Source organism: Mesorhizobium sp. B2-3-15 (genome assembly GCF_006442875.1).
Taxonomy (GTDB): domain Bacteria; phylum Pseudomonadota; class Alphaproteobacteria; order Rhizobiales; family Rhizobiaceae; genus Mesorhizobium; species Mesorhizobium australicum.
The window spans coordinates 1-115,343 of sequence record NZ_VFVO01000004.1 but is presented as its reverse complement, the minus strand read 5'-3'; the positions used below and the strand labels follow the sequence as shown (position 1 = coordinate 115,343).

91 protein-coding genes and 2 pseudogenes (1 of these 93 running past the window's edge) are annotated in these 115,343 nt (G+C 61.3%); 54 read left to right on the top strand and 39 right to left on the bottom strand.

Going from position 1 to position 115,343, the window contains the following annotated elements:
• The 3 genes in view from FJ954_RS10065 to FJ954_RS10055 are tightly spaced (at most 11 nt apart) and all read right to left on the bottom strand, a layout consistent with a single transcriptional unit that may run on beyond the window.
• A protein-coding gene (locus tag FJ954_RS10065; RefSeq protein ID WP_140620343.1) for a hydroxyacid dehydrogenase crosses the window boundary here: on the bottom strand, positions 1 to 468 show its beginning. It extends 498 nt beyond the left edge of the window; the window shows 468 of its 966 coding nt (coding positions 1-468); the start codon lies at positions 466 to 468; its stop codon lies off the left edge, out of view.
• Positions 468 to 1,283 (bottom strand): aldolase/citrate lyase family protein, encoded by an 816-nt coding sequence (locus FJ954_RS10060; RefSeq protein ID WP_140661262.1) that lies wholly within the window; start codon positions 1,281 to 1,283, stop codon positions 468 to 470. Before FJ954_RS10060 ends, FJ954_RS10065 begins: the two co-directional genes overlap by 1 nt.
• A gap of 11 nt (positions 1,284 to 1,294) precedes the next feature.
• Positions 1,295 to 2,731 carry an NAD-dependent succinate-semialdehyde dehydrogenase gene (locus tag FJ954_RS10055; protein ID WP_140661261.1) on the bottom strand — a complete coding sequence of 479 codons (1,437 nt, stop codon included), beginning with the start codon at positions 2,729 to 2,731 and terminating at the stop codon, positions 1,295 to 1,297.
• Positions 2,732 to 3,011: 280 nt separating this feature from the next.
• Here FJ954_RS10055 and iolE point away from each other — a divergent pair, with 280 nt between their 5' ends.
• The gene (gene iolE, locus FJ954_RS10050; RefSeq protein ID WP_140661260.1) at positions 3,012 to 3,911 is read left to right on the top strand and encodes a myo-inosose-2 dehydratase; all 900 of its coding nucleotides are present in this window, start codon (positions 3,012 to 3,014) and stop codon (positions 3,909 to 3,911) included.
• Positions 3,912 to 4,029: 118 nt separating this feature from the next.
• On the opposite strand, the gene FJ954_RS10045 is transcribed toward iolE, so the two are convergent.
• Both FJ954_RS10045 and FJ954_RS10040 read right to left on the bottom strand, forming a co-directional pair.
• Positions 4,030 to 4,800 (bottom strand): ATP-binding cassette domain-containing protein, encoded by a 771-nt coding sequence (locus FJ954_RS10045; RefSeq protein WP_140661259.1) that lies wholly within the window; start codon positions 4,798 to 4,800, stop codon positions 4,030 to 4,032.
• 312 nt (positions 4,801 to 5,112) lie between these two features.
• Positions 5,113 to 5,988, bottom strand: a complete 876-nt coding sequence (locus FJ954_RS10040; RefSeq protein WP_246681046.1) for a MurR/RpiR family transcriptional regulator — start codon at positions 5,986 to 5,988, stop codon at positions 5,113 to 5,115.
• Between the two features lie 197 nt (positions 5,989 to 6,185).
• Here FJ954_RS10040 and iolD point away from each other — a divergent pair, with 197 nt between their 5' ends.
• Positions 6,186 to 8,027: a 3D-(3,5/4)-trihydroxycyclohexane-1,2-dione acylhydrolase (decyclizing) gene (gene iolD / locus FJ954_RS10035; RefSeq protein ID WP_140661257.1), complete on the top strand. Its 1,842-nt coding sequence runs from the start codon at positions 6,186 to 6,188 to the stop codon at positions 8,025 to 8,027.
• A gap of 30 nt (positions 8,028 to 8,057) precedes the next feature.
• On the opposite strand, the pseudogene FJ954_RS10030 reads toward iolD, so the two are convergent.
• Positions 8,058 to 8,486, bottom strand: a pseudogene (locus FJ954_RS10030) (SMP-30/gluconolactonase/LRE family protein); the annotation flags it as partial.
• Between the two features lie 38 nt (positions 8,487 to 8,524).
• Between FJ954_RS10030 and FJ954_RS32345 the strand changes: the two are divergent.
• From FJ954_RS32345 to FJ954_RS10020, 3 genes are all read left to right on the top strand, one after another.
• Entirely contained in the window at positions 8,525 to 8,923 is a 399-nt protein-coding gene (locus FJ954_RS32345) for a hypothetical protein (RefSeq protein WP_348641125.1), read from the top strand.
• Positions 8,809 to 9,069, top strand: a complete 261-nt coding sequence (locus FJ954_RS32340; protein ID WP_348641132.1) for a hypothetical protein — start codon at positions 8,809 to 8,811, stop codon at positions 9,067 to 9,069. Before FJ954_RS32345 ends, FJ954_RS32340 begins: the two co-directional genes overlap by 115 nt.
• 671 nt (positions 9,070 to 9,740) lie before the next feature.
• Complete coding sequence (locus tag FJ954_RS10020; RefSeq protein WP_140661256.1) at positions 9,741 to 10,802, top strand: aromatic ring-hydroxylating dioxygenase subunit alpha; 1,062 nt, start codon at positions 9,741 to 9,743, stop codon at positions 10,800 to 10,802.
• 356 nt (positions 10,803 to 11,158) lie between these two features.
• Here the strand turns inward: FJ954_RS10020 and FJ954_RS10015 are convergent, their stop codons facing one another.
• Together FJ954_RS10015 and FJ954_RS10010 are read right to left on the bottom strand one after the other, a co-directional pair.
• Positions 11,159 to 11,446: a glycine zipper 2TM domain-containing protein gene (locus tag FJ954_RS10015; RefSeq protein WP_140661381.1), complete on the bottom strand. Its 288-nt coding sequence runs from the start codon at positions 11,444 to 11,446 to the stop codon at positions 11,159 to 11,161.
• Positions 11,447 to 11,661: 215 nt separating this feature from the next.
• Positions 11,662 to 11,863 (bottom strand): annotated as a pseudogene (locus tag FJ954_RS10010) (type II toxin-antitoxin system HicB family antitoxin); the annotation flags it as partial.
• A gap of 116 nt (positions 11,864 to 11,979) precedes the next feature.
• Between FJ954_RS10010 and FJ954_RS10005 the strand changes: the two are divergent.
• From FJ954_RS10005 to FJ954_RS09975, 7 genes are all read left to right on the top strand, one after another.
• Positions 11,980 to 13,542, top strand: coding sequence for a recombinase family protein (locus FJ954_RS10005; RefSeq protein ID WP_140661255.1), 1,563 nt, complete (start codon positions 11,980 to 11,982; stop codon positions 13,540 to 13,542).
• On the top strand, positions 13,539 to 14,378 hold the full coding sequence (locus tag FJ954_RS10000) for a plasmid partitioning protein RepB C-terminal domain-containing protein (RefSeq protein ID WP_246681045.1): 840 nt from the start codon (positions 13,539 to 13,541) through the stop codon (positions 14,376 to 14,378). Before FJ954_RS10005 ends, FJ954_RS10000 begins: the two co-directional genes overlap by 4 nt.
• 104 nt (positions 14,379 to 14,482) lie before the next feature.
• Complete coding sequence (locus tag FJ954_RS09995; RefSeq protein ID WP_181177791.1) at positions 14,483 to 15,253, top strand: response regulator transcription factor; 771 nt, start codon at positions 14,483 to 14,485, stop codon at positions 15,251 to 15,253.
• A gap of 266 nt (positions 15,254 to 15,519) precedes the next feature.
• Positions 15,520 to 16,377 (top strand): GHMP kinase, encoded by an 858-nt coding sequence (locus tag FJ954_RS09990; protein WP_224720270.1) that lies wholly within the window; start codon positions 15,520 to 15,522, stop codon positions 16,375 to 16,377.
• A gap of 27 nt (positions 16,378 to 16,404) precedes the next feature.
• Positions 16,405 to 17,475, top strand: coding sequence for a pyridoxal-phosphate dependent enzyme (locus tag FJ954_RS09985; protein WP_140661252.1), 1,071 nt, complete (start codon positions 16,405 to 16,407; stop codon positions 17,473 to 17,475).
• A 207-nt stretch (positions 17,476 to 17,682) separates the two neighbouring features.
• Positions 17,683 to 18,249, top strand: a complete 567-nt coding sequence (locus FJ954_RS09980) for a GNAT family N-acetyltransferase (protein WP_140661251.1) — start codon at positions 17,683 to 17,685, stop codon at positions 18,247 to 18,249.
• A 77-nt stretch (positions 18,250 to 18,326) separates the two neighbouring features.
• On the top strand, positions 18,327 to 19,664 hold the full coding sequence (locus tag FJ954_RS09975; RefSeq protein ID WP_181177790.1) for an MmgE/PrpD family protein: 1,338 nt from the start codon (positions 18,327 to 18,329) through the stop codon (positions 19,662 to 19,664).
• Between the two features lie 12 nt (positions 19,665 to 19,676).
• On the opposite strand, the gene FJ954_RS09970 is transcribed toward FJ954_RS09975, so the two are convergent.
• The gene (locus FJ954_RS09970; protein ID WP_246681056.1) at positions 19,677 to 20,117 is read right to left on the bottom strand and encodes a MucR family transcriptional regulator; all 441 of its coding nucleotides are present in this window, start codon (positions 20,115 to 20,117) and stop codon (positions 19,677 to 19,679) included.
• 723 nt (positions 20,118 to 20,840) lie between these two features.
• On the opposite strand from FJ954_RS09970, the gene FJ954_RS09965 reads away from it, so the two are divergent.
• Positions 20,841 to 21,026 (top strand): hypothetical protein, encoded by a 186-nt coding sequence (locus FJ954_RS09965; protein ID WP_140661248.1) that lies wholly within the window; start codon positions 20,841 to 20,843, stop codon positions 21,024 to 21,026.
• Between the two features lie 137 nt (positions 21,027 to 21,163).
• On the opposite strand, the gene FJ954_RS09960 is transcribed toward FJ954_RS09965, so the two are convergent.
• Positions 21,164 to 21,466 carry a hypothetical protein gene (locus tag FJ954_RS09960; protein WP_140619981.1) on the bottom strand — a complete coding sequence of 101 codons (303 nt, stop codon included), beginning with the start codon at positions 21,464 to 21,466 and terminating at the stop codon, positions 21,164 to 21,166.
• Between the two features lie 1,059 nt (positions 21,467 to 22,525).
• Here FJ954_RS09960 and FJ954_RS31800 point away from each other — a divergent pair.
• Entirely contained in the window at positions 22,526 to 23,158 is a 633-nt protein-coding gene (locus FJ954_RS31800; RefSeq protein WP_348641131.1) for an SDR family NAD(P)-dependent oxidoreductase, read from the top strand.
• Positions 23,159 to 23,604: 446 nt separating this feature from the next.
• Here the strand turns inward: FJ954_RS31800 and FJ954_RS09945 are convergent, their stop codons facing one another.
• The 6 genes from FJ954_RS09945 to ehuB all read right to left on the bottom strand — a co-directional run bounded on the left by FJ954_RS09945 (position 23,605) and on the right by ehuB (position 28,911).
• Entirely contained in the window at positions 23,605 to 24,771 is a 1,167-nt protein-coding gene (locus FJ954_RS09945) for a pyridoxal-phosphate dependent enzyme (protein ID WP_140661246.1), read from the bottom strand.
• The gene (locus FJ954_RS09940) at positions 24,764 to 25,798 is read right to left on the bottom strand and encodes a succinylglutamate desuccinylase/aspartoacylase family protein (RefSeq protein ID WP_140619987.1); all 1,035 of its coding nucleotides are present in this window, start codon (positions 25,796 to 25,798) and stop codon (positions 24,764 to 24,766) included. The genes FJ954_RS09945 and FJ954_RS09940 overlap by 8 nt, the downstream gene beginning before the upstream one ends.
• 15 nt (positions 25,799 to 25,813) lie before the next feature.
• A complete protein-coding gene (locus FJ954_RS09935) occupies positions 25,814 to 26,611 on the bottom strand; it encodes an amino acid ABC transporter ATP-binding protein (protein WP_140619988.1) in 798 nt (265 codons plus the stop codon).
• Positions 26,612 to 26,619: 8 nt separating this feature from the next.
• Positions 26,620 to 27,279, bottom strand: coding sequence for an ABC transporter permease subunit (locus FJ954_RS09930; RefSeq protein ID WP_140619990.1), 660 nt, complete (start codon positions 27,277 to 27,279; stop codon positions 26,620 to 26,622).
• The gene (locus tag FJ954_RS09925) at positions 27,269 to 27,928 is read right to left on the bottom strand and encodes an amino acid ABC transporter permease (protein ID WP_140661245.1); all 660 of its coding nucleotides are present in this window, start codon (positions 27,926 to 27,928) and stop codon (positions 27,269 to 27,271) included. The genes FJ954_RS09930 and FJ954_RS09925 overlap by 11 nt, the downstream gene beginning before the upstream one ends.
• A gap of 98 nt (positions 27,929 to 28,026) precedes the next feature.
• A complete protein-coding gene (gene ehuB, locus FJ954_RS09920) occupies positions 28,027 to 28,911 on the bottom strand; it encodes an ectoine/hydroxyectoine ABC transporter substrate-binding protein EhuB (protein WP_224643165.1) in 885 nt (294 codons plus the stop codon).
• Between the two features lie 182 nt (positions 28,912 to 29,093).
• Between ehuB and FJ954_RS09915 the strand changes: the two genes are divergently transcribed.
• The 6 genes from FJ954_RS09915 (at position 29,094) to FJ954_RS09890 (ending at position 35,197) form a co-directional block, all read left to right on the top strand.
• A complete protein-coding gene (locus FJ954_RS09915) occupies positions 29,094 to 29,858 on the top strand; it encodes a GntR family transcriptional regulator (protein ID WP_140619994.1) in 765 nt (254 codons plus the stop codon).
• A gap of 32 nt (positions 29,859 to 29,890) precedes the next feature.
• The gene (locus tag FJ954_RS09910; RefSeq protein ID WP_140661244.1) at positions 29,891 to 31,054 is read left to right on the top strand and encodes a M24 family metallopeptidase; all 1,164 of its coding nucleotides are present in this window, start codon (positions 29,891 to 29,893) and stop codon (positions 31,052 to 31,054) included.
• A 193-nt stretch (positions 31,055 to 31,247) separates the two neighbouring features.
• Complete coding sequence (locus FJ954_RS09905) at positions 31,248 to 31,949, top strand: response regulator transcription factor (RefSeq protein WP_140661243.1); 702 nt, start codon at positions 31,248 to 31,250, stop codon at positions 31,947 to 31,949.
• Positions 31,950 to 32,409: 460 nt separating this feature from the next.
• Entirely contained in the window at positions 32,410 to 32,832 is a 423-nt protein-coding gene (locus FJ954_RS09900) for a hypothetical protein (protein WP_140661378.1), read from the top strand.
• Between the two features lie 789 nt (positions 32,833 to 33,621).
• A complete protein-coding gene (locus FJ954_RS09895) occupies positions 33,622 to 33,957 on the top strand; it encodes a helix-turn-helix transcriptional regulator (RefSeq protein ID WP_010185539.1) in 336 nt (111 codons plus the stop codon).
• Positions 33,950 to 35,197 (top strand): HipA domain-containing protein, encoded by a 1,248-nt coding sequence (locus FJ954_RS09890; protein ID WP_140661242.1) that lies wholly within the window; start codon positions 33,950 to 33,952, stop codon positions 35,195 to 35,197. The genes FJ954_RS09895 and FJ954_RS09890 overlap by 8 nt, the downstream gene beginning before the upstream one ends.
• 1,254 nt (positions 35,198 to 36,451) lie before the next feature.
• Here FJ954_RS09890 and FJ954_RS09885 read toward each other — a convergent pair.
• Positions 36,452 to 36,667 carry a hypothetical protein gene (locus tag FJ954_RS09885; RefSeq protein ID WP_246681044.1) on the bottom strand — a complete coding sequence of 72 codons (216 nt, stop codon included), beginning with the start codon at positions 36,665 to 36,667 and terminating at the stop codon, positions 36,452 to 36,454.
• Positions 36,668 to 36,781: 114 nt separating this feature from the next.
• Positions 36,782 to 37,150 (bottom strand): hypothetical protein, encoded by a 369-nt coding sequence (locus FJ954_RS09880; protein WP_140661241.1) that lies wholly within the window; start codon positions 37,148 to 37,150, stop codon positions 36,782 to 36,784.
• Between the two features lie 882 nt (positions 37,151 to 38,032).
• On the opposite strand from FJ954_RS09880, the gene FJ954_RS09875 reads away from it, so the two are divergent.
• The 3 genes from FJ954_RS09875 (at position 38,033) to FJ954_RS09855 (ending at position 40,107) form a co-directional block, all read left to right on the top strand.
• A complete protein-coding gene (locus FJ954_RS09875; RefSeq protein ID WP_140661240.1) occupies positions 38,033 to 38,509 on the top strand; it encodes an Hsp20 family protein in 477 nt (158 codons plus the stop codon).
• 89 nt (positions 38,510 to 38,598) lie between these two features.
• Positions 38,599 to 39,108, top strand: a complete 510-nt coding sequence (locus tag FJ954_RS09870; protein ID WP_140620004.1) for an Hsp20/alpha crystallin family protein — start codon at positions 38,599 to 38,601, stop codon at positions 39,106 to 39,108.
• A 678-nt stretch (positions 39,109 to 39,786) separates the two neighbouring features.
• Entirely contained in the window at positions 39,787 to 40,107 is a 321-nt protein-coding gene (locus tag FJ954_RS09855; RefSeq protein ID WP_246681043.1) for a hypothetical protein, read from the top strand.
• A 227-nt stretch (positions 40,108 to 40,334) separates the two neighbouring features.
• Here FJ954_RS09855 and FJ954_RS09850 read toward each other — a convergent pair whose 3' ends face one another.
• From FJ954_RS09850 to FJ954_RS09825, 7 genes are all read right to left on the bottom strand, one after another.
• Complete coding sequence (locus tag FJ954_RS09850; protein ID WP_140620006.1) at positions 40,335 to 41,378, bottom strand: sensor histidine kinase; 1,044 nt, start codon at positions 41,376 to 41,378, stop codon at positions 40,335 to 40,337.
• Positions 41,375 to 42,865: an ATPase domain-containing protein gene (locus FJ954_RS09845; RefSeq protein ID WP_140661239.1), complete on the bottom strand. Its 1,491-nt coding sequence runs from the start codon at positions 42,863 to 42,865 to the stop codon at positions 41,375 to 41,377. The genes FJ954_RS09850 and FJ954_RS09845 overlap by 4 nt, the downstream gene beginning before the upstream one ends.
• 865 nt (positions 42,866 to 43,730) lie before the next feature.
• The gene (locus FJ954_RS09840) at positions 43,731 to 44,384 is read right to left on the bottom strand and encodes an outer membrane protein (protein ID WP_140620010.1); all 654 of its coding nucleotides are present in this window, start codon (positions 44,382 to 44,384) and stop codon (positions 43,731 to 43,733) included.
• Positions 44,385 to 44,965: 581 nt separating this feature from the next.
• On the bottom strand, positions 44,966 to 45,163 hold the full coding sequence (locus FJ954_RS09835) for a hypothetical protein (RefSeq protein WP_140824493.1): 198 nt from the start codon (positions 45,161 to 45,163) through the stop codon (positions 44,966 to 44,968).
• 1 nt (position 45,164) lies between these two features.
• A complete protein-coding gene (locus tag FJ954_RS31925) occupies positions 45,165 to 45,449 on the bottom strand; it encodes a hypothetical protein (protein WP_246681042.1) in 285 nt (94 codons plus the stop codon).
• Complete coding sequence (locus FJ954_RS31920) at positions 45,446 to 45,952, bottom strand: hypothetical protein (protein ID WP_246681041.1); 507 nt, start codon at positions 45,950 to 45,952, stop codon at positions 45,446 to 45,448. Before FJ954_RS31920 ends, FJ954_RS31925 begins: the two co-directional genes overlap by 4 nt.
• A 669-nt stretch (positions 45,953 to 46,621) precedes the next feature.
• Positions 46,622 to 46,840, bottom strand: coding sequence for a DUF768 domain-containing protein (locus FJ954_RS09825; protein WP_140661238.1), 219 nt, complete (start codon positions 46,838 to 46,840; stop codon positions 46,622 to 46,624).
• A gap of 330 nt (positions 46,841 to 47,170) precedes the next feature.
• Here FJ954_RS09825 and FJ954_RS09820 point away from each other — a divergent pair, with 330 nt between their 5' ends.
• Both FJ954_RS09820 and FJ954_RS31510 read left to right on the top strand, forming a co-directional pair.
• Positions 47,171 to 47,557 carry a response regulator gene (locus FJ954_RS09820; protein ID WP_224720258.1) on the top strand — a complete coding sequence of 129 codons (387 nt, stop codon included), beginning with the start codon at positions 47,171 to 47,173 and terminating at the stop codon, positions 47,555 to 47,557.
• Between the two features lie 960 nt (positions 47,558 to 48,517).
• The gene (locus tag FJ954_RS31510) at positions 48,518 to 48,685 is read left to right on the top strand and encodes a hypothetical protein (RefSeq protein ID WP_181166506.1); all 168 of its coding nucleotides are present in this window, start codon (positions 48,518 to 48,520) and stop codon (positions 48,683 to 48,685) included.
• 397 nt (positions 48,686 to 49,082) lie between these two features.
• Here FJ954_RS31510 and FJ954_RS09815 read toward each other — a convergent pair whose 3' ends face one another.
• The gene (locus FJ954_RS09815) at positions 49,083 to 49,364 is read right to left on the bottom strand and encodes a hypothetical protein (RefSeq protein ID WP_140661237.1); all 282 of its coding nucleotides are present in this window, start codon (positions 49,362 to 49,364) and stop codon (positions 49,083 to 49,085) included.
• A 507-nt stretch (positions 49,365 to 49,871) separates the two neighbouring features.
• Positions 49,872 to 51,332, bottom strand: coding sequence for a caspase family protein (locus FJ954_RS09810; RefSeq protein WP_140620017.1), 1,461 nt, complete (start codon positions 51,330 to 51,332; stop codon positions 49,872 to 49,874).
• 197 nt (positions 51,333 to 51,529) lie between these two features.
• On the opposite strand from FJ954_RS09810, the gene FJ954_RS09805 reads away from it, so the two are divergent.
• Together FJ954_RS09805 and FJ954_RS09800 are read left to right on the top strand one after the other, a co-directional pair.
• Complete coding sequence (locus FJ954_RS09805) at positions 51,530 to 52,255, top strand: hypothetical protein (protein WP_140661236.1); 726 nt, start codon at positions 51,530 to 51,532, stop codon at positions 52,253 to 52,255.
• A gap of 312 nt (positions 52,256 to 52,567) precedes the next feature.
• Positions 52,568 to 55,216 carry an autotransporter gene (locus FJ954_RS09800; protein WP_246681040.1) on the top strand — a complete coding sequence of 883 codons (2,649 nt, stop codon included), beginning with the start codon at positions 52,568 to 52,570 and terminating at the stop codon, positions 55,214 to 55,216.
• 631 nt (positions 55,217 to 55,847) lie between these two features.
• On the opposite strand, the gene tssH is transcribed toward FJ954_RS09800, so the two are convergent.
• Positions 55,848 to 58,586, bottom strand: coding sequence for a type VI secretion system ATPase TssH (tssH, locus tag FJ954_RS09790; RefSeq protein ID WP_140620025.1), 2,739 nt, complete (start codon positions 58,584 to 58,586; stop codon positions 55,848 to 55,850).
• Between the two features lie 324 nt (positions 58,587 to 58,910).
• On the opposite strand from tssH, the gene tssA reads away from it, so the two are divergent.
• From tssA to FJ954_RS09705, 17 genes are all read left to right on the top strand, one after another.
• Positions 58,911 to 60,086 (top strand): type VI secretion system protein TssA, encoded by a 1,176-nt coding sequence (gene tssA / locus FJ954_RS09785; RefSeq protein WP_140661234.1) that lies wholly within the window; start codon positions 58,911 to 58,913, stop codon positions 60,084 to 60,086.
• 5 nt (positions 60,087 to 60,091) lie between these two features.
• Positions 60,092 to 60,628: a type VI secretion system contractile sheath small subunit gene (gene tssB / locus FJ954_RS09780; RefSeq protein ID WP_140620028.1), complete on the top strand. Its 537-nt coding sequence runs from the start codon at positions 60,092 to 60,094 to the stop codon at positions 60,626 to 60,628.
• Positions 60,629 to 60,631: 3 nt separating this feature from the next.
• A complete protein-coding gene (tssC, locus tag FJ954_RS09775) occupies positions 60,632 to 62,137 on the top strand; it encodes a type VI secretion system contractile sheath large subunit (protein ID WP_140620043.1) in 1,506 nt (501 codons plus the stop codon).
• 84 nt (positions 62,138 to 62,221) lie between these two features.
• Complete coding sequence (locus FJ954_RS09770; protein ID WP_181166515.1) at positions 62,222 to 62,671, top strand: Hcp family type VI secretion system effector; 450 nt, start codon at positions 62,222 to 62,224, stop codon at positions 62,669 to 62,671.
• Positions 62,658 to 63,410, top strand: a complete 753-nt coding sequence (gene tssE, locus FJ954_RS09765; RefSeq protein ID WP_140620047.1) for a type VI secretion system baseplate subunit TssE — start codon at positions 62,658 to 62,660, stop codon at positions 63,408 to 63,410. Before FJ954_RS09770 ends, tssE begins: the two co-directional genes overlap by 14 nt.
• A gap of 1 nt (position 63,411) precedes the next feature.
• Positions 63,412 to 65,286 (top strand): type VI secretion system baseplate subunit TssF, encoded by a 1,875-nt coding sequence (gene tssF, locus FJ954_RS09760; protein ID WP_140620049.1) that lies wholly within the window; start codon positions 63,412 to 63,414, stop codon positions 65,284 to 65,286.
• Positions 65,250 to 66,317 carry a type VI secretion system baseplate subunit TssG gene (tssG, locus tag FJ954_RS09755; RefSeq protein WP_140661233.1) on the top strand — a complete coding sequence of 356 codons (1,068 nt, stop codon included), beginning with the start codon at positions 65,250 to 65,252 and terminating at the stop codon, positions 66,315 to 66,317. Before tssF ends, tssG begins: the two co-directional genes overlap by 37 nt.
• Positions 66,314 to 67,771 carry a type VI secretion system-associated FHA domain protein TagH gene (gene tagH / locus FJ954_RS09750; protein WP_140620053.1) on the top strand — a complete coding sequence of 486 codons (1,458 nt, stop codon included), beginning with the start codon at positions 66,314 to 66,316 and terminating at the stop codon, positions 67,769 to 67,771. Before tssG ends, tagH (FJ954_RS09750) begins: the two co-directional genes overlap by 4 nt.
• Positions 67,772 to 67,774: 3 nt before the next feature.
• Positions 67,775 to 68,227 (top strand): type VI secretion system lipoprotein TssJ, encoded by a 453-nt coding sequence (gene tssJ / locus FJ954_RS09745; protein WP_140620055.1) that lies wholly within the window; start codon positions 67,775 to 67,777, stop codon positions 68,225 to 68,227.
• Positions 68,228 to 68,266: 39 nt separating this feature from the next.
• Positions 68,267 to 69,601 (top strand): type VI secretion system baseplate subunit TssK, encoded by a 1,335-nt coding sequence (gene tssK, locus FJ954_RS09740; protein WP_140661232.1) that lies wholly within the window; start codon positions 68,267 to 68,269, stop codon positions 69,599 to 69,601.
• Positions 69,601 to 70,929 carry a type VI secretion system protein TssL, long form gene (tssL, locus tag FJ954_RS09735; protein WP_140661231.1) on the top strand — a complete coding sequence of 443 codons (1,329 nt, stop codon included), beginning with the start codon at positions 69,601 to 69,603 and terminating at the stop codon, positions 70,927 to 70,929. Before tssK ends, tssL (FJ954_RS09735) begins: the two co-directional genes overlap by 1 nt.
• Before the next feature lies 1 nt (position 70,930).
• Positions 70,931 to 74,473 carry a type VI secretion system membrane subunit TssM gene (gene tssM, locus FJ954_RS09730; RefSeq protein ID WP_140661230.1) on the top strand — a complete coding sequence of 1,181 codons (3,543 nt, stop codon included), beginning with the start codon at positions 70,931 to 70,933 and terminating at the stop codon, positions 74,471 to 74,473.
• Positions 74,455 to 74,997 carry a type VI secretion system-associated protein TagF gene (gene tagF, locus FJ954_RS09725; protein ID WP_140661229.1) on the top strand — a complete coding sequence of 181 codons (543 nt, stop codon included), beginning with the start codon at positions 74,455 to 74,457 and terminating at the stop codon, positions 74,995 to 74,997. The genes tssM (FJ954_RS09730) and tagF overlap by 19 nt, the downstream gene beginning before the upstream one ends.
• Entirely contained in the window at positions 74,997 to 76,100 is a 1,104-nt protein-coding gene (locus tag FJ954_RS09720; protein WP_140661228.1) for a DUF2169 domain-containing protein, read from the top strand. Before tagF ends, FJ954_RS09720 begins: the two co-directional genes overlap by 1 nt.
• The gene (locus tag FJ954_RS09715; RefSeq protein ID WP_140661227.1) at positions 76,097 to 77,140 is read left to right on the top strand and encodes a 3-oxoacyl-ACP synthase; all 1,044 of its coding nucleotides are present in this window, start codon (positions 76,097 to 76,099) and stop codon (positions 77,138 to 77,140) included. Before FJ954_RS09720 ends, FJ954_RS09715 begins: the two co-directional genes overlap by 4 nt.
• Complete coding sequence (locus FJ954_RS09710) at positions 77,137 to 78,186, top strand: DUF4150 domain-containing protein (RefSeq protein ID WP_140661226.1); 1,050 nt, start codon at positions 77,137 to 77,139, stop codon at positions 78,184 to 78,186. The genes FJ954_RS09715 and FJ954_RS09710 overlap by 4 nt, the downstream gene beginning before the upstream one ends.
• Positions 78,183 to 79,244, top strand: coding sequence for a hypothetical protein (locus tag FJ954_RS09705; protein WP_140661225.1), 1,062 nt, complete (start codon positions 78,183 to 78,185; stop codon positions 79,242 to 79,244). The genes FJ954_RS09710 and FJ954_RS09705 overlap by 4 nt, the downstream gene beginning before the upstream one ends.
• A 25-nt stretch (positions 79,245 to 79,269) precedes the next feature.
• Here FJ954_RS09705 and FJ954_RS09700 read toward each other — a convergent pair whose 3' ends face one another.
• Genes FJ954_RS09700 through tssI form a run of 3 tightly spaced genes read right to left on the bottom strand, consistent with a single transcriptional unit; the run spans position 79,270 to position 82,366 of the window.
• A complete protein-coding gene (locus FJ954_RS09700; protein ID WP_140661224.1) occupies positions 79,270 to 79,608 on the bottom strand; it encodes a hypothetical protein in 339 nt (112 codons plus the stop codon).
• Entirely contained in the window at positions 79,608 to 80,030 is a 423-nt protein-coding gene (locus FJ954_RS09695; protein WP_140661223.1) for a DUF6484 domain-containing protein, read from the bottom strand. The genes FJ954_RS09700 and FJ954_RS09695 overlap by 1 nt, the downstream gene beginning before the upstream one ends.
• 8 nt (positions 80,031 to 80,038) lie before the next feature.
• Positions 80,039 to 82,366, bottom strand: a complete 2,328-nt coding sequence (tssI, locus tag FJ954_RS09690) for a type VI secretion system tip protein TssI/VgrG (RefSeq protein ID WP_140661222.1) — start codon at positions 82,364 to 82,366, stop codon at positions 80,039 to 80,041.
• 227 nt (positions 82,367 to 82,593) lie between these two features.
• Here tssI and tagH (FJ954_RS09685) point away from each other — a divergent pair, with 227 nt between their 5' ends.
• The 7 genes from tagH (FJ954_RS09685) (at position 82,594) to FJ954_RS09655 (ending at position 95,522) form a co-directional block, all read left to right on the top strand.
• The gene (tagH, locus tag FJ954_RS09685; RefSeq protein ID WP_140661221.1) at positions 82,594 to 83,673 is read left to right on the top strand and encodes a type VI secretion system-associated FHA domain protein TagH; all 1,080 of its coding nucleotides are present in this window, start codon (positions 82,594 to 82,596) and stop codon (positions 83,671 to 83,673) included.
• 422 nt (positions 83,674 to 84,095) lie between these two features.
• Positions 84,096 to 85,448, top strand: coding sequence for a type VI secretion system protein TssL, long form (tssL, locus tag FJ954_RS09680; protein WP_348641124.1), 1,353 nt, complete (start codon positions 84,096 to 84,098; stop codon positions 85,446 to 85,448).
• Positions 85,445 to 88,984, top strand: a complete 3,540-nt coding sequence (gene tssM / locus FJ954_RS09675; protein WP_181177789.1) for a type VI secretion system membrane subunit TssM — start codon at positions 85,445 to 85,447, stop codon at positions 88,982 to 88,984. Before tssL (FJ954_RS09680) ends, tssM (FJ954_RS09675) begins: the two co-directional genes overlap by 4 nt.
• Before the next feature lie 135 nt (positions 88,985 to 89,119).
• On the top strand, positions 89,120 to 89,899 hold the full coding sequence (locus tag FJ954_RS09670) for a PP2C family serine/threonine-protein phosphatase (protein ID WP_140661219.1): 780 nt from the start codon (positions 89,120 to 89,122) through the stop codon (positions 89,897 to 89,899).
• Positions 89,896 to 92,577: a serine/threonine-protein kinase gene (locus FJ954_RS09665; RefSeq protein WP_140661218.1), complete on the top strand. Its 2,682-nt coding sequence runs from the start codon at positions 89,896 to 89,898 to the stop codon at positions 92,575 to 92,577. Before FJ954_RS09670 ends, FJ954_RS09665 begins: the two co-directional genes overlap by 4 nt.
• A 12-nt stretch (positions 92,578 to 92,589) precedes the next feature.
• Positions 92,590 to 93,084, top strand: a complete 495-nt coding sequence (locus tag FJ954_RS09660) for a DUF1036 domain-containing protein (protein ID WP_181174561.1) — start codon at positions 92,590 to 92,592, stop codon at positions 93,082 to 93,084.
• Entirely contained in the window at positions 93,081 to 95,522 is a 2,442-nt protein-coding gene (locus FJ954_RS09655) for a M23 family metallopeptidase (RefSeq protein WP_140661217.1), read from the top strand. The genes FJ954_RS09660 and FJ954_RS09655 overlap by 4 nt, the downstream gene beginning before the upstream one ends.
• A gap of 31 nt (positions 95,523 to 95,553) precedes the next feature.
• Here FJ954_RS09655 and FJ954_RS09650 read toward each other — a convergent pair whose 3' ends face one another.
• Positions 95,554 to 96,057: an OmpA family protein gene (locus FJ954_RS09650; protein ID WP_140661375.1), complete on the bottom strand. Its 504-nt coding sequence runs from the start codon at positions 96,055 to 96,057 to the stop codon at positions 95,554 to 95,556.
• A 212-nt stretch (positions 96,058 to 96,269) separates the two neighbouring features.
• On the opposite strand from FJ954_RS09650, the gene FJ954_RS09645 reads away from it, so the two are divergent.
• The gene (locus FJ954_RS09645; protein WP_224720249.1) at positions 96,270 to 96,806 is read left to right on the top strand and encodes a hypothetical protein; all 537 of its coding nucleotides are present in this window, start codon (positions 96,270 to 96,272) and stop codon (positions 96,804 to 96,806) included.
• Between the two features lie 61 nt (positions 96,807 to 96,867).
• Here the strand turns inward: FJ954_RS09645 and FJ954_RS09640 are convergent, their stop codons facing one another.
• The 7 genes from FJ954_RS09640 to FJ954_RS09605 form a co-directional block, all read right to left on the bottom strand.
• Positions 96,868 to 98,046: a caspase domain-containing protein gene (locus FJ954_RS09640; RefSeq protein ID WP_140661215.1), complete on the bottom strand. Its 1,179-nt coding sequence runs from the start codon at positions 98,044 to 98,046 to the stop codon at positions 96,868 to 96,870.
• Positions 98,047 to 98,113: 67 nt separating this feature from the next.
• Positions 98,114 to 99,211: an OmpA family protein gene (locus tag FJ954_RS09635; RefSeq protein ID WP_140661214.1), complete on the bottom strand. Its 1,098-nt coding sequence runs from the start codon at positions 99,209 to 99,211 to the stop codon at positions 98,114 to 98,116.
• A 443-nt stretch (positions 99,212 to 99,654) separates the two neighbouring features.
• On the bottom strand, positions 99,655 to 102,126 hold the full coding sequence (locus FJ954_RS09625) for a caspase family protein (RefSeq protein WP_246681039.1): 2,472 nt from the start codon (positions 102,124 to 102,126) through the stop codon (positions 99,655 to 99,657).
• Positions 102,127 to 102,587: 461 nt separating this feature from the next.
• A complete protein-coding gene (locus FJ954_RS09620; RefSeq protein ID WP_246681038.1) occupies positions 102,588 to 103,508 on the bottom strand; it encodes a hypothetical protein in 921 nt (306 codons plus the stop codon).
• A 49-nt stretch (positions 103,509 to 103,557) separates the two neighbouring features.
• Positions 103,558 to 106,635, bottom strand: a complete 3,078-nt coding sequence (locus tag FJ954_RS09615; protein ID WP_140661211.1) for a 50S ribosomal protein L11 methyltransferase — start codon at positions 106,633 to 106,635, stop codon at positions 103,558 to 103,560.
• 34 nt (positions 106,636 to 106,669) lie between these two features.
• A complete protein-coding gene (locus tag FJ954_RS09610; protein WP_181177787.1) occupies positions 106,670 to 107,752 on the bottom strand; it encodes a glycosyltransferase in 1,083 nt (360 codons plus the stop codon).
• Positions 107,749 to 111,531, bottom strand: coding sequence for a glycosyltransferase (locus FJ954_RS09605; protein WP_140661209.1), 3,783 nt, complete (start codon positions 111,529 to 111,531; stop codon positions 107,749 to 107,751). Before FJ954_RS09605 ends, FJ954_RS09610 begins: the two co-directional genes overlap by 4 nt.
• An 853-nt stretch (positions 111,532 to 112,384) precedes the next feature.
• On the opposite strand from FJ954_RS09605, the gene FJ954_RS09600 reads away from it, so the two are divergent.
• Both FJ954_RS09600 and FJ954_RS09595 read left to right on the top strand, forming a co-directional pair.
• The gene (locus tag FJ954_RS09600) at positions 112,385 to 112,699 is read left to right on the top strand and encodes a hypothetical protein (protein WP_140661208.1); all 315 of its coding nucleotides are present in this window, start codon (positions 112,385 to 112,387) and stop codon (positions 112,697 to 112,699) included.
• A gap of 83 nt (positions 112,700 to 112,782) precedes the next feature.
• Positions 112,783 to 115,343, top strand: a 2,561-nt coding sequence (locus tag FJ954_RS09595; protein ID WP_140661207.1) for a DUF4347 domain-containing protein, incomplete at its 3' end; no start/stop codon positions are given.

Genomic DNA, 115,343 nt, shown 5'->3' with positions numbered 1-115,343 from the left:
AAGATGCCGGCCGATCCGCCCGTAGCCCAGGATGAGCAGCCGCTTGCCCGCTAGTTCCGACGCCTCGAGCTTGTTGCGCCAGTTCCATCCTTTTTCGCGAACGGCGCGATCAGCGCGCAAGGTGCGCTTGCCGGCGGCTAGCAGCAGCATCATGGCGTGCTCAGCCACCGAGACCGAATTGACATCGCCGACGATGGCCAGCGCGATACCGCGCTTGTTGAGCGCCGGCAGGTCGACCGAGTCGTAGCCGACCCCATGCCGCGAGACGATGCGGAGTTTGCGTGCCTTGTCGACGGTCGGCGCGGACAGCGGCTGGGTGCGAATGACCAGCCCATCGGCCTTGCCGATCAGCGAGGCGTAGCTTGGCTCGGAAACCTCCTCGACATAGTCGTAGGTTACACCCGGCGTCCGATCTAGCAGGGCTATCCCGCTTGGATGCAGTTTGCCGGCAACAAGCACGTGAGGCATCAGTAGCTTCCCTTGGCGTTGACGCCCTCGGCTGAGGCTCCAGCCATCAGCGCCCTGAACCGCTTGACGGCGCTTTCAGCGGCGCCGGCGAGTAAACGCACGTCATTGGAGACGGTGGTCATGTCGAAGCCCCATGCCACGGCGCGCCCGGCGTATTCCGGAGTGCCGCAATGCAGCGCGGCGCGAATGCCGTGATTGCGGCAGGCCCGCACAATCGTCTGCAGAGCCTCGATCATTTCCGGCTCTTCGCGATCGAAGGCCGGAGGCAGGCGACCGCCGTGCAGGCTGAAGGTCAGGTCGGCGGGCCCCACATAGATGCCGTCGAGCCCTGGCGTGGCCGCGATCGCATCGAGATTGGCCATCGCCTCGGCGGTTTCGACCATAGCGAACGCCAGAATTTCTCTATTGGCCTCGACCGCATAGTTGGCGCCGACCGCGAAATTGGCACGCGTCGGACCGAATGACCGTTGTCCAAGCGGCGGGTATCGGAGGTAGGAGACGAACTTCGCAGCTTCCTCCGCGGTGTTGATCATCGGGCAGATGATCCCGTAGGCGCCGGCGTCCAGTGCCTTCATGATGATGCCCGGCTCGAGCCAGGGGACGCGCACCAGCGGGGTGACGCCCGAGGCGCGCATGGCCTGCAGCATGGGCAGTATGGCGTTGTAGTCGAGCGCACCGTGCTGCAGGTCGATGCCGATGCTGTCATAACCTTGCGCGGCCATGATCTCGGCGGTGAACGAGTTGCCTATCGAGAGCCAACCATTGATGGTCGGACGGCCGTCGGCCCAGAGCTTCTTGAGGGTATCGGGGATCATGGCGGCAACCCTTAGAAAACGACCTGGGCGAGCTTGGTATCGAGGTAATCCGTGATCGACTCGACACCCCCTTCCCTGCCCATGCCCGAAAAATTGGTGCCGCCGAAGGGCGCCTCCGAGGCAGCAAGCGCGAAGCTGTTGATGCCGACCATTCCAGCCTTCAGCTCGGCAATCGCCAGGCGTGCACGCTTGGGACTTTGCGTGAACGCGTAGGCCGAAAGCCCCATGTCGGAGGTGTTGGCGCGTTGCAGCGCCTCGTGGTCGCTGGAGAACGAGGTGATCGCCGCCACCGGACCGAAATTCTCCTCGGCAAAGACCGCCATGTCGTCGCTGACGTTGGTCAGCACCGTGGGCTCGAAGAAATGCCCGGCGTTGAAGGTCGCCGCACGGCGGCCGCCAGCGGCGATCGTTGCCCCTTGCCGTTCGGCCTCCGCGACCACGGCCTCGATGTCGGAGAGCCGTTTGCCGTTGATCAGCGGTCCCATCTGCACCGAGGGGTCGAGACCATCACCAAGCTTCAGCGACTTGACCCGGGAGACGAACCCCTCAACGAATTTGTCATGCAGGCTTTCGTGGATGAAGAAGCGGTCGGGCGTAACGCAGACCTGGCCGGCATTGGCATATTTGGTTGGCACCGCCACACCGAGCGTGGTCTCGAGATCGGCATCGTCGAAGACGATCAGCGGCGCGTTGCCGCCCAGTTCCATCGAGACCTTTTTGACCGTATCGGCGGCATCGCGGATCATCTGCTGACCGACCCGCGTGGAGCCGGTCAGGGAGACTTTCCGGACTACTTTCGACGCCATGATCGGCGTGTAGGTGGCTTCCGTGGGACCGACCAGCAGGCTGACTGCGCCCGCAGGCAGGTTGCCCGCTCGCATGCAGTCGACCATGACCATGGCCGTGCCCGGAGTCTGGCTCGAGGGACGCACCACGATCGAGCAGCCGGCGGCCAGGGCCGGTGCGACCTTGCGGGCCACCAACGCTGCGGGGAAATTCCAGGCCGTGAAGGCCGCGGCGACGCCAACAGGCTCATGCAGGACCTCGAAACGCCCGCTGGGGACACGGCTCTCGATGACACGACCGTAGATGCGACGCGCCTCCTCGGCGTGCCAGCGGAATTGATCGACCGCGAGAGCCCATTCCCGCTCCGACTGGGCGAGCGGCTTGCCGGTCTCGCTGGAGATCATCCGCGCCCCTTCATCCTTGCGGCGCAGCATTTCGTCGGCAATTCGATGCAGAGCATCGGCCCGCTCGAAGGCGGATTTTGCTTTCCATGAACGAAACCCCCGTTGGGCACTTTCGAGTGCGTCGCGAGTGTCTTCCCCATTGGCGCAAGCTACCTCGCCGAGCGCCCTTTCGGTGACCGGACTGAATACTGGCGTAAGGCCTCCCCCGCCCGTTGAGTGCCAGGCTCCATCGATGAAAAGTCCGTAGTCGCCATACATCTGAGCGTCCTGAAAACAGCACGAGACACGCCACGCAGACAGTGCGGCGGTCACAAGATTCCGGCATTGCGGGACGGGTGTTTCACTCCGTTCGGAGCAGCCTCCGGCGGCGCTGATCCTCGGCGTGTCCGATGGACTGCGTGCCCTGCGCGAGTTGGCGCAGTCCTCCCTAAAACCGTATCGCAATAATCATTGCAGTATCTATTGATTTGTCAATAGACATTTCATAATAGATCGCAACGCAGCCATTTGCGTTCCCTGTGGAAGGAGAAATCAGAGCATGAAAGCCAAGCTTGGCATCGCGCCCATCGCGTGGTGGAACGACGATCTTGCGGAACTGAGTGGCGACATTTCGCTTGAGGGATGCCTTGCAGAAGCGCGGGAGGCCGGCTTCTCCGGCATGGAGACCGGACGTCGCTTCCCGATGGATGCCGACGTGCTCGGACCGATCCTCGACACCTGTGGCATGAAGGTCTGCGGCGGCTGGTTCTCGGGCTTGCTGCTCGATGACGACATCGCCCGCGAGAAGGACCGAATTGCCGAACAGATGGCGCTGTTCAAGGCCGTGGGCGCGCCCTGTATCGTCTATGGCGAAACCGCGGGCTCAATTCAGGGCGACCGTTCGGCGCCCCTCGCCACCCGTCGTCGCCTGAGCGAAGAGGAGATCAAGGCCTATGGCCGGAAAATAACCGCTTTCGCCGAATGGTGCGCCGAGCAGGGCATGCCAATCGCTTACCATCACCACATGGCCGCACCGATCGAATCCGAGCAGGACGTGGACCTATTGATGAAGCATTCCGGTGAGGCGCTACCTCTCCTGTACGACGCCGGCCACATGGCCTTTGCCGGCGGCGACGTGTTGCGCGTGATCGACAACCACCACCATCGCATCAGCCACGTTCACACCAAGGATGTGCGCCAGCCCGTCATCGACGGGTTGGATCGCTCCCGCGAAAGCTTCCTCGACGCGGTCGTCAAGGGCGCCTTCACCGTGCCGGGCGATGGCTCGCTCGACTTCGAGACCATCGTCAAACGGCTCGCCGGCCACGGCTATGAAGGCTGGTTTGTCGTCGAGGCCGAGCAGGATCCGATCAAGAGCCCGCCGCTGGAAATGGCCAGGATTGGCCATCGCGAGCTGCTGCGCGTCATGGGGTTGGCGGGCTACACCGTCGAGGGCTGATCCCTGAACATACGGATTGAAAGTTTTGCGTCATCACCAGTTCAGCTCAGGTCCGGGCGCCGCCATCTGGTCGATGCCGGCGCCAGGGGTTCTTGCGCCATAGACGTCTTTTCCATTCTCAGGCGGCCTGCAACTCCGCCTCGCCGGTCTTGGCGCCGGTGATATAGGATACGATGTCCTGGCCGTCGGTATTTTCCTTGCGCAGATTGGCGACGATGCGGCCGCGCCGGAACACCACGATGCGGTCGCAAAGGTCGAACACCTGGCGCATGTTGTGGCTGATCAGGATCAGCGGCTCGCCATTGTCCTTCAGCGTGCGGATGATGTTTTCGACCTGCGCCGTCTCCTGCACGCCGAGAGCCGCCGTCGGCTCGTCCATGATGATCAGCTTGGAGGCAAAGGTCGCCGTCCTGGCAATCGCCACGCACTGCCGCTGGCCGCCCGACATATGGCGGATGGTGTTGGAGAGGTTGGGGATCTTGACCGCGGTGCGGACCAGCGCCGCCTCGGTTGCCTTGCGCATGTATTTGCGGTCGAGGATCGAGAATGGCCCGAGATTGAACAGCACCTTTTCACGGCCGAGGAACAGGTTCGACGGCACGTCGAGGTCGTCGGCCAGCGCCAGGTTCTGGAACACCGTCTCGATGCCTGCCTCGCGGGCCTCGATCGGACCGGCGAAATTCACTTCCTTGCCATCGAACCAGACCTGGCCGCTGGTCCGCTGCTCGACGGCGGTGATCTGGCGCACGAAGGTCGACTTGCCGGCGCCGTTGTCACCCATGATGGCGACATGCTCGCCCTTGCGCAGCTCGAAATTGGCGCCTTCAAGCGCATGCACGCCGCCATAGCGCTTGGTCAGGTTTTCGGTCTTCAGGACGATGTCTGACATGATCAAGCCCTCAATGCCCGCATGCGTTGACGCCACTGGTCGAGAACGACAGCTTCAGCGCGGGATCCAGCGCCCAGCGGTGCTCCTTAATTCGATCCGCAACGATAATTGCAGTCCCTGCATATTCTGCAACGATCTGTGAGTCAATTCGCCTTCAATTTTCTTAAAGGAGAGACCCGATCTGCAAATTTCATTGCGAGGGCAGACCGCATCATCTGCCTGCTCTGCAATCGAAATCATGCTGCCGCCGCCAACATCTCTACCATGGTGAGAGGCAAGAAGAGGACTGGAACCCAATCTGCGAAGTAGGAGCTATTGCCCGGTGACTATCGGGATGCGCGGGTCAACGCCGTTGTTCTGCAATCGCGCCGCCAGCGCTACGGTTAGCGCCTGAGCAAGGCACATCGGGGCCGCAAGCGATCTTGAAAACGTGTATTCGTGCTCTGGGACAGCAAAAAGCACGCGTGCGCCCTTGGTCAACGGGGACAGGGTGCTGTCCGAAATCGCCACGATGGGAATGCCCCTGCTGGCAACCTCTTCCACGACATTCACGACCTCATTTGCATAGAACCGGAACGACACCGCGAAAAGCACATCCTGCGGGCGGATCGCACGAGCCATGTGCGTGGCCAGCCCGCCGCCAGGGTCCAGCAACGTGCAGCGCTTGCCCAGCATCGTCAGTATGTAACGCAGGAGTTCGACCACGGGCGCCGAGCGCAATTGTCCGATAAGATAGATGACGTCGGCTTTCTCCAGAAGGTTGACGGCTTCGGCCATGTCCTCCGGCGGGATAGCTGTCAGCATCTCCTGCAGTGAGGCGATGTCACGAACCACCAGATCATGCATCAGAGCGAATTCGCTGCGGTCGGTTCGCGCCCCCAGTTCCGTCTCCAGCGCCTTGATACGCGCTTCGAACCCGGGCGCCGCGGTGGACAATCGCTTCTGGAAAAGGGTTTGAAGATCCTTGAAACCCTCATAGCCCAGTGCTTGGCCAAAGCGCACGAAGCTCGATGCGTGAACGCCGCTGCTCTCAGCGATTGCGGTCACGGATCGCACCGCTACGTCATTCGGGTTCTGCGTGAGATACAAGGCTATTTTCTGGTATGACTTGCTCATCTGCTCATACCGATCGTGGATCAAGCGGATCAGTTCCTCGTAGTCCTTTGGGGCTTTGACTTTCTCTTCCACGACCGACATCCTTGCAATTTTCGTTGCATGATGGCTTCTTTACGCTGGGTTTACCAGCGGAGAATTCCGACTCGAAAAACCGTGATCCGGTTCTGCCGTTGCCATTAATTGCAATGATGCTTGCAAAAAATCAAACTTTGCAATAAGAATTGAACTCATCATTCGGTGTGAGTTGCCGCGATGCCCGGAGGAATCAAATGTCACTCGTCCGTCTGACCATGGCGCAAGCCCTGGTCCGCTATCTTTGCAATCAGTTCACGATCGTCGACGGGGAGAGAGTTCCGCTCTTTCCGGGCGTCTTCGCCATCTTCGGGCACGGCAACGTCACCTGCCTATCGGAAGCGCTGGAAGCGGTCCAGGATCGGTTGCCAACGTGGCGCGGGCAAAATGAGCAGTCGATGGCTCTCGCGGCAATCGGTTTCGCTAAAGCCAAGCGCCGCCGCCAAATCATGGTGGCCGCGACGTCGATCGGCCCCGGCGCCCTCAACATGGTCACCGCCGCCGGTGTCGCCCATTCGAACCGTCTGCCGGTGCTGATGCTCTCTGGCGATACTTTCATCAATCGCCGCCCCGACCCAGTCATGCAGCAGGTCGAACACTTCGGCAATCCGACCATCAATGTCAACGATGCCTTCAAGGCGGTGACCCGTTATTGGGACCGCATCGTCCATCCTGAAGGCATAATCTCCTCACTCCCCCAGGCGGTAGCCACCATGCTGGATCCGGCCGATTGCGGTCCGGCATTCATCGCATTGCCGCAGGATGTCCAGGAGATGGCTTGGGACTACCCTGAGGAATTCTTCGCGGAGACGGTACACGCGATCCCGCGACCGCGCCCCGACGCCAATCGGTTGGCTGAAGCGGTGAAGCTGCTGAAGGCAGCCAAGCGCCCGCTGATCATTTCTGGCGGCGGCACCCGTTACTCCGGCGCCGAGCAGGTGTTGGCCGACCTGGCCCTCACCCACGGCATTCCGTTGTGTGAGACGATCGCCGGCAAAAGTACCGTAAGCCACAATCATCCTGCTTATGTCGGCCCGATCGGCATCGTAGGCTCGACCTCGGCTAACGCGCTTGCCGCTTCAGCGGACGTGATCGTTGCCGTCGGCACGCGGCTGATGGACTTCACCACCGGCTCCTGGAGCGCTTTCGCAACAGACGCCAAATTCATTTCCATCAACGCTGCCCGTTGGGACGCGACCAAGCATCGTGCCTTGGCCGTGGTAGGCGATGCTCTCGCCACGCTCAGCGAATTGGGGCAGTCACTCGCAGAGTGGCAAGCACCACGCGAATGGACCGAGAAGGGCCGAATAGAGTTCGCCAAGTGGAACAAGGCGCTGGACGGGTATCAGCAGCCGACCAACCAGCCCGTCCCCAGCTACGCGCAGGTCATCGGCATAGTGAATGAACGCGCAGGCGAGCGAGACCTGGTCATCACGGCCGCGGGGGGCCTCCCGGGCGAGGTCATGAAGAACTGGCGCGTCAAGTCGCCCAATACGTTCGACTGCGAATTCGGCTTCTCGTGTATGGGTTACGAGATTGCCGCCGGCTGGGGCGCCGCGCTCGCCGATCCCACGCGAACCCCGATCGTGATGATTGGTGACGGCACCTACATGATGATGAACTCGGACATTTATTCCACGGTCCTGTCGGGCCATAAGATGGTGGTAATCGTCTGCGACAATGGCGGCTACGCCGTCATCAATCGTCTCCAGAATGCTAAGGGCGCTGCCTCTTTCAACAACCTGATCAAGGATTGCCGAGTGAAGGAGCCGTTCAGCGTCGACTTTGTGAAGCACGCCGAGTCGATGGGCGCGCTCACCCGGCGTGTCGACAGCCTCGCGGACCTTGCGCGAGCCGTCGATTGGGCACTCGGAACGGACCGGACGACGGTCATCACGCTGGTGTCCGATGCTTTCACCTGGACACCAGGCGACGCCTGGTGGGACGTGGGTGTGCCCGAGGTAAGCGCCAGGCCGCAGGTGCGGGAAGCGCATGCGGAACAGGCGCAAGCTCGCGGGAAGCAGCGCGTAGGCGTCTGACATCATAGCAAAACATCTCTCTCTTCCAACTCACGCTCGTGCTGCCGCATTGGCGACGACAAACACCGAATAGAGCGACTGCCGCGCCGTAATGAACAGGCGGTTGCGCTTGGCGCCGCCGAAGGTGAGGTTCGCCACCGTCTCTGGAATGCGGATCTTGCCGATCAGCATGCCGTCGGGATCGAAGCAGTGGATGCCGTCGCCGGCGCCCGCCCACACACGTCCGGCCGTATCCACCCTGAACCCGTCGAACAGGCCAGCGCTGCAGGTGACGAAAACGTCGAGTCCCCCGAGCGTCGCACCTTCGACGGCGAACTTGCGGATGTGCCGCGGCCCGTCCTTCTGGTGCGTGATGCCGGTGTCGCCGACATAGAGGGTGGCATCGTCCGGCGAGAAGGCTAGACCGTTTGGCTTGGCCATCGTCGAGACGACGCACGCCACCTCGCCCGTTAGGGGGTCGGCAAGCTTATTGAATACGCGTTCCACGGGTCCAGTGCATGGGTTTAAAGTTCATCGAGCCGCTGATGCCAACCTTGGTCGAGAAACCTCCCGAGGGGGTGGGCTGGATTCACGAGGTGAAGTTCGACGGCTACCGCTCGCAAATCGTCAAGGACGAGGGCGGCGTGCGGATCTTCACGCGCCGGGGACTGGACGGGACGGCGAAATATCGCGATCTAGCCAAGGCGGCCGGCGACCTCGAGGTGGAGAGCGCTATCATCGACGGCGAGATCATCGTCCTGAACGATGCGGCCTGCCCGACTTCGGCGCGCTGCGCAAGGCAATCACCAGCCGGCAGCACGACCTCTATTTCGCCGCCTTCGATCTCCTGCACGTCAACGGCCATGATCTCCGCGACGTGCCGCTGGAAGATCGCCGCGAGATCCTTGCCGAGATGATTCCCGAAGGACAGCACATCCAATTCAGTCAGGCGCTGCCTGATGATGCCCCCAGCATTTTCCACCTTGTCGAGCAGGCTGGCATGAAGGGCGTGGTGTCGAAGCGAAAGGACAGCAAGTATCGCTCTGGCCCGTCGACGAACTAGATGACCTTCAGCAGTTTAGAGCTGGCTGCCAAACGGTCATCATGCTTGCGCGGGAAATAATCGCTTTGAAGATGCGGTTAAGCAACCGGCATAGCGACCGAAGTGCGATAACGTCAGCGTATACCCCGGCGTGACGTCACTCGGACTCGCCTTCTCGGCGCAACATTTGAGCCAAGGTCAGCCATTGTTTCAGAGTCGTGCCGGGGCTTAAAACCTGATCTGACGCCCGGCGCCGGTAATAGGGCACGCACCTGGAAGATCCCCGTCCCCACCTAATGTCCGGATCGGGGCCGTATCCGGACGGTCTCCTTCTAGGGAGCGCTCGTCGGTAAGCTGCCGTTCGAGCTCACAGTCCATCGGGCGAAGTTTGCCTTGTCAGCTGACCCCATCCTTCGTCGTTCGCGAGCGAACCGCACCATTCTTGTACCGGCCGTTCATCAGGCGGACGACGAACTGGCCGCGACGTCGGCTTGGAACCTGTGCTGCGGTTAAGGCATCCGACGTGTTGATCGCGGTCGACAACTAGGTCGGCGAATTGGAAATGAACCGCAACTCCAGCAAATCTGTTAAAGCAAAATTACACGCCGGCTTACAGGCTGTGCGCAGCAGAGCCAATTCCCTTGCGATGTCGCCCCGCTTGCGACAGGATTGCAGCAATTCGAGGTTAGCCTATGACGCCAGACACCTTGCGGCCCAACCACCTGCCACTCGACACTCCGCCCGTGCAATGCCTGAATCTGGACCCTTCGCTTTATGTCCGCGATGATATCTGGCAGCAGGAACGGGGCAACATCTTCGCGCACACCTGGCAGTTCATGGGGCCTGTCGCCTCGGTCGCGACGTCCGGTCAATACCTTGCCATCGACATCGCCAGCACGCCGATCTTCGCCATCCGGGGCCGGGACGGGACCTTGCGCGGATTTAAGAACGTCTGCCGCCACCGGGGGGCGAAACTTCTGGCCGATGGCGCGGGCAAATGTGGGCTGATCGTTTGTCCCTATCACAAATGGTCCTTTGCCGACACCGGACGGCTGGTGCAGGCCCCATGGTATGGCAAGGATCCCGCGATCATCGCCGAAGACTGGCCGCTGGAGACGGTGCAGTTGTCCGAATGGCGCGGGCTGCTCTTCGCGGCACTCGACCCGAAGGAAAGTCTTCTGGATCAACTTGGCTCTCTGCCCGCCGAACTGGCGGACGAGCCGTTGGAGACCTATGCCGCCACCGATCAGGCCACTGTCAGCTTTGCGGCGAACTGGAAGATCTACACCGACAATTTCGTCGAAGGCTACCACATCCCTGGCACGCATCCCTCGTTCTACGCTGCCATCGACTTCGAAGCTTTCCAGACCACCGCCCATCCCGGTTATGTCCGGATGACCGCACCTCCGAAAGACGGTCTGTTCTATCGCGGCAAATGGCTTTGGATGTGGCCGAACTGGACACTATCGCTTTTCGATGGCGGCATGAACGTTAGCCGGATCAACCCGACCTCACCGCATCACACAGACCAGCATTACCATTTCTTCTTTGCCGACACCTCTGCAAAAGCATTCGAGAGCAGGGCGCAATCTGTGCAAGGCACTCTGGCCGTGGTACGCGAGGACTACACCATCTGCGCCGATACGCATCGCAACTATGCCGCAGGGGCCTATAGCTCCGGCCCGCTCTCGGGGCGGCATGAGCGGGGAGTGCAGTATTTCCAGGAACGGGTCGCTGCGGCACTGGGGCTGTGAGCGCCCCTGGCGTCCCTTGTCCGCCGGATAGTGCTCCGGCTCGGCGCCAGCACGAGAGCCCCCGGCCCGTCGAGGGTATAGGGCAGGCACGATAAGACGAGTTACGAGCGTCGCGGCAATCGGAGCTCGCGCAATGCGGAGAGCAGATCGGCGAACGCGGTTTTGACGGCCGAGTTAGCGGGCGCTCTTACCGGCCGGACCCTTGAGGGCTGGAACGGGGCCGACAGCAGACTTACCGCTTCCAGCGATTAGAGAATCCATGCAGCCACTTCAGAGTGTCGTATCAGGCATACCGTACAGAAGAATGACGGCGTGAGAGCCGGCATTGCGCGCCGACTCCCTCAGTCGGAAGCTAATCAATAATTGCCATTGTAATACTGGTCGTCGCAGGGCGCGTTATAGATGCGGCCGTAGCGATCCTGGTAGCGGCATTGCTGATCTTCGCGGCGCTGCGGGGTGGTGGCCGAGCCAACGACGGCGCCGATCACGGTGCTCTTGGTGTTGCCGCCGATCGTCTGGCCAAGCAGCGCGCCGCCAGCGCCGCCGACGAGCGCGCCGGTGGTGGCCCGTTGCTGGCCCTCGGTCTGCGTTTCGCAGCCGGCAAGGGCTGCGGTGATAAGCGCTGCCAGGATGGCCTTCTTGATGAGACGAGAACTCCTCTGAAGCCCCGGGAACTGACAACAGACCGAAACAGGGCGCTTTCGCCCAAGTGCTGGCGCATGCGGCGGAACGGCGGCGTGACTTCTCACGAAGTAGATCAAGGTTTCTCGACCGTTGAAGACCGTGGTGTCCAAATGCAAAGATGGGCGGGCGTTACCGGCCGATCTGTAGTTGTGGTGAGAGCGCCCCAATCTCCACCGGCAAGCACTTGCTCGATCGATGACGGCTCCGGTATGGCCTCGCCGTCTTGCACGAGCCCTTCAACGTGGAAAGCAAGCGCCTCCTCGGTTGTGACGACCGCCTCGTCCAGGCTGCTGGCCGCTGTGACAACGCCAGGAACGTCAGGGAACGACACACCGAGATCCCCGCTTCTTGTGAGTCAGGCCGATATAGTTGCGCACAGCTACATCTCGTATTGTCGGCTGCTCGCATTCGACACAAACTGGATAGGTTTCCCTAACCAAATCGCAGGCGGCGCGGCCCTCTACTATGGACGCGAGTACCATGGCGCGAGGCGATGGACAAAGTAGCAGCGGCCCAGTTCCCTGAAAGGCGCATCGTGCGCGCGGCTCAGTATCTGCGCATGTCGAAAGAGCACCAGATCTACTCGATTGACAACCAGAAAGATGCCATCCGCAACTATGCTGAGATCATGGGATACGACATCGTTGCCACTTACGAGGACGCCGGTCGGAGCGGTCTCAGCCTGGGCGGTCGCCCCGGCCTTCAGCAAATGCTGGCCGATGTGGAGAGTGGGCGTGCCGACTTCGAAACCATCGTAGTCTATGATGTCAGTCGCTGGGGACGCTTCCAGAACATAGATGAAAGCGCGTCCTACGAGTATCGTTGCCACATGGCTGGCGTGCGGATCGAATTCTGCGCCGAGCAGTTCTTGAACGACGGCAGCATCGGATCCGATGTCCTTAAGGCCATCAAACGAAGCATGGCGGCCGAACACAGTCGCATGCTGTCGCAAAAGACATTTATAGGCCAAGCAAGGCTGATCCGGCTGGGGTTCCGACAGGGTGGTAAGCCAGGACTCGGCTTAAGACGCCAGGTGATCGACCATTCAGGACGTCCCAAACTCATTCTCTCCGAACACGAGCAAAAGAGCGTGCACACAGACAGAACGATCCTGGTGCCCGGACCGCCTAAAGAGGTTGCAACGGTTCGCTGGATCTTTCGTCAGTTCGTCAAAAACCACCTGACAGAGCTTGAGTTGGCAAGGCTGCTGAACAAGCGCGGCGTGCTGACGGACCTTGGTCGGCCATGGAAGCGGGAAACGGTGCGCGGAGTTCTGACTAACGAAAAATACATTGGGACAAATGTCTGGAACAGGCGCTCTCGCAAGCTAAAAGCAAAGGCAGTAAGCAACCCTTCTGAACAGTGGGTTCGAGCGGAAGGCGTATTTGAGCCCATTGTTGACCGCAATCTGTTCGATCGGGCGCAAATCATTCACAGAGCGCTATATGCGCATCTGAGGGTGACCAACGAAGAGATGCTTGCTGCACTGAAAAAGGTCCTGGCGCGCGAAGGCGCCTTGTCTAGTTCCATCATCAACGCTGCGGCGGATTGCCCCGCAGCTAGCCAATATCATTATCGCTTTGGAAGCGTCCTGAAGGCCTACGAGTTGATTGGATATCAGCCGCCAAAGAACTGGCAGTTTATTACCTCGAAAGAGCGATTGGCGTCGGTGCGCGCGCAAGCAATAGGGGACCTGCTGGACGCGATCGAAAGGATTGGCGGAAAGGCGACTTACGACACACAGAACGACCTCTTGCGGATCAACGACGAGTTCACTGTTGCGATCGAAATCGCACGTTGCCGCGCTTCCGACCACGGATATGCCTTCTGGTCTATGGACACTCAGCGCCAGTCGGTGGCCGACATTTTCACCTTGATCAGGATGAGTCCTGGTGACCTGGTCATTCGCGATTACCTGATTGCGCCTGCGTCCAAAATCGTCGGCAGACCAGCCTTGCTCGCTAATAATGGAGCACAGCTGGATACCTACCTGTTTCCCTCCCTAACCCCACTTACCAGGCTGGCAGGGCGAGCAAGTGTGGAGAACATATTGTGAGTTCGAAGTATCGTATTACCCGCGATGCGGCCTACCGAGCTTTGCTTGGCAGTGATCAGAGACACGCCCAGAATCTTGCTGATGATCAGCCAGGGTCAAAGCAAAAGCTCTTCACGCCAACGCTCTTGGTCGCCTATGAGGTGGTCTGTAGACGCAAGCGCGATTTCATAGAAGAAGCAGAAGCAGCAGAGCAGCGTCTGGGCCGTCTGGTTGAAGCGTTTCGCCTGACAATTTGTGATGAAAGGTTTCGCTCATTGCTAGTGTGCGAGGGGCTCGCCACTATACCAAAACTTTTGGCTGAGAGATTGCAATGTACCGCGTTCGAACCGGGCGCAGCAAGGCATATTAGCGGATCGCTTTCCAAGAGAAGCGCAGGCCGGCAACCCATCAGTGGGATTTGTCAGGACGTCCTCGACTTTCTCCAGCATTGCCCTGTGAGGGTGAAAATCTTCGGCTTGCTGCGGCATGTGCTTCCGACCAGGCAATTGGAAATTGCTCGACTAATGGTTGCTATGGAACGGGTCACGTTCACGTACGCAAAGATCCTTGTCGCGTTTACGCCGCATGCACTGCTGGCCCCGGGTTTCCATCCGACGATGATTGCGAATGTGTCTGAAGATCAACTGAGCACGATGACGCAAGAACTCGGAATGCTATGCAGTGAGTTTCTGAGTACCGTGGAGCGACGTGGCTTCGTAAGCCTGGAACTGTTGGCAGCCGGCCGCTATTTTGACCAGATGATGGATAATTCTAGGGTGGTGCGCTATCTGGCCCATAACTTCCCAAGCCAATTTGAAGAGTTTCATGAATTGTTGGCTTCTGCCTCTAATAGGTAGGATTGATGCCTCATTCATCCGCCCGAATGACGCGTTTTGAAGCGGCGAACCCAGCATGAGCTTTGATCAGGAGTTGCTACCATCGCCGATCGAATCTATCATCCTTGCCGCCGGCGCGACGAATTCGATCTGCGAAGCTGCACTGGATCGCGGGCGCAAGACTTGGCGGCCCCATGAAGCCATTGATCGCCATCTGCTCGCAGGATGCCGACTTCTATCTTCTGCTGAGCCACATTCTTGAGGTCGACGGTTTTACTCCCATGCTGGCCGCCTCCATCGAGGACGTGTTGGCGCTCGTCTGCGCCAAACCCATCGAGGCGGTGTTGCTGGACTGCAGGGCAGACAACCAGTTGGCGGCACAAAGCGGCCGGCTCAAGCAGGATACCGCGGTGGGCGCCATCCCCTGTGTGGCCCTGGTCCATGCGGGCGCGGAAGCGCAGCTCATCCATCTCTTGCAGTCAGGGATCGACGAGTGTTTTGTCAGGCCTTTCGCGCCAGCCAAGCTGCTCCAGGACCTGCGCTCCAGGCTCGCCATCGCCCTGACACCAGAGCCAGCGACGCAGGATGGCCGACCACTTGCTTACGCCGATGTCGAAATGCGGCTCGATACCCATCGCGTTTCTTGCGCCGGCAAGGAGATCGCGCTCGGGCCGATCGAGTTCAAGTTGCTGCGTCACATGCTGGAGAACCCGGAGAGAGTGCTCAGTCGTGCCGAATTGATTGGCGCTGCCTGGGCGCGTAACCGCGGCGTCGGCGCTCGCACGGTCGATGTCCACATCTCCCAGCTGCGAAAGCAGCTTAGCCAATGTTCTGGGGACGCCGCCATCCGAACCGTCAGGCTTGCCGGATACGCGCTGGCACGCAGTCCGTCCTGATCATCCCCGCAGCTTCCACTTCCCGGCTAATGCGCCGCCTGTAACCCCGATATTTTGGAGTGGTCGCCGTGTTCCTTTATTGATTGGGTTTAATGCTCTTAACATTCTAGAACAAACAAGATGTAACGTATATAGCACAAAAGATTAGTTTGTTTGTTGTTGCGCGCCGGTGTCTGAAATGAAAGTCTCGGTAAGAATTTACATCAGTATAATCTAATACGTTGTTCTTAGGAGGTCGTCTCATGCTGGACGGAGCTGGATTTGGCGTGGCCGTCGGCCACCACGGCGAATTGGTTCAGGGTCTGTTCGAGGACGACGGCGCTCGGCTGCGGCGCGCGCTGGTCTCGCTCCCCTGCCGTCAGCTGCAATCCAGGGCCAGGTTCAGCCCAGGCGACGGCGATCTCGTGGCTGTGACGCCGGTATCGTGCGACAAAGCCAGGCGCGCCGCGGAATTGACCATCGCAAGGTTCGGCCAAAGGGGGACCGGCGGGAATCTCGTCATAGACAGCAACGTCCCGGTCGGCCGCGGCATGGGATCGTCCACGGCCGACGTGCTGGCGAGTATCCAGGCCGTGCTGGGGTGGCTGGAGATCGAGGCGGCGTCGGACGAGGTGATGCGCATCGCGGTCAGCGCCGAGACGGCCTGTGACTCCACCCTCTTCAAACAACAGGCGGTGCTGTTCGCCCATCGTGACGGGATCGTCTTGGAAGCTTTCCGCAGACCGCTGCCTCCGGTCGATCTGATCAGCGTCGACACAACGCCGGATGTGACCGTCGACACACTCGAATACCAGCCGGCGCGCTACGATGCCTCGGAAATCGAGACCTTCCGGCCGCTGCGCAGCCTGCTGCGCACGGCCATCAAGCATGCGGATGTCCGCATGCTTGGCCGAGTTGCGACGGCAAGCGCGCGCATCAACGAGCGCTTCCTGCCAAAGCCCGGTCTGGACGAGATCGAAACCATTGGCTGCCGTTTCGATGCCGTAGGTGTCCAGGTCGCCCATAGTGGCACGGTCGTCGGACTGATGTTCGATGCGCTCGATCCAAAGGCCTCGGCAAACATCGATGGCGCGGCGGACGCTTTGAGAGGGTCTGGTTTCGACCCGGCAGTCTACCGTCACTGACCACTCTGGGCCCAGGGGAGAAGCATGATGTCTGTCCACACGTTGATGCGCAGGCTGGAAGAATTCGAGGGTCCTCGCCTCGTTCCGCTCAGCGCCACTCTGTTCAGCGCCTCTTTCTTCCTAATGAAGCTTCTACCGGCTCGCTTCATGCTCGAACGCGCCGTCGAACAGGGACGGTTGAGACCGGGAGGGATAATCTGCGAATCCTCGTCCGGTACCTTTGGCCTTGCCCTCGCCATGCTGGCGGTTCAGCACGGCTACAGGTTGATCCTGGTCAGCGACTGGGCGCTCGATCGCCATCTTCATCGGCGCCTCATCGAACTCGGCGCCGAGGTGGCGATCGTCGACACCCCGGCGCCTGCGGGCGGGCTGCAGCAAGCGCGCCTCGATCGTCTGCACGAGTATCTGCGCGATATTCCCGGCAGCTACTGGCCCTCGCAGTACGACAATCGAGACAACGCGCGCTCCTACGGCAAGGTCGCCGAAAAGTTGATCGACAGGGTCGGCAAGGTGGACTGCCTGGTCGGTCCGGTCGGATCGGGGGGTTCGATGAGCGGCACATCGCATTACCTGCGCACGCTGTTTCCCGATCTGCATGCGATAGGCGTCGATACGCCGGGCAGCGTGCTGTTTGGCCAGCCGAGCGGCAGGCTCAACCTGAGCGGTCTGGGCGGCAACATCCTTCCGGCCAATGTCGATCACAGCCAGTTCGACGAGGTCCACTGGCTGACGCCAGTGGAGGTCTTCCAAGCCACCCATCAGCTTCATCGCCAGCACGGGCTTTTCATGGGCCCGACCAGTGGCGCCGCTTACAGGGTTGCCGAATGGTGGTCTCACAACAATCCCGACAAGAAGGTGGTCGTGCTCTTTCCAGACGAGGGCCACCGCTATGTCGAGACTGTCTACGACCAGCAATGGCTTGCAACGATTGCTGGCTGGCCGAGTCCACTGCCTGCCTTCCCGATCACTGTGGGCGCGCCGAGCGAGCCGATGTCAGCATGGTCCCGCTTCTCCTGGAGGCGCAGGACGCTGCAACAAGTCCTGGAGCGGGCCGGTGATGGGCTTAACCCGGGCGGCGGACAAAGCAATGGGTTCTGAGGCTTTCGTGCGCCGGTGATGCAATGGCCGGGGTGTGGTCGGCGCCCCACATGCCATGCCGGTCCGCCACCTCTTCCGGGTCTCGCCGGCCTGTATACCGCCGCAAGCTGCGCAATCCTGTGATGCAACGGCGCCGTACTAGCCCCCATCGATATCCAGCGACAATGATCGCCGGCTGACCGGGCCATGTGAAGCGAGGACGAACCCATGAGATCGCCATCGACATCGGGCGCGACGGCAATTGGGAATGCGCGAGCCTCGTCGATCGTGTCGCGCCTGGATCGGATCAGCCTGCAGCGCGTGGCGCTCTGCGATCGGGCTGCCATCAAGACGCTGCTGCTCGATCCTGAGCAGGAGCAGTTCGCCGGCGACGTGGATGTGGTCTTTGACGGACTGCAAAACAGCCGCTATCCGCAGTTTGAGCACCCCCTGGCCATTGTCGCCGCCGACAAGACGGTCGGCTTCTTCATTCTTCGCGAGAGACTTGCATTGCCCCTCTGGGCGCCAAAGGACGCGGTCACATTGCACAGTTTCCGCGTTTGTCGCACCTTGCAAGGTAGGGGATACGGCCGCGCCGGAATGGATCTGGCGATCTCGTGGGTCCGGCGGAAACGCCCCCGCGTCAAGCAGCTGATGCTTGCCGTCAACATCCGCAATGCCGCGGCGAAATCGGCTTATCTCAAAGCGGGTTTCAGCGACACTGGTCAAATCCTCCACGGCCCAATCGGCGATCAAAACATTCTGACGGTGAGGATTCCACCCGGCTACGGCTGAGCGGCGCCTCGAGTCCCGGCTTTTCATCTCGACAATTCAGGTATACCAGGTATATGCTTATCGACAGGGAGGAAGCAATGCGGTTCGCTACGCAGCGGTTCGCCGATTTTGTCTGTGATGCCGGGCGCCGGGACCAGCCTGATATGGTCATCGAGAAGACCCAACGCGCCATTCTCGATACGATCGCGGCTCTCCTCGGCGGTGTGCCGACCGACAATGCGCGGCTGTCGCGCATTGCCGCCAGAGCCTGTTTTGGAGCAGGTGCGGCACATGCCTGGTTCGCCGAGGCCGGCCTGCATCCGCTCGGCGCCCTGTTTGCCAATTGCGCGGCCGCGAGTTCGCTCGACGTCGATGACGGCCATTGCCTTGCGGCGGGTCACCCGGGTGCTGCCATCGTCCCGGCCGTGCTGATGGAAGCGGCAAGGCTGGGCAGCGATGGCCGTGATGTGCTCACCGCGACCGCGCTAGGCTATGATGTTGCTTTGCGCATCGCCGCCGCCCGCCGCTTCACCGATACGATGAGCTTTGCCAGCGGCCAGTGGGCTGGCTTCGGCGTCGCGGCCGCCATCGGATGGCTGCGCGGCATGCAAGTCGACCAGCTCGCCCATGCACTCGCGATAGCCGGCGCCGAAGCGCCGCAAAACCTGCCGCAAGGCGATTGCCAGGCAAGCTCCGTCAAGGGCAGCAGCCCGTGGTCGACGGTCTCGGCGGTCTTCGCCGCCGACCGGGCCGGGGCCGGCATGACCGGCTCGATCGATTTGCTGGACCGGGCCCACGCCTATGAGGTCGGCGCCCTCACCGCCGACCTTGGCAGCCGCTGGCTAATCGCCGAGACCTACCTCAAACCTTACGCCGCCTGCCGCTATACGCACCCGGTCATCGATGCCGTGCTCGCGCTCGTTGCGGATCGTGATCCAGGGATGCCGATCGACCGCCTCGTCGTGGATATCTTTCCAGAAGCGCGGAAACTGCCCAACGAAATCGCACCGAAGTCGCTCGAAGGCGGACAGTTTTCGGTGCCTTTCGCCGCGGCATTGGCCGCACTGCGCGGCGCGGCCGCCTTCCGCCCCTTGCGTCCGTGCTCGCTCATAGATCCGGAGGTGGTGGCGCTCGCGGCGAAAGTCGAAATCCGCTACCCCCACGACCTGGCGGGGATTTTTCCGCGGCGCACGCCAGCGCGAGTGACCATGGTTGCTGGAGCGCGCGAGCGCGTCATTGACGTGCCCCTACCGCTGGGCGACGCCAACAACCCGATGGATGACTTGGCCTTAGACGAAAAGCTGCACGACCTCGGCCGCGACATCCTTTCGCGTGCCGAGCTCGATCAACTCATCCGGTCCGTGGGTTTGCTCAAGCACGGAGAGATCGCTCCGTTGCTCATTTGCCTGGCGCCTCAACCAGGCGCCGGACAGTGAACGCCCTGCCGCTTATGCATTCGCTTTCCGCTTCGCCCGCACCGGTTTGGGCGGCGGGGCGGCTTTGCGGCCGAGCCCGATCGATTTCGCCAAGGCGGACCGTTGGGCGGCATAGGTTGGCGCGACCATCGGATAGTCCTTGGCCAAGCCCCATTTGGCCCTGTATTCATCGGGCGTCATGCCAAGCAGACCCAAATGACGCTTCATCGACCTGAATTTTCGGCCGTCCTCCAAACTGACGATGTAGTCGGGAAAGACCGACTTCTTTGGGTTTACAGCAGCGGCCGGCGCTGGTTTGGCGGCGATCTCCGGCTGCTCCAGCTTCAATAGCGCGGCATGCACGCTGGCAATCAGATCAGGCAAGCCTGAGGTCGGCACCGGATTGTTCTGGACATAGGCGGCCACGATCTCGGCCGTCAGACCTATCGGGTCGAAGCTCTCGGTATTGGTCAATTGTAACTCCTGTATTGTCCCCTCGACTTCCCTATTGCGGAATTCGAAGATGCGCAACGACCGGACTTCTGATGGGTATGGATCAGCAATGAAATGCGCTGCACGCGGATTCGAGACTTCCGCCTGGCAATCAGACGAACAAACCTGCCGGCGCATATCGACCGATTCCAGGTGCCAAAGGCACCGCGCCGGGGTCGACTTGTGATCTGGGCGTTGACTAAGCAGCGTGCCGGCGGCATGCCCGCTCGATGCATAGCCCCGCGAGGCAGCGGAGACCCAGCCTAGCGAAGCCCGGCGCTTAGCTCGCAGGCGCCTGCGAAGTTGGGAGCAGCTTTGATTTCAGCGAGCCGCTGTCTCAGGTAGGTACTCAAGTCCACCTCGCCGCGCTAAACATACCAAAGCCCGCCACTGAGGGGACAGTGGCGGGCTTTGTTTGAAAGCTGTTCGACCAACTCTCCGCCGCTCCTGTCCGGGGGGTGTCGAGGGGCGCCACCGAATGAACTTGGGCCGATACAATCGGTTCCCGCCGCAAGCAAAAAAGCCCGCCGGCGTGATCCAGCGGGCGGGTGGTGAAAGGCAGATGCTCCGGTTAGTCGATCGCGCCTGAGACGGTGATCGGCGAAGAAGTCGCGGCCGTAGCATCGGACCAACGTTCACGCTTGGTCGGGATGGGTCTCTGGTAGTCGCGCAGCTCACGCGCCGCCCTTGGTTGGGCCGGATACGATGACCAACTGGGCTGCGATGCTGCCCAAGCGCTCGCGCTTCTCCAGTTCTGGCCATTTGTATGTCTTCTTCCATAGTGGTGCTCATCACGCCTGCGGCGTTGCTGGTAGCAACGACGTTGAAGCCGGCGTTGGTCAGCGCGAAATCGAGGTCAAGCAATATGACAGGCTCGTCTTCGACCACTAGGACTTTGCCGTCATGCATCATGGACCATCCATTATACGTTGGCCGCCCTAACGATGAGAGGATGGCTTAGCTCCGGCCCTGTTTGGGAGATCCCACCAGCGGCAAGTGCGGGCAGGATGATGCACAACGGGCCGGCGTCATGTCGGCTTGTCCAGCGGCGCCCTTCTGGTTGGCGGCTTGTAAGCGCTCACCAGCCTGACGACAGCGGCGTCGACTGTGACTGGAGCGCCCAGGTTCACCGTCACGCTGTTTTCGTCGATGTGGATGACGTTGCCAATCAACTCGATATGCTGCCCCTTCTGTACCTTCGTTGTGTGGTCGATCACCGAGTGGGGTTGGCCATAGGAGGGGATGGAAACGCTCACCCGGTCCTCAGTGACCCGCTTGCGCACGGTGGCGGTGATTACGACCTCGTCGCCGATTTTGATGCCCTTTGCCATAACTATGACTCTGGAGCGGCCAACCATTTCGTCAAGCTACTGCTAATATATTGCGTTTCGCAGCACCAGGGGTCTAGGCTGATCTATGCGCGACAACAAACGCGTCGGCCGCCGGGGCGGCATGAGCTTTCTCTACCCCCACCAGGTGAGTATCCGCTCTGTCTCGGTTTACCGGAAGCTACAAGTGCGCTCCTGGCCTCGCCCCGGAACGTTGTGGCCGAGAGCCATCTGCACCTCGGCCAGGAAGTTGCCCAGCTCCTCGTCCCGCGCCTTGGCGTGCACCGCAGCACCACCGCGGCGGCCTTCTGAATGGCCCACAGTGGGAAGACTGAGCAGATGTGCACCCAGGGGTTGAGCGCTACCTAGCTCGCGGTCGACCGGGAACCGGAGCTCCGAATGCTGGAGCGGCTGCTTTAGCCGTCCGACCGGCTCCTTTCAGCGTCCAGCAGTTCCTCTTCGGTTATCAGACCGTTGATAAAACAGCTTGAGCAGGTGTGACGCGATGCGCTAGGCCTGCTGCGAGTCAAGGGGCGTGCGGTTCTCGTGAATACAATACGGCACACGTGAGAGAGCATATCGATCTCGCAAGGCCCCAGCACTGACCAGGGTACAACATAACCTTCCTCCTCGAAAGCTACGAAACCCGGACAGTGCGACGGCCGTGTGAATGCCACACTTGATTTGGCTTCATCAAGGGCGGTGTCAGGCGCGGTCCGTGTGTACTCGGGACGTGTGGCTGTCGGCATGGCCGCGCTAGAAAGCCCTATCCTGTCTTCAAGGAGCAGCATCGCTCTGAGCTCAGGACGAGATTGGCCAGTACAAAACCGACCGCAAGCGGTAGTGTTGGACAATCAGGGTCAATTCATCGGCACTGGGACATTAGGAGGACGGACGTGACCAATTCCACAGGGAGTTCTTTGGGCGTCGCTGTCATTACCGGCGCATCCTCAGGAATCGGCAAAGCTTTTGCCGAGCGCCTGGCCAGCGACGGCTACGACATCGTGCTCGTCGCCCGCCGACGGGGCCGGCTCGAGTCGGTAGCCCGCGAGATCAAGGCCGCTGGAAATCATCGTCGCCGATCTGGCGCAGTCGCATGGCCTCGACATGGTGGAGCAGCGAATCCAGGCCGGGGACGTGTCGCTACTCGTCAACAATGCCGGGTTCCAGACTTACATGCCCTTCGTCGACCTCTCGATCGACCGCGCCCAGGAAGAGGTTGCGGTGCAGGTAACTGCGGTCATGCGTCTGTCGCATGCGGCACTTCCTGCGATGATTGCGCGCGGCGAAGGCGCCATCATCAATGTCTCTTCCCTGCTCTGCTTCAGTGGAAGCTTGAAATCCCCGTTCATGCCGAAGCGCTCGGTTTATGCCGCCACCAAAGCCTTCATCACGATGTTCAGCGAGCTTCTCGCGGCTGAACTGCAGGGCAAAGGTATTCTCGTCCAGGCGCTTTGTCCCGCCGTCGTCAGGACAGAATTCCATGATATCGACGGCAAGCCGGTCCTCAGGCCCAATGTGCCGGTGATGGAGCCGGGTGACGTCGTCAACGCATCCTTGGCTGGCCTGCGGCAGGGTGACACGATCTGTATCCCGGCACTGGAGCAAGTGGGTAAGCTCTCCGCTGTCGGGGACGCAAATCGCGCCCTGTTCGATGCCGGTCGCGGGGCTGAACTAGCCCCTCGATATCGCTAATGCCAGGCGACAGGTTGGCTGACGTGTCAGCCCCTTCCTTGGGCTCCATGGTCGGTTCCCAGGTCCGAGCGTCCCCAACGCGGACGGGCACCGGTTTGCCGCGCCAAGCGCGGCGAAACTCCGGCGCCAACCTCTAGCGTATATTGGTACTGACCGCCAATGGCCGTTCTGGGCCCGTTCTGTCCCACTTGAGCACCAGAGCCCGGTGGAAGTGCCGCCAGCCGCCGACGCGGCCGTTCACCCACAGGGTGCTCAGCTTGCGCTGTGAACGGGCGGGATAGGCGCAAGCCGCCGTTCGGCGCGGAACACCAAATGCGGCCCAGACGAGACAGCCCGATCGGCTGCGGGCAGGCTGAAGATGATCATCGCCGTTGCTGGTCTAGCGCGTTCTGCATAAGGCGGAAATGCCCTGATGTGACCGCAAGCCGCAACGAAGCTCTGCTAGACTAGTCTGTAGAGGCAATGGCGTTGGGAAAAGCGCGATATTCTGAAGCGCCGCTCGAAGTGCCGACCAGCACGACCGCGGCTTCCCGCCCGACCGTGCGCTGCGCGACCAACTTTCGCAAGCCGGTCAAGGCTGCCGCGCTCGACAGTTCGAGATAAAGACCGTAGCGCGCCAGCCGCGCTTGGTCGTCGTAGGTCGGTTCCTCCTCAACGGCAACTGCCGATCCCCCGCACGCGGCAATCGCCTCAACGGCCTGGTAGGTGACCGTTGATCCGCCGATCGACGTCAAAGCCGAATGACCTTCGAAGTGGCCGCGGTAATCGGCGCCCGCAAGTACCCTTGATATGCGTGCGAAGGGCTCGACGGCATGGATGCGGGGCGGCTCGCCGCTGAGACCGGACCTTTGCAGATCGCGGTAGCCGCGCGCGATGCCCCAAAGCAGATCCGCCCGCGATGTCGGAACGACAACGTCGCTGCATGCCTGGGCGCCAAGCTGAAGAAACAGCTCGAAAGCAAGCGATCTGTAGCCATCCACCCCGAACGGATTGCTGCCTACTGCCGGAACAATGAAGTTGGTGGCCGGATACCAGTCGCCGGCGCGGACGCGATCGGCGAGCACCTGCCAGCGGCGTTGCGGTGTTTGCGCGGCCAGCAAGGTCGCGCCGTGCATTTCGATCGCTCGCCGCCAGTTCGGGTTCATCTCAGGCGTGGTGACGATCACGCAGTCGAGCCCCGCCTGAGCCGCGTAGGCGGCAAGTGACACGCCGGCATTGCCGCTGGAGGCGGCGGCAACCGTCGAGGCGCCGCTCTGCAACGCGCGCTGGACGACAAACCGGCTCATGCGGTCTTTGTGCGACCCGGTTGGATTGGTGCCCTCGTTCTTGACATGGAGCGCGCGGACGCCGACCTCATGTGCAAGCTCGTCCATCCCCACCAGAGGTGTGTTGCCCTCACCCAAGGTCGGACAGGACGGGTAGACCTGCCATTCAGAAGGCCGCTCGAGGCAGCAGGGGAATTCCTCATACTCTATCGCCAGGCTTGCCGGCATGTTCTGTTCAAGACAGGCCGGGCAACCTTCGAAGTAATCCGCCACGGCAAACACGGCGTGGCAGCGAATACAGCGCATCCCACTCACGCGCGGATTGAGCCGAGGCTCCGAGCTAAGCATGTGCCAGCCGATTTGGTCGGGCGTCCAGGTCGGCCATCACCTTGAACAGGCAGTCGCCGGGCTCGGTAAGCGATGGCGCCCTGCGGCACGCGACGAGTCCGGAGCTTTCGAAGAGCAGCGTCTCGGGTTCGCGCGTCGGCAGGTCGGGAAAGTGAATGTGGCCGGCAAGCTGGCCGCCGACCACCTCATCGCAGATATCGGCGGCCGGCTCGAAGATACCGCGCTCGCGGGCGTAGACGAAGGCGCTATGGCCTTTGACGGTCATGACCCGCGTCGGCGGAGCCGGTTGGACGACGACCTCGCGCAAGATTCCGTGGCCTTTCAGCAGGCGCTTCAATCCAGATTCGGCGAGCGCCAGACCTTCTTTGGACAAGGTCGCACCGCCGCCAAGCTCGGTGGTTAGAACCAGCGCGCCCCTGTCCTGCGCCGCCGCCGCCAGGGTGGTCAGTCCGCCACCCCCTGTGCCATCGCTGACAAAGCTTATGGGGGCGCCAAACAGCCGCAATAGACGCAGCAGTTGTTCATGTTCCTCGGCGGTCCGCCCCGGCCGCACGAGCGCGCTCGGCACATAATCGAGTGAGCGCCCTCCAGAGTGAAGATCAACGACGATGTCGGCCATCGGGATCAACACCTCGCACACGTAATGGGCGATCATCTGGGTGGGCGAACCGGCGGCATCGCCGGGAAACGTACGATTGAGATTGCCTTGGTCGAGCGGCGATACCCGGCGGCCGGCGGCGACGGCGGGAAAGTTAAGCGCCGGAAGGATGATCAGCCGCCCCGAAACCTGGTCACGGCGGATCTCGCGGGCGAGCTTGCAAAGGGCGATCTGGCCCTCATACTCGTCGCCATGATTGCCAGCGATGAGCAGCGCCGTTGGACCGCCGCTATTTTTAATGCAGACCAGCGGTATGGGTACGAAACCGTAAGCGGACAGGTCGGTCGAATGCGGCAGCCTCAGACAGTCCGACTGCTTGCCGTCGGCCTCGTAGTCAACCGGGGTCCAGATCCGTGTCTCAGCGGCCATGTCTACCTTCTCCATTCAGCGAAGCATCTTGTCCAGGAAAAGCCGCGTCCGCTCCTGGCTTGGCGCGGTGAAGAAGGTTGTCGGGGACGCGAGCTCGACAATGCGTCCCTGGTCCATGAAAACGATCTGGTCGGCGACCTCGCGGGCAAAGCCCATTTCATGGGTGACGCAAAGCATGGTGGTGCCGTCCCTGGCGAGGTCGGTCATGACGTCGAGCACCTCCTTGACCATCTCCGGATCAAGCGAAGAGGTCGGCTCATCGAACAGCATGATCTTGGGATTCAGGCACAGCGCGCGAGCGATCGCGACGCGCTGCTGCTGGCCGCCGGACAGCTGGCTGGGATATTTGTGTGCCTGGTCGGCAACCCTCACCCGTTCGAGATGGTGAAGCGCCATGCCTGCGGCGCCGGTCTTCGATTGGCCGAGCACGCGCTTCAGAGCAAGGGTGCAATTGGCCATCACCGTTAAATGCGGAAACAGGTTGAACTGCTGAAACACCATGCCAATCCCGCGCCGCAGTCTCCGCAATTGCCTGTGGTCTCGACTGAGATCCACGCCACCGACCCGAACCGCGCCTTTCTGAAAGGTCTCCAGGCCATTCAGGCATCTGACGAGCGTCGATTTTCCCGATCCGGAGGGACCGCAAATCACAATCCGCGCGCCCTGCGCCGCAACGAGATCGACGTCCTTCAGAGCGTGAAAGCTGCCGAACCATTTGTTGAGCGCTACCGTCTCCAGCGCTGGCGGCTGGGCGGATTTTGGCGCGCCAGCTGCCTGCCCGATATCGGTGGTTTGGGAGCTGCCCTGTCGCATGAGCTCATTCATCTTCTAGTCGGCCCAAGCAGCTGGCGTTCAATCCGGCCGACCAGCCATGCGACCGCGAGCGCGAGGAGAAGGAAGGCAATGCCGGCCACAGTCAGCGGTTCGGCATAGCGGTAGGTGTCCGAGGCGATATCCAACGCCTTGCCCAGCATCTCCGGTACGGCGATGACGGCGAGGTAGGGCGTAGCCTTCAGGATCGAGACAAAGTAGCTGCCGACCGGGGCCGCGACGTTGCGCAACATCTGGGGAGCCAGGATGAATACCACGATGTCAGTCTGGCTCAGTCCCAGCGCCTTGGCGGCTTCGGCCTGGCCTGCAGGAATAGCGTCGATGCCCGCCTTGAATACCTCGGCGAGATAGCCGCTGAAATAGACGCTCAGTGCCAGTGTGCCGACCAACAGCGCCGGCAGCGTGATCCCGTAGTGCGGCAGCACGAAATAGAGAAAATAGAGCCATGCCAGCACCGGCGTGGACCGGATGAAGTCGATCATGAAGCGCACCACATAGCCGGCAATGGACGCCGCCCGCCTGGTGATCTCGAGGCAGAAGCCCAGCGCCGACGCTCCCGCGCAACTCGCCAGCGCCACGCCGATCGTGGTTCCTATGACGCTGAGGATGGTGGGGACGGTCGAGAGGGCGAATTCGAGATCAAAGGTCACTGGATAACCTCGTTGCCACGCCGATGTGCTGCTCGACCCATCGGCCAAATAGCGCGACTGGGTAACAGACTACGAAATAGGCGAGCAGAAGCGATGTGTAGACGCCGACGGGATTGTATTGGAGCTCGGCGATCTCCTTTGCCCGAAAGGTCATGTCCGTCAGCGTAACGAGGGAAACGAGCGCCGTTCCTTTAACCAGCTGGATGAACTGGTTGATGAAGGTCGGTGCCATCCTGGTCAACGCTTGAGGGAGTTCGATCAATACAAGGATGTGGCGTCGCGGCAGGCCGAGGGCCGCGGCAGCTTCCATCTGCCCCCGGTCTAGCGACTGAAGTCCGCCTCTGACGGCCTGGCTGGCGTATCCTCCCGCATTGAGCCCCAGCACCATGGCGCTGACAATAGTCGCTGGCATTTGGATACCAATGATAGGGAGCGCATAATAAAAGACGAACAGCAGTATGATGACTGCGGAACTGCGCCAGAATTCGATGATGGCGCTGACGGCGATGCGGGCGATGCCGCGTGTCAGATACTGCGCCACGCCGAAGATCAAGGCGAAGGGCACGGCAAACAGCAGGCCCAGTAGGGTTACCGTTGCCGTGGTCCGGAAGCCGGCGAAAATTCCGACCAATATCTCAACGATAGTCACGCCTGCACATCCCTGATCCTGCCGCTCCGTGCTCCGAGAGCCTGACCGTCCGCGCTGATGCCGCGACGTGTCTTGCCGCCGATCCCCGGGGCGTCCGGTCAGCCCTGCCCTGCGCAAACCTGCTCACTGGTCAGATCCGGTGCTGCCTCCTCATGGCTGAAGCCGTTCTTGGCCATGATGTGGGCCAGGGTTCCGTCGCTCTTCAAGAGTTTGAGACGAGAATTATACATGTCACGAAGGTCGCCATCCTCCTTGCGGAAGGCAATAGCTGAATAGCCGAAGCGTTCCTTGCCGTTCTCCTGCAGGCCTTGGAACGGCAATGCGCGTTCGATGCCGTTGACATTTGGGTCGGACAAGATGCGAGCCACCGTCGGCGCTGAAAATGCGGCGACGTCGATCCTGCCTGTGAGCAGAGCCGAGACATTCGACTGTATGTCGGGAAACAGCAGCATCGTGCTTTCGGGGACACCGGCGGCCGCAGCATTCTTGGCCGTCACGCTGCCTCGCCCAATCCCAAACCTTATCTGAGGATTTGCTGCGATCTGAGCATAGCTGTGGACGTTCTTCGGATTGCCCTTGGCGACCAGGGCGGCGTCGGCGATCTTCAGATCGGGGTCGCTGAAGGCGACGAGCTCACATCGTTGCGGCGTGATGGCGAGTCCGGCCGCGATGGCATCGAACCGCTGCGCCGTCAGGCCGGGAATAAGGGCGCCGAACTCGGTGACCACGATTTCCACCCGATCGACGCCGAGGCCTTTGAACGCAGCTTTGATCAGGTCGGGGTGAAAGCCTTCCGGCTCGCCGTCGGCACCGCGGTATCCCCACGGCGCGCCATTCGAAATGCCGATCACGATCTTGCCCTCGCGCAAGACCCGCTCACCTGTCGTTTCAGCCCTGAGGCTGTTCGCGCCTGCAACGAGAATAGCGCAGGCCGCCGTAGCAGCAGTTGCCATTTTCCTGAGCAGTCCGACCGTGTTGGGCATCCGGTGTTCTCCACGTCAACGTCGAGGTTATCAGGTAGACCAGGTATATCAAGTATGTCAAGATCAGGTGAAGGATAAGTTTTATTTTTGTTAAATCCGCGTTCGGCGCTCCGGCCTGCGTGGGGATGGACATCGCCTCATCGTTGCGCTAGGTATTCCTAGTATACCTTGCGAGGGCGAGAATGGCCGGACAGATCGGGACTGCTCTTCATGAAACCGTACGGCAGGAGATCACGCGCCGGGTGCGGGATGCGCAATACGGTGCCGGTCAGCCGCTGCCTTCCGCCGCAGCGCTGGCCGAGGACTTTGGCGTCAGCGCAATCACCATCAAGCGGGCGCTGCGGGATCTTCAGTCGGCCGGAATCCTGCGGTCGGTACCCGGGTTGGGGACCTTTGTCCGGGAGCAGCGACGGTTCATTCGCGATCTCGATTTTTCTCTTACCTCCTATGACAACGCCCTGCGGCTCGGCCTGAAGCCGTCCATTCAGCTCATCTCGTTGACGCGCGAAAAAATACAAGACCCAGCCTTCGACGTGCTTGAGCCGCCCACTGGATTGATGCTGTGCGTGCGCAAAGTGATCTTAGCCGACGACACACCAATCATGTACGACACATCCTATCTGCCTCACCCGGTGAGCGATCAGATGCTTGAGGAGTTCAGGGACAAATTCATCGGCGATGTCCTGCGCGAGCACGGCACGCGCTTCACCAAGACCAAGCTGCTGATCGATGCCGCGCCGGCCTCGAATGAAGCACAGCAGACGTTCGCGCTTCCGAACGGATATCCGACCCTTCGTCGCCTCTACAGGCTGAGCACCACCGAAAGGTCTGTTTCGGTGTTCGGCATAACCGAATCTCCGTTCGACCGGCTGGCTTGCGTGGTCGAAATCGACGCCGATCACGCAACCCCCAAGCGGCGGACGAGAACCGACCCGGCGTCCGGCTGACGCGACGAGCTTTAGATCAGGAGCAGGCAATCATGCTTCCAGTTTCACCCTCACCCGATGTTGCGGTGGCCGAGCTGACCAGGCGGCTTGCCGCGGTGCGACGCGAGATGGCAGACGACGATATTGACGCGCTGGTCCTCACCGACCAGAAGAATGTCGAATACTTCACCGACTACAGGACCTTGTCCTGGGGCTATCACTCGCGCCCCTTGTTCCTGGTGATAGACCATCAGGATGTCCGCGTCATCGCCAACAGGATCGAGACCAGAAATCTCGAAGCGCGGCACCGACCCTTCGCGATCGTGTACTACGCGGGGTATCTGGCCGAAGGCGCGCAAACCATCGTCGAAGCGGTCCGAACCGGCGACCTGGCCGCCACTGCACGGGTCGCGGTTGACTATGGACAGGACATGGCCGGTCGCGGTTCGCTGGAGATCGTCGACGGCTTGAGGGCGCGCGGGCACAGGCTTGAGAGCGCGGTCGATATGCTGTGGCGAACGCGCATGATCAAATCGCCGTTCGAAGCGGATCTAAAGCGCGTTTCCTTCGAGATCGTCAATGCAGCTTTCGACGATGCTGTTTCGCAGGCGCGTCTCGGCATTACCGAGGTCGAGCTTTCCCGGCAGATCCAGGCCCGCATCATCATGAACGGCGCCGACCGTGCCGATCCGATCGCCATGACATTCTGCAGGGGCGAGTTCAATTACGGCCGCCCGCCAGGCCTGCATCCCCTGCAGGCTGGCCAGTATGTGTGGACGGATTTTCGCTCGACCTATGGGGGCTACCCTGCCGACAGAAACCGCATCGCTCGCGGCGGGGCGCCGGAAAACTGGGAGATAGAGGCCTACGAACGAACGCGTGCGCTGACCGTGGCCCTTGCAACAAGCGTCAGGGCCGGGATGACGTGCGGGGATGTTTTCGGCGCCTTCGAGCAGCTTTGGTCTGACGCCGGCCTTCCGCCCGCCTATGGGCTTGTTTCACGTATCGGGCACGGTGGAGGTCTCGATGTCACAGAACCTCCGTCCATCTCCAAGGCCAATCCAGAAACGATAAGACCTGGCATGATCTTGCACCTGGAGCCCAAGCTGGAGATCAATGGCGCTGTCTTCCAGTTCGAAGAGGTCATCTATATCCGCGAGGCCGGGGTCCAGTTTTTGAGTGAGCTCTCTCCAGAGCAGTTGCCAATCATCAACTGAACTGAGTTGGCTGGCCCACAGATGTGCGGGACCAGCAAAGCACCCGCGTGCTGAGGAGCTGACTGTCGTCAGGCCAGCGACAGGAAAAAGGTCGAAGCCGGATGTTTTGCAACCCCGGTAGATGGTTGGGTAAACGGGTGCGCACGAGGGACCAGCAACCTACCGAGCGACCCGCCGAAACGCGAGCGACGCCATGAAGCCACTGATCATCATATGCTCGGATCACGCGGAGTTCTATCTGATCCTGAGCCACATTCTTGCGGTGGACGGCTTTGAAAGCGCGTTAGCAACCAATGTCGACGAGATGCTCGAGTTGGCCGCCGAACTGTCCGTTCAGGCCTTGCTGTTGGACTGCCGGCCGGACAATCAGATGGCGGATAGCTGCGCCCGGCTTAGACAGGATGACAGGACCAGTACCCTTCCAGTCATCGCCTTGATTGCGCCCGGTGCGGAACCCCAACACATTGTGCTGCTGAAATCGGGAATCGATGAGAGTTTCATCAGACCGCTGGCGCCAGCCAAGCTGCTGGACTACCTGCGATCCAGGCTCGGAGCCGACCGGCGCTCGCGATTGCAACTGCAGAGCGCGCTATCGCTGAGCCATGGCGACATAGAAATGCAGATCGACACGCATCATGTACGCTGCAGCGGTCGGGAAATCGAGCTGGGGCCGATCGAGTTCAAGCTGCTGCGGCATATGCTTGAGCACCCGGGGAAGGTGCTCAGCCGTGAAGAACTGATCGGGGCTGCTTGGCCCAGCAATGTCTATGTCGGCCCGCGCACGGTCGACGTTCACATCAGTCGGCTAAGAAGATCGATCAAGCAGTCTCCTCACCACGACGTCATTCGCACCGTCAGACTGGGTGGATATGCGCTTGAAAGCCCAACAGGCTAGAGCGCTTCTTCCGTGCCTCAACGGCCGGGCGGCCGAACGGAACCCGAAGTAATGAGGCCGCGCGGTTGATGGCCAACCATAGAACCGTGTGTCGGCCGAAATCGAGAGTCCACCTTGTTGGGCGAGCGCGACTGCTCCGTTGCCTCCGGTATATTTTTGTCCCGCCAATCGGATTCGCTCCGCGCGCCCGCGGTCCCTCAGATATTTTGCGTCTCCCAATGGGTTCGGCAGGCCCAGGGCAGATTTTCCCAGCCTGGTGGCTCGCGCCTTCTGAGCCTGCGGCTCGAGAGCCTGGTGATGGCAACTTCCGGGTTGACGGCGAGGCTCCGCCAGCGGCACCCAAATTTTCGACGCCATGGAACTTTGCCGAGAAAGCAAGGTTCACGCCTTGGCGATGGCGACCGGGCCTGTCGCGATCTCGGAAAGCAAGGAAAACCTGGCCCAATGGGAGCAGCTTGCTATGAAACACCAGACACTTGAACAACTGAACGTTATCGCGGAGGTGAACGCGGAATATCCAGCAATGACTCGTAGGCAACGCCTTGAGCGCTGGGCAAACCTCCTTGAACACCAACCAGATCGATGCCTTGGAGCGCTCCCGGGCACGGAATATATGAGCCCCCATGACCGCAACGAAGCGCGTTGCATTTCGTCGCCGATCAGCGTTGCGTTCGAAGACCCAATTCTGAGGGCGCAGGGCCTGGAGGACGACACTTATGGTGCGGCCCGGAAGTTTTTCGAACTGTCCAACTGGCAATTGCACGACATTGTTTGCCATTGTCATGTCGGCGCAACGATGAAGGCCGGATGGGTAGCACTTCGTGTTCGCGCCGCTATGAATGGCGGCATCTTTGCAAGGCTGGGTGCGTTGCTTAGGCCTTGATGAAGGGATTCGACGGGGCTCATTCCTCAAGTCGAGATGCTCGACCACCGCCGCAACGTCAGCGGCGGCCGCGGAGGTCGTGAGCGACCAGGCGCCGCTCACCTGTCACCTGGGCGGAGATGAGGAGAATCGGTGCGCCCTCACCACCGCCGCCGACAGGTTCGTGCGCCCACTTGGTCCACGCCCAGTGTCCCCGCCTGAAGCGGCTGGATCAGGGATTCGGCGGATACTGAGGGATCAAGCCAGCCCCCCCAATCGTTCCGCCTCTAGTACGATCCGCCGATCGTGATACGCGGCTGTGTCCGGACCGGGCCTCCCCAACGTCGTCGGTCTGGGCCAGATCCCCGCCGCGATCTGGTCCCAATCAGGCAAGGCTGTATCCGCGCTTGGCCACGCGAAAGGACTACCATGCTCACTCGATTATCAGTCGTAACGTTAAGCAAATGGATGTATTGACTAAAATATTTTCTCGATTTCCGCATACTACTGTTACATAGGCCGTCAAAAGTACCGGCCTCCGAACCATTGGCTTTTTCTGCCAGATCGCGAAAATTGTGGTTCCACCATCTATCGGCAGGCACGGCGGCGACAACACCCCGAAAGTCACTTCGGCCGCACCGCCGTCTCTACGCTAGACAACGCCGGCCACGATTCAGCCTCTCGGAATTATAGCGTCACGTGCTTGGTTCGCCACTCCCCTCCCTCAATGGGATGGCTATCGCGCGAGGGCTAGGAGAATTGTAAGCTTCATGCTACATGTCTGGCTAATCTGTAGTGCGAAGGTTTCAAATGCCTACACCACATAACCCTCCCGCCGCTGTGCGGCGCGTCCTGCGCAAGCTTGGTGCAGACATCCACGATGCCCGTCGGCGTCGGCGGCTGCCAATGGCTGTCGTCGCAGAGCGCGCCTTCACGTCCCGCTCGACCCTGCAAAAGGTCGAGGCTGGGGACACCAATGTCAGCATCGGCATTTATGCAGGTGTCCTTCAGGCGCTCGGCCTGCTCGACGGTCTTGGCCAGATAGCCGACATAGGCAACGACCCGGTTGGACAAGCGCTGGCCAGCGCGGAACTGCCCAAGCACGTCCATCTCAAGCGAACAGTCGGATCATCTCGCGATGGCTGACTTCGAGATACATATCGCCCTGGACGGACGCACGCGCCCTATCGGCCTGGCGAGGAGTAATCGCGTTCGAGGCACGGAGACTATCCTTTTTGAATACGATGGCGCGTGGCTCGCCAATCCAGACCGGTTCTCGCTTGAGCCCGCCCTTGCCCTGACCCGCGGTGCCTTCGCCCCTCCTGCCGGACTGGTGACTTTCGGCTCCATAGGAGACTCAGCGCCCGACACATGGGGGCGCCGTCTTATGCAGCGCGCCGAGCGCCGTCTTGCAGAACGCGAAGGTCGCGCCGTTCGCACCCTTGCGGAAAGCGATTACCTGCTGGGCGTCGCCGACGAGACCCGCCTGGGTGCCCTCAGATTCCGCTGGGCAGGCGAAGAGACGTTCCAGGCGCCTATCCGCGCCGGCGTCCCCGCCCTGATCGAACTCGGGCGGCTGCTGCAGATCACCGAACGGATCCTCCGGGACGAGGAGACGGACGAGGACCTTCAACTCATCTTCGCCCCCGGCTCTTCCCTCGGCGGCGCCAGGCCGAAAGCATCGGTCATCGACCAGCACGGACACCTCTCCATCGCCAAATTTCCGAAGGAGACAGACGACTATAGCATGGAGACATGGGAGGAGATCGCGCTGCGGCTGGCCGAGCAGTCCGGCATTACCACGCCGCATCATGAGCTAATCGAGGTTGCCGGCAAGGCGGTGATGCTGTCCCGACGCTTCGATCGTTCCGACTCGATCCGCATTCCTTTCCTGTCAGCGATGGCCATGATGGGCGCCAAGGACGGTGAGCGCGGCAGCTACCCGGAGATCGTTGACGCTCTTACGCAACATGGCGCGCAGGGGAAGACCGACGCTCATGTCCTCTATCGGCGGGTCGTCTTCAACGTGCTGATTTCCAATGTCGACGACCACCTGCGCAACCATGGCTTCCTTTGGCTCGGCAAGGCGGGATGGTCTCTCTCTCCCGCCTACGACCTCAATCCTGTGCCCACCGATCTCAAGGCGCGTGTGCTGACGACGAACATCGACCTGGACGAGGGCACCTGCTCGCTCGACCTGCTTGAGGCGGCTTCGGAGTTCTTCGGCCTCACACTGCAGCAGGCCCGCGCAATCGTCAAAGAGGTCGCGACCGTGACCGCGACGTGGCGTGAAACCGCCAAGGCGGCGGGCGCCCGCTCTGCAGAAATTACACGGATGGCCAGCGCCTTCGAACACGACGATCTCAAGCGGGCGCTGGCGCTATGACCCGAACCTGCACCTACAACTTCACGCCTCCGTCATTTGACCCGTCCCCGGCGCGACCATCGCGCTGGACCTCTCCGAGATCGAAGACGCCGGCATTCGCGAAGTGCTTCAGACGATCTCTGACCCGGCACGCGCGCTATATCTCGGCACGAGCACTTCACAACTTCACAACGCGTATCAGACGTTCAGAGCAATGCTGCATCAGCGACGGCTTTGAGGTCCCGAGCCACGTGTGGGAACGCAGCGACCGCATCGAGCGCCGCAATGGCGCACGAAAGAAAGCCAAAAGTCGTTGCCAACACATGTGCTGGCCTTTCGATCAAGGCTGCAGTTGCAGCGAAATTGGACTGTACGGCGACCGGTACGGCCATTTCACCTCACGCCGATTCCAGCAGTCTGAAGCCGCGCCTTGGCTACGAGACCAGCCCTTGGACTCCGTCATTCGGACTCTAGGCGCTCCATAAAAAGAGGCAGGCCCGCCCCATGAGGCCACGGGCTGAGTTTCACTTTTTAATAGAATCCCGCGAGGCTGGGCGGACTATTCGCCATTTGTTCCGGCACGTCGATTTATGGCGAAAGACAAGGGGCGCTCATTGTCGGCCTGGCGACAATTTCGTTCCAGGCCTAAGTGTTCCTTGACGACGGTGTTGGCAGTTGTTCTCGATCGTCAACACCGGGAAACTCTTCACAATCCAAGCGTGGTTTTGCCGTTTTGCCAGCTGACCAATGGCTGGCCTGCCCGAGATCTTAAACTGGATACCTGTTTCGCTGATCTTAAGGGCATCAGGCTATGCCGTGATGGTCAGCGCCGCCTGAAAAGCCCGTCACCGTCAGGGAGCGGGCCGAAGAGTGGACGAGTTGTTCTCTGTTGTTATTCTGCACCAGTTCCAGGTGGTGCATTCCTCCCGCTCGTGGTCGCCGCGCGCGTCTGCACAATGCGCTTGCGAGAAACGGAGCCTAGCGTCGCCGCCCGTTCCATCTTCAGTCGCTGGTCGAAACCCTGACACATTGGCCGTGGGTGCATTCGATCCGGGTCGAGAAATTACGAGGCCCCGCATAAGCCGGCCGCGTCCGGGCCAGTAACGGTCGCGGACGCGCTGCTGCAATGTCTGCAGCCCGGTCACGCCGAGCATTACGACGTGCCGACCTTCACCATTCATTTACGATATTAGCTCAGACTCATAAGTGGCCATGCTTGGTTTCTTGTACATGCCTAAAGCCCCCGGTGCACTCACCCAGCGCCGGGGGTTTTTGTTACGCCCCTACGGCTGGCCTGGAGGCAGGACCCTCATCCAGCCCCAAGCGTAGCCGCTGGCTTTGCGCATAGGACAGCGCCAATGATTCCAGTCTAAATGAGCGGGTGAGTTCCCGGTCCTTCTCAAGCACGCGTACGAACCATTCTCCGCCGCCCTCGAACACTTCAATGCAAGGCAGAACCTTGCCGTTCAGCATCACGACCACGCTATCCACCACAGCCTCCCTGGAAAGCGACGGGCAACGTCGATTTCAAATAAGTCCGCCGCAATCGGTATTTCAATAAAAAAGACATCCCGAGTACTTTCTGGAGGTTCAAGGCCCCAGCGATCATCTTCTGACGATCCAGTCTATCAAGCCGGATTGAAGCCGCTTACAGCCGGTAAACTCGTAAACAAGGGTCTGGGCGAGGTCGCGCCATTGACACTCCGGTGCCTTCGCTTCCAAAACCAAATTCCGAAAGACGTTGCGGAGAATGTCGGCATCGAACGCGGACACCGGGTGTTGCTCAACGTTTCTGTTCGCCTCGTCTATATTGCGCTGGCGCAACCGCTTAAGAAGGGCGCGTGATGCAGCAACTCCCCGCCTGGACTGGTCCAGATCACGACGAATTGACGCGATGTCATTTATTGAGCGGTGGCGCGAGGTCAAGGTGGCGTCGATCATCGCCCGCGCGATGTCTGTACGGCTTTCGATCATAGCTACCTCCCAATAGCTAAGATTGTAAGTACCTCTTTCTAAAGCCGATCCGCGATGCATTCAATGTCGGCTTGATACGAAGGGGCGTGTCGATTTCAAATTTATGTGTAGCTGCCTTGAATTTGGATTGGGTAGAATTGCCAATCGTGAAGCGTCTGGTGATTGTTGTCGCCGCGACCCTGCCGACGGCTCCGAACGCCCCGGCAACCGCTATCCCTAGTCCGTCGCCGAGGCCCACATTGTATCCATAAGCGTCTGGCCTGAAGCCAATCGCCCTCCGAGCAGTTGCACGATTTTCGGAGCTTTCCGCAAACTTGCTATGCCTGAGCCGATCGTTGATCTTGACGTTCGTCAGGTGGAGAACCGTTGCATCCGCGGCGCTGAGCTTGGATTTAGGGCGCTTGGAGCTGCCCTGCGCATGCGGTGAGCGCAATCGAGAAGACAGCCCACAAGCACCATCGAACCGATCTCAATCCGATCACCTGCCCCTTTTTCCATCCGCGCGTTCAGGCGAGCGGGTTGTGGTATTCGACTGGAACCGACCCTTCGCGACGCAGGGAGGTGCCTTGGACCGAGGGCGTGCGCATCAGACGCAGCGCGACTCGCTTGTCAGCCGCTTCGAAAAGCACCTCATAGAATCTCGTCGTCGCCCGCATCACCTCGGCCGGCGTGCCGGTCGCGCAGGAGTCGCTAGGGGCAGGGTCCGCATCATCACGCAGTCGGGTTCAGGTTAAAGGCCTCGTAGTAAGACGCCGGCCTCTTGAACAGCCAATCCAGTGAACTAAATCATGACCGCCGGCGCCATCGGGGCCGGTATGCCGGCCGGAGAGCATCCGGCGGCCGAAGACCTTGTATCCATATTGCTCAAAGGAGGATGTGGCTATGAGAACCACTCTCGACTTTTCTCCCCTGTTCCGGTCGAGCATCGGCTTCGACCGAATGCTGAACGCGCTGGAGGCTGCGAGCCGCGTCGAAACTATCGACAACTGGCCTCCCTATGACACCGCCAAGACTGGCGAGGACGACTACCGCATCACCATGGCGGTGGCCGGTTTCTCGCAGGACGATCTGACCATCACCCAGGAGCAGAACATGCTCATGGTGTCGGGTCAAAAGGCTGGTGAGGACACCGGCCATTATCTGCATCGCGGTATGGCCGAGCGTTCTTTCCAGCGCCGCTTCGAGTTGGCCGACCATGTGAAGGTCATAGGCGCAAGCCTAGTCAATGGCCTTCTGTCGATCGATCTCAAGCGCGAGATTCCCGAGGAAATGAAGCCCCGCAAGATCAAGATTGCGGCCGGCGAGGCGCTGCCCAAGGTCGAGACGAAGCAGATCGAGACCGAGAAGCAGGCCGCCTAAAGCCGCCCCCAAAGCGCACATTGGGCACGGCGTTGGGCACTCCCCGGCGCCGGCGGGAAAACAAACGAACAAACAGAAGGAGAAGAACAATGAATGTCCGTGATCTGATCCCCTGGAACCGAGGCAACGGCAACCAGGCTCCAACTGTGTTCCGCGATAGCGAGCGCGACCCGTTCCTGTCGCTGCATCGCGAGGTGAACCGGCTGTTCGACGACGTCTTTCGCGGCTTCGGCTCGAACCTTCCCTCTTTCAACACTCCTTCCGCCTTCAGCGGCGGTTGGCCGAGCGTCGAGATTTCCGACAGTGAGAAGGAGATCAAGGTGACAGCCGAGATACCTGGCCTCGAAGAGAAGGACATCGAAGTCCTGCTCGACGACGGAGTGCTGACCTTGAAGGGCGAAAAACACTCCGAGACGGAGGACAAGGACCGGCAGTTCTCCGAGCGTTTCTATGGCCACTTCGAGCGGCGCATCCCACTCGGCTACGAGGTCAAGGACGACAAGGTCGACGCGCGCTTCAGCAATGGTGTGCTGACCGTGACCTTGCCCAAGAGCGAGAGAGCGCAGTCGCAGGTCAAGCGCATCGCCATCAAGAGCTAACCCGTGGCAGGCGCCGGCGGCGGGCAGCTGGCCGCCGCCGGCAGCGTCCTTCAGGCAGGCAGGAATGAACACCAGACAGGTCGACAGACCGAACCAGGTTATAACCCACAGGGGTGGCCGTCGAACGACAACCTGCACAAGCCTTTCGATGAAGCGCTCGCTCTTCCCGGACGATGCGGTCGCGCGCATTGACCACGTCCGGCAAGGCACGCTTGGGGGGCTGGCGCCTCGTTTCGAGCGAAGCACTGCGCCGTTCGCCGAGCCCTGGTGGGCTAGACGAGCGGCGATGACACGCTGGCCCAGGTCGAGCTTGGCTTTCCGACATTGGAATCTGCCATCCGCTACGCCGAGCAGCAGGGGCTGACCTGCGTCTCCCCGATCGGGCTGGTCGGCAAAGGCCGTTGCCTGCAGCTCGATGAGATGCCTGCACAGGCCGGGAGTTCGACGCGAGCTTTCTCGGATGCTGTGCTTGATCGGCTCGGACTTGCCGTCCTTCAGGAGTGCTGCGGGCGCGCCCTCGACAGTGCGGCCACTCCCGACGATCCTCCGGTTCGGATGGCTGGACATCGCCTATGGACCTGGTCCGCGATCTGACGCTGGCGCTGGAGGCGAAGCGCTCGATCCTGATGAACTAGGCCTAGACCCTAGTACCTGATCGACCAGGCGACCAATAAGGGCATGCCTGAGAACAGTCGGCCGTCGCGTCTCGATGAAGACGAGCAGGCGCTGCTCGCGCTCGAATGCGAGGTTGCCGCCGACGGGGATGGTTCAGGCACGAGAGCCTCGGTCTCAGTGCGACGGCCAATGGCTGATCGGCGTGGCGACTGCCTACTGTCCCGTCTCCGCTTTCCCACGACAATGCGCCTCCGCGTCTCAGCCGACGGCAGCGCTCTCATCGAGGCAGCGAGAGTCGAAATGGGCATGGGCACGGCGACAGTGCAGATCCAGCATGCCGCCAAGCGCCCAAGCCTATGGATCGACAAGGTCTCGTTCGAATAGGTGACATCCTCCTGCCAGGTTCTCTTATCGCTGCCGGCGGATCGAGCCAAACCGGCAGTATCATTGCCGCGGTACAGCCCGCCGTCGAAAAGCTGCATCGCCGATTGCCCGCCAGCGCGATCTTTACGGAGTTGGCGAGAGCGAAGCTGGCGAGACCTACACATCGGTTGTCCGAGCTCGATCGCTATCTCGAGCCTGACGAGAGGATTTAGGCATTCGTGTCGTTCCTATCCGTAGGCGGGAACGAGCCGGGTATCTCGCACCGGAAGCTCCATGTCGAACTGCAACCCATCGGGGTCGTAGACTAAATTGATCTTCGCCTGGCACTGCACAGCGACAACTTTTTCCAGCAGTACCGTGCCAAAGCCCTTTCGCTTTGGTTCTTGCACTGTAGGTCCATCCCTTTCTCGCCAATGCAACGCAACGACCCGGTGATCGCTGGCCCGTTCGATCGACCAACTTACCTCAACCCGCCCGTTCGGCCGGGACAAAGCTCCGTACTTGGAGGAATTGGAGGCGAGCTCGTGAAATGCCATGCCTACAGGAATGGCAATGTCGGCGACCAGCGCTACATCGGGCCCCTCAAGCACGACCCGTGAAGAGCCGCTCGTGTCGTAATGGCGAAGTTCTCCCTCAAGAAGCTGGCGCAAAGACGCGGTCTGCCAGTAGTCATCAGTCAGAATGGAATGTGTGTCCGCGAGGGAGACAATTCGTGCCGAAAAGTCGCGGACAAAGTCTTCCACCCGCCCGCTCGTTCGCGCTGTGGCGCTCATCATGGCGCGAACGTTGGCAAGAGTGTTCTTTACCCTATGATGGAGTTCCCGGATCAACAATTTCTGGCGATCAGCCACTTCTTGCTTCTGTTCGATGTACGACTTGACTTCTAACTGGCGGCTGCGGGCACGCAGTGCCGAGCGGACCGAGTTGACCAAGCTCGAGGCCAGGAACGGCCGTTCAAGGACGATCAAGTGCCGGTCGAGAAAATTTAGCCGCTTGTCGAACTCCGTCTCCCGCATCACCAGCAATACGATCGGATAGTCCGACCAAGCCGGCTGCATGTCGAGCCAGGCTGCCAACGCAGTACGATCAGCGTGAAGCAAAGCTTCCTCGGTGACGACGAGACATCTGGCAGTCTCGAGTGCTGCCACCACCTCATCAAGGGTTTTGCAGATATGTGTAGAGATCCCGCTTTCGGCGAGAATGGAGGCCGCTAGCTTGGCATCTCGCCCGAGCGGAGCAAGGATTAGCACGTCTCCCTCACGGGCGTTCATGCCCGGTCCTTGTCTTCCAGAAGTTCCGAGGATGTTCCCTCGAAAAGTGGCACGCCCGTCAAAATTCCCCGGAACTCTGCCAGTGGCTCTCCCACAGCAAGACCTTGGCTACCGATCCTGAATTCCCGGATGGTGTCCTCATGCGGCCCGACCCGTTTCTTGACAACAGAGATCGCGCGTCGGAGCCGACCGCCGCTCTCAAAGAACCTAAGCAGCATAACCGCATCGCAGAGGTAAGTGATGTCAATCGGGACGGACATGTTGCCAATGAGCCCGTGATTGGCAAGCAGCAGAATGGTCACAACGCCTTTGTGATTGAGGTAAGTCAAAATTTCATGCATTTGCAGGACAAGATACTGTTGTTCCGCTAGGGCGTTTAAGTATCCGGTGAGGCTATCGATGACAACAATGCGCACGTCGGACAATTCGACGGCCTTTTGAATCAGGGTTGATAGTTCGCCCGGCGACAAATCGGCTGGATCAATCTGTTCGAGGAGAAGCGCCCCTTGGTCAACAAACTTCTGCAGATCCAATCCAACACCGGCAGCACGCGTCAGAAAGATCCGTTTGGTTTCGTCGAATAGGAGCACCAGCACGCGCTCACCCCGCAACAACGCAGCATGGCCATAGGATGAGGCGATAGTGGATTTCCCAACACCAGAGGGGCCAATCAACAGGTTGCTGGTACCCCTAGCGAGCCCGCCTCCCATGAGTGCGTCCACAGAACTGTCGCTGAGGGCTGGGGGACCGTGCAATCCTTCTTCGTGTTCGGCCGCGACAAGCCGCGGAAACACAATCACTCCGCCGGGGCGGATGACAAAATCATGGAACCCACCTCGGATCTCGACACCGCGCATCTTGATGACCCGCAGACGGCGGCGCTCACTGCCATAGATTGGCGATAGCTGCTCCATGCGGATCACGCCGTGGCTAATGGAATGTAGATTGAAGTCGTCATGCTCAGCGGTGAGATCATCTAGAAGCAGGACCGTCGCGTCGTTGAGCAAGAAAAAGCTTTTCAAGGCCAGAACCTGCCGCCTATACCGCAAAGAACCTTGCGAAAGAAGGCGAATCTCCGAAAGAGAGTCGAAAACAACTCTATCAGGCTTCAGCGTTTCTATCTCCGCCAGCGCGGATCGAACGGTTTCGCCGAGTTCCAGGTCGGAAGAGTGCACCAGCGTCTGCAACTGTGATGGATCGAGGCTCAATTCCGGAGGCACAAGTTCAAGGATTACGATGCCGTCGAGGGTCCAGCCGTGACGAGTTGCGACCGCAAGCAACTCACGTTTGCTCTCAGAAAGGGTGATGTAGAGGCAGGTTTCGCCTGCCGCGACGCCTTCGATCAAGAACTGCAGGCCGAGCGTCGTCTTGCCTGAGCCTGGACGTCCTTCGATTAGATGCGATCTGTATCTGGCATATCCCCCGCGCAGGACATAGTCCAATCCTGGTACGCCAGTCGGTGTCGGTGCCGCATCATCCTGGTCCAAGTGGCCCCCTTTGTGGTCTGGTGGACCGCCAACAACGGCCGGTTTTCTTAAAGGTTCCTATGAGGCAATCCTGCGCCCGACGGGCGCTGCGAGTTGTCGTAAAGCCGCTCATCGGTAGACCATCTCGGACGTCACTTAACGAGGTCGCCTGGTGTTCTGCCCGGTCAACAGGGCCGACATTATTCAACTAAACTCAAAGCGTCGCGGTCGCATTAGCTCCCGGGCTTAAATCGGTTGCTATTGAACGAGCAACAAGCCGCCGCCAAAGCATCCTGGCATTGCCTAGACCGGCAGGTTTCCGATCCTGCCCTACCCGAACGAGCCTGCGAGTGGTAAAGAAGCAGACGCGCTCCAGGATGCAGAATGCAGAGGCAGTCGTGCGCCTCCCAAAGGTGCGACCGCGACGGCGCGTCCTCGCTATTGCCAGGATCGCTCTACTTGCGACGACGACATCGAAGGAGGCGCTGCCCTAAACCAGCGCCCCTTGCCTGCCCCGGAGTACCCTTCCCCCGAACGGGCCAAATACCCAGTGAAGGCTTTTTTGGGGACTTGCGTTGCGCCTAGCTCCCTCGTGCGCTTGGTCGTTGCACATATCTTCCCAAAAACAGCTCGGCGTGATTCCCCCACTGAGCTTTAAGTAGGGTTGGTGTCTTTGACCGATTGCCTGAAGGCTGGGCGAACGAACCTAACGCGAAGGCCGATACGTGACTGTCACCTTTACCTTTGCCTATGAAGGTAAATCTCGAAGATGGGCGGAAAGCTGTGCGAGCTCTAAATCGCCGAAGCTCACAACAGCCAGTCAGCGGCTAATCCTTGCGCAAAAGGCCCATCGCGGTAAGCGACAGGCTCTATTGGGCTCAGAGGACTAGAACTTGTAGGCGAAGCCTAAGCGAACCTCGCTGGTAGTCAGATCAACAACCCCCGCCGGCAATGCTTCCTTGCCGAAGTCAGTATAGCGATACTCGGCGCGCAGCAGCAGATTGGCCGTCATGGCATAATCCAAGCCCGCGCCTATCGTCCATCCCGTGAATGTATCTCCGAAAGAACTTACGCCGGTGTTACTGCTGATGCCGATGTCTCCAAATGCAACGCCACCCGCGATGTAGGGAAGAAAGCGATCGGCGGCATATCCCAGGCGAAGTCTTGCCGCCCCACTCCAGTTGAGCTCCTCAGTCCCGACGCCGCCCGGAAATGGCAGACCAGGAGCGGCAAATATTTGGCCGCTGCCATCGACATTGGCGGACACGAAGTCCAGTTCCGCACCAATCACGACGTCGTTTGACATCTGATAGTTATAACCAGCGAAGACACCCCCAAGGAACCCGTCAGGGTCTGACTCAATAAACCCCGGTCCATTATTTTGGTGTATGTTGCCATCACTCCAAGCATATCCTGCTTGGACGCCGACATACCCGCCTGTCCAAATAAAAACGGGCGCGGCTTCTCCGACGATGGCGTCGGCAGCAAACGCCGAGGACGCCAGCAGAGACAGCGACAGACCAAGAAGCAGCTTTTTCATAGTGGCCCCCATAACCTGTCCGTTGGTAGCAGAGCTTCCCGGCGCGTGCAGTTGTATTTCCGCCACATTTGACCTGATTCGGGTGCTAGCGCGGTGCGGCTCAGAAAGGGGAGTGGGTTAGCCCAATGGAATACCATCGGTCCGGATGAGAGGGCGTCAAAGGACGGTTGTTCAAACATCACGGAGATCCGTCGGCCTCGGCCGACAAGCGAAGGATCGCACCAACTCGCCCGTGGTGCTGTCGGCGTACTTTTCCTAAATGGCCTCCATTACTGGCGCCGGTCTCGCCGCGGGAGATGACCGGTAGTGGGCGGCCGCCACCATCCCCAACCAGGCACGAGTCCCAGGAAACCCCGCCATGTTGGCCGAGAGCTACTCGCGGATGATGATCGGATAAGTCCAGGCTTGGCGCGCCGTTTTAAAGTGAGAAGCTGTTTGCCCATCTGTTCGACCTCGGCGGATGAGCGAACTTGAATCCGCATCATTGATCGGGGCGGCCATGGCACGGCGCACCGCGCGTGCTCATTCGGCGATAAGGTCGATCGGCGTTTTGCTTTCCCGGCTTGCCGATGGCGGCCTCGTCAAGCTCCGCCTCTGCTAAGGGGCGCTGCACCCGGCCCTTCTAAAGGCTGTCCGTCGAAGCCCTGTAGCCAGGCCTCGGCATGCTCGTGCCAATACTCAGGCACGGCGCGTTCCTTGCCATCCTTGCGCGCCTGCTGGCCATACATCCAGGCGTAGGCACAGGTGATGCGCTCCTGATCATTCTTTGCGACGACCATCTTACTCATTCCTCGCGAAAGTTCTGCAATGTAGCGTGATGATGCCGGGCTTGACCCATTGCGTTGCCGGCCGCTTCATGCCCTTGGGCGCCGGTCGCACATGCTCCTGGACGCGTTTCCACAGCCGTTCTCGGATTGCTCGGCTGGAATTGGTGAAGGTAGAACCGACACACTGGCCGGTCTTCCGATCGGCCATCAAAGCGAAGGCTGGCTTGCCCGGCTCACGTTCGACGCCAAGTAACTCGTATTCAGCCACCGTATGGCATTTTGCTTTCACCCAGTTCATCGATGGGCCGCTCCGGTATATACGGTCATTGCGCTTCGACACCATGCCCTCCAGCCCGGGCTGCTCGACAAGGTGGAAAATGCAGCATCGCCGGGCAAAGGCTGATAGAAGTGGATCCTGGTGTGCGGCGGGATCAAGTCGGCCAGGATGTCGCGACAGTCTTCCAGCGCCACATCCCGAAGGTCATGGCCGTTGAGGTGCAGCAGATCAAAGGCTACGAAATAGAGGTCATGCTGCCGGCTGGTGATGGCATTGCGCAGCGGGCCGAAGTCCGAGATCCGAGCCTCGTTCAGCACGATGATCTCGCCGTTTAAGGTGGCGTTTTCGACATTGAGGTCGCCGGCTGCCTTGGCGAGGTCTCGGTATCTGGCCGTGCAGTCGAGTCCGCGCCGCGTGAAAATCCGCACGCCGCCCTCATCCTTGAACTGAGATCGATAGCCGTCACACTTGACTTCGCGAATCCATTCTTCGCCCTCGGGAGGCTTCTCAACCAGGATCGGCATCAGCCGCTTACTGAACCTTCAAACCCATACACAGCACTCACGAACCGCAGTTCAATCAGTTTTGGCTAAAATGGTTGCGGAACCTTTACCAGGGCGGGATGTTACAGCCCGCATGACAAAGCTGTCCGAGCTTGGTCCGCCTATTCCCGGCAAGTTGCACAGCGCCCAGCATATTGAAGAGCATCTGCACTTCTACAACTGCACGTCCCTGTGGCCAAAGGGTTGATCAGCGCGATCTGCGCCAAGTCTTCTGGCATGAGCGGCGCGTTCATGAGCCGCTGGAGCCGGAGCCTGGAGGCGAAGGTGATCGCATTTCCAAAGCGGAAATAACAAAGCCCCACCAGCGGGTGGCCAGGCGACGAAGGCTTGTCGCACTGTTTGATGGAGACGTGAGGCAAACCCCGACATTGGCCAGTGCAGGCCCCCGACCGTGCTCTTAGGAATGGTGAATGCGTGCCTGTGGATAGCAGCGGCTCATTCACCATATGCCGGCAACCCCATTGTAGGCGCCGCTGATGGGCATAGCGTGGAGAAGCGCCGTTCCAAGCGCATCCCTCCGCGCCGGCGTGCCTCCAAGCTCAGCTGACGTTGCCTATAGACGACCGGGGCTTTACGCCGCCGCCCGCTTGCCCGGTCGTCTGCCCCTCTTTTGCGCATCTTCGTTCGCGGCTACAGCCCGCCCGCTCCATGATGAACGATGGCGTCGAGCACTGTTTCGTAAACGCTGCCGGTCTCCTCCTCAATTTCGGTGCTACTGATCCCGATCGCCTTCGCGTCGGCGAAAGGCTTTTCAATCGCCTCCGCAACCGTAATCACGTCTGAACTGGCGAGGCCTGACAGATTGCTGCTTACCCACCTGTCGAGGAAGTTGACGCCGCGAGTGCTCATCGGGGCATAAGCCGCCGAGAGATATTACGTTCCGCTCATTGATGCAGCCGCCAAAGAGCGGCCTTTGCGGAATTTCAGGCTCCAGTAACTTTCGAGCCGCCGCTATCACGGCGAACGATGTTGCGAAGGTGGTCCTTGATGGAATCCATGCTTCAGCTGCCTGTTAGCGGCGAAAGCATGATGTTCACTTCCATACGTCCGCTACCGGTAATTCTCGCCGGCGACGGACACCCACGCCTTTAACGTCAATAGCGGAGGCTATTAGCATGGACTAATCTTCTGATAGGTCGCAAGATGCCCTCCATTGAGGGGAACCGGTGAGTTGGCGTTGTGATTTTGGTCGTAGAGGATGAGCCGCTGATCCTAATGGATATCGAATCCGGGTTAGAGGACGCTGGGTTCGAGGTCGTTCGTGCGAAAAACGCGGAAATTGCGATCGAGGTGTTTGACACAGACCCGTCGAATATCCGCGCCCTGGTCACTGACGTTCGTCTCGGGAACGGAAAATCTGGATGGGAACTCGCCAGATATTTCCGCCACGCCTCACCAGCAATGCCAGTTGTCTACGTCAGCGGTGACAGTGCCCCCCATTGGGCTGAACAGGGCGTCCCAAACAGCGTCATGATTTCAAAGCCATTTGCCGTCGTGCAGATTGTAACGGCACTAGCCACACTCCTTAACCAGCAGATGCCGCGCGACCCAGGCACGCCCACCTAAGTGCAATGTCACTGGTGCAGTAAAAGGACCCGCTGGCGAGAGCTTGCGGGCTTTGAACACATTCCACTTATATCAAGGGACCGGTGGCGGCGGCGGGACTTATCGACGCCCCCGACCGGGCAGTCACGGACGACAGTCGCTCGCGTTTGATCAGCCCTGGGGGCTCCTCGCCTTATCCGCGGCGGCGAAACTGCGCCGAGCTAGCGAGCCTTGTCAGCCGCCTGCGATCAAAGGAGAGAGCGCAAACCGGCCGCGTCTATTCACGGCAGCGGCGGCGTCCGTAGACAGAATCAAGGCAATTGCCGGACCTTGGTGACCAATGCGGAGAATAGAATGCCATTCGGCGCCATGCAAATTGTGCCGAGATGAAAACAGCATCAGGAAAGCCCGCCGCTCCCGCGACGGGCCTTCCATAGGGCGTGGCACATCCCGTCGGAATCGACCACTGTATGGTTAACCTCCTCCCTCAGTTAGTGTTTCGGGCACGAAAAAGCCCGCTGGCTGGAGCCAGCGGGCAGGGTCACTTGGGAAGGCCGCAGGAGTTGGTGCGGCCCGCTCCCGAACCTTGATTTGCTGCGAACCGATATTAACCTATCTGGATTTTGAGACATGCGACAGAACGCGAAGAAGTGGACATGTTCCCCCACTAACCTTCCCTTTCCAACGATCTGCCTGAACGGCGAGTGGATCGCCTTGCTTGCTGGATCGCTCAAGTCCGCATCTTTTTCGCTTTGAGCGACGAGTTCGTTTTGCTGAAGGGTCACGTACTCTCGACGCGCGAGTGCCCTCCTTAATCGGGAGCACGTGACACTATCGGAAGGCGAAATGCAAAAGATTGTAGCTGCTGTTGGGATATCGCCTGCTGCATCCGCGCCGCGTGACTTGGGCTAAGGAACAATTTCCCGCCCGCGCGAGTTGCTAACGCAGTAGGTTACACATCACGATAAGGCGGCCATTCTCATGCAAAAGATGGACGACACCAAAAAGCTGGTTAACCGCTTGGATGAAACGCAACGCCGCATTAAGGAAACTCAGGAGATTATCGAGCAAAACCAGCGGCTTATAAAGCGATCTCGTAAAATCCTTTCAAGTGCAGCCCAGAATTTCGGCGATGCTCGGCAGGGCTAATCATCTCACTTCGGAAAGCACACCTGGCGATTAGTCGGGTCATTTCTGTCGGAGTTTGATTGCGCTCCCGACCTCGACAACGCTACCTCACACCAGCATCTACCGATATTGCCGCCGGTTGGCTCGATGAGCAGCGCGTCCGCGGCACGGCCCCAGCGGAAGATGCAGCACTGTCGCCACGACGCAGAACCGAGGTCATTGCGACTTGAGACCCGTGCTGCCGTGCTTCAAGACCCAGGGGGCTTCAAACGAGCAATGGCGTGGTGCTCGTCGTTGAACGATCATAGCTATGCAACGGAGCCGCCAAGATCGCGCTATCATCGCGACGCGGGGCGCGATCACGCTGCGGGGCGGGCAAACAGTCCACCCCCGTTTTTGTTGGCCTCAAAGGCTAAATTTAGCCGCCCATCTTTTTCGCCATAGCGCAGAAATCCGCATGCGCCTTGTTAAGCGTAGTATCGCCGCAGTCTTTCAGTACCGCCTTCTGTTCATCGGGCTTCATGGACATCCAAGCGGTTTTGAAATCCGCCTCCGACCTCAACGTTTTCATGCCTGCATCGGTGAAGAACGGCGACATCTTCGCCGGATCGTCGAGAGCGGATGTGTTGTTAGCGGCAAGTGCTGAACCACTCATCATGGCAAGCGTCAGCACGCCCATTGTGAGCATCTTGATGTTCATTTGATCCTCCGTGTGGTCGTTGAAGTGACCATAAGAGAAACGTGCATTTTCCAACTGGGTTCCAGCGCATAGCCGTTGAAAACCTAGGATGATAGGCTGCTCGGCGATGATAAGAAATTAGCAACTTCAAACATTGTTACGCACATCCGCGATCACCACGAAGCGTCCGCAGGCGCTATCGGCCGTGTTCAGCAGGGCCCCACCAACCTTCCCAAAACGTACTTCAGTCGCTCCGTTTCAGTGGGCCAGATCATAGCTGTCTCCGACTGGAGTGATACGCCGTCTCGTTTTCGTTGCCTCACTGCATCCATCAGCTCTCGTGTCGCTTGAGCGACCTTGGCGACTGGGGCAATGGACGCTGTAGACCGGCCGGGTTGCCGGGCTTGCACAGATCTGGCGCAACACACTGCAAGGGAACGGCGGCTAGACGATGCGGTGAAGCACCCCCAAGGCCCCGTCATTCCCGTTCGCTCCGTGGGAAGTGAGGGCGTGAGCAAAGGCGGCCGCCTAGAATACACCGCCAATGCCGATGCCCCCGGAAATGTCGGGTGGGGGAGCCGCGGGACGTCTCGGCGCGGCTGGCGAGCGTTTTGCAGTCATCCCCCTGGGGGTGTTGCGCGACGGGGCGGCATCCGACGCCACTTTAGCCGGCTTGGCCTTGACGATGACCGGTTGCTTGCAGATTCTGCCTGAGCGCAGAAAGAGATCGCCGAGCAGTCCGACGCTCGGCTCAGTCGTTGCTGCGACCTGCTTGGTGTTTTTGTAGTAGTCAGTGAGAGCACGAATTGAGCCCGTGCCCCAATCCCCATCAACCTGCATCCGGTAGCAGCCCAGGCGACGAAGTTCCGTCTGAATGTTGCGTGCAAGATCGGCCGTCTTGTCCTTGTCCCCCACGCCCGCGGACGCACCGATTATAAGGGTTTCGAGACCGGAGACGACACTTTGGCGAGCGTCTTCAACCCCTTCAGCGGGCGACAAATTGGCAACCTGAGTGCCAACAGGCTGCGCCAAACTGGATGACGGTGCGGGAATCTCGACCGACCGCAACGTCTGTCCAACGATGACCACGGCTGTTTGCAGGTCATTTGAGGCAAGTTCGACCTGCAACCTCTTCTTTGCTGTGGGGTCTGCCAGGATGCGTGAAAGGCTTGCGCTCAACTGTCCCGGATCGAGCACCTGTTGCTCGGTGAAATAGAACTGCTCGCGCAGGTTGGATTGATCCCAAGGCACTTGACGGCCGACCGTCAGCGCCTCAGTTTCGTTGCGCACACGGATCATCATGTCCGAAATGCTGAGCCCGGGGATCTCGACATTCTTCAGCAGTGCGGTGGTGAACGGGCTGTTTTCGCCGCCGCCATCTGCCGTGACATTTCCAGGCTGAGTGGCAAAGGCAACGAATGTATTTTCACCGACTTCAACTTGCGCCAGACCATTGCTCGCGCCGCTGCCAGAACCGAGCGGATTGTTGCGGCAGGCGTCCAGGAATATGAATGTCTGGCGGTCGCGTCGCGCGAACCGCGCGATCACATCATTTAGCTTGATGGCGCTGCCCGTCAGTTTTTCCAGGCTTTCAGGATCGGGCGTATCAACCGAGAGCAGGTAGTTTTCGCCATTCAGTTGGACGCCGTGACCGGCATAGAAAATCAAAACGGCACTGGCGCTCGGTAACCGCGCTTCAGCGTCTTGCAGGAGTTTGGCAAAACCTTGGGTCGAAAGATCGGTCCCAGTCAGGACTTCAAAATTCAGCCGCTTCAAGCTCCCTGAAAGCCTTATGGCATCGTTTGTTGCATTGGGGAGATGCTCAAGCCGGGTGCTTTGATAGTTCGAATTGCCAATGACGATCGCCAGCCGGTTGCGTGGTTGCGGCGACGCGGTCTGTTCGACCGCCGCGCGAGCGCCGGCCGAGCCAAGGAGCATCAGAAGCAGAAGCAGCGGGATACGAAACAAGAGTCTGAGGCGATGGGTCATGTCAGCATGCTCGGTCCGGCCTGCGTCAATGTTGATCTCGCAGCCTTCCAAACAGCGCACCACGACGCAAAACGCAATCCTGCCCGAGCGTCTGGACCTGCGCCCCCAAAGGCCAGCAGATTTTTATACCAAGAATCGTATCAAAGATAGGTGAAAGGGATTTGTATGCGCTCAGTCGCTGGATTGTGGAGGACAAAATGCCAACCAAGATCAACCTTGCGCTGCCGGTTTATGGAGCCGCTTACAAAAGCGTGTTCGTCCGCAGCCTGTTCGCAGCCCTGACCCACAAGAGCCTGTCCAGCTACGCCTTCACGCTGTCCGAAATCGAGTACACGGATATCCCATTTTCCCGGAACTATTTGCTGACCAATTTCTACTACAACAAACCGGATTGCAACCACATCCTGATGATCGACAGCGATATGGGCTTTTCGCCTGATCTTATCGCCGCGATGCTGGCGCTTGAGAAGCCGGTGGTCGGCACTTTGTATCCTCGGCGCCTGATCGATCTCCGCAGACTTCACTCGCTGTCGAAACTGCCCTTCGAAAAGGCCTTTGCACGGAGTCTGGAGTTCGTCGGAACCATCATCGAACCCCGCCAGGAGATGAGCGGCTTCGTCCGGGTGTCGCTATGCGGCACGGGCGTCTTTTTGGTGTCCCGCGACTGCGTCACCGAGATAATCGAGAAACTTCCGGAAACGGTGAACCGGTCTCGCTACAAAAACAACAAATACACCGCTCAGTTCGACAGCTTTCTGACGCCGTTTTCAAAGATCGTGACGCCCGATGTGGATTTGCCGACCGATTTTTCTTTCTGCCACCGCTGGGCGCAGCAATGTGGCGGCGAAATATGGGCGAGCTTTGACCGCAAGGTCGCCCATGCAGGAGATATGACCGTTTCGGCAGCCTATTCTGAGCTGTAACAGTCTCCTCTGACGTTGATGTACTGCCATGTCAGCAGTTCGATCGGAGTTTTCGATAGTGACCTTGTCGCCACATATGGCGTTACAATGGTCTGAGGGCGAACGCCTTTCCATTGCCATCGGGCAGCGCGCCGCGTACACTTCCGGTCAGCAAGGCATCGAACCCACCAGATGGGTCGCCGAGCGATTTTAATAGCCTAATTTGTGACGGTATCGATTTCTCGTAAGTGAGGTCGAATGAGAGTGCCGCGCAGGGTTTATCAACTGGGGGGTGTCCCGTTGCTTGCGTTAGCGGCAGCGTCCACGTTCCAAATGTCTGGCGCGGCAGCCTGCACCGCCACCGCCGAGGGCGCCTCGACAACAGTCGGGTCTGGCGTCTCCGCCGTAACGACCTTCCAAACGACGTCGGTCACGGCCTCGTGCAACACAGCCGGAACTGTCCAGGACTTCGGCGGCGTATTCACGACGGGGTTCGAGGGTTACCAAGGGCAAGACAACAGTTCGTCGACTGTCATCGTCAACGACTATGACGGCAATGGCGACGACGTTGTGAACATCGTTGGCGGCATCCTGAACAACAGTACGGCGACACCCAGCGTAAGTGGCCTGCCGCCGATAAGCTCGGAGGTAACGACCTCCTTGCAGCCGGGCACGGGGACCATTCAACTCCTTGGCGGCAACGACCGGTTCGACATGTCCGATGGGGTTTTCAACAGTGAGCCGTTTGCGCCGCAAGTCGATGCCGATCTCGACACTGGTGCGGGCGATGACACGGTCACCATCCACAGCGGCACCATTCTGAGCGTCTCCCTTGGCGAAGGCAACAATTCGCTGGAGTTGACCGGCGGTGAAATTGGCGGCTCAGTCATCGGTGGCGATGGCGCCGACACCATCATCATAGGACACGATACAAGCTTGGCCGATGGCGACGGCGGCATTGTCGCGGGTTCTGTTTTGACAAATGGCGGCGCCGACAGCGTCACCATCAAGAAGGGCGCCATTATTCACGGCGATTCGGAGGGAGGAGGTGCCATCGGGCTTGGCGACGGCGACGACCACTTCACCATGACCGGGAGCGTCCTCGACGCTAGTCTGAGCGGTGACGATGGCAACGACACGCTGGCTATCAGCGGTGGCACGGTCCACAGCGCCGTGACCGGAGACGCAGGCAATGATACGATCACGGTATCTGGTGGCACCGTCGACGGCAATGTCAGCGGCGGAGCCGGGTTCGACCAAGTTTCGGTTTCCGGCGGCACCATCAAGGGTGGCATCGACGCAGACCACGTCCAGCTCTCCGGCGGAACCATCGGCGGTGACATCACTGGCCTTGGACCCGACACGCTGATCATCAACGGATCCGGCGCGGTCGATCCGCTCAATCTGAGCGATCACGTTCTTTTCAGTGGAACCAATGCCAATGGCACCGTCACCGATACCGACCTTGCTGCCGGCGGCAAAAGCCAGAATTTCGCAGGGTTCGATAGTTTCTCCGCCGACCATTCCACGCTCCGTTTCAGCGGTGGCACGCAAGGCATCAACCAACTAAATCTCGGCAATGGCTCGACGCTGTTCATCAACGGCAACGTCACTATGCCAGGTTCGATCATCGCGACGAATTCGCTGATCAACCTGACGGACGGTGCCGCCGATGACGTGTTGACGCTGGGCGGCCTCACCCTCAATGGAGCAAGCATCGGCCTCGACATCAATCAACAGACGCTGCAGTCGGATCAACTCGTCGCCAACGCATTTTCGGCCACCGGGGTCAACACCATCATCGTCAACCTGCTGGGCACGCCCCAATTCACGCAGGCGACCGATATTCCGATCATCGTCTCGACCGGCGGGCCGATCGCCGGGATTTTCAACATCCAAGGCACTCCAGGCACCCTGGGCTCACTTTTCACCTATGCGATCGTCACTGGCCCGAATGGGGGCTTGTTCCTGCGCGCAACGCCGGCCAATTTCGGTATTGCGGCGGCGCCGATCAGCGCCACCAACGCCGGGGCGGTCACGGTGGCAATCGATGCTCTCTACGGCATAAACCGCGACGCGATCGATGCTGACCTCCCCCTTTCGCCCGCATCGGGATCCGGAATGGTGCCGGTTTCGTCCAGCTTCGGCGTCTTTGCCTCCGGCCAATTCGCTCATAGCGAGCATGACGGCTACACTATCAGTGGCGGCGGTTTGAATGGCCCCGGTCCGAGCTTCGATGCCAATGATTTTTCGGCCGCGATCAGCCTGGATTTCAATGCCGCCAAGCATTTCCAGTTCGACAATGAGTATGGTCTCAACATCGGTATTTTCGCCGGCTATGCCTCGACAGACGTCAACCTTGGCGCGTTCCGTGGATTTGACGCCATAGGCGAGGGCACCAACAAGGCCGGCATGTTCGGCGGCTACGCGCTGTTGCGCAAGGACGCCAATTACGCCCTGGTCTCCGCCTCCGGTTTCTTCGGCGGAAGCGACGTGACCAACGGCGTGCTCGGCACCACAGGCAGCTATGACACCGAGGGCTATGCGGTTACGGGATCGGTCGGCCACATCTTCACCTTGGGCGAGCGCACCCGTTTCGACCTGCGTGGTGGCCTGCTTGGCGTGTCATTCCGCGGCGATTCCTTTACCGACAGCGGCGGCAACCAGTTCGGCAAGAGCCGGCTTTCCTTTGGCGCGTTTAAGATCGAGCCTGGGATCTATGGCGACTACAAGCTAAGCAACGGGATGGTGTTCAGCCCCTATGCACGGGCCGAATTGCAGCAGCGTTTCGGTTACAAGAACACGACCGAAATCGACACCAGGACGATCTCCTTTGACGATGCCGATTTTTCCGCGGCGCTGTCGGCCGGCTTCAACCTGAAGGTCTCGGAGTTGACGACCGTCAACGGCGAAGTCCGTGGTAAGGTGTCGTCCGACAGTTCCACTATGGGCGCCAAGCTCGGACTGAAGGTCGCCTTCTAGTCGCGTGACTCTGCGATCCGAATGAGTTGGCGCGGCGCGCGCATTCGCGCCAGCATTTCGCCACTGCTACCAGATCGCCACCTCCCACTGCTCATTGAGCCGCGCGAACCGATTGCTCGGCCTGCGGTGTCGCACCCGGGTGAAGGCGCAGGGATCAGCCGGGCGCTTACGCGTTGGAGGGAGAGGACGGCCCCCCATGGTTCGAGCGCGTCCATCGAGAGTGAACGCTGGTCCAGCACTGCTCAAGGGTGAGCGTATTTGTCTAGCGTCGATCCAGAGAACGAACATCATACGATACGAGTTACGGATGGCGCTCCTTTGTTCGTTGATTCTGTGACAGTGCGGAGAGGAATTGGGCTGAGGCTCGCCTGACGAATGAGACGCCGTTTCGGCCGGGATGCGAGCCGACAGTCCAAGCCGCAAAGGTGGCGGGCACATTGAACTGGGATGATTTCAGATTTGTGCTCGCGGTCGCCAAGCACGGCACGCTCTCTGCGGCTGCGCGTCATTTGCGGACCACGCAGAGCTCCGATTGGCGGCGAAGGTGCGTTGATTAACGGCGTCCGTCCATGCATTGTGCTTCAAGATCTTAGATTGCGCGAATGCGTGACCGCGAATCCCATCTCGGGCTCTATTCGAACAAGTAGGTAAATCCTTGCGCCGAGGCGCCGACGATGACTTTTGTCATCTTCTTGCCCTCGAGCGTGCGATTGAGCACGCTGCGGCTGAGTTCCGGCAGCAGCGTGTTGGTGAGAATGGCGTCGATCATGCGCCCACCAGATTCGATCTCGGTGCAGCGCGCCTTGACCATGTCCATGACACCCTCGCCGATCACCAACTCTGCTTGGTTGCTGGCTTTGAGACGCCGCGCGATCTTGCCGAACTGGTGTGTGGTGATCGCCTCGATCATCGTGTCCGAAAGCGGGTAGTAAGGGATTGTCACCACGCGGCCGAGGAAAGCGGCCGGAAACACTTTCAGCAGCGGACCGCGCAAAGCAGTGTCCAGATCGTCGATGCCGGTGCGCAGGGTGCCGTTCCTCGTGCGGTCCATGATGACCTCGGAACCGACATTCGAGGTGAGCAGGATCAGCGTGTTCTTGAAGTCGATCCTGCGCCCTTCGCTATCGTCCATCATTCCCTTGTCAAAGACCTGGAAGAAGATCTCGTGCACGTCGGGATGCGCCTTCTCGACCTCATCGAGCAGAATCACCGAATAGGGCTTGCGCCGCACGGCCTCGGTCAGGATGCCGCCCTTGCCATAGCCGACATAACCGGGCGGCGCGCCCTTCAGCGTCGAGACCGTATGCGCCTCCTGGAACTCCGACATGTTGATTGAAATCAGGTTCTGCTCTCCGCCATAGAGCGTCTCGGCCAGCGCCAGGGCTGTCTCGGTCTTGCCGACGCCCGAGGGGCCGCAAAGCAGGAACACGCCGACCGGCTTTTCCGGTGCGCCGAGACCGGCGCGGCTGGTCTGCACGCGCCGCGCGATCATCTCCATCGCATGGTCCTGACCGACCACGCGCTCGGACAAGGTAGCCGCGAGCTTGAGCGCTTTCTCGGTCTGGCTGGACAGCATCCTTCCGGTCGGAATGCCGGTCCAGTCCTGGACAACCGCCGCCACCGCGTTACGGTCCACCGAGGGCAGGATCAACGGCGTCTCGCCCTGCGCTGCGGCGAGTTCCGCCATCAATTCGCGAAGCCGCGCCAGATCAGCGGCGGTATCGGGCGCAGGAGCAGGCTCGTGGGCAGCCTGTGTCCTAGGCGCCTCGCCCGCTGGCGCGTCGACAGCTTGCCCCGGAGCTTCCCCGCTTTCCTGCGCCTCAAGGGGCATGCCCTCGCCACGGAGTTTCGCGCGCAGATCGAGAATCGCGCTCACAAGCGCCTTCTCTCGGTCCCAGCGCTCTTGCGCTGCCGCAAGCGCGGTCTCGGCTTCCGCCAACCCGGCCTTTACGCGCGCCTGTCTGTCGGTCACGTCGATGCCGATCGCCGCCTCGCGGGAGATGATCCCTTCCTCGACCTCGAGCGCCTGGCGACGGCGCAGAATGTCCTCGACCTCGGCAGGCGTCGCGTGCTGCGAGATGGCAACGCGCGCGCAGGCGGTGTCAAGTAGGCTGACCGCCTTGTCGGGCAACTGCCTGGCCGCGATATAACGGTGCGAAAGCGAAACCGAGGCCTCGATCGCCTCGTCGAGGATCTGCACCTGGTGGTGCTGCTCGAGAACGCCGGCGACACCGCGCAACATCAATACGGCGACCGTTTCGGAAGGCTCGTCGATCTTGACGACCTGGAACCGACGGGTCAGCGCCGGGTCCTTCTCGATGTGCTGCTTGTATTCGGCCCAGGTCGTGGCGGCGATGGTGCGAAGCTCGCCGCGCGCCAGAGCGGGTTTGAGGAGATTGGCGGCGTCGCCGGTTCCCGCCGCGCCACCGGCGCCGATCAGCGTGTGGGCTTCGTCGATGAACAGGATGAGCGGGATCTCTGACTGCTGGACCTCGTCGATGACGGCCTTCAGCCGCTTTTCGAACTCGCCCTTGACGCTGGCGCCCGCCTGCATCAGCCCCACATCGAGCATGCGTACGCTGACGTTCTGAAGCGCCGGCGGCACGTCGCCTTGGGCAATGCGCAAGGCAAAGCCCTCGACGACCGCCGTTTTGCCGACACCCGCCTCGCCGGTCAAGATCGGGTTGTTTTGCCGGCGCCGCATCAGGATGTCGATGATCTGGCGGATCTCCGCATCGCGTCCGACGACCGGATCGATCTTGCCGTCGCGGGCGCGCTGGGTGAGGTCGGTGGCGTATTTGGCGAGTGCCGAGTCGCCCCCCCGGCCCCGATTCATCGACGTTTCGGCGGCAACTGCGGCAGGCGGTGAGCCGGCTTCGAGAGAGCCTTCGACCACATCCGAAAAGCGGGCGATAACCCCATCCGCGTCGATCTTGTCGAATTCAGCGCTGATCTTCGAAACTAGACCTTCCAGCACCGGTGTCTTCAGGCATGCCAGAAGAATATGCGCGCTGCGCACCTCCTCGACCCCAAATTCTAGTGTGGCCAGGTTCCAGCCTTCCTGGATGGCGTGGAAGATGTGATCGGAGAATTCCTCCAGCGAGGTCGCGCCATAGGGCAGCTTGTCGACGGCACGGGTCATATCTGCCGTCAGCCGGCTGACATCCAGCCCGGCATTAGCGACGATCATCTGCACGTCCGAGCGCTCAGATAGCACCAGTTGCTGGACGAAGTGGACCAGTTCGACATAAGGGTTGCCGCGCAACTTGGCCGTGTCGGCGGCGGCCTTGAAGGCGCGCACCCCCGTGGGATTGAGCTTCGCAACGAGTTCCTTGCGCTTGAAACTCTGCGACGACCGGCGCTGTTCCATTCGAACCTGCCCCCGAAATCTGCTGACCCTACCCTGCCACAGAAGCGGCTGCTTGACAAAGCCATGTGACGAGCGGGCCCTTTTGGCCCGTTCGGGCGGCACCTTGTCGTTACACAAGACTAGCAAACTCCCGCTAGGAACCAGCACTGCGATGCCAACGACGTTGCGCATACCGGGTCCTCCGATCGCCCATGGGTTTCGTTGAAAGATAACTGAGCATTCAGCTTCTGTTAGTTTTCGAGCATCTGCTCAATTGTCGTGGCAGGGGACCGATGATAACGTTACGTCATATGGGGGGCACGGGGCGGCTTGCGGGGGGTAAGTGTGGTTGATCTCGCACTCTGGCTGAATCCTCTGGACGGTGACAACCCGTCGGGAGTGGATTTGCGCAACGACCCGGCTTTTCACGAGCTGGAGCGGCTGACGGAAGCACAGATCAAGGTCGTTCACGAGGGCGGCAACAAGGCTTCGCAGTCAACCATTTCGGTCGACTGGGCGACCGTCCTGCAAAAAGCCGAAGAATTACAATCGCGCGGCCGGGATTTGCGCCTTCTCGTGATCGTCACGCGCGCGCTGGCCAACGAAGAGAGGCTCGCGGGCCTCGCCCAGGGGTTGAACCTGATCGCAAGGACGTTCGACCAGTATTGGGATACGATGCACCCGGCTTTGCGCACGGCCGCCACGGGCCGCGACGCGGCGCTGCGACGCATCAATGCGCTGCTTGAGCTCCAAAACGGCCAGGACGGCCTGCTGGCCAACCTGAGGCAGACCGTGTTCTTCTCACCGCGTGCGATCGGGCCGATCGGCGGGCGAGACCTCGAACAGGCCGCGCTCGACGAGCGCGTCATGCTCCAGGAAGCTGCGTCCGGCCTGGGGGCGGCCGAAAGGGCGGCGCTGACTTCGGCCCACAACCAGATGCTGAACCGGGTACGCACGGGATGCGCGGCGCAGGCCGATCAGGACGCCGACGCCATCATGACGCTTTTGCGCGATGCGCGCGCCGCCATTTCGGCGTTGCAGGCGGTAGATGCTGCGCTCAATGCCCGCATCGACGGCAATGGTGCAGCCGTTCCGGATTTGAAGAAGTTCCTGCAGCGACTGCTGACGACGCTGGAGTGGAATACCAGTGCCAGCGCGGTCGCCAACGGTGCCGCAAAGCCTGCAGCGCAGCCGTCTCAACCGGCATCGACACCCACCCGAAATGGCCATGGAGCCGAGACGATGGCAAGTGTGGCAAACTTGGCGGAAACCAGCATCGGCCTGCCTGAGCGCCTCAATTCGCGCGACGAAGTCGTCAAATGCCTCGACCTCGTGGTCGCATTCTACGATCGCACCGAGCCGTCCAGCCCGATCCCGCATCTCGCCCGGCGCGTCCGCCGCATGGTGCATATGGATTTCGTGGAACTGATGGAAGATCTCGCCCCGTCGGGGCTGAAGGAATTCCGGCTGCTTGCCGGTGTTCCCGATCCCAAGAAGCCGGCCCAGAAGGATGAAAGGTAACAATCATGCCAGCAGAGAGCAAAGCGAAGGTCATCGAAAGAAACCGCGCCCCGCGCGTGCAGATCGCCTATGACGTCGAAACCTACGGCAGCCCGACGACTATCGAGTTGCCGTTCGTCATGGCTGTCATTGCCGACCTTTCCGGCGCCTCGCAGACCAAGGAAGCTTCAAAGTCGGTTCTGGATCGCAATTTCGTCGAAACCGACGCCAACCGCTTTCCCAAATTCATGGAAGCGATGGGACCGCGCGTGAAGGCGCGCGTGAAGAACACGTTGCCGCAAGCCGAAGGTGCCGAGCGGGACGAGGAAATGGCGATCGATCTCACCTTCTCCAAAATGGGTGATTTCGCGCCCGACAAGATCGCCGAGCAGGTGCCGCAACTGGCCGAGATCCTCAAGATGCGGCGGCAACTCGAGGAACTGCTGGGCTTCATGGATGGCCGCGTCGATGCTGAAAAGCGCATTGCGCAGCTTCTCAACAACGAGCCTTTGCTGAGCAAGATCGCCAGCCAGGCGATGTCCGACGGCAAGGGCGAGGAGTAAGTCATGGCTGAACAGCAAAAGACCGCAGTCGCAACCGCCGAGGCGGAGGCCATAGATCTGGGTGAATTCAGCGGCCTGCTTGAAAAGGATTTCAAGGTCAGGAAGGACGACACCGAGAAGCTGCAGCAACTGGTGCGCAACCTGGCGCTGGCCGCTCAGTCCCGATCCGAGACGACGACCATCTCGTCCAACGCGATCAAGTCGATCAAGTCGCTGATCGCGGGCATCGACAAGATGCTGACGACGCAGGTCAACGAAATCCTGCATGCCCCCGAAGTGCGTGAGATGGAGGGCACTTGGCGGGGTCTCTGGTACCTCATCAACAACACCGAGACGGATACCAAGCTGAAGATCCGGGTGATGAACATCTCCAAGGAGCAGTTGGCCGACACGCTGGAAGACTATGAAGGCCAGATGTGGGACCAGAGCCCAATCTTCAAGAAAGTCTACACCGACGAGTACTCGATGCTGGGCGGCGAGCCGATCGGCTGCATCATCGGCGCCTACGAGTTCTCCAACCACCCGCGCGACGTCGGCCTGCTGCGCAACATCTCGGGTGTCTGTGCCTCGGCGCACACCCCCTTCATCGCGGCCGCCTCGCCGCGGCTGTTTCGGATGGACAGCTGGCAGGAACTGCCGAACCCGCAAGACCTGCAAATGATCGTGAACAACCCGGCCTATGCCTCATGGCAGTCGCTGCGCGAGAGCGAGGACGCCCGCTATATCGGCCTAACCATGCCGCGCGTATTGGCACGCCTGCCCTACGGCTCGGAGACCGTTCCGGTGAAGGGCTTCACCTTCGAGGAAGAGGTAAGCGGCGACCACAACAAATATGTCTGGATGAACGCCGCTTTCCCGATGGGCGTGAACATCAACCGCAGCCACAAGCTCTATGGCTGGGGAACGCAGATCCGCGGCGTCGAGAATGGCGGCACGGTGCTCAACCTGCCGGTGCACGCTTTCCCGACGGACGACGGTTCGATTGCGATGAAATGCCCGACCGAAGTTGCCATCGACGACCGGCGTGAGGCGGAACTGGCGAAGCTCGGCCTGATGCCGATCTTGCACCGCAAGAACACCGATCTCGCAGCCTTCATCGGGGCGCACTCGCTTCAGGACGACGAGACGCGTGCCGGGCGTCTGGTCGACCCCGACGCCCAGTCGAACGAAAGGCTGAGCGCCAACCTGCCCTATCTCTTCCCGGTCTCGCGTTTTGCGCATTACCTCAAGGCGATCGCGCGCGACAAGATCGGCTCGTTCAAGGAACGCACCGACATGGAGACATGGTTGACCGAATGGATCAACCGCTACGTGCTGGCCAATCCCGCCTTTGCCGACGACAAGGCGCGAGCCAAGCGACCGCTTGCCGCGGCCGAGGTTCAGGTCGACAGCGTCGAAGGCAGACCCGGTTACTACAACGCCCGTTTCTATCTGCGTCCGCATTACCAGTTGGAGGGCATCAACGCCTCGCTGCGGTTGGTGTCGGAACTGCCGTCCGTGAAGGGCTGAAGCGCAGCGAAGTCATCATCCTGTTTCATTTGAAAGCGGTGGAGAAAGACAATGCCGACCACAGACAGAAGCGATGCTCCTTCAATGAAGATTGATGGTTTTTTGAAAGTTCCCGACATCAAGGGGCCCAGCAAGCGCGACGGGCATGAAGACGAGATCGAAGTGCATGGCGTCGATTACAAGATGATGGCGCCTTATGATCCGAATTCGCTTTCGCGACGCGGCCGTGTGTCGATGGGAATGATCAAGTTCTTCAAGCACTACGACAAGTCGTCGCCATATCTGAAGAAGGCGTTGTTCGAGAACAAGGCGCTCGACGAGGTGGTGTTTTCGGCACGGCGCACCATTGACGGCGAGACCAGCGACTATCTGGTTGTGACGCTCACCGACGCGTCGATCATGGAATACGACATGCGGCAGGCTCCCGACGAGGCGGACCTGATCGAGGAAGAAGTCAGCTTCGCCTACAAGAAGATCAAGTTCGTCTACGACAAGGACGACGAGATCGAAATGGACGTTTATGTCGGCAAGTGAGACCAGGCGGCCTGGCGCGAGAGCGCAGCCTGGCGGCAGTTCGCGGGCAAGGCGCGAGGCGGTCCAGCCTTCCCTTTGGGATCGCCTCGTCAACGACTTGCCTGGGCTGACGTCGGAGATCGAGGGGCTGCGCCGTCTCTTGGATGAAGAACTCGGCGCCGAGCGCGTCGAGGGTCTTCTTGCCGGCAGCGCACGCGCTATCGACGCCGACGCCGAACTCACATCCGAGCAAAAACGGCGCCTGCACCGGCTGGTCTTCCAGAGCCAGCATCGCGCCGAGATCGAAGGCCGCGGCGTGGTCGTTTCGGCACGCGTGTTGAGAGAGGCCGTGCGCCGCGACATCGAGGCCCTGTTCAACACCGAGCGCTTCGAATCCGTACCGATGCTCTCCGACGCCGAACACGAACAGCCCCTGGACGAACTGCCCTCGCTCACTGACTTTCCGCAGGTGCGCCGAAGCGTGGTCAATTTCGGGGTGCCCTCTTTTTCCGGCCGTTCGTCGCGGGATTTCGACCGCGATTCGCTGGCACGAGAGATCCGCGCGGTGCTGGCCACCTTCGAGCCGCGCCTGAAGGAGAGTGCCACGATCGTCAACGTCACGCTCGGCGACAAAAACATCGGCCTGAAGATCGAGATCGACGCGGTGCTGATCATGGCCCCCACACCGGAGCGTATGCGGCTGCGCACCACGATCAATCTCGACAACGGGCTGGCACGAACCGAATTCAGGGAGACCTGAGATGGATCGGATCTTTGTGGAGTATTACGAAGAGGAACTGACCCATATCCGCGCCCTGGCGGCGGAATTCGCAGACATGCATCCGGCGGTCGCCCGCAATCTTTCCCTCGACACGGTCCCATGTCCCGACCCTTATGTCGAACGGCTGCTCGACGGCGTCGCCTTCCTGGCGGCGCGGACCCGTCTGAAGGTCGACGCGGAGCGCTCGCGCTTCTCGCGCGCAGTGCTCGATGTGCTTTATCCCGATCTGGTCGCGCCGGCGCCGGCGACGGCGATGGCGGTCCTAAAACCCGGCCAGCAAGTGCAGTCGATGCTCGCAGGTCACGCCATCGCGCGCGGCACACGGCTGGTCTCTGCCCTGCATCCAGGGCTTTCGACACGCTCCACCTTTACCACCGCGCAGGAGGTGACGCTGTGGCCGATCGCCGTCACCTCGGTCAGCTATCTCCAGGATCGCAGCGCGCTCGCCGCCGCCGCAATCGCGCCGATCGGCGGCGTGCGCGCCGAGGCGGCGTTCCGGGTAACGCTCGCCCGGACAGGAAAAGGAAAGCTCAGCGACTTGTCGCTCGACCGTCTCGACCTTTATTTCGCCGGGCGCGCCAAGGCGCCGGTGCTTTTCGATGCAATCTTCGGCGCCTGCTCGGCGCTCGGCGCGCGCGCCCAGGGCAAGGCCAATCCGCTATCAGCGCTGCCCGAGCCCGAAATGATAGGCATTCGCGACGACGAAGCGTTGATGCCACGAACTCGTACGACCTTCGAGGGCTACCGGCTGCTGCGCGAATATTTTATGATCCCGGAGCGCTTCCATTACGTACGGGTTGCTGGCCTCCAGCCGGTGGTGCGCACATGCGAGGCGGCGATCGAGATCATCTTCCTGTTCCGGCGTGCGGTGCCAGAACTCGCCGATGTGACGGCTGCCGATTTCGAGTTGTTCGTGACGCCGGTCATCAATCTCTTCGAACGCGAATGCAACGACATCGAAATCGATCCGCGCAAAACGCGTCAGGTGCTGCATGCCGACCGCACCCGGGCGCGGGATTTCGAGATCTTTCGGGTCACACAAGTCGAGGATGCCGACGCCGAAAGCAGCGAGGCGACGATTCCCGAATTGTTCAGCCTGGGGCAGAACCGCGGCAGCGGCTGGGTCTATTCGACCGAGCGGCGTCCGCGCCGGGCCACCGAGGACGAGCGGCGCGACGGCCTGACCCGCACCTCCTACACCGGCGACGACGTCTTTATCGCCGTCTCGCGGCCGGCAGGAAGCGTGCCAAACCGGCTGCTCAAGCGTCTCGGCATCGTGGCGCTTTGCACCAATCGCGACCTGCCGATCCTGGACGACACGCCGACGCTGACGCTGGAGACGGCAGATCCAGTCGAAGCGGTTCGCTTGCTTGGAGCGCTGCGGCCGCCGCAGCCGGCGATCCCGGCATCCCTGCCGGGCGGCGCTGAAGGCGAATCGCGCGCCGACAATCTCGCCTGGCGTCTGGTGGCCCAGCTCTCGCTCAACTTCCTCAGCCTTGCCAAGGAAGGCCGGGGAGTCGATCCGCTGCATGCCTTGCTCGACCTCTATGCCGATCGGGGCGATCCGGCCCTTGCCCGCAACGTGCATTCGATCGTGCGCATTGATTCGCGCCCGGTGATTGAGAGGCTGCAAATTGACGGGCCAATGTGTTTTGGACGCGGCACCGAGGTAACGCTGCATGTCGACCAGTCCGTGCTGGCGGGGCAAAGCTCACTGCTGCTTTCGGCCCTGCTTTCGCGGCTGTTCGCCCGCCATGCGGGGATAAACGGTTTTGTGCGGACCCGTACGCGGTTGCTGCAGAAGCAGGAGGATGTGCCATGGCCGATGACGCCCGGCAATCGCTACCTGATCTAGCGCAGCCCGCAACGGTCGCGGCCGAAATGTTGTCGGAGGACTTCGACTTTTTCGAGTTGCTGCGACGGCTGGAGCAGCGCCGCGGGTTGTTCGGCCATTCCGGAACGGCCGAGCGCGAGCCGGCGAGGCTGGGCCAGCATGTGCATCTGAGCTTCTCGGCGCGCGACGTCGTCAAGTTCCAGGAGGGCGGGGACAAGGCCCTGGCAAGGGTGGCCGTCGCCAATCTGGGGCTGCTTGGACCGGAAGGACCGATGCCGCTGCATCTGACGCGCTGGGTGCTCGACCGGCTTTCGCAGCGCTGGTTCACCGGAGCCGATGCCGAGCAGACCAGCGACACGACTTTCGTCGATTTCGTCAACATCCTGCAGCACCGCATGATGGCGCTCTACTACCGCGCCTGGGCCGACGCGCATCCAGCGGTGCAGGTCGAGCGTTCCGTCGGCGGGCGCGTTCGCGCCATGCTGGAGGCCATGTCCGGCATCGGCCTGCCCGGCACGCAGGATCCCGAACTCGACGCTGTGCGACTGCGACAGGCTGGGTCGCTGGCCAGTCAGGTCGACGGCGTGGAGCGGCTTACTTTGTTCCTTGCGACCGCCTTCAAGGTTCCGGTGCGGATCAAGGAGTTCGTTGCCGCCTGGATCACCATTCCAATGGCATTGCAGACGCGTCTCGGCAAGGCCTATGCCGGACTTGGACGCGGCGCGACGATCGGGCCGCGGGTGTTCAGCCGCCAGAGCAGGATCGAATTGCGCGTCGGTCCGTTGAGCCTCGACGAGTTCAAGTCGTTCTTGCCTGGCGAGCGGCGTCTCGGCCTGTTCAAGAAGGCGGTGCGCGATATGATCGGCGAGGCGCTCGATGTCGATTTGCGCATCGTGCTGGCGCGCGATGCTGTACCGCCGCCCCGGGTCGGGACCGTCCAGCTTGGCCGCACGGCCTGGCTGGATCGGCCCGCAAGTATGGGCGACGCCGACGATCTGAGATTGCACACTATCGTCGGCTGGCGGCCGGAAATGCCGGAGGCGGCCGCATGAGCCTGCTGCTGACCCTGGAACAGGGCCCCCGCTCGCAAGTCGTCCGGCAGAGCCGGCTGGAGGAGGGCGAGTTGGTGATCGGGCGCAGCGCCGATGCGGGCTGGCAGATCGACGACCCGGACATGTTCGTCTCGCGCGCGCATTGCACGATCAAGGGCGACCGGGACGGCTATTTCGTGACCGACACATCGAGCAGCGGATTGTTCGTCGATGAAGCCGACAGCCCTCTTGGACCTGGCAGGTCGATGCGGCTGAAGAACGGCATGCGGCTGCGCATGGGCGACTACGTGTTTCACGTCGAGGTTCAGTCCAAAATGAGCCAGACCGCAGTCGGCCTGGCCCCGGCCGCCAGCCATCCCATACCGGCGTGGTCGCCTCCGGGAGCACGAACGCCGGCCAGCATCGGCGGCGATGACTTCTTCTCGGTCAAGATCGAGGAAGAACCGCGCAAGCCCCGCCCGGCGGATCTGCCAAACCCGTTCGAGCAGCCTGTCCCTGCGGCTTACGATCGCGCATCGAACCAGCGCAGTTCGCCTGCCTTCGATGACCCGTTCAGCCTCGATCCTGTGGCCACGCCGCAGGCCGGTGACGGCCCGGCTGCGGGTCAGCCGGATCCGTTTGGGCTGGGTGACATGTCTTCGCGCAACGATGCGTCCTGGCAGCCGGTGAAGCCGGCCAGCTTCGATGACGACTTCAGTTTCGGGCCCCCCGCAACGCCGCCTGTCACCAACGGCGCTGATCCGCTAGGACGCGCCCAGCACCAGGTTGAAAAGCCGCGCGCCGACAATCCTTGGGACATGCCGGTGCAGGCAGCCGCATCGCCGGCGCCGCGCCGCGCCGCGCCAGCGTCGAAGCCGGCGCCCGCTGCGCAGCCAGCGCCAAGCGATATGGCGCTTCGTGCCGCGTTCTTGCGCGGCATAGGCGTCGAGGAGGCTGATTTTCCCGGGCGCGATGCGATCGCCGAAATGGAAAAATTCGGGCGTGAATACCGGCTGATGCTGGATGGCCTGATGCAGCTGCTGCGCAAACGCGCCGAGGAGAAGGGAAGCGCGCGCGTCGCCCAGACTGTGGTCGGCGCCTCCGAGGTCAATCCGCTTAAATTCCTGCCCACGGTCGAGGATGTCGTCGTCACCATCATCTCCGAACGCAGCCCGGGCTTTCTCTCAGGCGAGGCGGCGATCAGCGACGCGGTGAAGGACCTTGCACAGCATCACGTACGCGCCTGGCGGGGCGTTCAGGCGGCACTTCGGCGCATGATCGACCGTTTTGATCCAGCCGCCATCGAAGAAGAGCTCAAATCCAATTCCGCCATCAGCAATCTGCTCTCGGGCGGGCGCAACGCCAAGCTGTGGGAGCTCTATCAAAGACGCCATCGCGACATCGCCCAGAGTGCCGAATCGAGTTTCCTGGGCGAGATCGGCGCAGACTTCAGGGACGCATATGAGGAGGAGTAGAATATGATCGACAGACGCGAATTCGTCGTTGCCCTCGGCGCTACGGGGCTGCTTGCGGCTTGCCAGAGCGGCCCGCCGAAACCATCGGTTATCTCCGTCAATGTGACCGGCGGTGCGGGGATGAATCCAGGGCCGGGCGGCGGGGACCGGCCGGTAACGGTGCTGGTGATGCGGCTTGCCAGCACCGGCAAGTTCAACTCGGCCGACTATTTCGCGCTGCAGGGCGACGCGGGCTCGGCCCTCGGTGCCGACCTCATCGGCTCCGACGCGATCTCGGTTGCGCCTGGCAAAACGGTGGCCAAGACCATCACGGTCGAGCCGAATGCGACGGCGCTCGGCTTCGTGGCGCTGATCCGCGAGCCAGGCGGACGCAACTGGCGCACCACCAAGTCGGTGTCGCCAGGGTCGAAATTCACCGTCAACGTCAGCCTGGGCAAGGGCGGCATTTCCGCCTAGCGGTAAGGCAGCATATAGTTGCATGCAGAAAGTAGCGGCATGAGCGATGCAAACAGGGTGCTGTGGTCGGAGGGCCTGTTTCTCAGGACCCAACACTTCCAGCAGCAGGATCGGTTCTTCGAAGGCATGGTGCGCGGCGCATTGCGGGCCGGCCAGCTCCATACTTTCGGGTTCCAGCAACTGGCCCTCGACCAGTCGCTGCTCGACGCCGGTCAGGTTTCGATCGTGTCCGCCCGGGGCATTTTCCCGGACGGCACGCCTTTTTCCATTCCCGACCTGATGGATGCGCCGAAGCCGCTACCGGTCACGCCCGACACGGGCGCCGGGCCGGTGCTGGTCGCACTGCCGCTCGAGCCCCCCGGAGGCGTGGGATTCGACCCGGCGCATGCGGCCTCGACGGGCGCGCGTTACCACGGCAAGATCGTATCGGTGCGCGATGCCGTCCAAATTGGCGGCGATCCCGAGGAGATCGAGATCGCAAGGCCGCAAGCGGCGCTGCTTGCGCCCGGCAAATCGGTCGGCGGCTATACCGCCTTGCCGATCGCCGATATAAAAGGTGTACGCGCCGACGGCGGCATCTCGCTCGACGAGACGTTCCTGCCGCCGACGCTGATCACCGGCGCCGTCCACTGGTACAGGCAATTGCTGCAGGAGGTCGTCACCGGCCTCGAGCAGATCGGCGAAGCGCATGGCAAGATGGTGATGGGCGGCGCCGGCCGTAGCGTCGAAGACCTCTTGATGCTGCACCTGGCCAATGCCGCTCGCCCGCGCCTTGCCCATATGCTGGCGCAGGATGTCTTTCATCCCGCCGAACTCTATCTCGAACTTGCCGGACTCGCCGGCGAGATGGCAACCTACGGCTCGAGCTCGCGCCGGCTCGGCGACCTGCCGGCCTACGACCACATGGCCCCCGGCCCCGCCTATATGGCACTGGCCGACGCCTTGCGTTCGCTCATCCTCAGCCTGCGCTACATCGAACCGAAATCGCGCGCGCTGCCGGTGATGCGGCACGCAACCAATGTCTGGAAAGTACGCATCGACAACCCCAAGCTTTTGCTCGCCAGCCGGATCGTCATCCGCGTCGGATCGGAGCTTTCGGAAGACGCGCTGCGCAAGATCTTCGTCAACCAGGCGACAGTCGGCGCCGCGGACCAGTTCGAAGGGCTTTGGAAGTCGCGCCTGCCGGGCATCCCGCTCAAACCGCTCCATTCGCAGCCACGCGAGATTCCCTATGATGGCGACCGGCTGTGCCTGGAGCTCGATCAGAAGAGCGAGCATTGGGCCTCCTTGCTGGACGCGCCCGGATTCGTCATTGGGGTGTCGGGTGTCCTGGACAGCGAGCCCCAGGTCGACTGCTATTCGGTGAACAGGTGATGAGCCGGGATGATCCTTTCGGTCTGTCGGAGGATCGCGAGCGCACGCGCATCAGGCTGGCGGGCGTTGCGCCGCGACCGCTCGCGCCGCTGACGCCAGGCGCTCCAGTCAAGAGGGCGCGCTTCCATCCCAACCCGCTCATCAACATCTTCGCGCCACTGCTCGAATTCGCCCCCGAGCTCGAAAGCGCTCTGGCGCCGGAAAACCCCGAAGCAATGCGCACACGCCTGCTCGACGAGTTGGTTCAGGCGCGCGACGCCGTTATGGCAGCGGGCTCCTCGCTGGAGCGCGCCGATCAGGCGGCATGGGCCGTGGCGGCATTGCTCGACGACCTTGCGCTCAACACGCCATGGGGCGGCGCCAGCGCCTGGCCGCGCCAGCCGCTGGTGGTCATGCTGCGTGGGGACGTCGATGCCGGCACCCAGTTTTTCACCCGCCTTGACGAGCTGGAGCGCCATCCCAACCGCGACCGCGAGATGCTGGAGCTTCAGTATTACTGCCTGGCGCTCGGCTTCCGCGGCAAGTATCGGGTGCCCGGCCGAGCCGGCGACCGCTCGCTCAATGGCGTGCGTGTGGCAGCCGCGCGCGTCCTGCGCAATGCGGACGCGGACGGCGCGCCGCTATCGCCGAACTGGAAAGGCGTAATCGCTTCCGACGAGCCACAGCGCTTCATCGTCCCGATATGGGTGATGGCCCTTGCTGCAATTGCCATCGCCGCCGCCGCTTATATCGGCCTATCGATGAGCTTGAGCAGCCTGGCGGTTGAATTGTCCGCACTGGTGCGCACCCTGCCGCCGGCATCTCGCGCGGACGTTACCCGCGCCGCACCAAAGCAGGATGCGCCCGAACCTGAGCCGCCACAGGCGGTCGATTTCGCGCTTTTGCCCGCATTCAAGGCTGAAGCGCCGGCAAGCCTCAAGGGCGCGCTCAGCGGCACCGAAAGCGTCTCGCTGGCCAAGCTGATCATCCAGTCCTCCAACCCAGAGCTCTTCCAGTCCTCGCGGCCGACACTGTCCCAAGGCTATGAGCCGCTGATCGCCTCGATCGCCAAGGTGATCCTCGCCAACCAGGAGCTGATTGGAAAGATCACCATCATCGGCCATACCGACAATGTTCGCCTGCAGCGGTCCAACCCGCTGGCGAGCAACCAGCGGCTCTCGGAGGCACGCGCGCAGACCATAGGGGACCTCCTGGTGCAGGCTGGCGTGCCACAGGCGCGCATCCATTCCGAAGGCCGCGCCGACACCGATCCGGTGGCCGACAACTCGACGCGCGAGGGCCGCGCGCTCAACCGGCGCGTTGAGGTCCTGGTCGAGAAGAGGCTCTGAGATGTTCATCCTGCGCTTCCTGTGGGCGGTCATCACCTCGCGATTTCTGTGGACCCTGATCGGCATTGCACTGCTTTCGCTGTTGATCTGGGTGTTCGGCCCGATCGTAAGGGTCGGTCCTTACGCGCCATTCGAATCCGACAATGTGCGCATCGCCATTGTCGCCGGACTGATCATCTTATGGCTGATCTGGCTGATCATCGCGCAACGGCGCGCCATCCGCGCCAATCGCATGTTTGTCGCCGAGATCGCAGCTCCCGTAGCCGAAAAACAGCTCACCCCTGGCGAGGAGAGCGTTGCAGCCGTCGGCGCCAAATTCGGCGAGGTGATGGCCGAGCTCAAGCGGCGCAAGCTCGGCGGACGCAAGTTCCTGCGCGAGATGCCGTGGTATGTGATCGTCGGACCTCCGGCCACCGGCAAGACCACGGCGTTGCGCCAATCGGGTCTCAATTTTCCAATCGACCTCACCGATGATTTGCAAGGCGTTGGCGGCACGCGCAATTGTGACTGGTTCTTCTCCGAAAACGCGGTGCTGATCGACACCGCGGGCCGCTACGTCCAGCAGGAGAGCCAGCCGGACGTCGATGCCGCGGAATGGCTGGGCTTCCTTGACCTCTTGAAAAAGCACCGCGGCCGCCGAGCGCTCAACGGCGTCATTGTCGCCCTGTCGATCGACGCGCTCTCGGAGGGCGAGGAAGCGATCAAGGCGCACGGCCGCAAGATCCGCCGCCGACTGGCCGAGCTGAATGATCGGCTGGAGATCCGCCTGCCCGTCTACCTGATGCTGACCAAGGCAGATCTGATCAAAGGCTTCGAAGCCTTCTTCGGTGGCTTGTCGACAAGCGCGCGCGAGCAGGTATGGGGAACAACCTTTCCGCTCGAGGCCCAAGTCAACGCCGGCACGATCCAGGCGGAGCTATCCAGGCTCGCCACCGAGCTGGAGCGGAGGTTGGTGCCACGCCTGGAAGACGAAGACAAGCTCGCCTCGCGCGCCGAGATCTTCCGCTTTCCAGCCCAGCTGGCGAGCCTCGGCGAGCCGATCAAGACATTGATCGAGGCAATATTCGGCGAAAGCCGCTATGAGGAAGCCGCCTGGTTGCGCGGCCTTTATCTAACATCGGCGACCCAGGAAGGCGCTCCCATCGACCGGCTGACCGCGGCGTTGTCGTCCTCCTTCGGCCTGCCGCCGCGCCGCGCCATGCCGGCGGCGCGGGTCGAGAGGCGCAGCTTCTTCCTCAGGAACCTTCTGACCGAGGTTATCTTCAAGGAGGCCGGCCTTGGTACGTTCGATCCGCTGGCGCAGCGTCGCCGCGCCTGGATCTGGCGCGGGGCTGCCGCCGCCTGTGCGCTCGCGGCTCTGCTGGCCGGCGGCCTGTTCACCTGGTCCTACCTCGACAACCGCAATGCGATCGCCGAACAGGCTGGCCAGTTCGAAGCCCTACAGCGGCCGCTCACCGAGGTGGCCGCCATGCCGGCTGCGGTCGAGCAGCCGACCTTGGATGGCGCGCTGGCGGCGATGGGCGCAGTCGCGACGGCACGAACGCCGCCGCCAGACGGCGTCCATAACCTGCTCGGGCCGACCGCGTCGGCGGAGTTGATGCGCGCACAGACGGATACCTACGACCATGCCCTGCGCAACGTGCTCGAGCCGCATATGGTCGCCCTGCTCGAGGCTACGATGTGGCGGCAAATCCGCGATCCGGATTTCATGCTTGGCGCGCTGAAGACGTACCGGATGATGACTGGCCTGTCGCAAATGGACACCGATTTCGTCCAGAACTGGTGGGTGAACAGTCTGCCGCAATTCGCGCCGGCGCCGCCCTTCCCCACGGCCGACGCCGAAGAGCACCAGCTTGCCGCTATCGGCCGCATGGCAGTCGATGACAGCTACATCGCCCCCGACAAGCAACTGGTCGCAGAGGCGCTGAAGACTGTGTGCACGATCTCGCTGCCCGAGCGCGCCTACAGGCAACTCCTGGCCGACCCGGAAGTAGCAGCCGTCAAGGAATGGGTGCCGGCCAATTTCGCCGGGCCGAACGGAGGCAAGGTGTTCGCGCGCCGTTCCGACAAAACACTGCGTGTTGGCGTTCCAGGCCCCTATACCTATGCCGGTTTCCATGACGCGGTCCTCGACCGAGTCGAGGATGTCGCCGGCCAGGCCGCGTTGGACCGGGCGGTGTTTGCCGGCGGCTGCGCGGAGAATTCGGAGACGTCGGTCTCGGCGCTCTCCCAGGACATCCTGAAGCTCTACTACGACGACTATATCGCGCAGTGGGACTCTTTCCTGCGGGACATGCGGCTTTCACCGCTGACCGATCTCAACATTGCCAGTGAGAACCTCAAGGATCTGTCAAGCGCCGACTCCGCGCTTAAGCGCCTGTTGACGGCAGTGGTGCAGGAGACCGACCTCACCCGCTCCGACGAGGCGCCGGCCGAGGGCCAAAGCGGCGCTGCCGCCAAGACCGGTTCGAAGCTGCTGAGCAAGCTTGGCAAGCTCGGCAAGGTGGTGACCTCAGGCGCCAAGCTCCTGCCTCGCGCCGGCTCCGCCAAACAGGTGGACATGACCGGCAGCCTGGTGGCTGACCATTTCAAGCCGCTCAAAGGCACCATCGCACAGGTCGACGGCCAGCCGCCGGCGCTCGACGCGGCGATCGTCGCGCTTACGGCGCTGTCGAACGTTCTGCAGACGGTCACCGCCAATCCCAACCCGCAGGATGCGATCAAGAAGCAGGGAGGCCTTGCCGAACTGACAGGCGCGGTTGCGAGACAAGCACAGATCCTGCCCTCGCCCGTCAACGACTGGCTGGGCGGTATTGCCGGCGACACCAGTGGCCTGTCGCAGAAGGCTGTAACCAACGAGCTCAATGCCATCTGGAGGGCCGACATACTCCCCTTCTGCCAGGCGGCGCTCAACAACCGCTATCCATTCAGCGCCGACAGCGCGGTCGACGTTAATGTGCGCGACTTTCAGCGCCTGTTCGGGCCGACGGGCCTGATCGATGCTTTCATCAACGACCATCTGATCAACTACGTCGACACCGCCAGCGAGCCGTGGAAATGGCGGGCCGATTTCGGTCTCGACCCGGCGGCGCTCGCAGCCTTCGAGCAGGCCAGGCATATCCGCGACGACCTGTTTCCAGGCGGCACCGGCCCGGTGATGAATTTCACCCTCGAACCCAAGGACCTCGCACCCGGCGCGGCGCGGGTTACGCTCAACCTCGATGGCCAGAACCTCGTCTACTACAACAATGCCACCCGGCCGCAGCCGATGACGTGGCCCGGCAAGGACGGCACCGGGGTGATCTCGCTTGCCTTCCAGCCGGTCGACGGCTCGCCTGAAGTGATGCTCAACGAAACCGGCAGCTGGGCCTGGCTCAGAATGCTGCGCGGCGGCCGCTTCGCCGCGACCAAGCTCACCGACGTCTACAGCCTGCGGCTCGGCACGAAGGGGATGTGGGCCGACTTCGAGCTCAAGGCGGCCAGCGTCGAAAACCCCTACACGCTCGAAATGTTCAAGAAATTCACATGTCCGCCGCAGATCTGATCGTGCCCGGCTTTTACGGCAAGATGCCCGCCACCGGCGATTTCGTGACCCGGCGGCTGCCGGCGGATTTCGTGCGTGGATGGGACCGCTGGCTGGCGCAGCATATCGTGCCGCTGTTCGGACTTGAAACCTGGCCGCAGCACATTGCGCTGCGTTTCCTCAGCGGGCCTGGTTCCTTCGGCGCCGCGGCCGGCATTGTACTGCAAAGCACCGACAAGGTCGGCCGGCAATTTCCACTGAGCGTTGTCGCACGTCTTGATGAAGCACCGCTGAAGCTTGCTTATACCGATGCCTGGTTCGAAAATATCGAAAAAGCTGCCTTCGCCGCGCAACGGGGCGAGATGACGCCGGACGAGCTCGACGCGGTGCTGGCCAGCCTACCCGCGCCGGTCGTCGATGGCGAGGGCGATGTCATCGACGATCTCGTAGCGTGGACGGCGCGTACGGATATTTTCGATGTCGACCAGCTGGCGCCGCAGCCGGTGCTGGAGCAGATCGCCGCCAGCCATATGGAGGCGAGCTGATGCAGATATGGAACCAGATGGGCTATCCGCATCAGTTCACCATGGGCATGGACAAGGCCGGCCACGAATGGATCGTGGTCGTGGTCAAGGGCACTTTCGATTTTCCGACGAAGCCTGGCGGGTTGGTGCAGAAATCGGCCGAACAGGTTCCGCTGGTCATGGCCGACACGCAAACCGGCGTGCCCGGCTATTCGGCAACGTTGTGGGAGACAGACTTCGCCTTCCGCAAGCCGCGCTGCGATGTGATCGCCAATGGCTGTGCCTACGCGCCGGGCGGGCGTCCAGCCGAGCGCGTGCCGGTCGGCATCAAGGTCGGCAACTGGTCGAAGCTGTTCGAGGTCGTCGGGCACCGCGAGTGGCGCGCCATCGGGCCTTTGTTTACCGCTACGGCTCCGCAGCCCTTTCTGAAACTGCCGATTTCCTACGACGTAGCCTGGGGCGGCGTCGACCGACTGGACCCAGAGGACAAGCTTCCCGCCAGCTACAAATACAACCCGGTCGGAACCGGCTGGTCGCGCACCAAGAACCAGCGTCTAGTCCCGGGCCTGCGGCTGCCCAACACGCAGGCGGTCGGCGAGGAAGTGCGCTCACCCTTTGGGGACTACAGGCCGATGAGTTTCGGGCCGATGGGGCGCGGCTGGCCCGGCCGCATCGAATATGGCGGCACATATGACCAGAACTGGATCGACAATATTTTTCCGTTCCTGCCGCCGGATTTCGATGAACGCTATTTCCAGATGGCGCCACCTGACCAACAGATCGACTCTCCGAGAGGCGGTGAGGACGTGCAGCTGATCAATCTGACGCCGATGGGCAAGGAGGTTTTCCGCCTGCCGGCGCCGGCGTTGCAGATGACCTTGTTCAAGGAGCAGGACAAGGTGTTCGACGGTGAACTGTCTCCGGACACCATCCTGTTCGATCTAGAAAATCGACGATTCTCGCTGGTTTGGCGGTTGCAGCAGCGGCTCAAGCGCACGATCCTCGATTTTTCGGAATGCTGGATCGGGCCGCCGACGCAATCCATGCTGCGCGCACGAGGGACCGGGCGAACTTATGTCCGTGCAAACGGTGCTGACGCGGAAGAAGAAATCGAGGAGGCATGACACTCGAGCTCGACATCATTTCGATCGGCATGGTGACCGCGGTCGGTCTCGACGCCCCCTCGGCGTGCGCCGCGATGCGTGCCAAACTCGACGGCTTCCAGGAAACCCGCTTTGTCGGCCCGGGCGGCGGCTGGCTGGTCGGCGCCCCGGTGCCGCTGCCGCGCAAGTTCACAGGGGAGAAACGGCTGGCCCACATGGCTGCGGCCGCCATCATCGAGGCCTTCGAGCTCGTTCCCGAGGCACGTGGCACCGCAGCGCTCATCCTCTGCCTCGCCGAAGAAGACCGGCCCGGCCGGCTCGCCCCGGAAGCCGCACGCCTCGCTGCGCGCATCGCCGAGATCACCGGCATCGCCTCGCCGTATCGAACGCGAATCGTCGCCCACGGCCGGCCCTCCGGCCACGTCGCACTCGACCAGGCCCGTCGGCTGCTGGCCGACCGCAGCGTACCTTACGTGATGATCTGCGGCGTCGACAGCTACCTGGCGGGACTAACGATCGACCACTATCTGGCCGAACGGCGCCTGCTCACCCCAGACAACCCTAATGGCTTCATCCCCGGCGAAGCTGCCAGTGCTATCCTCTGCACCCGCCCAGGCAGCGGCACCATGCGCCTCCTCGGCCTCGGCCTGGCCCGCGAGCCGGCCTATATCTACAACCGTACCGATCTTCCTCTCCGCGGTAACGGCATGACCGCAGCCTACCGCATGGCTCTGGACGCCTCGGGGATGGAAATGCGCGATGTCGGTTACCGGATTTCGGATCTTATCGGCGAGAGCTATTTCTTCAAGCAGGCAGCGATTGCCTCGTTGCGGCTCGTCCGAGGCCATCATGGTTTCCAAGACTTCTGGAGCCCAGCTGAAAGTCTCGGCAATGTCGGAGCCGCTGTCGTGCCGATGACGGTTGGCATGGCCATAACCGCTGCCATGAAAGGCTACGACCGAGGCGATCCGGTGCTGATCGAGTCTTCGGGCGACGACGGCGCCTGCGGTGCGATGCTGTTGACCGCGGGACGAATGCCGCGGAGGCGGGTCGCCGCATGACCGTGTTCGCGAATGGGCTCGAGATCGCTTGCAAGGCGCAGACCAATCAGGTGATCGCGGCCTTTCCAGATGTCTGCTTCACGCCGCCGCAGACGCCGGCTACGCCGCCCGGCGTGCCGATTCCCTACCCAAGCTTCGGCACGGATTCCGACACGGACAAAGGGACGAGCACAGTCAAGATCGGCGGCAAGACCGTCACGCAGAAGAACCAGTCCTACTACACCAAGACCACGGGGACCGAAGCGGGGTGTGCGCCGAAAAAGGGCGTCGTCAGCTCGCAAAACACCGGCAAGGAGTACGCCGAAGCTTGGTCCGGCAACGTCAAGATGGATGGAGAGCCGATCAGCCGGTTTACGGACATCTCAACGAATAACCATGCCTCGCCGGTCGGCAATGCGCCGCCCTGGCCGAAGGTCGCGGCCGCCGACCTGAAACCCGGCCAGGACGCGGACTGCCTCGTCGGTTCCTATGATGACATCGCCGCTGCCTGCGCGAACGCGAAGCCTCCCGGCGAGGCGCATCATGTCGTTCCGGACAAGACCTGCCGCACGGGCACGCGGGACCAGGCGATTGCCGCTGAGGCGGCCGGCGCCTCGACTATCACGCGGACCTTCGGCAGGCAGAAGCGGAACATCGGCGAGCGCGTGAAGAACGCGCCGTCGATCGGTGAAGGCGTCTGCATCTGTGTCAGCAAGTCGGCGCACAAAAAGATCCACAAGAAGGAGCGGGCAGCGCTCAAGAAGCTCGGGCAGAAGGTACCGGCCAATCTGAAAGGCGCGGCCAAGAAGGCGCATATTGAGACCATGAAAAGCAACGGCACCTGGAACACCGCGAAGCTCGGTGACATTATCGCTGAGTCGAAGAAGTCGATAAGCGACATCAAGCAGGATAAGAACGGCAATCCAACGGCCGCGTGCATCGCGAAGGCGAAGGCCGCGGTAACCAGGCAGACCGCAAACATCGGGCCGAACCAGGTCGGCCGCACGTCAGGGACGCTTCCTAACAAGGCGGCGGCGAGCAAAATGCTGAACACGACAATATCATGAGCGACTACAATATCTGGGCGGCCTGTGCGCTGTCTGCCGACGGCTTCGCAATTTCGACCGGCCTGCTCGAGGACGGGCCGCAGTTCAGCAGGCTTACGCTCCACCGAGCGCCGGGCATGCCTGAATGGAACTATTTGCATTTCGAATCGACGCTCGTGTGGCTGACGAGACTCGACGGCTGGCGTCACGGGGCGTTGCTCGCGGCCCTCGGCATCGACGGCGATGTCAGCTTCGTCGGCCAGCAATTTGCCAGTGAGCAGATTCCGGATGCGGGCGCCGGCGACGACGAAGAGGGCCGTGGCTCGATGAGCCAAATTCGGCAATTGGGCGACGAACTGATTGCCTGCGGATACGGTTCGCAAGTCTATGTGCGCGACACACGGGACGCGTGGACAAGAATAGCCGGCTCGGATGACGAGGCTTTGGGCGACAACGCCTTCGAGGCCGTGGCGCGAAACGCGAATGGGGAGTGGGCGGCTTGCGGCAACACCGCCGCAGCCTTCCGTGAGCCGACCGTCGCCGAGCAAGCCGAACTCGACCGGATCGCAGAGACAGGCACGATGCCCCAATACCTTGCCGCGAAGGAGCGCTTCGAGACCCAGTTGGCAGGCGAAATCGGCTGCCTGTACGTGCGGAATAAACGCCGCTGGACGGGCGTGGACCTACCAGGCAACACCTATCTTGAGGATGTTGTCGTGCTAGAGGACGGTCGCCTTCTAGCGGCGGGCGGCGGTGGTCTGATCGTCGCAGGTCGGGATCCCCATGGCTTCGAGGATTTCTCGCAGCCGGGCTTCGCCGAGAACTACCATTCCATCTGCCTAGTCGGTGGCCGGCCCCACCTTCTTGGCGATACGGTGATCCATGTCCTCGGCAAGGATTTGCAGTTGGAAGAGGAGATTGGCCTGCCGGACGAACTGCAGAGCCCGTTGCTCATTGATGTCGCGGATGGCGTGCTCTGGTATTTCGATCACAAGGGGGTCGCCAAACGGCGGCAAAACGCCTGGGTCATCACGGATCTGCCGGACGACGTATGGGAAGAAGTGCGTCACGATGGATAATCGGGCGCGGCAGCTTGGTTAGGATCTACACCCCGTTCGCCCCGAGATATTCTCTGACCTTTTTGAGGTCCAGCTCTGTGACCGGGATCGGGCGCTTCGCCTCCAGCATGCGCACGACGAACAGCTCGCCCGCTTCGGGATATTCGGCGAACCGTTCCTGAGCGATCCGCTTGCCGTCCGGTCCCGCCACCCACAGCCCGTCCAAATGCGCCTCCAGCCGCTCGACCAGCCGCGCGAGCCGCTCAGCGTCCATGTCAGGATTCTCATCCGGGTGAAGCAGGTGCCGGTCGTAGACTGTCCACAGGAACGCCGCCATCTCCGCGTGCTGGCGCACGATTTTCGGAAGGACGGGTGCGCGCGGCATCAGTTGAGGTTGACCGAGCCACCGCGGATACGATTTGCCGCACTGGCATGGCTGGTGACATATGTGCCGCGAATGGTGATATGACCGTCTTTTTCCAGGATGATGGACGCTTTGCCGCAGCGGAGTTCGACGCGTTCCTCACCATGGATCCGCACCTGGCGCCCGTCACTGAACGCCCGCGGCCGCGAGTCGCGGGTCGGATCGACAATGCGTCCGACGATCAGCGGAAGTAGTGGATCCCCCTCCTCGAACAACAGTGCCACTTCGGAGGCGATCGCGTCCGGACCCAGCGCGACGAGGCTCTTCGCCTTGAGTGCGGTCTCCTTTGGATTGCCTGCAAATACGACCAGCGGCGCGGCTTCCTCGAAGCCCAACAGAACGCCGATAACGACACCCTCGATCCGCGATTTCAACGCAACCATTTCGAACCTCAATTCTGCAGGATGTTGCTGCCCTTCATGACGATATCGCTCGAAGCGTCGACATTGATCTTTCCCGAACCTTTGACCGTAATGTCCTTTCCCTTGATGGTGATCGTTCCATCCTTCTTCATAAGGATCTCGGCACCACCGGTCTTGATCGTTATCGAGTCCTTTGCTTCGATGGTCAGGTTCTTGCCGACCACCAACCCCGCATCCTCGCCGACTTGGGTGAGGCTCTTCTTGCCGATCTTGAGTTCGTGCGCCCCGTCGATCTGGGTCGAGGCATCCTGGCTGACCTTGACGGTCCATGTCTTGCCAATCTCGGTGTTCTGCGCGCCGCCGATTTTGAGGCCCTGATCGGCGCCGATCTCGATACTTTGGCTGGCCGCTACATTCCAGCTATCATCCGCCCCAATATCGTGGCTCTGCTCCGCCCCCACCGTAACCGAACGTGAAGCCCCGATCGTGTTCGACTGCGCTGCGCCGACGCTCCGTGTCTCGGCCGCCCCTACCGAATCCATACGCGCCGCGCCCACAGTCACCGTCTGCACCAGCCCCACCGTCTGCGAGTGATTAGCGTCGATGTTCTCCGTCGAATTGGCGACGACGTGGATCGTCTCGTTCGCCATTACCGTCAGCGATCGGTTCTTACCCACCGTCTCGGAATCGTTCGACCCGATATTCGTCGTCTGGTCGACGCCGATCTTGACCGTCTTGTTGTTGCCGACGTCCTCGTCAAGGTTATGGCCGACGGAGTGCTTGGCGTCATGGTCGATGCGGTCGGACTGGTCGTGCTGTACGGTCTTGTTGCGATCGTGCTTGATCAGCAGATGGTGGTCCTTCTGCGCCTGGAAATTGACCAGCTCGGAACCAGCCTTGTCCTCGAACATCAGCTCGTTGTAGCCGCCGCCGCCTTTCGAGGAATTGGACTTCCAGCCTGATTGCGTGGCGTTGCCCGGCAGCGCGTAAGGCGGCATCTCCGATGCATTGTAGACACGTCCGGTGATGATCGGCAGGTCGGGGTCGCCCTCGATGAAATCGACTATGACCTCCTGGCCGAGGCGAGGGATTTGGATGAAGCCCCAGCCGCTGCCGGCCCACGTCTGCGACACACGCACGAAGCAGGACGAGTTCTGGTCCTTCTTGCCGAGGCGGTCCCAATGGAATTGCACCTTCACCCTCGCGTATTTGTCGGTGAAGATCTCCTCGCCTGACGGGCCGACGACGGTCGCGGTCTGCGGCCCGCGCATGATCGGTCGCGGCGTGATCCGCAGCGGCCGGTAGGGCAATTTGGTGGGCGCAACGCCCAGCACGACCCTGAAGTTCTCGCTGTGGGCTTCGTTCTGGGTCCGGTAGCCCGGATCGAACAGCCGGTATTCGGCGCTGATCACCAGATAGTCCTGGTTCTGGTCGTCGCGCGGAAAACTTTCCAGCGTGAACTTGCAGCCTGAAAAAAGGCCCCGGACGGTTCCCACCGCCGTGCTGTGCTGGTGCACAGCCTGGAGTTCCTCGCGCCGGATACCGGCAATCTTATCGCCACGCCCGACATCGAGATGCGCGCCGGGCTGACGGTAGTTTTCGCCCGAAGCCTCCTGATGGGCGAAGGGCTGAGCGGATTTCGCCATCAGGTCAGCGCCGGGCTTCTCGAAATCATAGTCTGTATGAACGTAGGCGCCTGGACGCACGGCGCTGCCCGGAATCCATTCGGTAATGTATTCAACATCACGGCGCGAGCCGTGGCCTTCGAAATTGTAAAGCACCTTGTCGTAGCCTGGCGCCGGCTTCAGCTTGCTCATGGCATCGCACAGCACCAGCGTGTGCTTGCCCTCGTTGTGCTCGAAGAAATAGAAGATCCCTTCGTGCTCGAGCAGCCGCTGCACAAAATCGAGATCGCTCTCATCGTACTGCACGCAATATTCGCGCGAGGGATAAGACCCCTGCAGCCGCTTCTCGAACTTGGCGATGCCGTATTTCGAGAAGATCTTTTCAACGATCTCGACAGCGGTCATGTTCTGGAAGATGCGGCAGTCGGTGGTGTTGCCGAGAAACCAGAGCCATGGCCTGACACTGGCCTCGTAATAGGTCAACCGATCCTCTATGCGGGTAAGTTTGAAATCCGACACCAGACCGCTGAACCAGCGCTTTGGATCGGATTCGCCTTCGACGGAAACGACGCCGCCCAGCATCTTCAGCGGATCGATCTCACGGCTCTTGCTGACGAACCCCACGGTATAGGCGAAACATCGGCTGATCTCATCACGGCCAACGAGATGGGTAAATGTCAGCACATCGGCCCCAACCGGCGTCTGTAGAACCGTGGCACGTTCATTCGGCATGGGTCGTGCCCCTCCTCGACGCGGCAGCCGGGATGATGGATTGAAGCCCCGCTCCGTGAACGGCATCACGTTCACAGCATCTGACCGCCGCAAGCTAGCATACCTTCGACGGAGACCAAATAAAAGCAACGCATGAACCTGGCGAGCATTGTTCGTGAAACCCGCCTCTCCCACTGCGCCGGCAAGCTGCTAGAATGCCTTGGGATTTCAGCGGACAGTGGCTTCGAATGTTCATCTCGCTTCAGATCAGCAATGTCGACCGGCTACCGCCAGGGGTCGCCGCGAGCTATGCCGCCCGCGACCGTGGCTTCGAAATCGGGCGCGAAAACTGCGACTGGACGCTGTCCGACCCTGCCAAATTCATCTCGGGGCGGCATTGCGAAATCCGTTATCAGACGGGCTCGTTCTGGCTATACGACCTCTCGCGCAACGGCACTTTCGTCAACGGCTCCAGCCAGCGCCTGAATGCGCCGCATCGATTAATCCGAGGCGACCGGCTGCTGATTGGCCATTATGTCATCACCGTTTCGATCGACGAAGAGCCCGTTGGCGCCGGTCATCCGCAAGCCAGGACCGGTTCGACGCAACGCGAGTTGCCGGCCTCGACGGGACGGTCGCTTGAGCCCGGCAGCGCACCGTTGCCCACTCCGGCAGAACACAGCCCTGGCCAGGCAGCGAAAATGTCGATGTCGTCGGCGCCGAGCCCCGGCCCTGACGTCCCAGTCAAGCAGCCGGCGGAAGCCGACCGGATACTTGGCGATATCGCCAGGGCGGCCGGCTTGTCGCCGGAGCTGTTGGCGTCGCGCGACCCGCATGACGTCGCTGCCGAGATCGGCGCGGTCTTGCGAACCACAGTCGAGCAGTTGTCGTTGCTGCTCAAGGCGCGCGCGGCGGCCAAGGTCCTCGCCAAGAGCGCGCATCGCACGATGATCGGCGCCGCGGACAACAACCCGCTGAAATTCGTGCCGGGCACCGACGATATGCTGGAGATCATGTTTGCCAAGCGGCGGGCAGGTTATCTGGATGCCAGACGCAGCATCGAGGATGCGTTCGACGATCTGAAGACCCACGAGATCGCAACCTACGCAGCCATGCAGGCCGCGCTCTCAAGGCTGCTCGACGACTTGTCGCCGGAGGCAATCGCCAGAAGAATCCCGCCCGCCTCCTTTTCATCCAGGAAGAGCCACGCCTGGGATGCGGTCGTCGCGACGTGGCGGACGATGGAAGACAAGCACGAAAACGGCATGCTGGATGTCTTTCTTGCCTATTTCGCCGAAGCCTACGCCAAGGCTGGCAAGCAGAAATAGCCTTGCACCAGATGGCGTTGCTAGCACTCGCTATGCAACATCATGGAAAAGCCGCTTCCTTGACATCCTGCTTTCCGATTTCAATCGGCTTCCTGTGCGACTAGAATGGCATAGGAGCGCTTGCCAGGCTGGCAAGCGGCGCGGCTTGGGGCGTGTGCAGGAATGTCATGTTTCGGCAAGATCAGACCTTCGATCCGGCTCGCTGCTGATACTGAGCCTCGTATGCCGCTTTCCTCCTGTCTGAAAGACCCCCGTTGGACTTCGGCGGTGGTGCGCCGATGAGCTCGAAGGACGATTCCTCCGAGCCTCCGGATAAAACCGTCATCCGCGTGCCACGGCCGAGGCAAAGGCCGCTCGTGGCTCCCGCTGGTTCCGGTGTGCAAAGCGTGCCCCCTGTCCCCTCACCGGCCAGGGAATCGACCGTGTTCGACCCCGGCGCCGGCCGCCAGTTGCCCCCCGGCTGGTCGTCGGGAACTGTTGTTGTTCAAGACAACGAAGCGGTGGCTGCAAAAGGACTGTTGCAGCAGGATGCCTTGCTCCACGCCACCGCTGGCGTGAAGTATGCCGCGGCCAATCCCATCCTTGCCGCCGCAGCCCCCTTGCTCATGCTGTTCGGCCAGTTGCGGCTGATGCCGGTCGAACGCCAAGCGGCCGCGTTGGCCGAGCATATCGCGGACAACATCGATAGCTTCGACCGTGCCACGGCCAAAGCCGGAATTGCCGAACAAGACGCGCGGATCGCCAAGTTTGCGCTTTGTGAAACCGCTGACGACCTCATCGGCAATCTGCCCTGGCCGGACAAGCATACCTGGCTGCGGCACAGCATGGTGATGAAGTTCTTCCACACGCAGCCGACAGGGACCGGCTTTTACGAGGCGCTGAACAATATCCTCGCCAAGCCTGAAAGCCATTGCGACCTGCTCGAATTGATGCATGCCTGCCTTTCGCTGGGCTTCCAAGGCCAGTATCGGGCATTGTCGGGTGAGCGCAACACACTCGAGCGCGTCCGGCGCGACGTCTACGACACACTGCGCTATTTCAGGCCACGTGCCGCAGACGAGATTTCGCCCAGGTGGCAAGGCATGGCGGCGGCGATGCCCAGGCCAGCAGGGCGGCTGCCGCTGTGGGCGATCGCAGCGGCAGGCGCGACCCTGGTGACGGTAGCCTTTTTCTGGCTGAGGATATTGATCACTGACGAAGGCGATGTCACTGCCAGCGAGTTGCTGGCGCTCAATCCATCCAGCCCGGTTATGATTGAACGGGCCAGCGTAGAGGCGCCCGCCGAGCCGGCGCGAGCCGACCCGCCACCACCTACGCCTGCGAACACCACGCAGATCGACCGCATCCGCACCGCACTCGCCAAGGAGGTCGCGGGCGGTGGACTGAGCGTCGGCACCAAGGGCGAGTTCATCGTCGTAGAGATCAGCAGCCAGCTCTTGTTCGTGCCCGGCCAGGCCGGGGTAACGGTACAGTTCCAGCCCATCGCGACAGACATCGCCTCGGCGCTCGATGCCGAACCCGGACCGATCAAAATCGTCGGCCATACCGACAACGTGAAGCCGAAGAAGTCGAGCCCATTCAAGTCGAATTTCGATCTTTCTGTTGCACGTGCAAAAGCGGTGCAGGCCATGATGGCCAAGCAATTGAAGGACCCGTCGCGCCTGAGCGTCGAAGGCAAGGGCGAAGACGAACCCATTGCCGGCAATGCGACCGCCGACGGCCGGGCCAAGAACCGCCGCGTCGACGTGATACTCCCAAAGCAGGACGCGTTATGAGCCGGCGCGGCGAGGAGCTGATCGGCTGGGTGCTGCGGATCTTCAGCGCGCTTGCCCTGGTCGGCTTCTCGGCCGCCGTCTGGTATGCCGGACCCCTGATCCGCTTCGCCGACACCCGCCCGCTTGGGTCGGTGTGGCTCAGGGCTCTCATCATCGGCACGACCGCCATCGTGCTTGCGTCTTTCTACGGCATTCGCTTCTGGCAAAGAGGCAAGGCGCAACAGGCGCTCGAAACGGCCATTGTGCGCGGCGACGAGCGCAACGACGATTCACTGGTGCTCGAAGCGCGCATGAGCGAAGCCATCGCGACGCTCAGGCGGACGAGCCGCAAGCGCAACTTCCTTTATGATGTCCCCTGGTACATCGTCATCGGTCCGCCAGGCGCCGGCAAGACGACGGCGCTGGTCAACTCCGGCCTCAACTTTCCGCTTGCGGGCTCCGGCAACGCCCAGCCGGTGACTGGCGTCGGCGGCACGCGGTCATGCGACTGGTGGTTTACCGATGAAGCCGTGCTGATCGATACGGCCGGCCGCTACACGACGCACGAATCGGACCGCGAACGCGACCAGGCGAGCTGGCTTGCATTCCTGGGATTGCTGAAGAAAACCCGCCCCAGGCAACCAATCAACGGGGTGATCCTCGCCATCAGCCTCGCCGATCTCATCAGCCTCGACGACCAGCATATCGATGCGCATGTCACCGAGATAAGGAGCCGTCTGCGCGAATTGCACGAGACGCTCAAGATCCAGTTTCCCGTCTATCTGCTTTTCACCAAGGCCGACCTCTTGTCGGGCTTCATGGATTATTTCGGCGGCTTTGATGACGTGCGCAGGCGCCAGGTATGGGGCGCGACCTTCCAGACCGCCGATCGCACAAGGAACATGGCCGGCGAGGCAGCGGCTGAGTTCGACGGCCTGGCGCAGCGCTTGGCAGAAGAACTCGTCGAGCGCTTGCAGGAAGAGGCCGACCCGGTGGCGCGCATCGCCATCTTCGACTTCCCGGCGCAGTTCGGCGCCCTCAGGAACCGGACCGCGCATTTCATCGGCAGTTTGTTCGATGCCTCCCGATCGCGGGTGAATGTCAGCTTGCGGGGCCTCTATTTCTCCTCGGGTACTCAGGAAGGAACACCGTTCGACCAGGTACTGGGCACAATCGGGCGCAGCTTCGGCACCGCCTCGCAGGCGCATCTTTCGGGCACCGGCAAGAGCTTCTTCCTGCACGATCTCTTGACCAAGGTGATCTTCCCGGAATCAGGTTGGGTATCTTTCGACCGGGTGGCCGAGCGGCGCGCCAGACTTGCGAGATTTGGTGGCCTCGCCACGATTGCGCTGGCGACGTTGACGGCGCTCGGCGTGCTTGGGCTGAGCTTCTTCGCCAACCAGTCCCTGATCACGTCCACCAGGCAGTCCATGGCCCACTATCGCGACAGCGCCGATGCGCTGCTCAAGAGCACTATGGTGAGCGACGTCGACCTCGAAAATGTCATCGGCGCGCTCGACCAGTTGCGCAACCTGCCAGCGGGATTCGAGACCGGCGACCAGGGAAAGCCGATCGAGGAGACGTTCGGGCTTGGCCAGCGCGACAGGCTGCTGTCGGCCTCCAAGGATGCCTATCGGCAAGCGCTCGAGCGGACATTCCGCTCGCGGCTCCTGGTGCAGGCGGAGCGGACCATCCAGGCCAAGATTGCCGATCCAATCGCGCTCTACGAGCCGCTGAAGATCTACCTGATGCTCGGCGGAAAGGCTCCGAAGGTCGATAACGAGTTGATTGTTTCCTGGATGAAGCAGGATTGGGAAGTGAACCGCTATCCGGGCGAGAACAACCGCGAGGGCCGCGCGCAGCTCGAAAAGCATCTGCGCGCGATGCTTGCCCTGGACGACGCCTACGATCCCGTCTTCGAGCTCAACCAGCCATTGATCGAAGCCGCGCAGCGCTCGCTTGGCCGCATGAGCCTTGCTGACCGCGCTTCGGCGCTGATCAAGTCGGCGGTCTACGCGGCAAGGCTGGAGAGCTTCCCAGTCGCAGCAAAAGCCGGCCCAGAGGCACAGCTCGTGTTCGAACGCGCGGATGGCGGCGATCTCGCGGATCTCGACATTCCCGGGCTTTACACGCGCGACGGCTTCAACCGTTTCTTCCTGCCACAGCTCTCGCGCATCGCGCAAATCCTCGTCAACGACCAATGGGTGCTTGGCGGCGGCGGGGAACAGGGCGGCATCGACCAGGACCTGCCCAAGCTCGGTCCAGAACTAATCGATCGCTACGGCAAGGAATTCTCCGCCGCATGGAACGGCGTCCTTGACCAGCTGATGTTCAAGGCATTGCTCGAGGACAAGCCGCGATATCTAGCGCTTTCCGCTCTCGCCGCGCCAGACTCGCCTCTTGCTCAGCTCTCCACGGCGATCGCCGACGAGACCGCGTTGACAAAGGATAAGATGATCGAGGGCGAAGGCGGCACGGCGCAAGAGGATCTCGCCAGCATGGCCAAAGGCCTGGCTCGCATCGGCCTGCAGATCGCCGGCAAGTCGCAGAGCCGTGCCGGCTCTGGCTCGGCTGTCGCACACAGTGCCGGGGCGAACGTCGAGGCGCAGTTTCGATCGTTCCAGTCCCTGGTCAGCGGCGCAAACGGAGGGCGGCCAATCGATGCGTTGACGCGGAATTTCCGCGATATCTTTCAAAGCCTGAGGCTTTCGGCCGATGATCCTTCACAGACCGAACGCGTCAACGCCAACCTGCAGCTGCAGATCTCCACGCTGCGCGCCAATGTCTCGCGTCTTCCGAAGCCGCTTGCGCGCATGGTCAACGCGGCAGCGGACGAGTTTGCGGGCAATGTCGCCGAAGCCTCGCTGGCCAACCTCAACCAGAACCTCGACCAGACGGTCACACGAGCCTGCGAGGAGGCGGTAGGCGGTCGCTATCCCTTCGCAAGGGACGCCACCCAAGAGATTTCGATACCGGATTTCGCCAAGCTTTTCGCACCGGGCGGGCTGATTGACCGTTTCTTTGCGCAGAACCTTGCGTCGCTGATCGACATGAGCGGTCAGGAATGGACCTGGAGACAGGATGCCCGCGCCGGCCACGACTTGGCGAAATCGACCCTGAAATCCTTTCAGTCGGCCGCAGAGATCCGCAGCGCCTTCTTTCCGTCCGGCGGCTCTGTGCCCTCGGTTTCGATGACCATCACGCCGTCTACGCTCAATGGAGACGCAGACAACGCCGTTCTCAACATTGACGGCCAGACCGTCCAGAGCAGCCAGACGGGCAACGCGCCCAGCACGGTGACGTGGCCAAACAGCACTGCCTCGGCTTCCGCCAGCCTCACCTTGATGCCGCAAATGCCCGGCCGCGACTCGGCTATCAAATTCGAGGGACCTTGGGCGTTCAAGCGTCTGCTGGACAAGGCGACCATCACCGCCGGCGGCGAAGCCCGCTTCGTGATCGGCGGACGCGACGTCGCTTACATGATCCAGACCGGACCGGCGGCAAATCCCTTCCTGTTGCCAGCCCTGGTCGACTTCAGCTGTCCGAAGGCGTTCTGACATGGCCTTGTTCAAGCGCAGCGGTGGCTGCGGCACTCATTTTGGTACTCTAATGGATGCGCTTATGGCAAAGTGGCCTGGGCACGCTGCCCGGGGTTGGTCACAGGGGACGCTCGCGAAGCGCTAGGTGGCAAATTGAGCACTGTCGCCCTTTCCATCGAAAGCTTCGGCGTGACCCATAGAGGCTGCGTTCGCGACCACAACGAGGACAACTACCTGATAGAGCCGCAGACCGGTCTCTGGGTGGTGGCGGATGGCATGGGCGGGCACGAAGCCGGCGAGGTCGCGTCGGCCAGCATCGTCGACCATCTGGCAACGATCGGCATCGCGAGCTCGGCACCCGACCTTCGTGCGCGCTTCGAGGACCGGCTGAGCCGCGCCAATTCCGAGATCCGCGAGATCTCGCGATCCCGCGGCATCACCATCGGCTCGACCTTCGCCGCCTTGCTTGCCATGGATGGACGGTTCGCCGGCCTGTGGGCCGGCGACAGCCGCATCTATCTGATCCGTGACGGGATAATCTTTCAGGTCTCGAAGGATCACACCGAGGTCCAGGAACTGGTGGATCGCGGCATGATCAGCGCGCAAGAGGCGCTTACCTGGCCGCGCCGCCACGTCATCACCCATGCAGTCGGGGTGAGCGACGAGCTCGAGATCGATTTCCAGCAGGGCGAGCTGATGGCGGGGGATGTTTTCGTCCTGAGCACCGACGGACTGACGGCTCATGTCAGCGACGCCGAGATCGAAGCCGCAGTCAGATCGGCAACGCCACAGGCGGCGTGCCGGAGCCTGCTCGAGACGGTGCTGGCGCGCGGCGGCACCGACAATGTAACCATCGTACTCGTGAAGATCGGCGGCGGGCGCAACGGTGCGCCCCATCTGGATCGGTCCGGACCGGAGAGCCTGGCGAGATGAGCGACGACGATAAGACCCGGATATCGACCAACGTCACCTATGCCGGCGCCGGCACGCAGCTCAGCGGCATCTACGAACTCGACGAGAGGATCGCGTCCGGCGGCATGGGAGAAGTCTATCGCGGCCACAACATCCAAACCGGCGATCACGTGGCGATTAAGATCGTCCTGCCCGAATTCGCCCGTGACCAGACGATCCTGTCGCTGTTCCGCAAGGAAGCATCGATCCTCAACCATCTGTCGCATGACGCGGTGGTTCGCTATCACGTCTTCACCATCGATCCGAAGATCGGCCGCCCCTACCTGGCAATGGAGTTCGTGGACGGCCAATCACTGTTTGACGTGATGCGTCACGGAGCGATGCAGGGGGAAGACGTGCGGCGCCTTTGCCATCGCTTGACCTCGGGGCTGGCGGCTGTTCATCAGGCGGGCGCGATTCACCGCGACCTTTCGCCGGACAACATCATCCTGCCTGGCGGGCGGGTGGAGCACGCCAAAATCATTGATTTCGGTATCGCTCGCTCGGCGACCGCAGGCGGTGAAACGCTGATCGGTGGGAAGTTCGCCGGCAAATACAATTACGTATCGCCCGAACAGCTCGGCCTCTATGGCGGCGAGGTCAGTGAACAGTCCGATATCTATAGCCTCGGCTTGGTACTCGCCGCCGCACTGCGCGGAAAGCCACTCGACATGAGCGGCTCGCAGTACGAGGTCATCGAAAAACGCCGGACCGTCCCAGACCTGTCTGACATCGATCCCGAGTTCCACGATCTCCTGGGCGCCATGCTGCAGCCCGACCCGCGCGATCGGCCCGCCAGCATGGCCGAGATCGCCAGGGCGACGCGTGGCGAGGATGTCGAGCTCACATTGCCGCCCGTATCGTATGGTTCGCGGGAACGCTCCGGCTTGCCGCGCGCCGGCTGGACGGCACTGCCCACCTCCAGGCTCGAGCCTTTGGCATCTCCGGGCGAACAACGCTTTGTCGAGCATGTCCGGCCGGCGCATTTGTCGCAACCAGAGTCGGCGCCGACGCCCGGCACGACCGTTCCGGCTAAGCCGCGAACGCCGGGGCGGATGCCGGCCATCGCTGGCGCCCTGGTGACGCTGGCGGTCCTGTTGGGGGGCGGCCTTTATGTCAGTGGCATCCTGGCGCGGCCCCCGGCCGAAGAGACCCTCAAGCCTCTGACATCAAAACCGGTGGTGCAGAAGCCGCAACCGGAAGCATCGCAATCGCTGCCATCATCACCGCTGCAGCCGGAGCCGTCAAAACAAGACAACGCTGCCACCGACCAAACGGCAATGCCACCTGCGCTGCCGGATGCTCAGGTGAAGACCACAATACCGGCCGCGGACCAGGCGGACGCAGCAGGCAAGCAGAAACCGCAGCAGGCCAAGCCCCTCGAAATGCCGGTGCCGACCCCGCGCCCCGAGCTGCCATCGGCAACAAAATCACAGCAGGTCGCCGGCCAGGAGCCGACGGGCCAGCCGGTGACCGCCGACAGGCAGGCGCCTATGGTGCCGCCCATCGGCGAGACCGCACCATCCATGGCTCAACCCGAAGCAACGGCTACTCCGCCGGTCGAGATCAAGCCTGCCGAGACGCCAACCGCGACCCGGTCAAACGCGGTGTCGGTGCCAAAGCCCGAGGCGAAGGCGAACCCGCCGCAGCCAGTCGGCGAGCCGCCGGGGACGTCGGCGCCAAGCCCGACGCAGGCAGAGGGCAAGCCGGCGCGGGAAGCAAACCCGCCGGCGACGAAACCAAGCGCAACCGAGCTGGTCGATAAGCTTTCCAAAATGGCAAAGCCGGAGGCTTCCTCGCCGACGATTGCGCAGAGCCCAGTGCCGGCGCTGCCGGCCAGCCCGCCGGCTCAGCCGGTGCCGCCGACTGCGATCGCCAGCAAGCCGCTGCCAGCTGCGCCGTCCGAAGCGGCGAACACGCCGCAGCCGTCCCAGCAACCGCGGCCGCCGTTGACCACGCAGCCCGAAAACACCGACGTCGCCATCAACATGCCCAAGCCGGCGGTGCCGCCAGCCGCGGCAGTCGACGAGACGGCGCAACGTGCGTCGTGGGTGCGCGACTTCAGTGGCGGCGACTGTTTCTACGCGTCGCTGACTTCCCAAAGCGCCAGCGCCGCCGCAATCGAAGGCTTCGCAACAGCCGTGCAGCCCTTCGAGCAGATGCTCAATGACTTTCAGTCGAGGTTCCATCTCGAGCCCGACATCAGCGTCCGTGTCATCGACCAGCCCCAGTGTGAAGTGACCAGGTTCCTGCGCTTGCTCGACCGCAACCAGGTGGAAAGGCCGCAACTGGTTCTCGACCGGACGGCGGTGCCGGACGGCGCGCCGATCATGGGCACGCTGGCAACCCATGGCGGGCTCGTTTCCAACGTCATGCTGATCGACCACAGAGGCATCGCCTTCAACCTTGATGACCGCATGGTGGCGCAAGCCGACAAGGCGACTTTCAGCATACCGATTGGTTTGGGCGCCGCCGACAAGGCGGCCGGCAAAGCCCTGCCGCAGATCATGCTGGTGATCACCGGACCGCACGACATTCGGGCCGCGAGCTTCTCCAGGCCGACACCAGCGTCCGACCTTTTGCCAAAGATTCTCGAGGAGATCGAGGCCGACGGCTCGCAATTCTCCGCCGCCGCGAAGTATTTCAGGCTCGGCGGATAGATATGAACGCCGATGGACCTTCGCGCCTTGCATTTATTTTGCCCGCCTTCCGCACGCAAAAAGCGTAGCTGGTCTGGACGCTTGCTGGCCAACCGCGCCGCGTTTTCCGCGCTGTTGGGCGCAGCACTGCTCCTTGCCGTCTCGACCGACCGCGCGCATGCGGAATTCACCGTCTGCAACCAGACCCTCGACGTCGTCAATCTCGCCGTCGGACAAAAGATCGACGATGCCGACCAGACCGACGGCTGGTGGACCATTGGCGCCAACCAATGCGTGAACGTCATCCGCGAGGAACTGACCAACCGGTACGTATACCTCTACGCGACCGACGTGTTCGGCCATGCGATCCTCAGCGGATCGACCGAAATGTGTGTTGATCGACACCGCTTCTCTATCCGTGGCATCGACGAGTGCTGGCAGCGCGGTCATATCGCGGCCCCTTTCGTCGAAGTCGATACGCTCGAGCAGGTGCGCTGGACCTATTTCCTGACCGGAAACGGCCCGTGACGCACGGTATCGACACGAGCTTCAAACAAAAGAAGCTGGCGCGCCAGAGCGAGCGCAGGCGCAAACTTTGGCACCGCTTTCTTGCAGGCCTTGCCGCGCTCACCGTCATCGCGATCGCCACCGGGTTTTATCTCACCCGGGATGACTGGTCGTTCGGCGACGAGAATGAAGAGCTGCATCCCGTCGAAGGTATGGATGACATACCCCCCGACGCCTCTGTCTATGTGCCGGCCATCATCGATCTTGCCGGCGACCCGATGTGGATCACGCTGGCACCCGATGACGAGACCGCCACGAAGGGCCGCACGATTGCGCGCCCGGCCGAACTCGACAGTTCCGGGGCTTCGCCGCAGATCGAGATCCTGTCCGACGTGATGTTGAGCGCCAGCGAGAAGTTCATGACGACGATCCCCTCCACGCAGGAGGATTTTGCCTTCTTCCAGGCGCAGCGGCAGGCTGCTCCGAAGCCCTCCGCCGCGGCACCCGAGGGCCACCAGCCGACCGCGCCCGAACCTGCCGTCGCGTCCCAGGATCAAAGCGATGATCTGGCGAACGACCTGCAGGCGGCGCCTGAAGGGGGGGAGATGTCCCCGGGTTCGGCGCTCAAAGCTGACGCGGACGACCCCGAGGCCGGCTGGGGCGAGACCATTGACCAGGGCGAGAAAGCGCTGCCCGCCTTTGAGAAGACCGCCATTGAGAACAACACCACGGTCGCGACCGTCATCAGCGATTATCAGCGCTACGAGGCCACAGAGGACACTTTCGTGAAAGTCCTCAACGAGCGCAGTCTGGACAGCGTCGCGCTCGACGCGCATTTCTCCGCGGACGATTCCAGGCTTGCGGGCGAGGCGCTGAAAGCGGTGTTCAACCGCGATCGGCTGGAGCCTGGTTTTGTGGTCGCCCTGCGCGGTTTCCGGCCGAACCGTGAGACGACGACCATGTTGCTGATGCAGGTCTCCGTCTACGCAAGGAACCTTTACGTCGGCACACTGACCCGCAACGCCGGGGGCGCCTTTGTTGCAGGTGTCGACCCCTGGGTGCGCGAGGACCTCTTCAACTATTCCGGTGGTTCGGATCAGGGTGGGCCGAAGCGGCAGTACCGTCTGCTCGACGCAATCTACTCGACGGCGGCGCGCAACAAGGTGCCGACCAGCGTGATCGGCGAAGCCATCATGTATCTGTCGAGAGGACAGGATCTGGACGCCTTCGCCGGCGAGGACCAACGCCTGGTGCTGATCTACTCGCAGACCCCGCGCGGCCAAGGCGAGATTTCCGGACGGGTGCTTTACGTCGGCGTCCTGGGTAAGGACAAAAACCTCGACTGCTTCGTCTACCAGCAAGCCGACGGGCAGTATGCCTGCGTCACCGGCGATGATCAGGTTCGTTCGCAGACGGTCACCAACGGCATGATCACGCCAGTGAGCGGGGTGATGACGTCGACCTTCGGCCCGCGTAGGCATCCAATCCTCGGAACGGTTCGAATCCACAAAGGCGTCGACTGGGCAGCCCCGGTGGGCACGCCCATCATGGCCGCCTATGACGGCGAGATCAGCTTCCAAGGCGACGGCGGCAGCTATGGCAATCTGGTCAAGATCACCCATTCAAACGGGCGCGAGACGCGCTACGCCCATATGCAGAAATTCGCCATTGCCAGCGGCGTCGGCACCAAAGTGAAGGCAGGCGACGTCATCGGCTATATTGGCACGACCGGGCTCTCGACCGGACCGCATCTGCATTTCGAACTTTATCAAAACGGCGAGGCGATCGATCCGCTCGGGACGGTCACCACGGTTGCCAGCGCTGAGTCCCCCAGCTCTGGCCGATCCGCAGGCTCTGGCGATGCCGCGGTCGAAACGCTAACCGACCGGATCGTACATGTTGAAAGCGGCGGCAGCGCCCGCGCCAAGAATCCCAACTCGTCGGCAACCGGGGCTGGCCAGTTCATCACCAAGACCTGGATCCGGATGATGAACACCTATCGTCCCGATCTAGCCCGTTCGCTCTCGACCGCCGACCTGCTCGCGCTTCGCTATGACGTGACGTTGTCGCGTGAAATGGTGCGCAATCTGGCGCGCGAAGGCGAAGCCTATCTGCGCGCCCGCGGCCACCAGATAACCGCGGGTCGCCTTTACCTGTGCCACTTCCTTGGCATGGAAGGAGCGCACCAGGTGCTGGCCGCGTCCGGCACGTCGCAATTGAGCGCCGTTTTGGGTTCAGCGGTGATCGAGGCCAATCCCTTCCTCATCGGCAAGACCGCTGGCTATGTCATCGACTGGGCCGAGCGAAAGATGGGTCAAAAAGTGCCGCGCGTGGTGACGGATGCGGGCCAGCCGGCGACGACCACCGAAGTTCGGCAGACGTCACCGGAGTTCGAAAAATACAAGCAGGCGATAACAGCGCTGCTCAATTCTGTCCAAGGTGTGCTTGAGCCAGGCTAATGCATATCGTTGTCAAGGATCGTCGGCGAGCCTACTCGGTCCTGACACGCATCTCCACCCGGCGGTTGACCGGATCGTAAGGGTTGGCGACCCGCGGATGCGATTTGCCAACGCCGATTGCTTCCAGTCTGGCAGGTTCTACCCCGTTGGCTGTCAAGAATGCCGCCACCGATTGAGCCCTTCTCTGCGAAAGGTCCTGGTTGTACCGATCCGAGCCGGTCGCATCGGTATGCCCCTCGACGACAAAGCTGAACGTGCTCAGCCGATTGTCCTTGAGGGCCTTTGCGAACTCATCGAGTTCAGTGCGCGCGATCTGGTCGAGTTGAGCCGAATCAAGGGCGAAATTGATCATCATGTCGAGACCAGCTTTTTGTGGGGCTGAGACGGTCTTCTCCGCCTTGCTCTTGCACTCTTCCTCCGTACCGACGCAGATGCCGCGCGAGGCACCGAGTTTGCCGGGCTGATTGGCGAAGAACTTCACGATGTCTTCCGACTTTTGAAGCGGATCGGCACAGACGTGCGTTGCAAGAAGCATGGCCGCCAATGCCAAGGCTGAACTGACCCATCGCATGACCGTCACTCCAGTGTGAGTGGATTTGCTGGCGCCTACCATAGCAAATCAGGAAGCGATTGTCTGTGAACAAACGCATGCTGCTTGTGGCGACCACCTGTTGAGGTCTGACGCTTGACCGGCGCTCGCTCACAGGGTTGAGTGCTTGTCTGCTGGCTCGTGGGGATGTGGCAGCCATGGCTAATGAACTCGGGTACAGAACGGCACGGGATCTGTTCATTGCTTGTCCCGCCATCGCCAGGGATATGAAATCGCTGGCCACGGGTCAGCCGCCCCTAGATTTTTGCCGTAGCCTGCTTGCCGGGCGCGTACCGGAAGAAGCAGTCACGTTCTGTGCCTACCTGCTACCCGAGCGAGCCGCCGTCTGGTGGGGACATGAATGCTTGAGCAATGTCGCCGAGCTGCTCGCTGGCCAGGACCTCGAATTGCTGGCGCTTGTCCATGCCCGCGTCGGCGAGCCTGACAATCTTCAACATCAAGCAGCCTTGAGCAATTCCTTGCAGCTGCCGCCGGCAACGCCGGCCGCCTGGATCGCACTGGCAGCGGTATGGCGTCACCCGACCCTCAAAATGGAGTCCAGCGGGTTCCCCGCCGCCCATGCCGTCAATGCCGCAATCCTGGCGGGACTGGCCCGCGCGGCGCTGGCGGACCGATTTACCTTGCTTTCCGCCTTTGTCGAAATGGGCATCGAGATGGCTCAGCTTGAGGCGTAACGGGTTCGCCGTTCGCCTCCCCTGCTTGCCCTCCCTGGTTGCTGGCACCAGCCCAGCACTTCTACTGGCAGCCGCCTTGCGCCCATCTGGCCAGCGCGACCTTGAATCGGGTACCCAGCGGGTGCTGCAGGCGAAGGACCGAGACGTCGTTGGCAGCGAAATTCTTCGCCTGCTCGCAAAGCCGGGCTTCGTTCCACTCATGGCAGCTGTCGCAGTGCTTGCCTTCCCACACCGACTTGTCGAGACCTTCGACCGGACTGAAAAGCGGTTCGCCCTTGATCAATTGGGCGATGCTCTTGCCGTCGATCACCGGATCCCCGAACGTGACCGGGCGATCGAAAAAGATTGGCCCGTCAATAGCAAGCTTCGGGATCTTCGCTCGAAGAACATCGAGCGCAAGCTGGTCGTCAGTCTGGGCTGACGAGCCGCCGGTGTTGCGCGTCCCGGAGCTGGCTTCATCAGGCGGGGTGTTCGCTTCACCCACGATCAGCGGCGCGTTGAGATCGACCTTGTGCAGGACAACCTCGGTGGTCAGGGAGACCTTGGTCCAGGGGCGCTGCTTACCGCCTGTCGCCCTGAAGACGTCGCTGGTTACCCTGTTCATCGCTTCGGTAATGGAGACATTCGATTCCCCAATGTGCTGAAGCAACGCCGTCGTGAAGGGCGAGTGGTCGCCGGACCCATCATAGGCGAGCTGGTCGGGACTGGCAGCGAACGCAATGAGCGTTCCCGCACCGCCATTGTCAATCCCAATTTCCGCAAGCCCGCTGCTTGCACCTTTGGTGCCCGCGATCTTGGCCAACACATCAACCAAAGGATTGTCCCGGCCTGCGTCCAGAAACACCAGCCTGATGCTGGTCTCGCGAGACATCTGGCGCAAAATGAAATCGACCGACACGGCCTCAAAGTCGAGCGAGGTTTTGTCCTCGAGTGCGGCATCCACCGGAAGCAGGTAGTTCTTGCCGGAGACCTGCAAGCTATGCCCGGCATAGAAGAAAAGCGCGATATCGGCGCCGCGCACCTGCATGGCGAACTGGGCGACGGTCGCTTGCGTCTGCTGCTTGGTAAGGTCGAAACCCGAGACCACCTCGAAACCAAGGTTCTGCAGGCGCTCGACCATGGCCTGCGCGTCGCGCGCGGGATCGGCGAGCGGCGCGGCGTGCTGATATTGCGAGTTGCCCAGCACCAGCGCGACACGGCGCTCGGCAGTGGCGGCGGTCAAGGTCAAAAGCAAGACCATCGCGACAAGGCCAGTGCCGCGAAACAAGCTTGCGCAAAACGCCAATGGACGGGAGCCCACCCTGCCCTCAGTTCGCGAGCTTCGTGGCGGAGAATTCGATGCGCCGATTGAGCGCCTTGTTCTTTGCCGTATCGTTGGCGGCAACCGGCCGCTCCTCGCCGTAGCCGGTGGCGCTGATCTGGCGGCGCTGCACGCCATCGGCGACCAACGCGTCAGCAACCGCCCGGGCGCGCCTTTCCGAGAGCGCCTTGTTCGCCTCTGGCGAACCGTCCGAGTCCGTATAGCCGGCGACCTCAACATTCAGGGTCGGGCATTTGCCAACCACCCCCTCCACCTCGGCGAGCAACGGGCGGCTCTTGGCATCGAGCCTGGCGCTGGCTGCACGGAAGTAGATGGCGCCGGTGCGCGACAAAACAGCAAACCGGTTGAGGCACTCCTCGTCGCTGAAATTGGCTTTCGCAGCATCGGTGGCCACGGGACCGACTTCGGCGGCGCCGGCCGCGGCTGTCTGCACAGCACCCGGCTTGCTGCCCTCGGCAACAAAGACGAAGTCGAAGGACACCGAGGCAGTGGGCACTATATTCGTCACATTGGCGGCCTGCTGCAGCTTGTCGACGTTCGGCAGAAGGCCGAAGTCCTCCACGTGCACCGCAACGGGAGCTTCGGAAGCAACCGAGACCTGAGTGTCACTGATCATGGTGACGACGACGCTCGCCTCCAGATCCTTGTCGACGCCATGCAGGCTGAGCCGGAACGGCAGGCTTGCCTTGATGCGGCGTTTCGTCGGCAAGTCGGCAAAGGCCGCCGGGTCCACCTTTGCCGTCAGCTCGGCCGTCGGGTACTTGAATGTTTCGAAGAACAGGAAGCGCATACGCACATTGCGAAGGTCGACGCCGGTGTCGACGGAATTGAGATCGAAGCTGACCTTGGCATCACCGGCGGAAGTCAGCGTGCCGGTGATATTCCTGATCTTGTTGGTTTCGACGATCGTGTTCTTCTTGACCGACTGATAGGTAAGCACCGAAGCGTCCGGATCGAGCGTCCAGTTCGGCGCCGCACTCGCCGTCTGCGGTGCGAGGAATAGCAGTCCCAATATCGCTATGACGACAAGGCCAGGACGCTGCGCTTTTGCTCGCGCTCGCCAGAATGCAACGACTTCGAACATGGAACGCCCCCGCCAGGCAACCCGATCCCACTAACGGCACGGACCAACCATAGAGCACTTGTTCCTGCTTGGCGAGCGGTTCCAGCGCTTGCGAAACCTACGATTGCCCTGCACTTGTGGTGCGGTGTGGTGGCGCTATCCCCCCCAGCCGCCACCGCCACCGCCACTACTGCCACCGCCGCTACCGCCGGCGCCACCGCCGCCCAAGGGCGCAATGACAGGGGCGGTTTCCCTCTTGACCGGTGTGAGCAGTTTCTTGGCGGTCACATTTTTGTGCTTCACCACCTTTGGCGCGGTCGTCGTGCGAACCGACTTCGCACGATGTGTCGTCGTCGTAGGCTCGACCGGGGGTGCAATGGTGGTGCACCCTACTACCGTAAGGGACAGAACCGTTGCGACGATTACCTGCTTCAATGACCAGCCCACCTGTTGCCTCCATGTTGTCAGAACAAGTCCCGGCGCGGGTTGGCTTGATCCCAGACCGCCCTGGCCGTCTTGATCAGTTGATCGTCCAACGAACCGTTGGCCGAAAGCCTCGACTTCAGGTCCCCACGCATCTGCTTTAAGGCTGCCGACTTCGCCTTGGCGCCAAACTTCGCCAGCGTATTCCTGGCATCGGGAATCTCATTGCGAAGATCGAGCGCGGCCGCGAAGGCAAGATAGCGCACCACCACGGCCTGGTCCGCTTTTTCGCCCCTTTGCATCTCCAGAGCTGCGCGATCATACGCAGCCGACTGATCGCCGCGCGCCGTCGCCAGCTCGAACAATCTTTGCGCTTCTGCAAGATCCTGCTGCACGCCGACACCGTCCCTGTACATGCGCGCCAGGCTGCCGGGAGCGTAGGGCTGGCCGAGATCCATCGATTTCTGAAAAAGCGAGAGCGCTGTCTTTGGGTCTTTCTCGACCCCCGTGCCAGCGAGATAATTGCGGCCGAGCAGGTTCATCGAGTACATGTCCTGCCGCTCGACGCCAGCCTTGAGGAAAGCCACGGCGCGAGCTGCATCGGCAGGCACACCATTACGGCCTTCGGTGAAGATGGCGGCGAGGTCGTTCATGGCATAAGTGTGCCCCATCGCCGCCGCCTTGAGCAGCAGATCCAGCCCTTTGGCGGTGTCACGTTCGATGCCATATCCGTTGAACAAGGCGCGACCCCACGAGGTCATCCCATAGGGATCGCCCTTGTCGGACGCTGCAGCATAGAAGTCATTGGCCTGCTTGCGATTGACGGGCATTCCCGTTCCCGTCGCGTTGAGATAGCCCAGCTCGAACACTGCGCGCACATGCCCCTTGTCGGCAGCATCCTGGATCGCCTTCTTGGCCTCATCGACCTTACCAACCGCAAGCAATGCCCGGCCGAGCTGGTAGTGGAAGCGAGCCACATCGGGATAGGCTTTCACCGCCGCCCGGCAGACGTCCACGGCGTTACTGCTGATCTCATTCGGCAACAAACCGGGGACGACGCCCTGCAGGTCAAGTGGCTCACCGGCCTCCCTGTCGCAGGGGTCGACGCTTGGCGAGAGCTTCATCGTCGCCGGCTTCGACGCCGTGTTGTCGGCCCTGATTTCAAAGCCGACGATCAGTGGCTGGACGGCGCCGATCTGGGGTTCATAGCGCAAGTGGTCGACTTCATCGGCCATCAGGCTCGAATCTGGCGACAGGGTCCGATCCGGCAGCGACAGTGTTCCCGTTGCCGGATAGCCCGCCAGTTTCAGGCTGACCGCCGGATCCGCGGTTGGGAAATCCAGCTGCAACGGAACCGGGCCGACGCCAACTGGAACATGGACCTCATGATTCTCGATCGCTTCGGCGGCGCCGGCAATGTGAATGCCGCGTTCCACCGCTTGCTGCTTCTGCTCGGACTCAAGCGATGCGATAAGTTGCTTGCCCTCGGCACCCTCGCCATTCTTGACCCGGAACACCAGGATGCCCTGGGATTCGCCACCCCAATTGTCGCGCGTTGAATAGGCCAGCATGTCGACTTCTTCCTGGGCACCGGCACCTTTGGGCACGTCCATTCGCAATCGCGGGAGATCCTTGCCGGCAATCGGCTCCCCCGCTGCAACCGGCTTGCCGTCCAAAATCAGACGCCCCAAAGCTGGCTGCCTGTCGATGCTGACGGTGACCGCACCGCCATCGACATCGACCGGCTCCGGCAAGTCGAGCGCGACAGGGCCGACGCCGGACGGCACGACCTTTTCCAAGACCGGCGGCAGTGCAGGCCGGTTGGCGCGACGCATGAGGACGACCTCGTCGATCAGCGATGAGTTTTCCCAAGGCACCTGCTTACCGGCCGTAGCCTGGACCACATCCCTGCGAACGGCCGCCATGACCGAGCGTATCTCCTGGTTCGGCGCCAGCGCGCGACGGGAGAAGGCGGAGGAGAAGGGACTGAGGTCGCCATTTCCGTCATAAGCGACGGCGCCGGGCTCCGTGGCGAAGGCTATAAGCGTGTTCAGCGAACTTTTCACCTGCGCAAGGCCGGTGTTGCCAGCAACGATCAGCTGGTCTCGCAACCAATAGTCCTTGCGCGGAAACGGATTGTTGCGGCAGGCGTCGAGGATGATCACCTGGATTTTCGATTTCGTCCGCAACTGCTGCAGCACATCGTCGAGCTTGACGGCCTGGACCTCAATGTCGGCGGCGTTCTTGAGCGATGCATCGACCGGGATCAGGAAATTTTCTCCGCCGATCTGAAAGCCGTGGCCAGAATAATACACGATCGCCAGATCGGCACCGTCCGCCGCCGCGAGGTAGTTGCGGAACTGCTTTTCGAATTGGATCTTGGTGAGATCCTTGGCGACGAACACATCGAACCCGGCCAGCCGAAAGGTGTTCGACACGTCCTCGGCATCCTTGTCCGGATTCTTGAGGGCCGGAATCTCGCGGTATTCGGAATTGCCGATGACAAGGGCCACCCTACGATCGGCACAAGCTTGGAATGCCGTGAAGCTCGCGAGCATCAGGGCCGCAATGAACGCAAAACATCGCAGCATGGCGCATCCTTAACTGCTCATGACCTGGAGGGCACAAGACACAGCTTGCGACAACCTGGTCTGTTAAAGACTTCACAATCTGCCGAAACGGCAAGGTCACACCCGCGATGGATGGCAGGTGCTGTTCCCACTCTGCTAAACTAACCCAGTGGCGTGGGTACCGCAATAACTTCGGGCGAGCGCGACCGAGTCTGCGGCGGTATCGGGGCCCTGCAGGGACGACAACGGACGGGGCGAAGACATTATCTCGCCTCGTCCGTTGCTTCGCGGCCAGTACCCTCCCTGCTTTGGGTCACTTAGTCCCGGGCTGTCGCGCGGTGTTCGGGTGTCCGATCTGCTGCACGAGCTTGCTCAGGCAGCTCCGCCGTGCATGGAGCCGCCAGTTACGCGATGCGCAACCGCTCGCGCACACCCACTGGCAGTCGGGGCGAGACCCGCAGTTCGGCACAGCTCGCCTCCCATAGCTTCAGATACTCATCGATCGGGACACCGGTGCGGCCGGGCCACCGATTGAGTGCACCCAGCGCCTCGACGCAATCGGGCGCGCGTTCATACTCGGCTAGGATGGATACCGACATTGCTTGAGCGAACGGATTGAGGCCGGGTATTTCGATCTCGCTGCGATGGTCGGCGAACCATGCCGCGGTGTCGCGCGCAAGCCCCTGGCTGTTGGAGAGCGCGGTATAGCCTCGGATGATATTCTGGCGATACTCGGCAATGGCATCGCCGAAAGCGTTGTCGCCGGCGAAGGGAGGGTCCTGCTTCCAGTCCTTCGCCAGGCGTCCCAAGCCGCGCAAGGAGAAGGCTTCAACCATCGCTTCCTCTATCCACTGGCAGGGTGGTGCCGGCTTGGCATCGGCTTGCCAACTGTTGGACGCGACATGGCCGAGTTCGTGCCCGAACTGGTAGACAAGCTTCGACCAGTCGCGTTCGCCTATGTCGACGATGATCCAAGCCATGCTGCTGCCGTCCGGATGTAGCCAAATGGACGGCGGGCCTGATGTATGCTCGTCGATGCGCAGCCGCGTCGGCTGGCGATCGGAGACGAGGTGGACACCATCCAAGCAGGCGTGCCTCATGCGCTCGACGACCAAATCTGCCGAGCGAGGAAGCATGTGACCCCAATCGCCGGCGAGTTCAATGGGGGCAGTGAGGAGGGACGGAGACGACTCGAGCGGAGGATTCAGCTTTGCGGCCATGGCCGGGTGCCCCATTTCATTGTTGCGCCGCCGGGTCAGCGCGGCAATCACCAAGTTTGCGGCTGCAACGCCGGCAACCATTGCAGTGAACTCGCGCCGTCTCATCCGAGTTGCTCAATTTCATGCCACCTTCGCCCCACAGAGTCTGCCGCCTTTATCCAACTCCGTCCAAAGGTTGATGGCCCTGGCGCATGCTTTCCCACATGGGTCGACCTGCCTCACAGGCCCGTTCACTTGCCTTTTGGTGATCCTCAATTGCAGACAGCGCGCGACGAACCTCATCAGCCTTGACGACGGCAAGGGTAGGGTCATGATCATCAATGCCAAAACTGACGACCAAATGATCGCCAGTCAGGTGCCAAGCTAGCCCGGCGGCGAACTCACTGGCCATTTGCCGGAAAAAGAAGCGGCGCGTCAAAAGTCCAAGGCGATTGTTCGCATCGAACCAGATAAATCGATGAAAATAATTCCGTCTCGTTCCTACGAGCTCCCATTCGTGGATCAGCATTAGCCATCCACTGTCGAATGGGATGGCCTGGGTTCCGCCGCGAAAATTCTCTACTGAAGCCTGCGCAGGTTCATTAAATACGACCTCGCCAACATCGTTTATGATGCGGGTTGGATCTACTGAATAGACGAAACGCAATTCATCGCCGACCAAGTGAGGCATCCAGTTCTTCTCCCATTGCCCTGGCATCCCCGATGGCAGCACCCTCCAGTCGGCCAAAACATACTGCCCTGTAGGTGTTTGGTCGACGCGAGCAAGCACCATTTCCGCACGCCCCTGTTCGTTCAATTGGCGCACAGATGAAAGGCACCAGAGCCTGTCGTGCCAGATCAACGGGCGTGGGTCCTCGAAGCCAAGCGAGTCAAAATGTCGTGGCGGGGGCATGTCCTCGGGTGGCAATACTTCGGCGCTAGATACGACCTGAAAGCTGTCGTCCAGGTAGACGAGCAAGGTCCTTTGCCGGAACGAGGTATCTCCATGACGGTCAAAGAAGCCGCTGTCCAGCAGGTCGTAGTTCACCGCACGGATGAAAACAACGAAACCCTGTCCGAACCTGGCGATCGAGACGTTTCCGGGTTTATAACCGTCTGGGGCTGGCACAGATAGCGGATGATAAACAATCGAGGGCATCAACGTGCTGGCTGTTTCGACGAACCACCGGTAGTTGTACCTGGCAAGGCCTCTTACGTTGTCAGGCGCGGCGCGGGTTATCGACAACCAGTTGCAGATCTGGCGTCCGCGCTCCTTTTTGGCGGAATCACGCGAATATGAGGCAGCAATCGTAAAGGCCTCCTTCAAGCCGGTTGAATACACCTGAGGCTCGACACCATATTCATCTTGCGATGGTGCGCTCAACCAAAGCCCGGCGTCGGCATAGTCCATCGAGACATCACCGCGCGATCTATCCAAATAATAGCGGGCCAATGCATGAAGTGGCTCCGCACGACTAGGGCGGTCCCGAAAGGACTCGAGTGCCACTCTTACAAATCCCGCCTCGTCACCCACCTCGTTTAGGTACTGGGCCGCCTGCCACCGGCGGTACCATGTCGCTTCAGACAAACTTCCCGTCGTCTCGACGTCTCCCGTGGCCTCACCATTCAGAAACTCGATGTACGACTTCATCTGCTTCCATTTTTCTTCCCCTCGCGCCCACACGAAATGGAGGAAGCCGCATCGACTATTCTGATCCAATCCCCAGACAGCCGCAAACCTACATTTGCCATCAAAGACGTTATATAATCCAAGCCGCGTCTTTACGAGAGCATAGTTTAGAAGTGGTTGGTCACCAAAGTATCTTATTAGGTTCTGATGCTCCGGGTGAATATACATTTTTTGTACGATATCTGAAACTACTGTAAAATCATATTGGTTACAAAATCCAATGATACCCGAATTAGCAAGGGGTAGAGTTTGATTCGAGCATTCGGAGTCTGCTAACAGTAAATCCAAACCAAACCAATTACCAATTCGTCGTGTATCGCGAATCTGTTTGATACTTGTAGAAGACAAGTCAGAATACGTCCCCACCTCGGTAGAGACGCACACCCCGCCCGATACGAATACGTCGTAAATAACGGCTTCTAAATCCGTCTCTATAACGATGTCGTTATCAAAATAAAATATAGGAGAATATTTGTCAAATCCGAATTCGTTTAATTTGTATCTCGATATGTGTGAAAGACCTCGCTCTCGCTTGAACACTATACTGTCTCGTAAATTCCTAGGAATAAAATCAATTATTTGATGAAGCGGCCTGTCCGAGATAACAGCTATTTCGCCGCGGTATTTACCGAAACGATCGAGTGACGTCAAAAAGCATCGAAGGCATTCAAAATACTCGTCAGGCCCATACACAATCGTGCATATAAGCGGTCGATAGAGCGCGCGTAGTTTTCCGCCCTCGTCTATTTCATAGGGCCGGGCTCCTGACACCCTGGCAATTTCGGGCGAGGCCGTCACGCTCTCCCCACCATCTGGTTGCGCGATATAGTGCCCGTTTAAATCAAGGGTTTCAGCCGAAGCGCGTCGCTCGCACACGAGCCAACGCTGGAGCTCGGGCCGATTTTCACAGATGAGAAGCCATTTGTCAGAGTCGGCTGATCTGTCCAGGAAAGTGAATTCGTGAGGATCGCGAGGTCCACTGCGGATGACCGATACCTTGTGGGACGAGGAAAATAGGTCGGTTAATCGTCGAAGAATATTCCGATCAGTAAATTCATGCAATTCGGTGACAACATTTGCCTTACGTAAGGCTGGGATGTTTGTTTCATCAAAGAGTAATTTTTCGCACCCTTCGCAATCGACTACAATCAGAGCATGCGGGTTTTGAAGTACAAGTTCTCCAAGGCGAGCAGGCGTGCAACTCGTCCCGACGTGAAAGCGCTCGCCGATACCGTTAAGCTCGGCGTTCGCGCGAGATGCATCCTGCGCGCGACGGTCGACGTCGAACGCAAACACACGGGCGTCGGGGAGCAACCGTGCCAGGCCAACGGAATAGTATCCTTCGGCGCAACCAACATTGATGACGAGACTCGGAGATTGCTCTGTAAAACGCAGCAGAGAAGAGTGAAGCTCCTGCTCATAAACACCAAGGAGCTGCGGACCGATGTCCTCGCCGCCACCCCAGGTTTGCACATCGTGCAAGCGCAAACCGGCGAAAGGGCCGGTTTGCACGATCATCTTAGTCTCGCGTTTTACCAGCGCGATAATATCCTCTCGACTCATATCAGCTCTCCACAGTAGACTGAGCCTTCGGATGCTACACTTCCGCTCGACTCTGTTCCCGCCGCCGGATGAAGAAATCGAGGTTATCCTTCAGCCGCTGGTTCTGCGTATCCAGTTCAAGCGCAACTCGCCCCCACTCAACCGCCCGGTCCATGACATTGAGGTGCCACGACGCGATGGCGCCAAGATCATACAGCCGGAAGCCCCAGCAGTTCGGGTCATCCAGATAACTCCCGGTAAGGCGAGTCTTCTCGAGCCCGTTGGTGCAAGCGCAAAAGAGGTTCGGCCAGTCCGCCTGGCCGTGCAACTCCTCGGCTAGGTCGAGCCAAATTTCACGCCGGTGAGGCGCTTCCATCCGGGCCTTGTCCAGCCAGGACAATCGCTGGTCCGGGAGCATGCGAGCGATGTAGCGCATGGCCTCCGACCGTTCTTCCGCCCAGTTGCTTGTCGGCAATGCGAGGTAGCATTCGAGCAGCGTAACGGCCCTGACGTGCTGGTCGGCCCACATCAAGTCCCGCCCGAGCCAGAAACAGATCTGCGCGTCGTCGGGATTTTCCTTGTGCGCCACTTCCATCAGCGGCAGGTAGTTGCTCCTCGTTGGCTTGGTGAGGTCCTGCACCTCGAACATGACGATGTCGCTGCTGCTAGCGGTGACTTCCCTCTCTCCCGTGAAGACCAGGGCCTCATGGACAGGTCGATTGAACCGATAGCCCCAGCGATGATGGAAATTCTTTGCTGGCCAGCTTCGCAGCGGCGTTGGGTCATCGACACTCGCTTTGTAAACCGTCTGGCAATACAGGGCAGTCGTCTGGGAAGTCCAGGCAGCCTCGAGCTTCGGCCGCCAGCCGGGCTCGAGAAACCGGTCCATGTCCATCGTGCAGCACACATCGACGTCGGCGGGGAGAAGTGCCATGGCGGCGTTGCGGGCATCGTCGAAACGCCATGGGCGGACCGATATCCGGTGCACAGTTACGCCTGCCGCAGTCAGCCGTTCAACCGTGTCATCAGTGCTGCCGGTGTCGGCGACAATGCGGTAGTCGGCGTCAACAGCAGAGTTGGCCCAGCGCTCAGCGTTTGCGGCTTCGTTCAACGCGATGGTGTAGACGGCGATCTTCACTGTGCTCCGCTCTCGCGCGCTGGTGCAAGACTTCGCCGGACGGATATGCCCGACGCGCCTTTGCGGATAGCCACCAGGCCACCAAGCAGCTTTGCCCGATTCAACTCATAGTGGCTGTCGAAGAACAGGATCTCCGAGAACTGATCGGCAAGCGCGCTCACACCTAGCGGATCGACCGAGCGGGCCGTGCCGTGCTGTTGGATCTCCCGCAACAAGGTTTTGCTCAGCGTGATCTTGCCGAGGTCCTCGCCGGGCGGCTGCCAGTCGAGGTCTTCCAGGAAATACCATCCACCCTCGGCGAGCAGCGGGAAGAACTCGCACAGGGTCAACTGTTCGTCGAACGAGGCGTGGCTGCCGTCGTCGATTATCACATCGAACGACTGCGGCTCGAGCTTTGCAGCGACTCCACGCAAATCGCCTAACTTGGATTGGTCACCGACAAACGACTTGAACCGGTCATTGTTGAGCTGTGAAAAATCGGTCAGGTCGACGCCGACCACCTGGCAAAACGGAAAGTAGCTCTGCCACAGCGCGACCGAAGGCGTTTCGCTCTGGTCATCCGCCAACCTCCGACAAAGCCCGATTTCCATAAGCCGTCGCATCGACAGCCGGCGGCCCGATAGCAGGCGATCGTAGATCCGGGCATAGGCGTGTCGGTTCCCGGTGTGCCGGTTCTTGTCGGTGTTGAAGCGGTCGGCGAGATTTGTGAGTGTGGGAAAGCTGTCGAGCGTGCTGAGAAGGAGCGAGATCAATGAGACCTCTTCGCCGCCCGGCCGCGCCTCGTTGCGGGCCGTCCACAGATGGATGCCGAACACACGCTCATCGTTCAGATAGTCGGCCAATTCTGTCATCGGCTTCTCGAACCGGTCGATCTCATTCCAATCGATTGTGTTGAAGAACATCGGGCTGAACACCCATTCTTGCAGTTCAGCTCCCGCGTCGGAGGCAATGTAATCGGACAGCAGCTTGGGGCCGATGTCTCCGAACTCGTTGCCGCTCGCGTCATGGAAGCGCGAGATCGACATCTCATACAACGCCCGGAGATGACGGCTGTGGGGTTTGGCATAGATGACGTTGCCGCAAACAAAATGACCTTTGTGCGATCCGCGCCATTGCAGATTAAAGAAATGATCGCCCCGAAACGGGAACGGCCGCAGCAGGATGACGTCGGAATCCATCCATAGCCCGCCATGCTCGTACAGCAGGGCGTAGCGGAATATATCGCTGAAATACCGGATCTCGGAACCGGCGACGATCCGCTCGAACAAGGCTCGCGGCATGACATCGTCGGCATTGCGGACTTCAACTCCATGGGGGACGAGGAACGCGAGCTTCTCCGGCGCGTAGCTCCACACGCGCACCGGATGGCCCGCTGCCCGCATCGAGGCCGTGGCGGCAATGAGGGTACGATGCTCGGCCTGGTCGGACATCACCTGGTAAAAGCAGTTGATCTGCGGAAGTGCCGTGTCGTCGCGGCCAAGGAAGCGGGAAATCCGTGCGTCGAACTGCAGCGATCGTTCCCGCCGTTGCAGCGGAGAATCGACCTCGCGCAGAAACGGCGCGAGGTCATGAAAGATTTCGTCTGTCGACTTCATGCAGCCGGCTCGAAGGTCCTTGCCGTCCAACGGCGCCGGGCTTGTGTCAGCCATGGCTGCTTGGTCAGAGCGGTCAGGCTTGATCCCCGCTTCCGCTAAGTTAGCGCCATGCCCAGAGGCTAGCGTCAACCGGGACGCCGTACCGGCCGCGCCCGATGGCAGGCTGTCTACATCCTCCAGTAACGATCTCACCTCCGCCTCGTCGACGGTCGCGATCCAGGACTCGCTGTCGGTCACGCTGTAGGAAATCAGCAGGCGCCGCTCGTCCGGGTGCCATGCCAGCCCGGCAGCGAATTCAACGCCTCTTTTGTTGAAGAAGAATGGTCGGCTCACCTTTCGCACAAAGTTCGCTTCGTCGAACCAGACAAACCGATGCAGGTAGTAGCGCCGCTGCTCCGCAGCCCGCCATTGTACTTCATGTATCACTGCGAGCCACCCGCCGGAGAATGCGACCAGCTGGGTACCACCTCTGAATCGTTGAGCGGCAATCGTAGGATGTGTCTCACTGACAATCGCGCCCCACTCGTCCACGGTCTTGGTAGGATCGCTGAGGTAGATGAACTGCAGCGTCTCAGCGCCTGTCTCCGGCGTGGCGGGCTTGACCTGTGGCATCCAGTTCTTCTCGTGTACCCGCGGTCCAGTTGCATGCAGCACGCGCCAATCAGTCAGTCGGCAAGACCTGCTCTCGTCGATCCGCGCGAGCACCTGCTCGCACCACGCTTCCGTGGTAAACTCACGGACACACGCTGAGCCCCACAGTTTGCCATTCCACGCAAAAACGCGCAGATCCTCGAAGCCAAGTACGCCCTTGTAAACTGGATCCGGCATGTCGAGCGGCGGCAAAATCTCGACTGCAGACTGGATGGCAAGTTCATCACTCAATCGAAGCAGGAAATTCCGGGTACGGATTGCATCACCGTCCTTCGTTTCATACTGAAGCCCATTCTCGGTCATCGCGTAATTCACGGCTCGTTGTGCGAGCACGATTTGCCTCCCTGATCGCGTTACCGATGGATTCATGGGCCGATAGCCATCGGGCGCCATGAAATCAACCGGACGCGCGCTGAAGGACGGCATCATCGTCTTGGCGGGCTGCACATAAAAGTACAGGTTGGACCACGCCAGCTCCCTCGGACCGTCGCCAATCGTCCGGTTCAGCGCCAGCCAGTTGCAAGCCGCGAAGCCGCGGTCCTTGCGCACAGGATCGCGCGAATAGTTTGCGGCGATCGCAAACTCTTCCAGCAGGCCTGTCGTGTAGACGTAGTCCTCAAGAAACAGGATGTCCTGCTCGGGTCGCCCGATCGCCAGCCCCGCTTCGGAAAACAGCACACTGGCATCGTTCATTCCCTTGTCGCGGTAGAACCTGGCCAGGTCATAGAGCGGCTCAGCACGTTGCGGCCGTTGATTGAAGGCGGCAAGCGCCTGCTCAACGAAGCCAGGCTCGTCGCCGAGCTTGCGCAAGCAGCGGGCCCCCTGCAGCCGTGCGTTCCACGATTCCTCGTCCCAGCCGCCCATCGCGGCGCGCTTGGCGTAGGCCACCGCAGCCTCTGCCGTCCGCCCGGCGTCGCGATAGGATTGCGCCAGGTAAAACCAATAGCGCTGATTTTCCGGATCCTTCTCAAGAGCTTCGAGCAAAAGCTTCGCGTCACGCTCGAACTTGTCGACGCGGTTCGATCCGCTGGCGTGGTCCTTGTACCAGGCGCCACGCAGTTCTTGAACGCCTTCGGGCACGTCAAGATATTCATGGGTCACGCCGTGGTAGCGCGCGCCGGCGTCGCGCCTGACCAGGCGGGTGTTCCAATAGGTCAGGCCGGAATCCGATCGCTGCAGCAGCCGGTAGCCCGGACTGACGAGTTGTTCTCGAAAGCCTGCATTCTCGACCACCAGTTCCATGTCGGCGTCGTCAAATAGCAGATAGTCGTAAGCGAGTGCCGAGGCGTAGGCGTGATCAAGTGCGGAGTTACGCGCCTGCTCGAAATTCAGGAAGGGAAACTCATGCAGTTCGCCCGGCAGGTTGCGGGCAGCGAAGAACGATTTAATGAAATCCTGGGTCCCGTCGGTCGAGCCGGTATCGCCGATGACCCAGCAGTCGATGTGGTCGGCCACCGCTCCAAGGCAGCGCTGGAGGTTCGCCATCTCGTTCTTGACGATCATGTTGAGGCAGAGGCGCTTGCGGCTTGTCATCTGAATTGTCGGCTCCGTGCGGCGGTCCGTCACGCCGCCCCTCGATTAGTTCACCGCCATTTGCCAGGTGTCGTCAAGATCGAGAAACGTCGAACCGAGGTTCTAAGTGGCGTCCCGCCAGAGGAGTGCCACGCTTGACGTTGACCATATTTGCGAGATGGCAAGGGCTGGAGAGGAGACGTTAAGGGCAGGGTTCTGAAGAACAATTTTCAGCAACTGCGTTAAAGAATGGCCCGCGCCCGCTCCCTGATCAATTATCCGTTCGGATATAGTTTACAAATCCCTAATTTTCTGTTTACTAATGTACCGCTTTGAGGGCACTCGCGGAGTTCGCGGGTGGGCTGGCGTTCTTGAGAGGGTTTTAGGAGTTCTGGAGTAGCTAGGCCACTTCGCGGCTGAAGTAGGTGCGTTCGCAAAGCGTGCGCTGCCGCGTATACGTTTGTCCTTCTGCTGGAGGCGGACGGGTTCCCGTTCCGGAGATCCCTCTCAAGTTTCGCCGAGACATCGGCGTGAACATGACGGGAGTGAAGTCGTGAGTCGGGTAAAATCGCGTGCGCATCGCAGGAAATGTGATGCCTTAGCTTCGCCACCCCTCGACCATTCGCATTCGCGGCTGGACATCGGAACCGATTTAGAGATCGGTTGTCGGGCTGCCGCTTGCCAGACGAACAATCGAAAAACCAGCGCGGGGCGCCGCTGGAACACGTGGCGCACAAAGGCGCCCGGCGTCTGCCCACCCACCCACTACATTCCCACCCACCCGCAAGACCGCGCGCGTCACGCTCGGTAGGGCGCTTGTAAAAGGCCGAACACGAAAAGGGGCGGCGCAGTCGCCGCTACCGAGGAGGATAGTATGAGTTACGCAGCAGGGCTTGCGGTTATGGAAGTCACCGTTAGGGGCGTTTTGCCGATCGGAGACGCGACGGAAAATGTGCCTTATTTTATCCTGGACACCGCCAGGAGCGCTATCGTCGGCCAGGTCGTCCTCCCCAAAGCCGTCAAGCGGAGCCTTGCCGTAGCGCTGACCGTAAAGGTGCCAAGCACTGCCGGCTCATTTGCGATTGGGACGTTTGATGATGGTGGGAGTTTCAAGGTCGCCAGCTTCCTGCGGGTAGAAAGTCCCTCAGTCGATGGCGCAGGGGCCGCCGTCGGGCTGTCTGGAAGATGACCGCCTAGCCTTCATGTCGTTATCCTCCGGTCAAGCCGGAGGGCGCTTTCCGTTGATTGAATTCAAGCCAACAGGAGCCAGTCATGGCCCGTGCCTCTGAAATTCTCTTTGTCGATCCTTCGATCTCTGACCTCGAGACTGTTATCAATAATCTTAGGCCTGAAGTCCGGGCTGTCGTGCTCGATGGCCGCCGGCCGGCGGAGCGGCAGATCGCTGCCGCCCTTGCATCGCACGAAGGGCTCGACGCGATCCACATCATGGCCCATGGCGCTCCGGGCTACGTCAACTTCGCCGCGGGAGCATGGTCGCTGGGGACGCTGGAGGCAGCGGCTGACGATTTTGCTGCAATCGGCAGCGCGCTTGCCGCAAACGGCGAGCTCCGGCTGTGGAGCTGCGAGACGGCATCAGGGCGCGCGGGCGAAGCCTTCGTAGCGGCGCTGGAAGAGGCCGTCGGCGCGGACGTCCGCGCATCGAGATCGCTGGTTGGCTCGGCCGACCTCGGCGGCGCCTGGGAACTTTCAGCAAGCGAGAGCCCTTCCACCCCCATGGCGCCCCTGACGGGGAACGGAGTGGCATACTACCGCGGTGTGCTAGCATCCGGCGATCTGACGCTTACCGGCACTGTGGACACAGGGTCGAGCAATAATATTAACACGTACTATTTGATCGACACCAACGGTACGGCGCTAACTACCGATGACACGGTCGTAGGAAGTTTTCAGCTTCCATCGGCAGCCAACGCTGCGGCTCCTAAATTTTCTATAACTGTGACAGTTCCAGATCCTACGCATACTTATCTCATTTACGATTCTGGCTTCCACTTATACGGCACGCTTTCGCCAGTTGTTCCAGCAACTGTTCCTCCGAGCTACAATTTCGCCACCACCGCCATCAACAGTCCCAGCGGTTCGGGCAATGACGGCGACCACTTTACCGGGGGCTTGGTAACTGTCACGACAACGGGCGCCCAAGGTCCTACGGGCCCCACGGGCCCGACCGGTGCCACTGGTGCGACCGGCGCGGGTGCGACCGGAGCGACGGGCTCCACAGGGGCGACCGGTGCCACTGGTGCGACCGGCGCGACCGGCTCCTCGGGCGCAAGTGGCTCGACCGGCGCCACGGGTGCGACAGGGGCGACGGGCGCGACTGGCGCAAGCGGCTCGACTGGAGCTACGGGCTCGACCGGTGCGAGTGGTTCAACGGGTGCGAGCGGTTCGACGGGACCAACCGGTGCCACGGGTGATACCGGCGCAGCAGGTTCCACTGGCGCGACGGGTTCTACAGGTGCGACAGGCGACACTGGCGCTACAGGTGCGACCGGAGCAACAGGCTCGACCGGTGCCACAGGCGCGACTGGCTCAACTGGTGATACCGGAGCGACCGGGTCGACTGGTGCTACTGGCTCGACCGGTGCCACTGGTTCGACCGGCTCGACTGGCTCGATAGGCGCAACGGGTTCGACTGGAGCAACTGGCGATACGGGTGCCACCGGCTCAACCGGAGCGACTGGCTCGACCGGAGCAACGGGGGCCACCGGAGCAACGGGTTCGACGGGTGCCACAGGCTCGACCGGTGCGACTGGTGCCACCGGCTCGACGGGTGCAACCGGAGCGACTGGCTCGACCGGAGCGACCGGGTCGACTGGTGCTACTGGCTCGACCGGTGCCACCGGAGCCACAGGTGCGACTGGCGATACTGGTGCTACGGGTTCGACTGGCGCCACCGGCTCGACCGGAGCAACCGGCTCGACTGGTGCAACTGGAGCCACAGGCGCTACGGGTGACACGGGTGCCACAGGTTCGACTGGAGCAACTGGCTCGACCGGAGCCACGGGCTCGACTGGGGCCACCGGAGCAACCGGCTCGACTGGGGCCACTGGCTCGACGGGCGCGACTGGCTCGACAGGTGCCACAGGTGCGACGGGTTCGACTGGAGCCACTGGTTCTACCGGAGCAACCGGCGATAAGGGTGCGACCGGTTCGACCGGGGCAACCGGAGCAACGGGTTCGACGGGTGCCACGGGTGAGACCGGAGCGACTGGCTCGACCGGTGCGACTGGGTCGACTGGAGCAACTGGTGCCACGGGGTCTACCGGTGCAACCGGCTCCACAGGAGCAACTGGCTCGACCGGCTCGACTGGCGCCACCGGCTCGACGGGTGCCACAGGCTCGACCGGAGCGACTGGCTCGACCGGAGCAACAGGCTCGACCGGGGCGACAGGTGCCACCGGCTCGACTGGTGCCACAGGCTCGACCGGGGCAACCGGTGCGACCGGCTCGACAGGAGCAACCGGCTCGACCGGAGCGACTGGTGCAACCGGAGCGACTGGCTCGACCGGCGCCACTGGCTCGACTGGCGCAACTGGCTCGACTGGAGCTACTGGCTCGACCGGTGCCACTGGTTCGACCGGAGCAACCGGCTCGACAGGAGCAACGGGTTCGACCGGCGCAACAGGCTCGACAGGTGCAACCGGCTCGACTGGTGCCACGGGCTCTACCGGTGCCACTGGTGCAACCGGATCGACTGGAGCGACTGGCTCGACCGGTGCCACGGGTAACACCGGAGCTACCGGAGCGACTGGCTCGACCGGAGCAACAGGCTCGACCGGGGCGACAGGTGCCACCGGCTCGACTGGTGCCACAGG

Bases quoted from the DNA above. Each gene is read 5' to 3' on its own strand.
- FJ954_RS09615 (WP_140661211.1), bottom strand. From the start codon at position 106,635: ATGAGTCGAGAGGATATTATCGCGCTGGTAAAACGCGAGACTAAGATG.
- FJ954_RS09650 (WP_140661375.1), bottom strand. From the start codon at position 96,057: ATGCTTCTTGCAACGCACGTCTGTGCCGATCCGCTTCAAAAGTCGGAA.
- FJ954_RS09960 (WP_140619981.1), bottom strand. From the start codon at position 21,466: ATGGCAAAGGGCATCAAAATCGGCGACGAGGTCGTAATCACCGCCACC.
- tssJ (WP_140620055.1), top strand. From the start codon at position 67,775: ATGATCGACAGACGCGAATTCGTCGTTGCCCTCGGCGCTACGGGGCTG.
- FJ954_RS09770 (WP_181166515.1), top strand. From the start codon at position 62,222: ATGAAGATTGATGGTTTTTTGAAAGTTCCCGACATCAAGGGGCCCAGC.
- iolE (WP_140661260.1), top strand. From the start codon at position 3,012: ATGAAAGCCAAGCTTGGCATCGCGCCCATCGCGTGGTGGAACGACGAT.
- FJ954_RS09880 (WP_140661241.1), bottom strand. From the start codon at position 37,150: ATGATCGAAAGCCGTACAGACATCGCGCGGGCGATGATCGACGCCACC.
- tssL (WP_140661231.1), top strand. From the start codon at position 69,601: ATGAGCCGGGATGATCCTTTCGGTCTGTCGGAGGATCGCGAGCGCACG.
- FJ954_RS09965 (WP_140661248.1), top strand. From the start codon at position 20,841: ATGACCAACTGGGCTGCGATGCTGCCCAAGCGCTCGCGCTTCTCCAGT.
- FJ954_RS09805 (WP_140661236.1), top strand. From the start codon at position 51,530: ATGCCAACCAAGATCAACCTTGCGCTGCCGGTTTATGGAGCCGCTTAC.
- tssK (WP_140661232.1), top strand. From the start codon at position 68,267: ATGAGCGATGCAAACAGGGTGCTGTGGTCGGAGGGCCTGTTTCTCAGG.
- FJ954_RS09815 (WP_140661237.1), bottom strand. From the start codon at position 49,364: ATGAACATCAAGATGCTCACAATGGGCGTGCTGACGCTTGCCATGATG.
- FJ954_RS09850 (WP_140620006.1), bottom strand. From the start codon at position 41,378: ATGAACGCCCGTGAGGGAGACGTGCTAATCCTTGCTCCGCTCGGGCGA.
- tssB (WP_140620028.1), top strand. From the start codon at position 60,092: ATGCCAGCAGAGAGCAAAGCGAAGGTCATCGAAAGAAACCGCGCCCCG.
- FJ954_RS09985 (WP_140661252.1), top strand. From the start codon at position 16,405: ATGTCTGTCCACACGTTGATGCGCAGGCTGGAAGAATTCGAGGGTCCT.
- FJ954_RS09910 (WP_140661244.1), top strand. From the start codon at position 29,891: ATGCTTCCAGTTTCACCCTCACCCGATGTTGCGGTGGCCGAGCTGACC.
- FJ954_RS09980 (WP_140661251.1), top strand. From the start codon at position 17,683: ATGAGATCGCCATCGACATCGGGCGCGACGGCAATTGGGAATGCGCGA.
- ehuB (WP_224643165.1), bottom strand. From the start codon at position 28,911: ATGCCCAACACGGTCGGACTGCTCAGGAAAATGGCAACTGCTGCTACG.
- FJ954_RS09605 (WP_140661209.1), bottom strand. From the start codon at position 111,531: ATGACAAGCCGCAAGCGCCTCTGCCTCAACATGATCGTCAAGAACGAG.
- FJ954_RS09695 (WP_140661223.1), bottom strand. From the start codon at position 80,030: ATGGTTGCGTTGAAATCGCGGATCGAGGGTGTCGTTATCGGCGTTCTG.
- FJ954_RS09665 (WP_140661218.1), top strand. From the start codon at position 89,896: ATGAGCGACGACGATAAGACCCGGATATCGACCAACGTCACCTATGCC.
- FJ954_RS09905 (WP_140661243.1), top strand. From the start codon at position 31,248: ATGAAGCCACTGATCATCATATGCTCGGATCACGCGGAGTTCTATCTG.
- FJ954_RS10045 (WP_140661259.1), bottom strand. From the start codon at position 4,800: ATGTCAGACATCGTCCTGAAGACCGAAAACCTGACCAAGCGCTATGGC.
- tssI (WP_140661222.1), bottom strand. From the start codon at position 82,366: ATGCCGAATGAACGTGCCACGGTTCTACAGACGCCGGTTGGGGCCGAT.
- FJ954_RS10005 (WP_140661255.1), top strand. From the start codon at position 11,980: ATGGACAAAGTAGCAGCGGCCCAGTTCCCTGAAAGGCGCATCGTGCGC.
- FJ954_RS09890 (WP_140661242.1), top strand. From the start codon at position 33,950: ATGGCTGACTTCGAGATACATATCGCCCTGGACGGACGCACGCGCCCT.
- FJ954_RS09835 (WP_140824493.1), bottom strand. From the start codon at position 45,163: ATGGTCGTCGCAAAGAATGATCAGGAGCGCATCACCTGTGCCTACGCC.
- FJ954_RS09840 (WP_140620010.1), bottom strand. From the start codon at position 44,384: ATGAAAAAGCTGCTTCTTGGTCTGTCGCTGTCTCTGCTGGCGTCCTCG.
- FJ954_RS09935 (WP_140619988.1), bottom strand. From the start codon at position 26,611: ATGCGACAGGGCAGCTCCCAAACCACCGATATCGGGCAGGCAGCTGGC.
- FJ954_RS09855 (WP_246681043.1), top strand. From the start codon at position 39,787: ATGCCTGAGAACAGTCGGCCGTCGCGTCTCGATGAAGACGAGCAGGCG.
- FJ954_RS09720 (WP_140661228.1), top strand. From the start codon at position 74,997: ATGCAGATATGGAACCAGATGGGCTATCCGCATCAGTTCACCATGGGC.
- FJ954_RS09900 (WP_140661378.1), top strand. From the start codon at position 32,410: ATGAAACACCAGACACTTGAACAACTGAACGTTATCGCGGAGGTGAAC.
- tssM (WP_181177789.1), top strand. From the start codon at position 85,445: ATGAGCCGGCGCGGCGAGGAGCTGATCGGCTGGGTGCTGCGGATCTTC.
- FJ954_RS10060 (WP_140661262.1), bottom strand. From the start codon at position 1,283: ATGATCCCCGATACCCTCAAGAAGCTCTGGGCCGACGGCCGTCCGACC.
- tssH (WP_140620025.1), bottom strand. From the start codon at position 58,586: ATGGAACAGCGCCGGTCGTCGCAGAGTTTCAAGCGCAAGGAACTCGTT.
- FJ954_RS09640 (WP_140661215.1), bottom strand. From the start codon at position 98,046: ATGGTCTTGCTTTTGACCTTGACCGCCGCCACTGCCGAGCGCCGTGTC.
- FJ954_RS09635 (WP_140661214.1), bottom strand. From the start codon at position 99,211: ATGTTCGAAGTCGTTGCATTCTGGCGAGCGCGAGCAAAAGCGCAGCGT.
- tssE (WP_140620047.1), top strand. From the start codon at position 62,658: ATGTCGGCAAGTGAGACCAGGCGGCCTGGCGCGAGAGCGCAGCCTGGC.
- FJ954_RS09940 (WP_140619987.1), bottom strand. From the start codon at position 25,798: ATGGCCGCTGAGACACGGATCTGGACCCCGGTTGACTACGAGGCCGAC.
- FJ954_RS09870 (WP_140620004.1), top strand. From the start codon at position 38,599: ATGAATGTCCGTGATCTGATCCCCTGGAACCGAGGCAACGGCAACCAG.
- tssC (WP_140620043.1), top strand. From the start codon at position 60,632: ATGGCTGAACAGCAAAAGACCGCAGTCGCAACCGCCGAGGCGGAGGCC.
- FJ954_RS09875 (WP_140661240.1), top strand. From the start codon at position 38,033: ATGAGAACCACTCTCGACTTTTCTCCCCTGTTCCGGTCGAGCATCGGC.
- FJ954_RS09660 (WP_181174561.1), top strand. From the start codon at position 92,590: ATGGACCTTCGCGCCTTGCATTTATTTTGCCCGCCTTCCGCACGCAAA.
- FJ954_RS09975 (WP_181177790.1), top strand. From the start codon at position 18,327: ATGCGGTTCGCTACGCAGCGGTTCGCCGATTTTGTCTGTGATGCCGGG.
- FJ954_RS09705 (WP_140661225.1), top strand. From the start codon at position 78,183: ATGAGCGACTACAATATCTGGGCGGCCTGTGCGCTGTCTGCCGACGGC.
- FJ954_RS09620 (WP_246681038.1), bottom strand. From the start codon at position 103,508: ATGAGACGGCGCGAGTTCACTGCAATGGTTGCCGGCGTTGCAGCCGCA.
- FJ954_RS09700 (WP_140661224.1), bottom strand. From the start codon at position 79,608: ATGCCGCGCGCACCCGTCCTTCCGAAAATCGTGCGCCAGCACGCGGAG.
- FJ954_RS09810 (WP_140620017.1), bottom strand. From the start codon at position 51,332: ATGACCCATCGCCTCAGACTCTTGTTTCGTATCCCGCTGCTTCTGCTT.
- FJ954_RS09710 (WP_140661226.1), top strand. From the start codon at position 77,137: ATGACCGTGTTCGCGAATGGGCTCGAGATCGCTTGCAAGGCGCAGACC.
- FJ954_RS09825 (WP_140661238.1), bottom strand. From the start codon at position 46,840: ATGAGCACTCGCGGCGTCAACTTCCTCGACAGGTGGGTAAGCAGCAAT.
- FJ954_RS09800 (WP_246681040.1), top strand. From the start codon at position 52,568: ATGTCTGGCGCGGCAGCCTGCACCGCCACCGCCGAGGGCGCCTCGACA.
- tagH (WP_140620053.1), top strand. From the start codon at position 66,314: ATGAGCCTGCTGCTGACCCTGGAACAGGGCCCCCGCTCGCAAGTCGTC.
- tssM (WP_140661230.1), top strand. From the start codon at position 70,931: ATGTTCATCCTGCGCTTCCTGTGGGCGGTCATCACCTCGCGATTTCTG.
- tssF (WP_140620049.1), top strand. From the start codon at position 63,412: ATGGATCGGATCTTTGTGGAGTATTACGAAGAGGAACTGACCCATATC.
- tagH (WP_140661221.1), top strand. From the start codon at position 82,594: ATGTTCATCTCGCTTCAGATCAGCAATGTCGACCGGCTACCGCCAGGG.
- iolD (WP_140661257.1), top strand. From the start codon at position 6,186: ATGTCACTCGTCCGTCTGACCATGGCGCAAGCCCTGGTCCGCTATCTT.
- FJ954_RS09895 (WP_010185539.1), top strand. From the start codon at position 33,622: ATGCCTACACCACATAACCCTCCCGCCGCTGTGCGGCGCGTCCTGCGC.
- FJ954_RS09945 (WP_140661246.1), bottom strand. From the start codon at position 24,771: ATGCTTAGCTCGGAGCCTCGGCTCAATCCGCGCGTGAGTGGGATGCGC.
- FJ954_RS09915 (WP_140619994.1), top strand. From the start codon at position 29,094: ATGGCCGGACAGATCGGGACTGCTCTTCATGAAACCGTACGGCAGGAG.
- FJ954_RS31925 (WP_246681042.1), bottom strand. From the start codon at position 45,449: ATGAACTGGGTGAAAGCAAAATGCCATACGGTGGCTGAATACGAGTTA.
- FJ954_RS09715 (WP_140661227.1), top strand. From the start codon at position 76,097: ATGACACTCGAGCTCGACATCATTTCGATCGGCATGGTGACCGCGGTC.
- FJ954_RS09600 (WP_140661208.1), top strand. From the start codon at position 112,385: ATGAGTTACGCAGCAGGGCTTGCGGTTATGGAAGTCACCGTTAGGGGC.
- FJ954_RS31920 (WP_246681041.1), bottom strand. From the start codon at position 45,952: ATGCCGATCCTGGTTGAGAAGCCTCCCGAGGGCGAAGAATGGATTCGC.
- FJ954_RS31510 (WP_181166506.1), top strand. From the start codon at position 48,518: ATGCAAAAGATGGACGACACCAAAAAGCTGGTTAACCGCTTGGATGAA.
- FJ954_RS10055 (WP_140661261.1), bottom strand. From the start codon at position 2,731: ATGTATGGCGACTACGGACTTTTCATCGATGGAGCCTGGCACTCAACG.
- FJ954_RS32345 (WP_348641125.1), top strand. From the start codon at position 8,525: ATGGGTTTAAAGTTCATCGAGCCGCTGATGCCAACCTTGGTCGAGAAA.
- FJ954_RS10020 (WP_140661256.1), top strand. From the start codon at position 9,741: ATGACGCCAGACACCTTGCGGCCCAACCACCTGCCACTCGACACTCCG.
- tssG (WP_140661233.1), top strand. From the start codon at position 65,250: ATGGCCGATGACGCCCGGCAATCGCTACCTGATCTAGCGCAGCCCGCA.
- tagF (WP_140661229.1), top strand. From the start codon at position 74,455: ATGTCCGCCGCAGATCTGATCGTGCCCGGCTTTTACGGCAAGATGCCC.
- FJ954_RS09645 (WP_224720249.1), top strand. From the start codon at position 96,270: ATGGCTAATGAACTCGGGTACAGAACGGCACGGGATCTGTTCATTGCT.